At 63.6% G+C, this 111,233-nt stretch carries 111 protein-coding genes, 2 tRNA genes, 1 pseudogene and 1 riboswitch (2 of these 115 running past the window's edge); of the genes and pseudogenes, 67 read left to right on the top strand and 47 right to left on the bottom strand.

Translation table 11 applies throughout. The features are described 5' to 3' along the window. The 3 genes in view from VRS74_RS04875 to VRS74_RS04865 are tightly spaced (at most 16 nt apart) and all read left to right on the top strand, a layout consistent with a single transcriptional unit that may run on beyond the window. Nucleotides 1-375: the 3' portion of an acyl-CoA dehydrogenase family protein gene (locus VRS74_RS04875; RefSeq protein WP_354144113.1), read on the top strand. 765 nt of this gene lie to the left of the window's left edge; 375 of the gene's 1,140 nt are visible here — the last part of the coding sequence; its start codon lies off the left edge, out of view; its stop codon occupies nucleotides 373-375. A 16-nt stretch (nucleotides 376-391) separates the two neighbouring features. Then, entirely contained in the window at nucleotides 392-1,198 is an 807-nt protein-coding gene (locus VRS74_RS04870) for an SDR family NAD(P)-dependent oxidoreductase (protein WP_354144152.1), read from the top strand. A gap of 2 nt (nucleotides 1,199-1,200) precedes the next feature. Next, nucleotides 1,201-2,094 carry an SMP-30/gluconolactonase/LRE family protein gene (locus tag VRS74_RS04865; RefSeq protein ID WP_354144112.1) on the top strand — a complete coding sequence of 298 codons (894 nt, stop codon included), beginning with the start codon at nucleotides 1,201-1,203 and terminating at the stop codon, nucleotides 2,092-2,094. On the opposite strand, the gene VRS74_RS04860 is transcribed toward VRS74_RS04865, so the two are convergent. The 3 genes from VRS74_RS04860 to VRS74_RS04850 all read right to left on the bottom strand — a co-directional run bounded on the left by VRS74_RS04860 (nucleotide 2,091) and on the right by VRS74_RS04850 (nucleotide 4,663). Next, nucleotides 2,091-3,398 carry a SulP family inorganic anion transporter gene (locus tag VRS74_RS04860; protein WP_354144111.1) on the bottom strand — a complete coding sequence of 436 codons (1,308 nt, stop codon included), beginning with the start codon at nucleotides 3,396-3,398 and terminating at the stop codon, nucleotides 2,091-2,093. The genes VRS74_RS04865 and VRS74_RS04860 overlap by 4 nt on opposite strands. Before the next feature lie 61 nt (nucleotides 3,399-3,459). Beyond that, the gene (gmk, locus tag VRS74_RS04855; RefSeq protein ID WP_354144110.1) at nucleotides 3,460-4,107 is read right to left on the bottom strand and encodes a guanylate kinase; all 648 of its coding nucleotides are present in this window, start codon (nucleotides 4,105-4,107) and stop codon (nucleotides 3,460-3,462) included. Between the two features lie 58 nt (nucleotides 4,108-4,165). Further along, the gene (locus VRS74_RS04850; RefSeq protein ID WP_354144109.1) at nucleotides 4,166-4,663 is read right to left on the bottom strand and encodes an SspB family protein; all 498 of its coding nucleotides are present in this window, start codon (nucleotides 4,661-4,663) and stop codon (nucleotides 4,166-4,168) included. 116 nt (nucleotides 4,664-4,779) lie between these two features. On the opposite strand from VRS74_RS04850, the gene hisB reads away from it, so the two are divergent. From hisB to pal, 13 genes are all read left to right on the top strand, one after another. Continuing rightward, nucleotides 4,780-5,373 (top strand): imidazoleglycerol-phosphate dehydratase HisB, encoded by a 594-nt coding sequence (gene hisB / locus VRS74_RS04845; protein ID WP_354144108.1) that lies wholly within the window; start codon nucleotides 4,780-4,782, stop codon nucleotides 5,371-5,373. 1 nt (nucleotide 5,374) lies between these two features. Continuing rightward, the gene (locus VRS74_RS04840) at nucleotides 5,375-5,662 is read left to right on the top strand and encodes a YciI family protein (protein WP_354144107.1); all 288 of its coding nucleotides are present in this window, start codon (nucleotides 5,375-5,377) and stop codon (nucleotides 5,660-5,662) included. After that, entirely contained in the window at nucleotides 5,659-6,285 is a 627-nt protein-coding gene (hisH, locus tag VRS74_RS04835; protein ID WP_354144106.1) for an imidazole glycerol phosphate synthase subunit HisH, read from the top strand. The genes VRS74_RS04840 and hisH overlap by 4 nt, the downstream gene beginning before the upstream one ends. Next, nucleotides 6,282-7,010: a 1-(5-phosphoribosyl)-5-[(5-phosphoribosylamino)methylideneamino]imidazole-4-carboxamide isomerase gene (gene hisA / locus VRS74_RS04830; protein WP_354144105.1), complete on the top strand. Its 729-nt coding sequence runs from the start codon at nucleotides 6,282-6,284 to the stop codon at nucleotides 7,008-7,010. Before hisH ends, hisA begins: the two co-directional genes overlap by 4 nt. A 196-nt stretch (nucleotides 7,011-7,206) precedes the next feature. Continuing rightward, nucleotides 7,207-7,971, top strand: a complete 765-nt coding sequence (gene hisF / locus VRS74_RS04825; protein ID WP_354144104.1) for an imidazole glycerol phosphate synthase subunit HisF — start codon at nucleotides 7,207-7,209, stop codon at nucleotides 7,969-7,971. A gap of 14 nt (nucleotides 7,972-7,985) precedes the next feature. After that, nucleotides 7,986-8,300 (top strand): phosphoribosyl-ATP diphosphatase, encoded by a 315-nt coding sequence (locus tag VRS74_RS04820; RefSeq protein ID WP_354144103.1) that lies wholly within the window; start codon nucleotides 7,986-7,988, stop codon nucleotides 8,298-8,300. Then, entirely contained in the window at nucleotides 8,300-8,680 is a 381-nt protein-coding gene (locus tag VRS74_RS04815; RefSeq protein ID WP_354144102.1) for a histidine triad nucleotide-binding protein, read from the top strand. Before VRS74_RS04820 ends, VRS74_RS04815 begins: the two co-directional genes overlap by 1 nt. A 77-nt stretch (nucleotides 8,681-8,757) precedes the next feature. After that, nucleotides 8,758-9,225 (top strand): YbgC/FadM family acyl-CoA thioesterase, encoded by a 468-nt coding sequence (locus VRS74_RS04810; RefSeq protein WP_354144101.1) that lies wholly within the window; start codon nucleotides 8,758-8,760, stop codon nucleotides 9,223-9,225. Beyond that, on the top strand, nucleotides 9,222-9,923 hold the full coding sequence (tolQ, locus tag VRS74_RS04805) for a protein TolQ (protein WP_354144100.1): 702 nt from the start codon (nucleotides 9,222-9,224) through the stop codon (nucleotides 9,921-9,923). The genes VRS74_RS04810 and tolQ overlap by 4 nt, the downstream gene beginning before the upstream one ends. 5 nt (nucleotides 9,924-9,928) lie before the next feature. Continuing rightward, the gene (locus tag VRS74_RS04800) at nucleotides 9,929-10,369 is read left to right on the top strand and encodes an ExbD/TolR family protein (protein ID WP_354144099.1); all 441 of its coding nucleotides are present in this window, start codon (nucleotides 9,929-9,931) and stop codon (nucleotides 10,367-10,369) included. 14 nt (nucleotides 10,370-10,383) lie between these two features. Next, complete coding sequence (locus tag VRS74_RS04795; RefSeq protein WP_354144098.1) at nucleotides 10,384-11,163, top strand: energy transducer TonB; 780 nt, start codon at nucleotides 10,384-10,386, stop codon at nucleotides 11,161-11,163. Next, nucleotides 11,160-12,563: a Tol-Pal system beta propeller repeat protein TolB gene (tolB, locus tag VRS74_RS04790; RefSeq protein WP_354144097.1), complete on the top strand. Its 1,404-nt coding sequence runs from the start codon at nucleotides 11,160-11,162 to the stop codon at nucleotides 12,561-12,563. The genes VRS74_RS04795 and tolB overlap by 4 nt, the downstream gene beginning before the upstream one ends. Nucleotides 12,564-12,630: 67 nt before the next feature. Next, the gene (pal, locus tag VRS74_RS04785) at nucleotides 12,631-13,149 is read left to right on the top strand and encodes a peptidoglycan-associated lipoprotein Pal (protein ID WP_354144096.1); all 519 of its coding nucleotides are present in this window, start codon (nucleotides 12,631-12,633) and stop codon (nucleotides 13,147-13,149) included. On the opposite strand, the gene VRS74_RS04780 is transcribed toward pal, so the two are convergent. After that, nucleotides 13,146-13,316 carry a hypothetical protein gene (locus VRS74_RS04780; protein WP_354144095.1) on the bottom strand — a complete coding sequence of 57 codons (171 nt, stop codon included), beginning with the start codon at nucleotides 13,314-13,316 and terminating at the stop codon, nucleotides 13,146-13,148. The genes pal and VRS74_RS04780 overlap by 4 nt on opposite strands. Before the next feature lie 171 nt (nucleotides 13,317-13,487). Here VRS74_RS04780 and VRS74_RS04775 point away from each other — a divergent pair, with 171 nt between their 5' ends. Further along, entirely contained in the window at nucleotides 13,488-14,021 is a 534-nt protein-coding gene (locus tag VRS74_RS04775; RefSeq protein ID WP_354144094.1) for a J domain-containing protein, read from the top strand. 151 nt (nucleotides 14,022-14,172) lie between these two features. Beyond that, on the top strand, nucleotides 14,173-15,528 hold the full coding sequence (locus VRS74_RS04770) for a DUF418 domain-containing protein (protein ID WP_354144093.1): 1,356 nt from the start codon (nucleotides 14,173-14,175) through the stop codon (nucleotides 15,526-15,528). A 3-nt stretch (nucleotides 15,529-15,531) separates the two neighbouring features. On the opposite strand, the gene VRS74_RS04765 is transcribed toward VRS74_RS04770, so the two are convergent. The 6 genes from VRS74_RS04765 to pdeM form a co-directional block, all read right to left on the bottom strand. After that, nucleotides 15,532-16,326 carry an SDR family NAD(P)-dependent oxidoreductase gene (locus tag VRS74_RS04765; RefSeq protein ID WP_354144092.1) on the bottom strand — a complete coding sequence of 265 codons (795 nt, stop codon included), beginning with the start codon at nucleotides 16,324-16,326 and terminating at the stop codon, nucleotides 15,532-15,534. 45 nt (nucleotides 16,327-16,371) lie between these two features. After that, complete coding sequence (locus VRS74_RS04760) at nucleotides 16,372-17,691, bottom strand: cystathionine gamma-synthase family protein (RefSeq protein WP_354144091.1); 1,320 nt, start codon at nucleotides 17,689-17,691, stop codon at nucleotides 16,372-16,374. Nucleotides 17,692-17,899: 208 nt separating this feature from the next. After that, nucleotides 17,900-19,312, bottom strand: coding sequence for an SLC13 family permease (locus tag VRS74_RS04755; protein WP_354144090.1), 1,413 nt, complete (start codon nucleotides 19,310-19,312; stop codon nucleotides 17,900-17,902). A 105-nt stretch (nucleotides 19,313-19,417) separates the two neighbouring features. Further along, the gene (locus VRS74_RS04750; RefSeq protein ID WP_354144089.1) at nucleotides 19,418-20,566 is read right to left on the bottom strand and encodes a DUF547 domain-containing protein; all 1,149 of its coding nucleotides are present in this window, start codon (nucleotides 20,564-20,566) and stop codon (nucleotides 19,418-19,420) included. 223 nt (nucleotides 20,567-20,789) lie between these two features. Next, entirely contained in the window at nucleotides 20,790-21,308 is a 519-nt protein-coding gene (gene infC / locus VRS74_RS04745; protein WP_354144151.1) for a translation initiation factor IF-3, read from the bottom strand. Between the two features lie 95 nt (nucleotides 21,309-21,403). After that, entirely contained in the window at nucleotides 21,404-22,111 is a 708-nt protein-coding gene (gene pdeM, locus VRS74_RS04740) for a ligase-associated DNA damage response endonuclease PdeM (protein ID WP_435521370.1), read from the bottom strand. A gap of 44 nt (nucleotides 22,112-22,155) precedes the next feature. Here pdeM and hemF point away from each other — a divergent pair, with 44 nt between their 5' ends. The 3 genes from hemF to VRS74_RS04725 all read left to right on the top strand — a co-directional run bounded on the left by hemF (nucleotide 22,156) and on the right by VRS74_RS04725 (nucleotide 25,590). Then, the gene (gene hemF / locus VRS74_RS04735) at nucleotides 22,156-23,013 is read left to right on the top strand and encodes an oxygen-dependent coproporphyrinogen oxidase (protein ID WP_354144088.1); all 858 of its coding nucleotides are present in this window, start codon (nucleotides 22,156-22,158) and stop codon (nucleotides 23,011-23,013) included. A gap of 111 nt (nucleotides 23,014-23,124) precedes the next feature. Next, nucleotides 23,125-25,215, top strand: a complete 2,091-nt coding sequence (locus tag VRS74_RS04730) for a RelA/SpoT family protein (RefSeq protein WP_354144087.1) — start codon at nucleotides 23,125-23,127, stop codon at nucleotides 25,213-25,215. A 9-nt stretch (nucleotides 25,216-25,224) separates the two neighbouring features. Beyond that, nucleotides 25,225-25,590, top strand: coding sequence for a VOC family protein (locus VRS74_RS04725; RefSeq protein ID WP_354144086.1), 366 nt, complete (start codon nucleotides 25,225-25,227; stop codon nucleotides 25,588-25,590). Here the strand turns inward: VRS74_RS04725 and VRS74_RS04720 are convergent. Both VRS74_RS04720 and VRS74_RS04715 read right to left on the bottom strand, forming a co-directional pair. Continuing rightward, nucleotides 25,587-25,958, bottom strand: coding sequence for a DUF1905 domain-containing protein (locus VRS74_RS04720; protein WP_354144085.1), 372 nt, complete (start codon nucleotides 25,956-25,958; stop codon nucleotides 25,587-25,589). The two genes, VRS74_RS04725 and VRS74_RS04720, sit on opposite strands and share 4 nt — an antisense overlap. Further along, nucleotides 25,955-27,010 (bottom strand): peptidylprolyl isomerase, encoded by a 1,056-nt coding sequence (locus tag VRS74_RS04715; RefSeq protein WP_354144084.1) that lies wholly within the window; start codon nucleotides 27,008-27,010, stop codon nucleotides 25,955-25,957. The genes VRS74_RS04720 and VRS74_RS04715 overlap by 4 nt, the downstream gene beginning before the upstream one ends. Nucleotides 27,011-27,127: 117 nt before the next feature. Here VRS74_RS04715 and VRS74_RS04710 point away from each other — a divergent pair. Next, nucleotides 27,128-27,218 (top strand) — tRNA-Ser (locus VRS74_RS04710). A gap of 393 nt (nucleotides 27,219-27,611) precedes the next feature. On the opposite strand, the gene VRS74_RS04705 is transcribed toward VRS74_RS04710, so the two are convergent. The 3 genes from VRS74_RS04705 to VRS74_RS04695 are packed head-to-tail and all read right to left on the bottom strand — an operon-like array spanning nucleotide 27,612 to nucleotide 29,820. Then, nucleotides 27,612-29,198 carry a recombinase family protein gene (locus VRS74_RS04705; protein WP_354144083.1) on the bottom strand — a complete coding sequence of 529 codons (1,587 nt, stop codon included), beginning with the start codon at nucleotides 29,196-29,198 and terminating at the stop codon, nucleotides 27,612-27,614. Between the two features lie 2 nt (nucleotides 29,199-29,200). Further along, complete coding sequence (locus VRS74_RS04700; RefSeq protein ID WP_354144082.1) at nucleotides 29,201-29,602, bottom strand: DUF2924 domain-containing protein; 402 nt, start codon at nucleotides 29,600-29,602, stop codon at nucleotides 29,201-29,203. Continuing rightward, the gene (locus tag VRS74_RS04695; protein ID WP_354144081.1) at nucleotides 29,599-29,820 is read right to left on the bottom strand and encodes a DUF3489 domain-containing protein; all 222 of its coding nucleotides are present in this window, start codon (nucleotides 29,818-29,820) and stop codon (nucleotides 29,599-29,601) included. Before VRS74_RS04695 ends, VRS74_RS04700 begins: the two co-directional genes overlap by 4 nt. 274 nt (nucleotides 29,821-30,094) lie before the next feature. On the opposite strand from VRS74_RS04695, the gene VRS74_RS04690 reads away from it, so the two are divergent. Further along, nucleotides 30,095-31,864 carry a tetratricopeptide repeat protein gene (locus tag VRS74_RS04690; RefSeq protein WP_354144080.1) on the top strand — a complete coding sequence of 590 codons (1,770 nt, stop codon included), beginning with the start codon at nucleotides 30,095-30,097 and terminating at the stop codon, nucleotides 31,862-31,864. A gap of 295 nt (nucleotides 31,865-32,159) precedes the next feature. On the opposite strand, the gene VRS74_RS04685 is transcribed toward VRS74_RS04690, so the two are convergent. Both VRS74_RS04685 and VRS74_RS04680 read right to left on the bottom strand, forming a co-directional pair. Next, nucleotides 32,160-32,771, bottom strand: a complete 612-nt coding sequence (locus VRS74_RS04685; protein ID WP_354144079.1) for an LON peptidase substrate-binding domain-containing protein — start codon at nucleotides 32,769-32,771, stop codon at nucleotides 32,160-32,162. Between the two features lie 4 nt (nucleotides 32,772-32,775). Next, complete coding sequence (locus tag VRS74_RS04680) at nucleotides 32,776-33,684, bottom strand: tetratricopeptide repeat protein (protein WP_354144149.1); 909 nt, start codon at nucleotides 33,682-33,684, stop codon at nucleotides 32,776-32,778. Nucleotides 33,685-33,912: 228 nt separating this feature from the next. On the opposite strand from VRS74_RS04680, the gene VRS74_RS04675 reads away from it, so the two are divergent. After that, nucleotides 33,913-33,987: transfer RNA gene (locus VRS74_RS04675), tRNA-Gly, on the top strand. A 184-nt stretch (nucleotides 33,988-34,171) separates the two neighbouring features. Then, nucleotides 34,172-36,364, top strand: coding sequence for a TonB-dependent receptor (locus VRS74_RS04670; protein ID WP_354144078.1), 2,193 nt, complete (start codon nucleotides 34,172-34,174; stop codon nucleotides 36,362-36,364). Nucleotides 36,365-36,371: 7 nt separating this feature from the next. Here the strand turns inward: VRS74_RS04670 and VRS74_RS04665 are convergent, their stop codons facing one another. The 7 genes from VRS74_RS04665 to putA all read right to left on the bottom strand — a co-directional run bounded on the left by VRS74_RS04665 (nucleotide 36,372) and on the right by putA (nucleotide 44,260). After that, nucleotides 36,372-37,556, bottom strand: coding sequence for a saccharopine dehydrogenase family protein (locus tag VRS74_RS04665; RefSeq protein WP_354144077.1), 1,185 nt, complete (start codon nucleotides 37,554-37,556; stop codon nucleotides 36,372-36,374). Between the two features lie 95 nt (nucleotides 37,557-37,651). Next, complete coding sequence (locus tag VRS74_RS04660; RefSeq protein ID WP_354144076.1) at nucleotides 37,652-37,804, bottom strand: hypothetical protein; 153 nt, start codon at nucleotides 37,802-37,804, stop codon at nucleotides 37,652-37,654. After that, on the bottom strand, nucleotides 37,756-38,394 hold the full coding sequence (locus VRS74_RS04655; RefSeq protein WP_354144075.1) for a hypothetical protein: 639 nt from the start codon (nucleotides 38,392-38,394) through the stop codon (nucleotides 37,756-37,758). The genes VRS74_RS04660 and VRS74_RS04655 overlap by 49 nt, the downstream gene beginning before the upstream one ends. 122 nt (nucleotides 38,395-38,516) lie before the next feature. After that, nucleotides 38,517-39,701 carry an acyl-CoA dehydrogenase family protein gene (locus VRS74_RS04650; RefSeq protein WP_354144074.1) on the bottom strand — a complete coding sequence of 395 codons (1,185 nt, stop codon included), beginning with the start codon at nucleotides 39,699-39,701 and terminating at the stop codon, nucleotides 38,517-38,519. Continuing rightward, nucleotides 39,698-40,498, bottom strand: coding sequence for an acyl-CoA thioesterase domain-containing protein (locus VRS74_RS04645; RefSeq protein WP_354144073.1), 801 nt, complete (start codon nucleotides 40,496-40,498; stop codon nucleotides 39,698-39,700). The genes VRS74_RS04650 and VRS74_RS04645 overlap by 4 nt, the downstream gene beginning before the upstream one ends. Nucleotides 40,499-40,508: 10 nt before the next feature. Then, entirely contained in the window at nucleotides 40,509-41,063 is a 555-nt protein-coding gene (dcd, locus tag VRS74_RS04640) for a dCTP deaminase (protein WP_354144072.1), read from the bottom strand. An 80-nt stretch (nucleotides 41,064-41,143) separates the two neighbouring features. Beyond that, a complete protein-coding gene (gene putA, locus VRS74_RS04635) occupies nucleotides 41,144-44,260 on the bottom strand; it encodes a bifunctional proline dehydrogenase/L-glutamate gamma-semialdehyde dehydrogenase PutA (RefSeq protein ID WP_354144071.1) in 3,117 nt (1,038 codons plus the stop codon). 228 nt (nucleotides 44,261-44,488) lie between these two features. Between putA and VRS74_RS04630 the strand changes: the two genes are divergently transcribed. Further along, nucleotides 44,489-45,574: a YeiH family protein gene (locus VRS74_RS04630; protein ID WP_354144070.1), complete on the top strand. Its 1,086-nt coding sequence runs from the start codon at nucleotides 44,489-44,491 to the stop codon at nucleotides 45,572-45,574. Nucleotides 45,575-45,580: 6 nt separating this feature from the next. Here the strand turns inward: VRS74_RS04630 and VRS74_RS04625 are convergent, their stop codons facing one another. Then, nucleotides 45,581-46,057, bottom strand: coding sequence for an Lrp/AsnC family transcriptional regulator (locus VRS74_RS04625; protein ID WP_354144069.1), 477 nt, complete (start codon nucleotides 46,055-46,057; stop codon nucleotides 45,581-45,583). Between the two features lie 115 nt (nucleotides 46,058-46,172). Between VRS74_RS04625 and VRS74_RS04620 the strand changes: the two genes are divergently transcribed. The 5 genes from VRS74_RS04620 to VRS74_RS04600 all read left to right on the top strand — a co-directional run bounded on the left by VRS74_RS04620 (nucleotide 46,173) and on the right by VRS74_RS04600 (nucleotide 49,201). Continuing rightward, complete coding sequence (locus VRS74_RS04620) at nucleotides 46,173-46,421, top strand: DUF6356 family protein (protein ID WP_354144068.1); 249 nt, start codon at nucleotides 46,173-46,175, stop codon at nucleotides 46,419-46,421. Between the two features lie 132 nt (nucleotides 46,422-46,553). Then, nucleotides 46,554-47,666 carry a CaiB/BaiF CoA transferase family protein gene (locus VRS74_RS04615; protein WP_354144067.1) on the top strand — a complete coding sequence of 371 codons (1,113 nt, stop codon included), beginning with the start codon at nucleotides 46,554-46,556 and terminating at the stop codon, nucleotides 47,664-47,666. Continuing rightward, the gene (locus VRS74_RS04610; RefSeq protein WP_354144066.1) at nucleotides 47,663-48,418 is read left to right on the top strand and encodes an enoyl-CoA hydratase/isomerase family protein; all 756 of its coding nucleotides are present in this window, start codon (nucleotides 47,663-47,665) and stop codon (nucleotides 48,416-48,418) included. The genes VRS74_RS04615 and VRS74_RS04610 overlap by 4 nt, the downstream gene beginning before the upstream one ends. After that, complete coding sequence (locus tag VRS74_RS04605) at nucleotides 48,415-48,732, top strand: YciI family protein (RefSeq protein WP_354144065.1); 318 nt, start codon at nucleotides 48,415-48,417, stop codon at nucleotides 48,730-48,732. Before VRS74_RS04610 ends, VRS74_RS04605 begins: the two co-directional genes overlap by 4 nt. Further along, nucleotides 48,725-49,201 (top strand): hypothetical protein, encoded by a 477-nt coding sequence (locus tag VRS74_RS04600; protein ID WP_354144064.1) that lies wholly within the window; start codon nucleotides 48,725-48,727, stop codon nucleotides 49,199-49,201. The genes VRS74_RS04605 and VRS74_RS04600 overlap by 8 nt, the downstream gene beginning before the upstream one ends. A 25-nt stretch (nucleotides 49,202-49,226) precedes the next feature. Here VRS74_RS04600 and VRS74_RS04595 read toward each other — a convergent pair whose 3' ends face one another. From VRS74_RS04595 to VRS74_RS04565, 7 genes are all read right to left on the bottom strand, one after another. Continuing rightward, the gene (locus tag VRS74_RS04595) at nucleotides 49,227-50,204 is read right to left on the bottom strand and encodes a quinone oxidoreductase family protein (protein WP_354144063.1); all 978 of its coding nucleotides are present in this window, start codon (nucleotides 50,202-50,204) and stop codon (nucleotides 49,227-49,229) included. A gap of 30 nt (nucleotides 50,205-50,234) precedes the next feature. Beyond that, entirely contained in the window at nucleotides 50,235-51,083 is an 849-nt protein-coding gene (locus tag VRS74_RS04590; protein WP_354144062.1) for a formate/nitrite transporter family protein, read from the bottom strand. Between the two features lie 152 nt (nucleotides 51,084-51,235). After that, nucleotides 51,236-52,420, bottom strand: coding sequence for a CaiB/BaiF CoA transferase family protein (locus tag VRS74_RS04585; RefSeq protein ID WP_354144061.1), 1,185 nt, complete (start codon nucleotides 52,418-52,420; stop codon nucleotides 51,236-51,238). Then, nucleotides 52,417-54,315, bottom strand: coding sequence for a hydantoinase B/oxoprolinase family protein (locus tag VRS74_RS04580; RefSeq protein WP_354144060.1), 1,899 nt, complete (start codon nucleotides 54,313-54,315; stop codon nucleotides 52,417-52,419). Before VRS74_RS04580 ends, VRS74_RS04585 begins: the two co-directional genes overlap by 4 nt. A gap of 3 nt (nucleotides 54,316-54,318) precedes the next feature. After that, nucleotides 54,319-56,388, bottom strand: a complete 2,070-nt coding sequence (locus tag VRS74_RS04575) for a hydantoinase/oxoprolinase family protein (RefSeq protein ID WP_354144059.1) — start codon at nucleotides 56,386-56,388, stop codon at nucleotides 54,319-54,321. A gap of 24 nt (nucleotides 56,389-56,412) precedes the next feature. Beyond that, nucleotides 56,413-57,327: a hydroxymethylglutaryl-CoA lyase gene (locus tag VRS74_RS04570; RefSeq protein WP_354144148.1), complete on the bottom strand. Its 915-nt coding sequence runs from the start codon at nucleotides 57,325-57,327 to the stop codon at nucleotides 56,413-56,415. Nucleotides 57,328-57,331: 4 nt separating this feature from the next. Beyond that, nucleotides 57,332-58,000, bottom strand: coding sequence for a GntR family transcriptional regulator (locus tag VRS74_RS04565; protein WP_354144058.1), 669 nt, complete (start codon nucleotides 57,998-58,000; stop codon nucleotides 57,332-57,334). A gap of 48 nt (nucleotides 58,001-58,048) precedes the next feature. On the opposite strand from VRS74_RS04565, the gene VRS74_RS04560 reads away from it, so the two are divergent. Genes VRS74_RS04560 through VRS74_RS04540 form a run of 5 tightly spaced genes read left to right on the top strand, consistent with a single transcriptional unit; the run spans nucleotide 58,049 to nucleotide 62,936 of the window. Next, nucleotides 58,049-58,852, top strand: a complete 804-nt coding sequence (locus VRS74_RS04560; protein WP_354144057.1) for an aspartate/glutamate racemase family protein — start codon at nucleotides 58,049-58,051, stop codon at nucleotides 58,850-58,852. Next, the gene (locus VRS74_RS04555; RefSeq protein ID WP_354144056.1) at nucleotides 58,852-59,283 is read left to right on the top strand and encodes a nuclear transport factor 2 family protein; all 432 of its coding nucleotides are present in this window, start codon (nucleotides 58,852-58,854) and stop codon (nucleotides 59,281-59,283) included. Before VRS74_RS04560 ends, VRS74_RS04555 begins: the two co-directional genes overlap by 1 nt. Then, nucleotides 59,283-59,693 carry a nuclear transport factor 2 family protein gene (locus tag VRS74_RS04550; protein WP_354144055.1) on the top strand — a complete coding sequence of 137 codons (411 nt, stop codon included), beginning with the start codon at nucleotides 59,283-59,285 and terminating at the stop codon, nucleotides 59,691-59,693. Before VRS74_RS04555 ends, VRS74_RS04550 begins: the two co-directional genes overlap by 1 nt. Before the next feature lie 44 nt (nucleotides 59,694-59,737). After that, nucleotides 59,738-62,272, top strand: coding sequence for a TonB-dependent receptor (locus tag VRS74_RS04545; protein WP_354144054.1), 2,535 nt, complete (start codon nucleotides 59,738-59,740; stop codon nucleotides 62,270-62,272). Nucleotides 62,273-62,300: 28 nt separating this feature from the next. Beyond that, nucleotides 62,301-62,936 carry an isochorismatase family protein gene (locus VRS74_RS04540; RefSeq protein WP_354144053.1) on the top strand — a complete coding sequence of 212 codons (636 nt, stop codon included), beginning with the start codon at nucleotides 62,301-62,303 and terminating at the stop codon, nucleotides 62,934-62,936. On the opposite strand, the gene mtnP is transcribed toward VRS74_RS04540, so the two are convergent. After that, on the bottom strand, nucleotides 62,933-63,805 hold the full coding sequence (gene mtnP / locus VRS74_RS04535) for an S-methyl-5'-thioadenosine phosphorylase (protein ID WP_354144052.1): 873 nt from the start codon (nucleotides 63,803-63,805) through the stop codon (nucleotides 62,933-62,935). The two genes, VRS74_RS04540 and mtnP, sit on opposite strands and share 4 nt — an antisense overlap. A 254-nt stretch (nucleotides 63,806-64,059) precedes the next feature. Here mtnP and VRS74_RS04530 point away from each other — a divergent pair, with 254 nt between their 5' ends. From VRS74_RS04530 to VRS74_RS04515, 4 genes are all read left to right on the top strand, one after another. Next, nucleotides 64,060-65,487: an aldehyde dehydrogenase family protein gene (locus tag VRS74_RS04530; RefSeq protein WP_354144051.1), complete on the top strand. Its 1,428-nt coding sequence runs from the start codon at nucleotides 64,060-64,062 to the stop codon at nucleotides 65,485-65,487. 13 nt (nucleotides 65,488-65,500) lie between these two features. Further along, on the top strand, nucleotides 65,501-66,859 hold the full coding sequence (locus VRS74_RS04525) for a phosphotransferase (RefSeq protein WP_354144050.1): 1,359 nt from the start codon (nucleotides 65,501-65,503) through the stop codon (nucleotides 66,857-66,859). Next, the gene (locus VRS74_RS04520) at nucleotides 66,859-68,145 is read left to right on the top strand and encodes an acyl-CoA dehydrogenase family protein (RefSeq protein WP_354144049.1); all 1,287 of its coding nucleotides are present in this window, start codon (nucleotides 66,859-66,861) and stop codon (nucleotides 68,143-68,145) included. Before VRS74_RS04525 ends, VRS74_RS04520 begins: the two co-directional genes overlap by 1 nt. Before the next feature lie 115 nt (nucleotides 68,146-68,260). Then, a complete protein-coding gene (locus VRS74_RS04515) occupies nucleotides 68,261-71,518 on the top strand; it encodes an amidohydrolase family protein (RefSeq protein ID WP_354144048.1) in 3,258 nt (1,085 codons plus the stop codon). Nucleotides 71,519-71,545: 27 nt separating this feature from the next. Here the strand turns inward: VRS74_RS04515 and VRS74_RS04510 are convergent, their stop codons facing one another. Beyond that, the gene (locus VRS74_RS04510) at nucleotides 71,546-72,025 is read right to left on the bottom strand and encodes an Lrp/AsnC family transcriptional regulator (protein ID WP_354144047.1); all 480 of its coding nucleotides are present in this window, start codon (nucleotides 72,023-72,025) and stop codon (nucleotides 71,546-71,548) included. A 135-nt stretch (nucleotides 72,026-72,160) separates the two neighbouring features. Between VRS74_RS04510 and ald the strand changes: the two genes are divergently transcribed. From ald to gcvPB, 11 genes are all read left to right on the top strand, one after another. Then, nucleotides 72,161-73,246: an alanine dehydrogenase gene (ald, locus tag VRS74_RS04505; RefSeq protein WP_354144046.1), complete on the top strand. Its 1,086-nt coding sequence runs from the start codon at nucleotides 72,161-72,163 to the stop codon at nucleotides 73,244-73,246. Between the two features lie 122 nt (nucleotides 73,247-73,368). Then, entirely contained in the window at nucleotides 73,369-74,352 is a 984-nt protein-coding gene (locus VRS74_RS04500) for an ArsR/SmtB family transcription factor (protein ID WP_354144045.1), read from the top strand. Next, nucleotides 74,349-75,278, top strand: a complete 930-nt coding sequence (metF, locus tag VRS74_RS04495; protein ID WP_354144044.1) for a methylenetetrahydrofolate reductase — start codon at nucleotides 74,349-74,351, stop codon at nucleotides 75,276-75,278. Before VRS74_RS04500 ends, metF begins: the two co-directional genes overlap by 4 nt. Then, on the top strand, nucleotides 75,275-76,321 hold the full coding sequence (locus VRS74_RS04490; protein ID WP_354144043.1) for a homocysteine S-methyltransferase family protein: 1,047 nt from the start codon (nucleotides 75,275-75,277) through the stop codon (nucleotides 76,319-76,321). The genes metF and VRS74_RS04490 overlap by 4 nt, the downstream gene beginning before the upstream one ends. Next, nucleotides 76,321-78,948, top strand: a complete 2,628-nt coding sequence (metH, locus tag VRS74_RS04485; protein WP_354144042.1) for a methionine synthase — start codon at nucleotides 76,321-76,323, stop codon at nucleotides 78,946-78,948. The genes VRS74_RS04490 and metH overlap by 1 nt, the downstream gene beginning before the upstream one ends. After that, nucleotides 78,945-79,862 carry a sulfite exporter TauE/SafE family protein gene (locus tag VRS74_RS04480; RefSeq protein ID WP_354144041.1) on the top strand — a complete coding sequence of 306 codons (918 nt, stop codon included), beginning with the start codon at nucleotides 78,945-78,947 and terminating at the stop codon, nucleotides 79,860-79,862. Before metH ends, VRS74_RS04480 begins: the two co-directional genes overlap by 4 nt. Before the next feature lie 44 nt (nucleotides 79,863-79,906). Next, nucleotides 79,907-81,091, top strand: coding sequence for a serine hydrolase domain-containing protein (locus tag VRS74_RS04475; protein ID WP_354144040.1), 1,185 nt, complete (start codon nucleotides 79,907-79,909; stop codon nucleotides 81,089-81,091). An 88-nt stretch (nucleotides 81,092-81,179) separates the two neighbouring features. Next, nucleotides 81,180-81,280, top strand: a riboswitch (glycine riboswitch). Between the two features lie 169 nt (nucleotides 81,281-81,449). Further along, nucleotides 81,450-82,586, top strand: coding sequence for a glycine cleavage system aminomethyltransferase GcvT (gcvT, locus tag VRS74_RS04470; protein WP_435521372.1), 1,137 nt, complete (start codon nucleotides 81,450-81,452; stop codon nucleotides 82,584-82,586). Between the two features lie 4 nt (nucleotides 82,587-82,590). Beyond that, the gene (gene gcvH, locus VRS74_RS04465) at nucleotides 82,591-82,962 is read left to right on the top strand and encodes a glycine cleavage system protein GcvH (RefSeq protein WP_354144038.1); all 372 of its coding nucleotides are present in this window, start codon (nucleotides 82,591-82,593) and stop codon (nucleotides 82,960-82,962) included. A gap of 22 nt (nucleotides 82,963-82,984) precedes the next feature. After that, entirely contained in the window at nucleotides 82,985-84,346 is a 1,362-nt protein-coding gene (gcvPA, locus tag VRS74_RS04460) for an aminomethyl-transferring glycine dehydrogenase subunit GcvPA (protein WP_354144037.1), read from the top strand. Beyond that, nucleotides 84,343-85,920 (top strand): aminomethyl-transferring glycine dehydrogenase subunit GcvPB, encoded by a 1,578-nt coding sequence (gene gcvPB / locus VRS74_RS04455; protein WP_354144036.1) that lies wholly within the window; start codon nucleotides 84,343-84,345, stop codon nucleotides 85,918-85,920. Before gcvPA ends, gcvPB begins: the two co-directional genes overlap by 4 nt. Nucleotides 85,921-85,935: 15 nt before the next feature. Here gcvPB and VRS74_RS04450 read toward each other — a convergent pair whose 3' ends face one another. Further along, on the bottom strand, nucleotides 85,936-87,237 hold the full coding sequence (locus VRS74_RS04450; RefSeq protein WP_354144035.1) for a lipopolysaccharide biosynthesis protein: 1,302 nt from the start codon (nucleotides 87,235-87,237) through the stop codon (nucleotides 85,936-85,938). A gap of 16 nt (nucleotides 87,238-87,253) precedes the next feature. Continuing rightward, on the bottom strand, nucleotides 87,254-88,048 hold the full coding sequence (locus VRS74_RS04445; protein WP_354144034.1) for an NTP transferase domain-containing protein: 795 nt from the start codon (nucleotides 88,046-88,048) through the stop codon (nucleotides 87,254-87,256). 76 nt (nucleotides 88,049-88,124) lie between these two features. Here VRS74_RS04445 and VRS74_RS04440 point away from each other — a divergent pair, with 76 nt between their 5' ends. Continuing rightward, the gene (locus VRS74_RS04440) at nucleotides 88,125-88,850 is read left to right on the top strand and encodes an Nmad3 family putative nucleotide modification protein (protein WP_354144033.1); all 726 of its coding nucleotides are present in this window, start codon (nucleotides 88,125-88,127) and stop codon (nucleotides 88,848-88,850) included. Here the strand turns inward: VRS74_RS04440 and mmsB are convergent. From mmsB to VRS74_RS04400, 8 genes and pseudogenes are all read right to left on the bottom strand, one after another. Then, nucleotides 88,837-89,703, bottom strand: a complete 867-nt coding sequence (gene mmsB, locus VRS74_RS04435) for a 3-hydroxyisobutyrate dehydrogenase (protein ID WP_354144032.1) — start codon at nucleotides 89,701-89,703, stop codon at nucleotides 88,837-88,839. The genes VRS74_RS04440 and mmsB overlap by 14 nt on opposite strands. After that, complete coding sequence (locus VRS74_RS04430) at nucleotides 89,703-90,050, bottom strand: hypothetical protein (protein ID WP_354144031.1); 348 nt, start codon at nucleotides 90,048-90,050, stop codon at nucleotides 89,703-89,705. Before VRS74_RS04430 ends, mmsB begins: the two co-directional genes overlap by 1 nt. A gap of 1 nt (nucleotide 90,051) precedes the next feature. Then, nucleotides 90,052-90,846: an enoyl-CoA hydratase-related protein gene (locus VRS74_RS04425; protein ID WP_354144030.1), complete on the bottom strand. Its 795-nt coding sequence runs from the start codon at nucleotides 90,844-90,846 to the stop codon at nucleotides 90,052-90,054. Further along, nucleotides 90,843-91,901 carry an enoyl-CoA hydratase/isomerase family protein gene (locus tag VRS74_RS04420; protein WP_354144029.1) on the bottom strand — a complete coding sequence of 353 codons (1,059 nt, stop codon included), beginning with the start codon at nucleotides 91,899-91,901 and terminating at the stop codon, nucleotides 90,843-90,845. Before VRS74_RS04420 ends, VRS74_RS04425 begins: the two co-directional genes overlap by 4 nt. Further along, the gene (locus tag VRS74_RS04415) at nucleotides 91,898-93,043 is read right to left on the bottom strand and encodes an acyl-CoA dehydrogenase family protein (RefSeq protein WP_354144028.1); all 1,146 of its coding nucleotides are present in this window, start codon (nucleotides 93,041-93,043) and stop codon (nucleotides 91,898-91,900) included. The genes VRS74_RS04420 and VRS74_RS04415 overlap by 4 nt, the downstream gene beginning before the upstream one ends. Continuing rightward, nucleotides 93,040-93,222 (bottom strand): annotated as a pseudogene (locus VRS74_RS04410) (Rid family hydrolase); the annotation flags it as partial. The gene VRS74_RS04415 and the pseudogene VRS74_RS04410, both read right to left, overlap by 4 nt. 15 nt (nucleotides 93,223-93,237) lie before the next feature. Continuing rightward, on the bottom strand, nucleotides 93,238-93,447 hold the full coding sequence (locus VRS74_RS04405) for a RidA family protein (RefSeq protein WP_354144027.1): 210 nt from the start codon (nucleotides 93,445-93,447) through the stop codon (nucleotides 93,238-93,240). A gap of 142 nt (nucleotides 93,448-93,589) precedes the next feature. Then, nucleotides 93,590-93,760, bottom strand: coding sequence for a hypothetical protein (locus VRS74_RS04400; RefSeq protein ID WP_354144026.1), 171 nt, complete (start codon nucleotides 93,758-93,760; stop codon nucleotides 93,590-93,592). A gap of 105 nt (nucleotides 93,761-93,865) precedes the next feature. On the opposite strand from VRS74_RS04400, the gene VRS74_RS04395 reads away from it, so the two are divergent. The 3 genes from VRS74_RS04395 to VRS74_RS04385 all read left to right on the top strand — a co-directional run bounded on the left by VRS74_RS04395 (nucleotide 93,866) and on the right by VRS74_RS04385 (nucleotide 95,599). Further along, on the top strand, nucleotides 93,866-94,120 hold the full coding sequence (locus tag VRS74_RS04395; protein ID WP_354144025.1) for a hypothetical protein: 255 nt from the start codon (nucleotides 93,866-93,868) through the stop codon (nucleotides 94,118-94,120). 184 nt (nucleotides 94,121-94,304) lie between these two features. Then, complete coding sequence (locus VRS74_RS04390) at nucleotides 94,305-94,478, top strand: hypothetical protein (RefSeq protein ID WP_354144024.1); 174 nt, start codon at nucleotides 94,305-94,307, stop codon at nucleotides 94,476-94,478. Nucleotides 94,479-94,795: 317 nt separating this feature from the next. After that, nucleotides 94,796-95,599, top strand: coding sequence for a FadR/GntR family transcriptional regulator (locus VRS74_RS04385; RefSeq protein ID WP_354144023.1), 804 nt, complete (start codon nucleotides 94,796-94,798; stop codon nucleotides 95,597-95,599). Nucleotides 95,600-95,624: 25 nt separating this feature from the next. On the opposite strand, the gene VRS74_RS04380 is transcribed toward VRS74_RS04385, so the two are convergent. Further along, nucleotides 95,625-95,834: a hypothetical protein gene (locus VRS74_RS04380; RefSeq protein ID WP_354144022.1), complete on the bottom strand. Its 210-nt coding sequence runs from the start codon at nucleotides 95,832-95,834 to the stop codon at nucleotides 95,625-95,627. 219 nt (nucleotides 95,835-96,053) lie between these two features. Between VRS74_RS04380 and VRS74_RS04375 the strand changes: the two genes are divergently transcribed. From VRS74_RS04375 to VRS74_RS04360, 4 genes are all read left to right on the top strand, one after another. Next, nucleotides 96,054-97,196: an acyl-CoA dehydrogenase family protein gene (locus VRS74_RS04375; RefSeq protein ID WP_354144021.1), complete on the top strand. Its 1,143-nt coding sequence runs from the start codon at nucleotides 96,054-96,056 to the stop codon at nucleotides 97,194-97,196. 15 nt (nucleotides 97,197-97,211) lie between these two features. Further along, the gene (locus VRS74_RS04370) at nucleotides 97,212-97,958 is read left to right on the top strand and encodes an SDR family NAD(P)-dependent oxidoreductase (RefSeq protein WP_354144020.1); all 747 of its coding nucleotides are present in this window, start codon (nucleotides 97,212-97,214) and stop codon (nucleotides 97,956-97,958) included. A gap of 16 nt (nucleotides 97,959-97,974) precedes the next feature. Then, a complete protein-coding gene (locus VRS74_RS04365) occupies nucleotides 97,975-98,994 on the top strand; it encodes an aldo/keto reductase (protein ID WP_354144019.1) in 1,020 nt (339 codons plus the stop codon). A 107-nt stretch (nucleotides 98,995-99,101) separates the two neighbouring features. Next, nucleotides 99,102-99,797, top strand: coding sequence for a response regulator transcription factor (locus tag VRS74_RS04360; protein ID WP_354144018.1), 696 nt, complete (start codon nucleotides 99,102-99,104; stop codon nucleotides 99,795-99,797). A 98-nt stretch (nucleotides 99,798-99,895) separates the two neighbouring features. On the opposite strand, the gene VRS74_RS04355 is transcribed toward VRS74_RS04360, so the two are convergent. Continuing rightward, entirely contained in the window at nucleotides 99,896-102,580 is a 2,685-nt protein-coding gene (locus VRS74_RS04355) for a TonB-dependent receptor domain-containing protein (RefSeq protein ID WP_354144017.1), read from the bottom strand. Nucleotides 102,581-102,694: 114 nt separating this feature from the next. Continuing rightward, nucleotides 102,695-104,296 (bottom strand): beta-helix domain-containing protein, encoded by a 1,602-nt coding sequence (locus tag VRS74_RS04350; RefSeq protein ID WP_354144016.1) that lies wholly within the window; start codon nucleotides 104,294-104,296, stop codon nucleotides 102,695-102,697. Nucleotides 104,297-104,619: 323 nt separating this feature from the next. Between VRS74_RS04350 and VRS74_RS04345 the strand changes: the two genes are divergently transcribed. The 8 genes from VRS74_RS04345 to VRS74_RS04310 form a co-directional block, all read left to right on the top strand. Beyond that, nucleotides 104,620-104,838 carry a hypothetical protein gene (locus VRS74_RS04345; RefSeq protein ID WP_354144015.1) on the top strand — a complete coding sequence of 73 codons (219 nt, stop codon included), beginning with the start codon at nucleotides 104,620-104,622 and terminating at the stop codon, nucleotides 104,836-104,838. Between the two features lie 378 nt (nucleotides 104,839-105,216). Further along, the gene (locus VRS74_RS04340) at nucleotides 105,217-105,864 is read left to right on the top strand and encodes a lytic transglycosylase domain-containing protein (protein ID WP_354144014.1); all 648 of its coding nucleotides are present in this window, start codon (nucleotides 105,217-105,219) and stop codon (nucleotides 105,862-105,864) included. Next, nucleotides 105,865-106,167: a TrbC/VirB2 family type IV secretion system protein gene (locus VRS74_RS04335; protein ID WP_354144013.1), complete on the top strand. Its 303-nt coding sequence runs from the start codon at nucleotides 105,865-105,867 to the stop codon at nucleotides 106,165-106,167. It begins immediately after the preceding gene. 7 nt (nucleotides 106,168-106,174) lie between these two features. Continuing rightward, nucleotides 106,175-106,459 carry a VirB3 family type IV secretion system protein gene (locus tag VRS74_RS04330; protein ID WP_354144012.1) on the top strand — a complete coding sequence of 95 codons (285 nt, stop codon included), beginning with the start codon at nucleotides 106,175-106,177 and terminating at the stop codon, nucleotides 106,457-106,459. 18 nt (nucleotides 106,460-106,477) lie between these two features. Further along, on the top strand, nucleotides 106,478-108,904 hold the full coding sequence (locus VRS74_RS04325; protein ID WP_354144011.1) for a VirB4 family type IV secretion/conjugal transfer ATPase: 2,427 nt from the start codon (nucleotides 106,478-106,480) through the stop codon (nucleotides 108,902-108,904). Further along, nucleotides 108,901-110,073 (top strand): TrbL/VirB6 family protein, encoded by a 1,173-nt coding sequence (locus tag VRS74_RS04320; protein ID WP_354144010.1) that lies wholly within the window; start codon nucleotides 108,901-108,903, stop codon nucleotides 110,071-110,073. Before VRS74_RS04325 ends, VRS74_RS04320 begins: the two co-directional genes overlap by 4 nt. Continuing rightward, nucleotides 110,070-110,879: a TrbG/VirB9 family P-type conjugative transfer protein gene (locus tag VRS74_RS04315; protein WP_354144009.1), complete on the top strand. Its 810-nt coding sequence runs from the start codon at nucleotides 110,070-110,072 to the stop codon at nucleotides 110,877-110,879. Before VRS74_RS04320 ends, VRS74_RS04315 begins: the two co-directional genes overlap by 4 nt. Then, nucleotides 110,879-111,233, top strand: the 5' end (the start) of a protein-coding gene (locus tag VRS74_RS04310; RefSeq protein ID WP_354144008.1) for a TrbI/VirB10 family protein. 764 nt of this gene lie beyond the right edge of the window; 355 of the gene's 1,119 nt are visible here — the first part of the coding sequence; the start codon lies at nucleotides 110,879-110,881; its stop codon lies off the right edge, out of view. The genes VRS74_RS04315 and VRS74_RS04310 overlap by 1 nt, the downstream gene beginning before the upstream one ends.

The following is a 111,233-nucleotide window of genomic DNA, read 5'->3' as shown; positions in this document are numbered from 1 at the left end:
GCGATGGGCATGACTGTCGAATACCTCAGGCAGCGCAAGCAGTTCGGCCGGTTGATCGGCGAATTCCAGGCGCTGCAGCATCGCGCTGCGCATCTTTATTCCGAAGTCGAAATCGCTCGCGCTGCGGTGATCAAGGCGCAGCAATTGCTCGACGCAGGCAGTGAAAAAGCCGAGCTGATGGTTTCGGTCGCCAAGGCCAAGGTTGCCAAGACCGCCGGCCTGTCGGTGCGGGAAGGTGTCCAGATGCATGGCGGCATCGGCATGACCGACGAATACGACATCGGGCTCTACATGAAGCGTGACCGTGCGCTGCAGGAGTTCCTGGGCGATGCCTATTACCACGCCAACCGCGTCGCCGAACTGAGCGGATACTGAGGAGTACAGGCAGATGATGAATCTCAAGGACTTGTTCGGTCTCGAAGGACGGATTGCCCTGGTAACCGGCGGCAGCCGCGGCATCGGCAAGATGATCGTTGAAGGCCTGCTCGAAGCCGGATGCGAACGCGTCTATATCGTCGCCCGCAAGAAGGAGCAGGTCGACGAGACGTCGGCCGAGCTGGGCGACAAGGTGATCGGCCTTGTCGGCGATTTGAGCCAGATGGACGGCATCAAGCAGCTTGCCGATGAGCTGGCCAGCCGCGAAGACAAGCTCGATCTGCTGGTGAACAATGCAGGCGCTGCCTGGGGCGAGCCGTTCGAGGAATTCACCGAAGCGGGCTGGGACCGCACGATGGACCTCAACGTCAAGACGCCGTTCTTCCTCACGCAGAAACTGTTCCCGCTGCTCAAGGCTGCAGGGACGCCCGAGCGTCCGGCAAAGGTGCTGATGATCTCGTCGATCGACGGGATGAAGTCGAACCCCTGGCCGACCTATCCCTATCAGGCTTCGAAGGCCGGGCTGATCCATTTGACCCGCCGCCTCGCTGCCGAACTGATCAAGGACAATATCGTCGTCAACGGCATCGGCCCGGGCGCATTCCCGAGCGCGATGAACCGTGTGGCGCGCGACAATCCCGAAGCTTCGGCGCGCGGGATCCCGTCGCGCCGCGTCGGTGTGACCGAGGATATGGCGGCAGGTGCGATCTACCTACTCAGCCGGGCAGGCGATTATGTCGTCGGCACGACGATCCCGATCGATGGCGGCGTGGTCAACGCCAATATCGGCGCGGGCAACTTCGTCGATCCTTCGGGCCGCTGATCATGGCCGGTCCGGTGCGAACCCTCGCTGAAGGCGTGTACTTCGGGGAGGGGCCGCGCTGGCATGACGGCCGGTTGTGGTACTCCGACTTTTACGCGCACCGGGTCTGGTCGGTATCGCTCGACGGCGACGCTCGGACCGAGCTTGAGCTCGAAGGCCGCCCCTCGGGGCTGGGCTGGATGCCCGACGGCTCGCTGCTGGTGGTGCGGATGGAGTTGCGCCAAGTGTGGCGGCGCTGGCCGGACGGCCGGTTCGAGCTGCATGCCGATCTGGCGAACCATTCGGTATTTCTCTGCAACGACATGGTCGTGGACGTGCAAGGCCGCGCCTATGTCGGCAATTTCGGTTTCGACCTCGATGCCGAGATGCATGCGCGGGGGCCCGAAAGCGTGCTTGCCGACCATCCGCAGACGTGCCTTGCACTGGTCCAGCCCGACGGCACGGTTTCCGACGCGGCTCCGGGCGAGAAGTTCGGCTTTCCCAATGGCATGGTGATCACGCCCGATGGCAAGACCCTGATCGTGGCGGAAACGCTGGGAGGGCGGCTGACCGCGCTCGACATCGGGCCAGATGGTGCATTGTCGAACCGGCGCGAATGGGCGCCGACAGCCCCGCGCGTACCCGATGGCATCTGCCTGGATGCCGAGGGAGCAGTATGGATCAGCAACCCGCTCGGGCCCGAATGCGTACGCATCGGAGAAGGCGGCAAAGTGCTCGAAGTGGTCGAGACGGGCGGCCTGCCCAGCTATCCCTGCATGCTCGGCGGGCCGCAGGGGCGGCACCTGTTTATCCTGGTTGCGCCTTCGTCCGATGCTGAAGCGGCAGCCAGGGAGCCGCTTGGCAAGATCTTGGTGACCGAAGTCGAAACGGCAAGCGCGTACACCCACGCCTACTAGTCGTCCCGGCGGCCTCCGCCCCACCGGAAGGGTGTGTGCCAGCGCGGCGCGGAAACTTCGCCGCGCGACAGACGCAGCGCGAGGCCAATCATCGTTCCCACGCAGATCGCGGTCGTCAGGTCTGCCAGCACAGTTAGCAGCGCGGTCATCAGCAGCAGCGCCAAATCCGCCCTGGGCAGGCGCAGGCGCTCGGGCCAGCGATGCGGCTCGCTCATGGTCCATGCGGTCACAACCAGCAACCCGGCCAGCGCGGGCAAGGCCAGTGCTCCGGCCAGCGGCGCAGCGAGCACGATCGCCAGCAGGATCGCGAGTGCATGGACGATCCCAGCTACCGGAGTGCGGCCTCCGGCGTTGACGTTGGTCGCGGTGCGCGCGATCGCGCCTGTGGCTGGCAAGCCTCCGAATAGCGGCGATGCGACATTGGCCGCTCCCTGCGCGATCAGTTCTGCATTCGATCGATGCGCGCTGCCGATCTTTCGGTCAGCCACCATCGCCGATAGCAGCGATTCGATCCCGGCGAGGAAGGCAATCACCAGCGCCGAAGGCAGCAGCTCGACCAGAAGCGCGGAACTGATCTCGGGAAGTTCGGGTGTGGGCAAGCCGTGCGGCAAGGCGCCATAGCGGCCCGCGACCGTCTCGATCGAAGGAACCGCCAACGCGGCAATCGCGCTCGCGCCAGCCACGACGAGTACCAGCCAGGGTATTCGCGGTGCCAGCTTTCGCAAGCCGATGATGGCGAGGATGCAGGCGATGCCGAGCGCGAGCGAGCCTGTGTCCACTGTGCCGCGCATCTCCCACAGCCCTTGCAGCTTGGGCAGGAAATCGGCGGGAAGGCTGGCGCCGGTCATTCCCGCCAGGTCTTTGAGCTGGCTCACCGCGATCACCACCGCGATACCGATGGTGAAGCCTTCGATCACCGGCTCGGGCACGTGGCGGATCAGCTCGCCTGCCTTGAGGAAGCCTGCGCACAGCAGGATCACGCCCGCCATCAGCGTGGCGAGGAGCAGGCCGTGGTAGCCATGGTCGTGGATCACGCCATAGACCACCACAATGAAGGCGCCGGTCGGCCCGCCGATCTGGACGCGGCTGCCGCCGAGCGCCGAGATCACGAATCCCGCCACGACGGCCGTCGCCAGCCCCGCTGCGGGTGGCGCGCCCGATGCGATGGCGATGGCGATGCTCAGCGGCAGCGCAACCAGCGCCACGGTGATCCCCGCGAGCGTGTCCGCGCCGAGCTGGCGCCAGGAATAATCGCGCATGGTGGTGAGGATCTTGGGCTTCACGCCTTCAGCGTAACGCCGCAAGGGCAGAGATACAGCAGAAATCGGTGCCGAAGCCGTTCGGACCGGTTCCTCGCCGCGTTGTTCAGCCCATCAGTTCGCGCACGAAGGGGATCAGCCCGGTCTGGCGCTGGCGCTTCATCCGTTCGGCCTGCAGGATCTCGCGCACCTTGCCGAAACACACGTCCACATCGTCATTGATCACGACATAGTCGTAACCGTCCCAGTGGCTGATCTCGGCGCGGGCGCGTTCCATCCGGCTTTCGATCACATCGGCGCTGTCGGTCGCGCGCGCCTCCAGCCGCCGGTGCAGCTCCTCGAGGCTGGGCGGCAGGATGAAGACCCGCACCACGTCTTGCTGGTCCTTCTGGAAGAGCTGCTGCGTGCCTTGCCAGTCAATGTCGAACAGGAAGTCCTGCCCTTCCTTCAGCGCCGCGCGGATGCGCCTCTTGGGCGTTCCGTAGCGATGGCCGAAGACATGCGCCCATTCGTAGAAATCGTCTTCCCCGATCATCCGGTCGAATTCGGCATCGTCGACGAAATGGTAATGCACCCCTTCGACTTCGCCCGGGCGCGGCGTGCGGGTGGTGACCGAGACCGAGAGCTTCAGCTCGCTGTCGGCGTCCAGCAGCATGCGCGAGATGGTTGTCTTGCCCGCGCCCGAGGGCGACGACAGGATGAACATCAAGCCGCGGCGTTGCAGCGCATCGATCTTTTCGGGTTGGTCGGCCATGTGCGCTGTTGGCGCAAAGCGGGGTCAGGAATCAAGTGCGCTGCAATGCGCAATCGACCTATTTCTTGCGGCCGAAATCCACTGTGACCACGTTCGAGCCATCGTCCCCGCCTTTGGTCGGGCCGTCGCCATCGGGCTCGTCGTTCTCCGCATCTTCGTGCGCTTCGGGCTCCATGTCGGGCACAGTGGCCTGGAATTGCAGCCCGAAATCGACCGCGGGGTCGACGAAGGCGGTGATCGCGCCGAAGGGAATCGAAAGTTTTGCGGGGATCTGGTTGAAGCTCAGCCCCACTGAGAAACCGTCTTCGCCCACCTGCAGGTCCCAGAACTTGTTCTGGAGCACGATCGTCATCTCGTCGGGAAAGCGCTCGCGAAGGTGCGGCGGGATCGAGACGCCTGCCGCGCCGGTCTTGAAAGTGATGTAGAAATGGTGGTTGCCCGGCAAATCGCCGCCCGATTGGGCAACTTCGCCCAGCACGCGACCGACCACGGCGCGCAGGGCTTCCTGCACGATCTCGTCGTAAGGGATCAGGCTGTCGGGCGTATCGTCGCTCATGGCTGGTAGGTGGCGCTGCACGTAGCGCTGGTCAAGCAACAATCGCTTGACCCTTGGGGAGATTATTGCGGCGCAGCAATGCTTGCGCGCTCGCAGCAAGCGCTTATAGCGCCACTATGCGCACAGGCAGCATAGAGCGAAGCACAGCCGAAACCGCGATCCGTATCGAGGTGAACCTCGACGGGACGGGCCGTTATGACGTTTCCACCGGGATCGGCTTCCTCGATCACATGGTCGAACAGTTTGCCAAGCATTCGTTGATCGACGTGACCATGAAGGTGACCGGCGATCTCCATGTCGACCAGCACCACACCACGGAAGACAGTGCGTTGGCGCTGGGCCAGGCGATCCTGCAGGCGCTCGGCGACAAGGCCGGGATCGGCCGCTACGGCAGCGCCTATTCGCCGATGGACGAAACGCTGGCGCGCGTGTCGCTCGACATTTCGGGGCGGCCCTATCTGGTCTGGAAGGCCGGGTTCACGCAGGAACGGCTCGGCGAATGGGACACCGAGCTGATCGAGCACTGGTTCCATTCGATCGCGCAGACGGCAGGCATCACGCTGCATGTCGAGCTGCTCTACGGCACCAATAATCACCACATCTGCGAAAGCATCTACAAGGGGTTTGCCCGGGCGATGCGCGTCGCGGTGGAGCGGGACCCGCGCAAGGGCGAGGCGATCCCCAGCACCAAGGGGCAGTTGGGCGGCTGAGATGTTCATTCTCTCACTCAGCTACGTCGCGCCGCTCGAAGAAGTGGACGCGTTGCTGGAAGCGCATATTGCCTGGCTCAAGCAGAACCATGCCGAAGGGCGCTTCCAGGCCTGGGGCCGGAAGATTCCTCGTACCGGCGGGATGATTTTCGCCACTGTCGGAGGCCGCGAAGAGGCAGAGGCTCTGGCAGCGTCAGATCCCTTCATAATTGGCGGCGTCGCTACGGTCGAAGTGACCGAGTTTCGTGCCACTTTTGCAGGCGCGGGGCTGGAGGCGCTGGGGCAATGAGCTTGGCCCTGATCGACTACGGCGCGGGCAATCTCCATTCGGTCTACAATGCGCTGATGGCGGCGGGCGCGGAGCATGTCACGGTGACCGCCGACCCCTTTCTTGTGCGCGGCGCGAGCCGAATCGTCCTGCCGGGCGTGGGCAGCTTCAAGGCGTGTGCCAAGGGGCTGCGCGCGATCCCCGGCATGGTCGAAGCGCTCGAGCAGCGCGTGATCGGCGATGCCGTGCCCTTCCTTGGCATTTGCGTGGGCATGCAATTACTGGCGACCCGCGGGCTGGAGCATGGCACAACTCGCGGGCTCGGCTGGATCGAGGGCGAGGTGCATCTGATCGAACCCGCCGATCCGTCGATCAAGGTGCCGCATATGGGCTGGAACGACGTCGCGCTGCTTCCGCATGCCCGCAATCACCCGGTGCTTGAAGAAGGCGAGGCCTATTTCCTCCATTCCTACCACTTCGAGGCAAGCGACGGGCATGAAGTGGCTGCCATGACCGATCATGGCGAAGGGCTGGTCGCGGCGGTCGCGCGCGACAATATCGTTGGCGTGCAGTTCCATCCGGAGAAGAGCCAGGCCTATGGGCTGGCGACGCTCGAGCGTTTCCTCAATTGGGATCCGAAATGATCATCTTTCCTGCCATCGATCTCAAGGGCGGCGAAGTGGTGCGGCTGGCCGAAGGCGATATGGCGCGCGCCACAGTCTATGGCGACAATCCCGCATCGCAGGCGCTGTTGTTCGCCGAGGCGGGCGCGCAGCACCTGCATGTGGTCGATCTCGACGGATCCTTCGCCGGCGAGAGCCGCAACCGCGAAGCAGTGGAAGCGATCGTCGAAGCCTTCCCCGGCTACGTCCAGCTTGGCGGCGGCATTCGCACGCCCGAGGCAGTCGAATTCTGGTTCGATCTCGGCGTGGCGCGCGTGGTGATGGGATCGGCCGCGCTCAAGGACCCGGAATTCGTCAAGGACATGGCGCGCGAGTTTGAAGGCGGCATCGTGGTCGCGGTCGACGCGAAGGACGGCATGGTCGCGACCGAAGGCTGGGCCGAAGTGTCCGACGTGCCGGTGGTCGATCTGGCGCGCCGCTTCGAGGATGCGGGCGTCGCCAGCCTGCTGTTCACCGACATCGGGCGCGACGGACTGCTCAAGGGCGCGAATATCGAAGCGACGGTTGACCTCGCGCGGCGGGTCGACATCCCGGTGATCGCCAGCGGCGGGGTGAAGGGCCTCGACGATATCCATGTCCTCTCGCTCCATGCGCATGAGGGGATCGAAGGCGTGATCACCGGCCGCGCGCTCTATGAAGGGCGGCTCGACCTCGCTGCGGCGATTGCGATGGCAGGGCGGGAATGAATTGGGTTTCGCTTATCTACGCAGACTTTGGGGCCCTCGCGGCCATCGAGATATTCCATGCTTTCCGGACTCGTGAGGTTGCGCTGCCGTTCTTTGGGTTTCGTCGCAAACGAGCTTCAAATCCGAGTCTTTACTGGGCGATGATCGGTTTCTGGTCGCTCGTCTTTGTAGCATCGATTTATTCGTTGGTGCGCGCATGACCGTCCGCATCCGCGTCATTCCCTGTCTCGATGTCGCCGATGGCCGCGTGGTCAAGGGCGTCAATTTCGTCGACCTCAAGGACGCGGGCGATCCGGTCGAACAGGCCAAGGCCTATGACGAAGCGGGTGCGGACGAGCTCTGCTTCCTCGACATCTCCGCCAGCCACGAAGGGCGCGGGACCCTGCTCGATATCGTGCGGCGAACGGCGGAAGTTTGCTTCATGCCGCTCACTGTCGGCGGCGGGGTGCGCAGCGCCGAGGATGCGCGCGCGCTGCTGCTCGCGGGCGCAGACAAGGTCGCGGTCAATTCCGCGGCGGTCGCCCTGCCCGAACTGGTCGCGGACATCGCCGCGAAATTCGGCAGCCAGTGCATGGTCGCCAGTGTCGATGCGCGGCGGGTTGCGTCGGGCAAATGGGAGATCTTCACTCACGGCGGGCGAAAGCCGACCGGCATCGACGCGGTCGGGCACGCTGTCAGGCTGGCGGAACTCGGTGCGGGCGAACTGCTCGTCACTTCGATGGATGGCGACGGCACGCAGGCAGGCTATGACCTCGAACTCACCCGCACCATCGCCGATGCGGTGAGTGTGCCGGTGGTTGCCAGCGGCGGAGTTGGCAACTTGCAGCACCTCGTCGAAGGGGTGACCCTGGGTCATGCCAGCGCAGTGCTCGCGGCTTCGATCTTTCACTTCGGCACCTATTCGATCTCGCAAGCGCATGCCTCGCTGCGGGCGGCGGGCTTGCCCGCGCGCGGCGTATGAGCGAAAGCAGGCGCATGGATACTCTGGCCCGACTGGAACAAATTATTGCCGCGCGGCGCGGCGCTTCGCCCGACAGCAGCTATGTCGCGAAGCTCAATGCCGCGGGCCTTCCCAAGATTGCGCAGAAGCTGGGCGAGGAAGCGACCGAAGCCGTGATCGCCGCACTCTCCGGCAGTCGGCAGGAACTGGTCGGCGAGAGCGCGGATGTGCTGTTCCACCTGCTGGTGCTGCTCGGCGCGAAGGATATTCCGCTGGCCGATGTGCTGGCGGAGCTTGACCGGCGCGAGGGCGTTTCGGGTTTGGATGAAAAGGCCTCACGGAGCGAATAATGCCGATCGACGCGACCCAGCCCTATGATGACAACAATATCTTCGCGAAGATCCTGCGCGGGGAGATTCCCTCTGCGAAAGTCTATGAGGATGAATGGGCATACGCCTTCGAGGATATCAATCCGCAGGCGGCGATCCACACGCTGGTGATCCCCAAGGGTCGCTATGTCAGCTGGGACGATTTCTCGCAGCATGCCTCGGCCGAAGAAATCGCCGGTTTCATACGCGCGGTGGGCGAAGTTGCCCGCGCCAAGGGACTGGTTGAACCCGGCTATCGCCTGCTCGCCAATATCGGCGGGCACGGCCATCAGGAAGTGCCGCACCTGCACGTCCATGTCTTCGGTGGGCATCCGTTGGGCCCGATGTTGCTGCGCAGGTAGCGTTTCATCGACAGATTGATTCAGTCCGTCTTTGGTCGCTTCCCTGCGATTCACGCATGCGCTAAGGCGCAGCGCGAATGAACCTACCTGTTTCCCCTGGGCCCAATCCCCCCGGAGGCTGCTTCGACAGCGCGCGGCATCTGTATGCCGTGCGGGTCTATTACGAAGACACCGATCTTTCGGGCATCACCTATCACGCGAACTACCTTCGCTGGTTCGAGCGCGCGCGCAGCGACCTTCTAAGGATGCTGGAGATCGACCAGCGCGCCGCGATCGAAGCGGGCGAAGGCGCTTATGCGGTGTCGGAGATCAATCTCAAATATTTGCGGCCTGCCAAGCTCGATGACGATGTGGTGATCGAAACCGCCTGCACCGAACTTGGAGCCGCCAGCTGCCGCATGCACCAGCGGGCATGGCGCGGCGACGAATTACTGGCCGAAGCGAACCTGCGCGTCGGCTTCATTGCTCCCGATGGCCGCCCGCGTCGCCAGCCCGAAGCATGGCGCGCCGCGTTCCGGAATTTCATGGAAGATGTCCCCGCATGACCACAACCCTGCTTTCCCTAATTGCCGCAGCGCCGACCAGGCTCAATCCGCTCGACCTGTTCCTGCAAGCCGACATCGTCGTGAAGACAGTGATGATCGGCCTGATCCTCGCCAGCCTGTGGGTGTGGACGATCATCGTCTCCTTCAGCATGCGCATGGGCAAGATCGAGCGGCGCAGCCGCGAGTTCGAAGCCGATTTCTGGGATGCGGAGGAGTTGGACAGCCTCACCACTGGCCGCGCGCGCAAGGATTTGCCTTCGGCCCGCGTGGCTGCCGCGGGTGTCGCGGAATGGAAACGCTCGACCCAACACCCGCCGGTCGACCGCGAAGGCACGCGCCATCGGCTGGCCGGTGCGATGGAAAGCCAGGTCGCCAAGGAAGCGGACGATTTGTCCGAACGGCTCAATTTCCTTGCCACAGTCGGCTCGGTCGCGCCCTTCGTCGGCCTGTTCGGCACGGTCTGGGGCATCATGAACAGCTTCTTCCAGATCGGCATGCAGGAAAGCTCATCGCTCGCGGTGGTCGCGCCCGGCATTGCAGAGGCGCTGTTCGCGACCGCAATCGGCCTGTTCGCCGCGATCCCCGCGGTGATCGCCTACAACCGCTTTAGCCACCGCGTGAACCGCTATGAAGCGCGGCTGCAGCGCTTTGCCGACCGCTTCCACGCGGGGCTGAGCTACGAGCTGGACAAGGCGTAGTGGGTATGGGTTTGGCCTCCTCTGGCAGGGCGGGGCGGCGCAGCCGCCGCGCACCGATGGCCGAGATCAACGTGACGCCCTTCGTCGACGTGATGCTGGTGCTGCTGATCATCTTCATGGTCACTGCACCGCTGCTTGCTTCGGGCGTGCCGGTGGAGCTGCCGGAAAGCCGAGCGAACCCGATCGACCAGACGCCCGACCAGGTGACGATCTCGATCGATTCCACGGGCACGATCTATATCGATGACCAGCGCGTGCCTGCGGGTGCACTGCCCGAGGCGCTGGCCGGGATCGATCGCGGGGCCGACGGGCAAGGCCCGGTGATCGTGCTGCGCGGCGACCGCGGCCTGGCCTATGGCAGGGTGATGGCGGTGATGGGCGAACTCAATCGCGCGGGGTTCAACTCGATCTCGCTGGTCACCAACAGTTCAGTTTCGCCGCCATAATCCGGCTGGACATCATGGAAGCGACAGCACTGCGGAGGGAGGAAAAGCTCGGCCTGGCGATTGCGCTGGGGCTGCACCTTATGCTCGCGGGCGTGCTGCTGTTCCAGCCGGGCCCGGGCGAAGGGCTCGAAGTGCCCGAGCGTATGACGGTGAGCCTCGCGACCGACGTCTCGCTGCGCTCGACCTCTCCCGATCCGGTCGCTGAAAGCCGTGCCGCGATGGCGCCGGTCGTTGCCGAAGAGGCGCAGGCTCCGGTCGAGCAGCCCAAACAGCCGGAACGTTCGCGCGAGCGCACGCCGGTCGATCAGGCGCCGCCTTCGCGCAATGCCCGCAATGCGGTGCGCGAAACCCCGCGCCAGCAGGCCGCTCAGCAGCCGCGCCAGGCCACTGGTACGCAGATTGGCGAGAACTTCCTTGAAGGTTCGGGTTCAAGCCGGGCCAGCGATGACACGCGCATCCCGGCCAACGAAATCGGCGCGAGCGCCAAGGCGAGCCTGATCCAGTCGATCTCGCGCCAGATCAAGCCGCATTGGAATGCACCCTCAGGTGTCGATGCCGAATTGCTGGTGACTGAGCTGGCGTTCGAGCTCAATGAAGACGGCAGCCTGAAAGGGCGGCCGCGGGTGCTGCGCCAATCAGGCATCAACGCCTCCAATCGCCCGCAGGCGAGCCTGCACGCCGAACGCGCGATCCGCGCTGTGCAACTTGCCGCGCCGTTTGACTTGCCTGCAGAGTATTACAACGCATGGAAGTCGATCCGCGGAGCCCGTTTCGATAGGAATTTGTCACGATGAAATATCTGCTCTTCGCCATTGCATTCGCCGCTGCGCCGATCGCAGCGCAGAACCAGGATCTGGGCAGGCCGGTGGCCGAAGGCGGGCAGGTCGAGACGACCGGCACCGATGCCTCTGGTGAAGAGGCCAATGGCGGCCTGACCTTCACCGTCACGGATGAAAGCGATTGGGCCGACCTTGGCGTCGCGATTCCCGGCTTCGCCGCCGATCGCGACGTGCCGACTCCGGCCAATGCCGATGGTACCGCGGCGCTCGGACGCGAGATCGCCCGTGTGATCACCGCCAACCTCCAGAACAATGGGCTGTTCAAGCCGGTCGGGCCGAACAGCCTGCCGCAACCGACATTTGCCGAGATCACTTCGCCCAGCTGGGGAACCTGGCGCGGGCGCGGCGCAGAAATGCTGGTGCACGGCTATGTGCGGGCGCGGAGCGACGGGCGGCTGGTGGTCGGCTGCTACCTCTATGACGTTGCGCTGCAGGATGAGCTGGTGCGCGAGGGCTGGGTCGTGCCGCCGGCCGACTGGCGGCGCGCGGCGCACAAGTGTTCGGACCTGATCTATGCGCGGCTGACTGGCGAAAGCCCGTTCTTTGACAGCCGCATCGCCTATATCGCTGAAACCGGGCCGAAGGACAGGCGCGTCAAGCGGCTTGCGATCATGGACAGCGATGGCGCCAACCACCGTTTCCTGACGTTGGGCAGCGCCACTGCACTCACCCCCCGCTATTCGCCCGATTACAAGCGGCTGCTCTATCTGTCCTATGTCGATGGCAATCCGCGGCTCTATGTCTATGACATCGGCACCGGCCAGCAGACGCTGGTGACGCAAAGCAGCAACCCTACCTTTGCGCCGCGCTGGAGCCCCGACGGGCGCTACATCCTCTATTCGATGGCGGTGGCGGGCAATACCGACATCTATCGCGTGCCGACGAGCGGCGGGCAGAGCGTTCGCTTGACCGATACGCCGGGGATCGACATCGGCGGTTCCTATTCGCCCGATGGCAGGCAGATCGTGTTCGAAAGCGACCGTTCGGGCAGCCAGCAATGCTATGTGATGAATGCCGATGGCACCAACCAGCGGCGCATCAGCTTTGGCGGCGGGCGTTGCGCCACGCCCGAATGGAGCCCGCGCGGCGACCAGATCGCTTTCACCCGCATCGCAGGCGACTTCAACATCGCGGTGATGAGCCCCAATGGACGCAATGTCCGTGCGCTCACCAACGGATGGCAGGATGAAGCCCCGACATGGGCGCCCAACGGGCGCATCGTGCAATTCTTCCGGACCGAGCGTAATACGGGCCGGTCATCGCTGTGGCAGGTCGACCTGACCGGCCGCAATGAAAGGAGACTGCCGACGCCGGTCGACGCGTCGGATCCGGCCTGGGGACCGATTCTCCCCTGATCTGATTCAAACAAGCAGCGGCCGCCCCCTTCACACAACGCGCGCCGCCCATCGAAAGGGAAGTATCATGAATATCGGAATGAAGACTGCGATGCTTCTGGCGGGCACGGCTGCCATGGCCGCCTGCGCCAAGAAGGCTCCGGAAGAACTGCCTCCGCCGCCGCCCTCCACCACCAGCACTCCTGCTCCCGCGCCGGCGCCCACTCCCACCGGCCCGCGCGTCGGCAGCCAGGCGCACTTCGAAAATGCGGTGAACGGGCAGAACGTGATCTATTTCGATACTGATCGCTTCAATATCGACAGCGAGGACTCGGCGCGTCTGCAGACGCAGGCGCAATACCTTGCGCGCTATCCGCAGGTCTCGATCACGATCGAAGGCCATGCGGACGAACGCGGCACGCGTGAATACAACCTCGCGCTGGGTGAACGTCGCGCCAATGCGGCGAAGAATTTCCTCGTCAGCCTTGGCGTAAATGCGGGCCGCATCGCCACAGTAAGCTATGGCAAGGAACGCCCGGTGGCGCTGGGCTCGAACGAAGAAGCCTGGGCGCGCAACCGCCGCGCTGTCAGCGTGGTGGTGAATTAATCAAGGAAGATCGACGGACGCGGCAGGTCGAGAGCGGGGCTCTCGGCCTGCAAGCCCGCAAAGCCTTCTCCGCTGCGCAGGCCCGAATGGTCCGGCGTGACGAACAGCGCCATCGCCGCCATGGCGAAGGTGGCGAAGCTGCTGGAAATGGCGAGTTGCTTGCTCATCGGGGGTCTCTCGGGGCGCGTCTAGCGCGCATATATTTACGATTTATTGCATTGCAACATTTCGCATCGAAACTGGTTCCCACACCTTTCAAACAATCGCAAACGCCCCTAGACTGAATGCTATGTGCGTCAGACGAACGACATGGCAGGCGATTTGCAGCAGGGGTACCCATGCCTAAACCGCGCCGTTCGCTCGACTGGGGTTTTCCGCGCTGGCGGGGCTATGGCAGCTCGCGCGAGGCGGCCAGCGTGCGCCTATGCGATCGGCACGGCTGCGATGAACCCGGCAATTGCCCTGCACCCAAGGCGCCCAACAGCCCCGACCGGTGGTATTTCTGCCAGCAGCATGCGGCGGAATACAATTCGAAGTGGGACTATTTCGAAGGGCTCGACAAGGCTGAACGCGAAGAGCGCGCGCGCACCGAACGGCGCGACAATTCGGGCTATGCCGAAGCTTCGCATTATGGCTGGGCCGGCGCGGGCGACGGCAGCCGCAGCCAGGACGAAATGCGCGCGCTGGGCGTGCTCGAGCTAGAAGCCGATGCCGATTTCGTCGCGATCAAGAAGGCGTGGCGCGAAAAGGCCAAGACGGTCCATCCGGACGTGAAGCCGGGCGACAAGGACGCTGCCGCAGAGTTCCAGAAGCTGCAGCTGGCCTATGAAGTGCTGAAAGCGGCAGAGGAACGCCGCGAATGGAAGGGTTAGAAGCCCACCAACATTCCGCGCGGCCGGATTGCCTTAGCAAACGATAAGCGATAGCCTCCCCTCCAGCAGCATCGTTTCACCGAGGGCGATGCCGCCAGGCATGTGGGTCGCGGCCTCATGTGCTGCCTCGGGGACTGGGGGGGGTTCCCTGATGACCAATGTCGAACAATCGGCTGGCGCTGCTGCGCCCGTCGCCAAATCCAATCGCATCGATTCACTCGATATCCTGCGCGGGATCGCCGTTTTCGGCATCCTGCTGATGAACATTTCCGCCTTCGGGATGATCTGGCAAGCCTATGGCAATCCCTATGCTGCTGGGGGCAGCACCGGGCTGAACCTCCAGCTGTTCGAAATCATGAACGGTGGCTTCGAAGGTACCATGCGCGGCATTTTTTCGATGCTGTTCGGAGCTGGGGTCGTGCTGATGACCGAGCGGATGGAGAATTCCGGCGCGGGCCTCACCACCGCCGAGATCCATTTTCGCCGGATGAGCTGGCTCATGCTGTTCGGCGTGATCCACTGGGCGCTCCTGCTTTGGACCGGCGAAATCCTCTTTCTCTACTCGCTGTGCGGTTTCTTGCTGTTCGCCGTCCGCAAGCTGCCTGCGCGTGTGCAATTTGCGGTCGGGATCGTCGGACTGCTTTATGCCGCCTATTCGGGCAACCAGGATTATCATGAAGTAGCGGCCCAATCCCAGGTTGCCGCTGCCGCACAGGCCGTTGCCGATAGCGGAGCGGCGCTAAGCCCGGAACAGCAGGCGTCGATCGACAGCTGGGCGGAGCGGGAAAGTGAATTCATCCCGACCGAAGAATCGACAGCAATGTTCGAAGGGTGGCATCAGGGCACCTATGTCGAGGCCGTGAAGGGCCAGTTCGATTTCAGCTATTCTTTCCAGTGGACGCACGCGCCGTACTGGATGTTCACGGACGTGCTGCCCTTCATGCTCATCGGGATGGCGCTGCTCAAATGGGGAGTCCTCTCGGCTGAGCGTAACGTGCGCTTCTACCGCCTGATGGTGCTGGTGGGTTATGGCATCGGCATACCGCTGGGGCTTTACGAACTTGGGCTGCTGGCCGCGGGAGATTATGGCCCGGTTGCCGCGGCGGAAGCTGGAAGGACATACCAGTTCAGTCGCCTTGCCATGGTGGCCGGGCATATCGGGCTGGTGCTAACGGTAGTGAAGCTGGGTCTCTTCAAGTGGCTCCAGCAGGGGTTCGCCGCTGCCGGCCAGATGGCGCTGACCAACTATATCGGCCAGACGCTGATCTGCACCTTCCTGTTCTACGGTTTCGGGTTCGGCCTCTATGGCCAGCTTGACCGTGCGCAGCTGTACATGCTGGTGGCGGCGATCGCCGTGGTCGAAATTGTGTTCAGCCTGATCTGGCTGCGCAACTACCGCTTCGGCCCGCTCGAATGGGTGTGGCGCTCGCTGACCTATTGGAAGCCGCAGCCGATGCGGCTCGGTGGCGGCGGGCCGCAGCCGGGCCAGATGCTGGGCGCGACCTGACCGCTACTTGCGCGTATCGATCGCCGGGCTGGGGTTGTCGTTCCACCACGGAACATCCAGCCACGGCCTGGCGTCGATCTCGTGGGTCCAGCAATTGCGCGGTTGCTGCGCGAGGTGCCAGTAGGTTTCGGCAAGCGCGCCAGGATCGACCACGCCGTCTTCGCCCTTGGCATCCTTGAATGCTTCGAACCTGTCGCCCAGCATCTTGCCCAGCGTATCGGGTGAATCGACCGCACCATCGACAATCACATGCGCAACATGCACGCCCTTGGGCGCGAATTCGGCATTGAGCGTCTGGCACAGCATGCGCCGCCCGCCCATCGCCGCGGCGTGGCTATGCTGGCCCGCATTGCCGCGCACCGCCGCCGTAGCAGACGTAACAAGCAGGGTGCCCTTGCCGCGTTCGACCATCGCCGGGAGCATCGCATGCGCGAGGCGAAACAGTCCGAAGCAGCCCAGCCTCCAGCCGAGTTCGAAGGTGCGGTGCGGCGTCTCTTCAAGGCTGCGGTTTCCGATCTGCGCGCCCAGATTGTAGAGCGCGCAATCGATGGGGCCGATGTCGCGTTCGACCCGTTCGACCAGTTCCTCGATCGTGCCGTCCTCGCTCGCATTGAGCAGCGTTCCGGTGGCCGAGCCGCCTGCTTGCTCGATCTGCGTTACCAGCCGGGCGAGGCCTTCCTCGTCGCTGCGGCGCGCCAGCACCGCATGATAGCCCCCGGCGACAAAGCGCGCGGCGGCGTGCCCGCCGATCCCCGCGCCCGCGCCGAGTACCAGGAATACCGGTTTGTCGCCTGCCATGCTGCGCTCTCCTTCGAAATTGTCGCGCGCAGGTTAGGCGAGCCCTCAGACCTTCGCCAGTGCCTGCTCGAAATCGGCGATCAAATCGTCCGGGTCTTCGATCCCGATCGAAATGCGCACGAGATTGTCAGTGATGCCGAGCGCGGCCTTGCGTTCGTCCGGCACCGAGAGGTGCGTCATCGAGGCCGGATGGCTGGCGAGGGTTTCGGTCCCGCCAAGGCTGACCGCGAGCTTGGCTACCTTGAGCGCGTCGAGGAAGGCGAAGGACTCAGCCTCGCCGCCCTTGATGAAGAGCGAGAAGGTCGAGCCGGCGCCGCTGCAATGCCGGTCGAAGATATCCTGCTGGCGCGCATCGCGGATGAAGCCGAGATAGCCCAGGCCTTCGACCTTGGGGTGGCTACGCAAATATTCGCACACTTTGGCGGCGTTCTCGCCCGCTCGCTGCATACGCAATTCGACCGTCTCGAGGCTGCGCAGCAGCATCCATGCGGTGTTGGGATCGGCGATGCCGCCCATGGTGTTGCGGAGTGCGCGGACCGGGTCCATCCACCTTTTGGCGCCGGAAACGCTGCCTGCGACAAGGTCAGAATGGCCGCCGACATATTTGGTGAGCGAGTAGCACACGATATCGGCACCATTGTCGATCGGGCGCTGCCATAGCGGGCCTAGGAAAGTGTTGTCGATCGCGATCGGTGTCACCGAAGGATCGAGCGCGGCGTCGCGCGCCGCCTTCACCGCTTCGACATCGACCAGCGCATTGGTGGGGTTGGCGGGGCTCTCGAGATAGATCATCGCGACCTTGCCGCCATTGGCTTCGGCCTGCGCCTTGGCCTTGGCCAGCACTGCGTCGATCTCTTCGCGGGTCGCGCCGGCGGGGAAGTCGACATAGGTCACGCCGAACTTGCTCAGCACGCGCGCAACGAAGCCTTCACTGGCTGCATAGAGCGGCCCCGAATGCACGATCACATCGCCCTGGCTGACAAAGGCCATCATCAGGATGCAGATCGCGGTCATGCCGCTGGAGAAGCTCAGCGCGTCTTCAGCCCCGTCCCAGATCGCCAGCCGGTCTTCGAGGATTTCCTGGTTCGGCCCGTTGAAGCGCGAATAGACCAGCCCTTCGGCCCCGCCCGCACGCTTGCCGGTAATGCCTTCGAAATGGCGTTTGCCCGCGGCAGCGTTTTCGAAGGCGAAAGTGCTGGTGAGGAAGATCGGCGGCTTGAGCGAACCTTCGGACAGCACCGGGTCATAGCCATAGCCCATCATCAGCGTGCTGGGTTTCATCTGGCGGCCGCCGATCGTGGTGATCGGCTCTTTCGGCTTGCGGCGTGGCGTGGGCTGGTCGACGGCGTCGATAGCGTCGGTCATGGATATTCCTCCCTGTGCGCGGGCGCTGCCGGATTGCCTCTTGGTCAAGGCCGCGTCCGCAACGCTCCTAGGAAGGCAGGAGCCGGTTAAGAGCCGTCCGGGCCGCCCGTTCCTAACCTCCGCAGGAACGCTTCTGCACCGGATGCCTGAAACGATGCCCGCGCGAATACCGCCATGCGAGGCACGCTTCAACCGGTTTCAAATGATATCAACCGGCGATCGACGCGACGCCCCAGACCAAACCGACGATCATGGCGATGCCGAGGATGTCGAGCCCCAGGCCAGCGCCGACCATGCGCTCGATCCGGATTCGACCCGTCGCCCAGGCGATGGCGTTCGGCCCGGTCCCGGCGGGAAGCATGAAGCCCCAGCTGGCGGCGATTGCCGCAGGCATGGCGAGCAGGATCGGGTCTGCCCCCAGCGCAACGATCAGGCTCGCGACTACCGGAATGATCCCGCTGGCTGTCGCGACATTGCTCGCGAACTCGGTCACCAGCACTACCATTGCCACGATCGCCAGCGCAACCAGCGGCAAGGGCACATTGCTGAGCGGGAGCAGTGCCTGCCCCAGCCACTCGGCGAGGCCCGACGCCTGCATCCCGGCAGCTAGCGCCAATCCGCCGCCGAACATCATGATCACGCCCCATGGTGCGCGGTCGGCTTCCTTCCACTCAAGCAGCGGCCGCCCGGTGCCGTCGGGGATCAGGAACAGTGCAAGCCCGGCGAGGATGGCGATCGTCCCGTCTTCCCAACTCCCGCCTGGCAGGTAGGGCTCGACCAGCGGCACGCTCATCCACGCGACGAAGGTCAGCGCGACGAGCGGCACCAGTCGCTTCTCAGGCATTGTCCAGGCCGCATGCGTGTCGATTGCTACCCGCGCCTTGGCGACGTCGAAGGGGTGCGCGGCGACCTTCTGCGTCCGGGCGACGATCCACGCGGCGAGCGGGACGCCGACGATCACGATCGGCATGCCATAGAGCGACCACTCGGCGAAGCTGATCCGCACCCCGGCGATGGTGTCGAGCAGGCCGACTGCAATGGCGTTGGTGGGCGATCCGACCACGGTGCCGAGCCCGCCGATACTCGCGGCAAAGGCGATCCCCATCGGCAGAGCACCTGCGAGCCCCTCCTTGTCCTCATCGGGAACCCCGCCGCCCGCCAGCACCGCCAGCGCCATGGGCATCATGATGAGCGCGGTCGAAGTGTTGGAGATGAGCATGGAAAGCAGTGCCGCGCTGATCATGAAAGCAAGCAGCAATTGCGTTTGCCCGCCGCTTGCGCCGACCATGCGCAGGATGGCGAGGCTCAGCCGTTTGTGGAGGCCGGTGCGCTCGATCGCCAGCGCGATGAAGGCGCCGCCCAGGATCAAGAACAGGATCGGCGAATAATAGCTTGAGGCGACTTCGCGCGCGCTGCCTACTCCGCCGAACGGCAGGACAATGAACGGAAGCAGCGCCGTTGCCGTGAGCGGGATCGCCTCGGTCATCCACCACGCCGCCATCCACACGACCAGCCCCGCGACCAGCCATGCCGCGGCTGGCATGCCGGCGGGCGGCGCGGTCAAGGCAGTCACCGCAAAGGCCAGCGGTCCAAGTATCAACCCGATGCGTTTGGCAGTCATTCTGCTCCCCCGTTGCGACGCTGATGCGTGCTGGCGAGGGGGTAACAAGTCCACACGCCTCGGCACAAGGCCAAAGCATTGTCGGAAAGCAGAATTATCCGGTGGCTATTCGACTTCGACCGGGTTCCCGTCGGCATCGGTCTGCCCGATGATAACGCGGCCAAGGCGGCCTCGCTTAATCAGTGCATTGACCTTGACGGACCGCTCCTGAACGAAACGTAAAACGTTTTGCGGAATTCGCGAACTGATCGGCGAACAATCGCCCATGCCGGTCTGGCCGCCGCCCGCGCCACCGCAGCTTTCGACATTGCTGTAAATCGGGGTGCGCTCGCCGCCGGCAAGGTCGGCGATGTCGTGCTCGTAGATCGAGGCGTTGACGGGACCGGTCTTGGCCAGGATCGACTGCACATCATCGTCGGCGTGATGCCGGATATGCTCGCGCAAGGATTCGGGCCAGTCGGCGAAGAAAAAGGGTCGGGCCTCTTCGTATATCTCGGAAACCAGCAGCGTGTCGCCGCTCGATTGGACGCCGCGCAGGGAGTTCACGAATTCATTGGCCGAGAGTTCAAGCAAGGCGCCGACATTTTCGCCGTTAAAGGCGTTGGACTGCAGCGAAGGACCGCCGATTTCCCCGCGGAAAAAGCCGTAGATCACGTTCGGCTCCTTCCAGTTGGGATAGACAATCCGAGTACGGATGTCGCGCGGGCTCAGGGCCACGCCCCTGATCGTAAGGATGGGCGCTTCGTCGAGCGACCGGCCATCGATCTTGATGCTGCGCGGCTGCCTGACAGGATAGGCGCGGGCGATCTGTTCGACCATCGCCACGTTGTGCAAATTGATCCAGAAGGCCAGCTGTTCGTTACGCGGCATGCTGCCGATATCGACTGTGTTGCCGATGTGCTCGAGGTCTTTGCGGTATTCGGTCAGCGTCTCGATCACTTCGGGTTCCAGCATCGAGAATACGACCCGGTTGCCTTCGAGCCGGTACCTAGACGTATGGCCGTAGACCAATCTCGATCCGACATCCGCGTCCGGCCGGAAGGCATTCTCGCGCAGCGACGGCCCCAGTTCGAGCACGAAGAAATCGAGCGCCTGGTCCCAATGGCTGAAATCGAACCTTGTCGCCCTGCCTGAGGGGTGAGGGACGAACTGCGCGATCGCTTGGCTGGTCGGCGCATCAGAAGTCTCGGCATAGGCCGTCGCTGTGAAAGCAAGGGCGACGATGCCGACACCGGCAAGCAGCGACTTAAGCATAACGGCTCCAATCGGGGTACTGAATGGGCAAACGCGCAATCTGGCGTTCCGTGCCCAGGGGGGTGCAAATCTTTACGCCGCTAAAATAAACGATCCCAATGAACCATCAATGACTTCGGTCGACTAACACAAGTCGCTCGTCGAGCCGTTTGGCACCAGGAAAGAGAAAAGGGCGCGCCTTTCGGACACGCCCCTTGCTCGGTTCCAGAATGGCGGCATCGGTTTACTTCGGAGCTAGCACCATTAGCATCTGGCGGCCTTCGAGCCGCGGGAAAGCTTCGACCTTGGCGATCTCTGCCACATCGTCCTGCACCCGCTTGAGCAGGTTCATGCCGAGTTCCTGGTGCGCCATTTCGCGGCCGCGGAAACGCAGGGTGACCTTCACCTTGTCGCCATGCTCGATGAACTTGTTCACATTGCGCATCTTCACGTCATAGTCGTGCGTGTCGATGTTGGGACGCATCTTGATCTCTTTGATCTCCTGCGTCTTTTGGGTCTTGCGTGCAGCGTTGGCTTTCTTCTGCGCCTCGTAGCGGTACTTGCCCACATCGAGGAACTTGGCCACCGGCGGATCGGCGTTGGGAGAAACTTCGACGAGGTTGAGGCCGAGTTCGTTGGCCTGCTCGATCGCTTCGCGGGTGTACATCACGCCAAGGTTTTCACCTTCGTGATCGATCACGCGTACCTTGTCGGACTGGATAAATTCATCGTAGCGCGGGCCGCTCTTGATAGGCGGGGCCAGCGAACGCCGGGGTGGACGGGCTATGGGGTTTTCTCCTGTTTCAGCCTTGATTCTGTGGCCGCTATGTAGGGACAAACGGGGCCGAACGCTAGGGGTTACGCGGCTTCGCGCCAAAGCGGCAATTGCACCAGCTTTCCCCTCGCCGGAAGCACCGCATCGATCCGGCTGGCGGGCATCAGCGCAGCACGGATTTCGGGTGCGCCCGCGTCCATCCCGCCGGTGAGCGCACCGAAGGCCGGCAGGATCATCCGGTCAGATTTCCCGGCACCACGGCTCACCACCGCGCAGGGGCGGCTGATATGCCGGTCGCGCACTTTCACCCGCACCTTGGGATGGAAATGGCCCGAAAGCTCAGGGCGTGCCTCTCCCGATTGCGCTTCATGCCGCAGGATCACGCCGCCCAACTCGAGCTCTTCCACCAGCGTACCGCCGAAACCGCGTTGCATCTGCCCGTCATGGTTGCCGGTGATCCATACCCAGTCCAGCGCACGGGTCAGCGCCTCAAGCATGCCTGCAGCATAGGGATCGAGCCGCGAAGTGCCACCCTCATCGTGGAAATTGTCACCCAGGGTAATCACGCGCCGCGCGCCGGTCTGCCTGACTGCATCGGCCACGCGCTCCAGCGTCTCGCGGCTGTCATAGGGCGGAAGCATCTGGCCATGGCGCGCATAAAAGCTCGCCTTTTCGAGGTGCAGATCGGCCACCAGCAAGGCCTGCTCGCGCGGCCAGTACAGCGCGCGCCCCTCGGCCAGCAGCAATTCGTGGCCGGCAAATTCCATCGGGGCGAACGAAAGGGGAACCATCGCTCTCACTTGCCGCGCCCCGCGCGCTTTGGCAAGGGGATGCCATGACCGATTGGACACCCTACACCGCCCGCGCGCAGCAATGGTTCGAAAGCCTGCGCGACCAGATCTGCACCGAATTCGAAACGATCGAGCGCGAGGCCGGATCGGACGCAGCCTTCGAATATACGAGATGGAACCGCGAGGAAGCGGGCAATCCCGATCCCGGCGGCGGCACGCGGGGCCTGATGAAAGGCAAGGTGTTCGAGAAGGTCGGGGTCAATGTCTCGACCGTGAAGGGCAATTTCAGCAAGGAATTCGCCGCGACCATCAATGGCGCGAGCGCCGAGGAACCGGGCTTCACCGCCACCGGCATCAGCCTGGTTGCGCATATGGCCAACCCGCATGTGCCCGCGGTGCATATGAACACGCGCTTCCTGACGACCCAGGCGGCGTGGTTCGGCGGCGGGGCGGACCTCAATCCGCCGCTCCCTTATGAAGAGGACACGGCGGATTTCCACGCGCGCTTTCGCGCGGCCTGTGCGGCGCACAATCCGACCTATTACGAACGCTTCAAGAAATGGGCTGACGACTATTTCTTCATCCCGCATCGCGGGGTGCATCGCGGCGTAGGCGGGATCTTCTACGATCACCTCGAATGCACCGACGAGGCGGCGTTCGAGCGCAATTTCGCCTTCACCCAGGATGTCGGGAAGGCATTTCTCGACATCTTCCCGCAACTCGTGCGGCGGCGGATGGGCAGCGAGTTCACGCCCGAAGAAAAGCAGACCCAGCTGCAATGGCGCGGGCGCTATGCTGAATTCAACCTCGTTTACGACCGGGGCACGCTGTTCGGGCTCAAGACCGGCGGCAATGTCGATGCCATTCTCATGAGCCTGCCGCCTGAAGCGGTGTGGAGCTGAATCCTCCGCCGCGATGAGGGCCGCCCCTGCGGGCTGCGCGCACATTGCTTCCGCGCATCCGAGAATTTCCGCATTGCAATAAGCCCCGCTGCACCGCACATTCAGGGCACGATGCTTCGCCAATACGAACTTGTTGAACGGGTCCTCGGTTACGACCCGGACGCCGATGAGGCGGCGCTCAACCGCGCCTATGTCTACACGGTGCAGAAGCATGGTACGCAGCGGCGCGCCAGCGGCGATCCCTATTTCAGCCATCCGGTCGAAGTTGCCGGGCTGATGACCGATCTGAAGCTCGACCAGCAGACCATCATCACCGCTCTGCTGCACGATACGGTCGAAGACACGCTGGCCACGATCGAGGATATCGAAGCCAATTTCGGCACCGATGTCGCGCGGCTGGTCGACGGCGTGACCAAGCTCTCGAAGATCGAGCATATGGCCGAGAACGAGCGCGCGGCGGAGAATTTGCGCAAGTTCCTGCTGGCGATGAGCGAGGACATTCGCGTCCTGCTGGTCAAGCTGGCTGACCGCTTGCACAACATGCGCACGCTGCATTTCATCAAGTCGCCGGAGAAGCGCCAGCGCATCGCGCGCGAGACGATGGATATTTACGCCCCGCTCGCCGAGCGGGTGGGCATGTATGAATACATGCGCGAGATGCAGTTACTCGCCTTCGAGCAGCTTGAGCCCGAGGCCTATGCCACGATCACGAAGAAGCTCGAGGAACTGCGCAGCCAGGACGGCGGGCAGGTCGATGCGATTGCGCTCAAGGTCAAACAGCGGCTCGCCGAAGCGGGGCTCAAGGTCGAGGTCTCGGGCCGCGAGAAACATCCCTATTCGATCTGGAAGAAGATGGCCGAACGCCATGTCAGCTTCGAACAGGTGACCGATATCATGGCCTTCCGCGTGATCTGCGACACCGAGGCGGATTGCTATGCCGCCATGGGCGTGCTGCATACCACGTGGCAGTTCCTGCCGGGCAAATTCAAGGATTACATCTCGACGCCCAAGAGCAACGGCTACAAGTCGCTCCACACTTCGTTGATGTATGAGAATTCGATGCGGGTGGAGGTGCAGATCCGCACCCGCGCGATGCATATGACCAACGAGTTCGGGCTGGCTGCGCATTGGGCCTACAAGCAAGGTGACCGGCCTGACGGGCAGGTCGGCTGGCTGCGCGACCTGATCGAAATCGTCGATGCCAGCCATGATGCTGAGGAACTGCTCGAGCACACGAGGCTGGCGATCTACCAGGACCGCATTTTTGCCTTCACACCCAAGGGCGGGTTGTTCCAGCTCCCCAAAGGGGCAACTCCGGTCGATTTCGCTTTCGCGGTGCATACCGATCTGGGCGCGCAAGCGGTGGGCGCGAAGATCAACGGGCGGCACATGCCGCTGCGCACGCCGCTGGCGAATGGCGATGTGGTCGAAATCATCAAGAGCAAAACTGCGGAGCCGCAGCTTTCGTGGCTCGGCTTCGTCGTGACCGGCAAGGCGCGCGCGGCGATCCGTCGTGCGGTGCGGCTCAAGGAGCGCGCCGAAATCGCCGAAATCGGCCGCAAGCTGTTCGACGAGATCGCCACCAAGGTGCCTGCGCGGATCGGCAAGAAGGCCGTGCGCGAAGCCGTAAAACGGCTTGAGCTGATCGACGAGGAAGACCTGATGTTCGCGATTGGCGCGGCGCGCCTGACCGACCGCGAAGTGATGGAGGCGCTGGTGCCAGGCTGCACCAACGATCTCGGCGACGATGACGACTGGACCCGGCGCGAGCACCAGATCTCGATCCGCGGGCTAACTCCCGGCGTCGGCTTCCACCTCGCCGAATGCTGCCACCCCGTGCCGGGCGACCGGATCGTGGGGCTCCGCAAGAAGGGCGAGCCGGTGGAAGTGCACTCGATCGGCTGCTTCAAGCTTGCCAATGGCGTCGATGCCGACTGGCTCGACCTCAGCTGGGGCCGTCGCTCGCAGGGTGCGGTCGGCCGCTTGCGCGTGACGCTGTATGACCGGCCCGGCACGCTGGCCGAGATGGCGGGGATTTTCGCGCAAAACCATGTGAACGTGAAGGCGCTCGACCAGGTCGAGACCGACCATCCATTCACCACCTATGAGATCGACAGCGAAGTGCAGGATTTGGCGCACCTTACGCGCATCCTCAGCGCCTTGCGAGCGAGTGACGCAGTCGCACAGGCAGAACGGATCTAGGAGGCGCGCTTGGCCCGGGTCATCGGCATCGACCATGTCCAGCTGGCGATGCCGCATGGCGGCGAATACGAAGCGCGGCAGTTCTTCGTCGATGTGCTGGGCATGGTTGAAGTGCCCAAGCCCGCGCATCTCGCGATCAGCGGCGGCTGCTGGTTCTCCAGCGGCACGGCGCATATCCATTGCGGGGTCGAGCAGGATTTCCTCCCGGCGCAGCGCGCGCATCCCGCATTGCTGGTCGACGATCTGGCCTCGCTGGTTACTCGGCTCGAAGAAAGCGGCATTCCCTTTACGCCGGGCAAGCCGCTGAAGGGCTATCGGCGGGGGGATGTCGCGGACCCCTTCGGCAACCGTATCGAATTGATGCAGAAGCTCTAGAGCAGTTCCAGCTCCACGCAGACCTGATCGCCGGCGACAATGTCTTCGGCTCGCATCACCTTGCGGCTAACGAGAAGTATCCACTCGCGTCTTTGTCGCCCTATCGCTTCGCTACTTGAGGGCAGGGACTCCTTTTGCGGGAAGACGGAACTCTTCCATTCGGTGTCGCCGATGCGCGCCATGACCTTGACCGAGCCGAAGCCGCGCTGTCTGCCATATTCGAGCCGATAGAGCCGCGCATGCATCGCGATTGTTTCGGCAGCTTCACCGGTGATGACAAGCAGGTGCCAGGTGCCGCGATCGCCCTGCCAGCGGGTGAGCGGGGCGGTGTGGCTAACCCGTTCACCCTGAGCTTGTCGAAGGGTCACTCGCTCGGCACGCGCCGCACCGGCACCGGGATATTGCAGATGTCCGCGCCGCCTGCCGGATGGATGAAAAAGGCGTCGCGGCGGTTGGCGCGCGCCTCGGCATAGCGGGCGAAACTTTCGCTTTCGGTGCTCAGGTACTCGAAGGCGGGTTGTGGGAGTCCTTGCTGGCCTACCGCTTCGCTACTTGAGGCCGGGAGATCACTCACCATCCGAACGGTAAGGATCGGTGTGCGCTTGTCCTTTTCGAAATCGGCGTAGAAGCCCAGCTCGCCCTTGCCGCGCGGCAACGAGGAAAGGTGTTCCATCCCCTCGACCACACGACCGACCAGCGCGATATTGCGATCAAGGTGCCGCGGCGCATGGCCGATCACCGTGTAGAGTTCCGCGCCAGATCCCGTGTCGGGCGAGAGATTCCGACCGACCCCGACCATACCGTAGCAATGGACTGGTGCCGCCTCGTCAGCGATCGAGTTTGAAAACCCAAGTGTGATTGGCCAACCTTCAAAATGAAAGGGAGTCACTTGGTATGCGTCGCCTAGGTATACGGAGATCTCCTTTGGGCCATCGTTAGCGTTGGCCGCTTTGTTGCGAGCAAATGCCGCGCTGATGGCGTTAGAGAGAGGGATAAGGTTTCTGACAACGTACTCGTCCTCCCCCATCACCTTCATACCCTCGGGCAGCTTCTTCGTTTCGCCTTCGGCCTCGGGGTTGTCGTAATTGGGGTCGCCCCACTGCACGACGTAATTGTCCTGCACGCGGTTGATGCTGATGTTGTCGAACCAGCCGCTGCGCGCGAGCAGCTTGATATTGTGCACCCAGCCCTTGCTGAAGGGCGGTGGCATCAACTGGATCACCACCCGGCGCGGGTTGCCTTCGGCATCGGGGGCGAGGTCCATCACCAGCAGCTCATCCGCCGGGATCCGCACCCAGTCCGATTGCGGCGCAGCGGCGACGATCTCGTTGGGCGAGGGGACTGTTGGCGCACTTTCCCGGGCCAGAGCGGTTGCGGAGAAGGCGAGGGCCGATGCGGCGCAAACGATGAGCGTGATCATGGTGGCTTGTTTGCCACCGGTTTGGCGCTTGCGAAAGGGGGAGCACCCAGCTATCCGCGCCGGTCTGTCTCAGGCCTCAAGTAGCGCACCGCGCGGTAGGCCAACAACGGGGCACGCGGAGCAGTGGCCGAGTGGTCGAAGGCGCACGCCTGGAAAGTGTGTATACGGTAACCCCGTATCGAGGGTTCGAATCCCTCCTGCTCCGCCACCCACCCCCGACATTGGTCTCTGTTAACAGGGTAGCGGTGTAAGCGTCGGAAGTGTGGGCGTCATTCGGGCCCAATCCCTCGACCTGCCCGAGTTTGAGCTAAGTCTCCGGCGATATCGGGGATGGATTTGGCGGCCTGTCTCTGCGCCGTTCACAATCGGTTGGGTTTCCCTGCTTTCAGGGAATTTGCAGGGAATATTGGAAACATCTGGCCCAAATCAGGCTGTTTGAACCGGTCCGCGCCAAGATACTGGAGATTTACCCCTGTAAAATCAGTTGCCTGGATGAGACGAAACGCGGTTTCCCTGCTGTTCGAATATCAGGGAATTTAATTGCATGAGCAGGGAATTGATTGGGTGCGATCAGGCAACGGGTTCTCGATAGCAGGGAGCCTCAATCGGCCTTGAAACCCAGCATCCTGCGCTGCTCTTTCCAGCTGATTGGCAGGTTGGCTTTGACCAGGCGCTCGAGGTTGAGGCCTGGCGGCTGGGCGCCTTCGACGATCGCTCGCTGGATATCGGGGGCGAGGAAGGCGAGGCGCTGGATGCGGCTATCATAAGGTGAGGATGGTGCTGTCTCGACCAGCGGCATGCCGCGCTCCCTTGAGGTCATGCCATGCGCGCGCCGTAAAGCTGCGATCAGCGTTCGGTCGCGTTGACGAGGATTGCGCTTTCCGACGATGATATGGCGCTTGCCGCCGCGTAGCGGCAGGGCAAGCTCGACCTCGATGACGGTGCGCTGCCTGCTTGCCGAGACAATGCGCTCACCTTCTTCCAACACATGGGCAAACGCGATCGCGTGGTCGCCGCTGAGCGAGACAAGTAATCCGTGCGCGGTGAGGCGAACCTCTTGAAGGAATGTCAGCGGATCATCGACCCTCGGCAGCCAGCGCGTGAGCAACTCGCTGATGATCGCATCGAGCCTTGCGCCCGGAAGCCGGCGGACTTGATCATCATCAGGTGCCTTCTGGCCCTGCTGGAGCGAGGCCGAGACATAATAGCGGTAGAGTTTGCCATGACGGTTGCGGGCAAAGGCCGGGGTCATGGGTTCGCCAACTGTATCGAAGAGCTTTCCCGTGAGTGGAGCCTTGGCAACCGTGCGCTCGATGCTTGCGGCCCGCCGCCTCGAGTTCGCATCGAGCTGCTCCTGCACCTTGTCGAACAGGTCCTGGTCGATGATTGCGGTATGCTCGCCCTGGTGGGTCTCCCCCTTGTGGGTGATGAGGCCGAGATAGGTCTTGTTCCTCAGGAGATGGAACAGCGCGCCGCGGCTGAAGTGCGATCCGCCCAGCACCTTGCCCTTTTGGGTTACGTGCCGCTTGGAGGTGATACAGCCTGCTTCAAGTTCGCGCTGCAAGGTGTAGACCGAGCCCAGCGCGAGGTAGCGGTTGAAGATGTGCCCCACGCGTTCGGCCTCTTCCTCGATCAGCCTCAGCGTGCGTGATCCCGGTGCGGGGATATCATAGCCCAGCGGCGGCAGGCCGCCCATCCACATGCCGCGGGCCTTGGAGGCGGCGATCTTGTCGCGGATCCGTTCGCCGGTGACCTCGCGTTCGAACTGCGCGAAGGAGAGGAGCACGTTGAGCATCAGCCTTCCCATTGAGCTCGTGGTATTGAACGACTGTGTGACCGAGACAAAGCTGACGCCTGCCTTCTCGAAGATCTCGACGATGCGCGCAAAGTCGGTGAGCGAACGGGTCAGCCGGTCGATCTTGTAGACCACCACCACATCGATCTCACCCGCTTCGATATCGGCAAGCAGGCGCATGAGGCCGGGGCGCTCCATGTTGCCCCCTGAGAAGCCGCCATCGTCGTAATGCTCAGGGATGAGTGACCAGCCTTCGCCGGCCTGGCTCGCGACATAGGCGTCGGCAGCAACGCGCTGGGCATCCAATGAGTTGAAGTCCTGATCGAGGCCCTCTTCGCTCGACTTGCGTGTATAGACCGCGCAGCGGATCTCGTCCGGTCTGGTCGTGCCCATAGCTATTGCCTGAGGCCAAAGAAGCGCGGCCCGTTCCAGCGGATACCGGTGATCGCTCGGGCAGCAGCTGAAAGCGAAGGATAGAGCTGGCCCTCCCAGCGGAAGCCATGCTCATCGACCACCACTTCAATCTTCCTACCATTCCAGTTGCGAGAGAGCTGGGCGCCGATACCGAGCTCCTTGCCTTCAGGCTCGACCGAGCCACTTCGGGCAAGCGCCTTCCTGGTTTCCGCGTCGAGACCGCCGAAGGCCTCAGCCTGCACCCGCCACGCCAGCTGTAACCGCATAAGCGGCAGCGAGCGCAGTTGTGGAGGGGCGTCAAAGCGCCGCCTCCATAGTGCGCGCAGCTGATCGAGCTCCATCTCGCTTATGGCTGCAACCAGTTCCTCGACATCGGCAGTCATGCCGATTTGCCTGCGCGGTAGCGGCGCACGCCATCGATCTTCTCCGAGATAATGGTGAGCCCGCGCTTCTTCAGTGCTCCGGCCATGACGCCGCGCACCGAGTGCGCTTGCCATCCGGTGGCTGTCACCATCTCGGCGATGTTCGCGCCGTCCTTGCGCATCAGTAGCACCTCGAGCTGGTCGAGCTTGCTCGCCGATCTGGTAGTCGTGTTGGTCATGGTTAGTCTCCGGTGATGCAGCGACCAAAATGGCCGTCGTCACCGGGACAAGCCCGGCTTGCCGGGCGCACCGACAGCAATGCTCAGCTTCGGGGCGAAGTCCAGTCAAACCCTGGAGGCAGGGCTGGATTACCGTTCGTGGCTAGATCGTCCGCTTTCGAGAACCTGTCCAATAGCAGGCAATGTCCGCGATTGGGTGGAAAGCGGACGTTGTCAGGCGGTGCTAGCCGTGCAAGAGTGCACAAGTGTCAGGACCATTTTCTCTCGATAGCAAGTGACCAAAAGCACATCGCTTCGCCACGTCGTCCTTCCAACTGCACTAGCTTTGGGGGTTCCCTCAACCGTGCTCGCTCAAGACTCTGCCCTCTGGACCAACGATGCCTTTGTGCATGATGCGCAAAGAGAACTAGTCAACGATGGTGCTGCTTATTTCGCGATGCGCGAAGAGGCGATTTCCCTTGTTCGTGCTGAGAACTGGGCGGAAGCAAAACCCTTGTTGGAGAGCCTGACATCGCAATATGCAGACGACGGAAACACTTGGTATCTCCTCGGACTGACTTGCCTTCAAACAGGAGATTGGACGGACGCGATATCGGCCATGGAGAAGGCTCTGTCGCTCGGTGCAAGCATTCATGCAATCCCCACAGGCTCACCCCCGTCCAATGACATCATGGTCAGGATTGCTGAAGCCTATGCCGCCATGGGGGACAGTGAGAACGCGTTGGTCTGGGCCGACAAGGCCCTTGCCGCACGCTATGATGATCGGCCGTTTCTGGGTGGCAGGCCGCATCTAGCCAATGCGCTTACCGAAGAGCAGTACCAGCGCCTCCTCGGCACCTACCTCCCTGCTAACATCTCTAGGGATGAAGGCTGGCGGTCGGACCTGAGAACACTCGTATCGGAAATTGCGCGTCTCCACGTGGCTCCTTCAAAATTGCCGATGAGCAGCGAAGAAATCGCGCAGCGCGTCGCAGAGATTGACGCAGAAATTCCTTCGCTGAGCGATCAGCAGGTTGTCTTCCGCTTCATGGAACTAGTGGGTGCTCTGGGCAGCGGTCACAACCTAATCTTACCGACAGGAGCCGCACATGGCTCCTTCACTCGCCTTCCGCTCGAGTTCTACTGGTTTGTCGATGGCTTGTATGTCGTCGGTGCCAATGAAGAGCACAAGAGGTGGGTAGGATATCGAGTCGAGCAGATTGGCAACGTTTCAGCAACCGAAGCGCTGGAACGGACGCAAGCCGTGAATGCGCGCGACAACAATATGCAGAAGCTCTGGCTGGCACCTTACTACGTGAGCCTGCCCGAATTGCTTGTATCTCTGGGGATCGCGAACAGTGGTCCCGGCGTTGATTTGTCTTTGAGCCACGAGGGTGAAAAGTACCAGCTATCGCTTTCCGGCACCGACTGGAATTTTACCGGCTTTCCGCGCTTGCCTTCCTTGGATCGGGAAGCTCAACCGCTCTATCTTTCACATCGTGACCGCCTCTACTGGTCCGAAACCCTACCAGAGCATGATGCAATCTTCGTGCAGTTCAACTGGGTTCAGGAGTATGAACAGCAGAACCTTGCGAGCTTTAGTCGGTCGCTCATTGAGAGCATCGAGAGCACAGGAGCCAACAACCTGATCCTTGACCTGCGGCACAACCAAGGCGGGAACGGTGCAATCCTGCCACCTTTGTTTCGGGTGTTGAGCTATTTCGAAGGCGCACGGCCTAAGGGCAGGATCTTTGTGATAGCAGGTCGCGGTACATTTTCAGCGGCCCATAACCTTCTGACCGATATCGACCTGCATACAAACGCGATCATCGTCGGCGAGCCAAGCGGGTCACGCCCAAATGCGATCAGCGAGGCAGGTTGGTTCCAGCTGCCCTATAGTGGCCTGCGTGGTCTGATCTCGTCGCAGTTTCACCAGCGTTCCGAAGCTGAAGACCACCGTATCTGGATTGCACCAGATGTTCCGGTCGTAATGACGTCGGCAGAGTACTTCGCAGGCACTGACCCGGCCATGGAGGCCATTGAGCGCATTATCGCTGCAGACTAGTCCGCGATGTCTGCAACTGGGTCGTTAGCGGAACGTCTGCTTTACTCACTCAGGTGCTGATGAGCGGACAGTCCGCAATCGGCCCAATTCCGCTCATCCAGAATGATAATGCGATCTATGCGAAATGTTCGGATAAGCTGAGTTCGAGTTCGGCTGACAACGCCGGCGGCGGAGCAGGAAGGCCGGTCTGCAGATCCATCGGACCGAGTTTGGGCCTTATGAGGCCTGCGTCAAACTTCCCTTCGCAGATGCAACAATTTTCGTCGGGTGCGGCGGATGTTCGCAATCCTTCGCCCTATTGCAGCGTGACCCGGTCGTCGTCGCCGTCGCGGCGACCATAGAAATACATCAGCTGGATCAGCAGTTCGCAGCGCGCGGGCAGGTCGGGCGCTTCGAGCAGTGCCTGCTTGCTGGCCGGATCGAACGGCGCGATCTGCGCCACGCCGTTGATCAGCGTTTCATCGTCGAGCCGCTCGACCGAGGCCCAGTCGACGCTGTAGCCCTGGTTGTCGGCAAAGCGCCGCGCTTCGCGCTCGAAACCGGCGCGTTCGACCGCCGAGAGGACGGCGTCCTCGTCTTCCTCAATCAGTTCGGCTTCGACCTGGCGGAACGCAGTCGTGACGTCGAGTTCGCGGATGATGCGGAAGCGCGCCTGGCCTTCGAGCACGAGGTTGTAGCGCCCGTCGTCCATCGCTTCGATCTCGCCGATCCGCCCGACGCAACCGATCGAATAGAGCGGCGCGCCTTCGACCGGGCGTTGCGGCTGGATCATCGCGATGCGGCGGTCGCGCACCAGCGCGTCACCCACCAGCGCGCGATAGCGCGGCTCGAAGATGTGCAGCGGCAGCTGCAGCCCGGGGAACAGGATCACGCCGGGAAGGGGGAAGATCGAGAGGCGCGTCGTCACAGCCTCAGCCGAACAGGATCTGCGAAAGCCGCCTGCGCGCGGCCTTCACCCATTCGTCCTCCAGCCCGACCGCTTCGAAGATCTTGAGCAGCTTGGCGCGCGCGGCGCCTTCGTTCCATTCGATGTCGCGGGCGATCATGGCCAGCAGCGTGTCGGCCGCGTCATCGCGTGCACCGGCGGCAAAGGCGGCCTCGGCGAAGGCGAACTGCTTGTCCATGTCATCGGGGGCGGCTGCCGCGGCTTCGCGCAGCGCGGCCAACTCGCTGTCATCGACCTGGCTCGCGGCGAGTTCGAGCGCGCTCTTCGCCGCCGCCATCGCCGGATCCTGCTGGATCGCCGGATCGAGCGCATCGAACACCTGCTGCGCATTCGGTGCTTCGCCTGCCGCCACCAGCGCGCGGATCAGCCCGGCATGCGCGGGCACATTGTCGGGCGCCATTTCGACCACTTGTGCAAAGATCGTTGCGGCGCGCGCGCCATCACCATCGGCCAGCACCTGTTCGCCCATTGCGACGAACTGGCTGACATCCTGCTGCGGTGCTCCGCCGTCCGCGCCGGCCTGTACCGGCAGTTGCGCCAGGATCTGGTCGAGCATCTGCTTCAACTGCGACTCGGTGCGCGCCTGCGTCAGATCGGCCACCGGCTGGCCCTGGAACATGGCGTAGACGGTCGGGATCGAGCGCACCTGGAACTGCGCGGCGATGAACTGTTCCTCGTCGACATTGACCTTGACCAGCACCACGCCCTTGTCGGCATATTCGGCCGCGACCTTTTCCAGCAGCGGCGCCAGCGCCTTGCACGGCCCGCACCATTCGGCCCAGAAATCGAGCACGACGAGCTTGCTCATCGAAGGTTCGACCACGTTCTTGCGGAACCGGTCGACCGCTTTCTGCTCGTCGAGATTGAGACCCATGCTTGCCACGCTGCGTGCTCCTGATTCGTGCGGGACGGCACGATTGTGCCGGGATTGCGCTGCCCTCATGTGGGGCGGATCGCGCGGATGTGAAGGGTGAATGTGGCCTTGCGCATGCGACTCTGCAAGCGCGACATTTTCCGCTTGCGGCTCTGCTCGCCCGCTGCTAATCGCGCCGCCTCCCCAGCGATGGAGTGCCATTCGGGCCACATTGCGGAGCGCCAGTGAGCGGGCGTAGCTCAGGGGTAGAGCACAACCTTGCCAAGGTTGGGGTCGAGAGTTCGAATCTCTTCGCCCGCTCCATTTTCTTCGACAGCGTCAAAGCGGAATCGCGTGCAGCAATGCACGCCGATGCCGTTTGCCGTTTAGGCTGCCCCCTTCGTCGATTGGGCAAAAAGGGAACTTGCGCTCCGCCGGGGAGTTGCTATCTGCAATGTTACATCATTACATTGCTTTCCCGGTCGCATTTCCCACAAAGAGGCTTTTCGTGGTTCTTTCGCGCACCCCCCATGTTTCCCGCTTTGCCACGGCCAGCGTGCTGGCGCTTTGCTTCGCTTCCCAACCGGCATTCGCTGAAGGGGAAAGCCTGACGCAGGATGCAACGCAGTCTGAACAACGGCAGGATGTCGAGGACGACTTGCACGATCGCCGGGTCGACTACCAAGGCAATATCGTCGTCAGCGCCACCGGCCTGCAGCAGCTTGACGTGCTGGCGGGCACTTCGGTGCTCGAAGGCGGAGAACTGCAGCGCAACCTTGCCGGCCAGATCGGTGAAGTGTTGGTCAAGCTGCCCGGCGTTTCCGCCACAGGCTTCACCCCCGGCGCCTCGCGTCCGGTCCTGCGCGGCTTCCAGGGCGAGCGCGTACGCGTGCTGGTTGACGGGCTTTCGACCAGCGACGTCTCCAACACTTCGGTCGATCACGCCACCACGATCGACCCGCTGACTTCGGAACGGATCGAAGTGCTGCGCGGCCCCGCCGTGCTGCTCTATGGCAGCCAAGCGATCGGCGGCGCGGTGAACGTGGTCGACAAGCGCATCCCGCGCCGCGTGCCCGACGAGCCGGTCCATGTCGACGGGATGGCGAGCTGGGATTCGGCCTTCGACCTCGCCGAATTCGGCGCATCGGTCGACGTGCCGCTCGGCCAGCGCTTCGTGGTGCATGCCAGCGGCAGCTGGCGCGACACCAACGACATGGAGATCCCGGGATATGCAGTCGCTCCGGAATTGCGCGCGGACCTGCTCGCCGATGCGGACGAAGAGGAAGAAGAGGGCCATCTGGAGCTGGCGGACGAGCTGCGCGAAGCGGCCAACCAGCGCGGCGTTCTGCCCAACACCGCCACCCGCACCTGGAGCGCCAATGCGGGCTTCGCCTTTATCGATGGCGACAATTCGCTCGGCTTCTCGCTGGGCTGGTACGACACGAATTACGGCGTCCCGATCCGCCCGGGCGCGGGCCATGCCCATGGCGACGAAGATGCGGAAGCCGAAGCCGAGGAGGGCCATCACGAGGAACTCGTCTCGATCGGCCTCGAACAGCTCCGCGCCGATATGCGCGCCGAATTGGGGCTGGGCGACGGCGCCTTCTCCAAGCTGATCGCAAGGCTTGGCTACAGCGACTACACCCACACCGAATTCGAAGGCGACGAAGTGGGCACCACTTTCGATTCCGAAAGCCTCGAAGCGCGGGTTGAGCTGGCGCAGAAGGACACCGGCAGTTGGCGCGGTTCGGTCGGCAGCCAGTATTTCCATCGCGACTTCTATGCCGAAGGCGCCGAGGCCTATGTCGCGCCCAACACCACCGACCAGTTCGCGCTGTTCACGCTGCAGGAATTCGGCAGCGGGCCGGTGCAGATCGAAGCGGCCGCCCGCTATGAAACGACCAAGGTCGAATCGCAGCCGCTCGGCATTGCGCGCAGCTTCGATGCGATCTCGGGTGCTTTGGGCGTGGTGTTCGAACCGCAATACGGGCTGCGAACCGGGATCAATCTGTCGCATGCCGAGCGCGCGCCGAGCGCCGAAGAGCTGTTCTCGGACGGGCCGCATATCGCCACCCAGGCCTATGAAGTGGGCGATCCGGGACTTGGCACGGAAAGCGCGATCGGGCTCGAGGGCTTCGTTCGCGGCGAAATCGGCGCGGCGACGCTGAGCTTCGCGGTCTTCAAGAACTGGTTCAGCGACTACATTTACCTGTCCGAAACCGGCCTTGAGGAAGACGACCTGCCGGTGTTCGAATACTTACAAAGCGACGCCGACTATTTCGGGGTCGAGGGCTCGCTCAGCTTCCCGCTGGTGGATGCCGACGGCTACCGCTTGCTGGCGGACCTGCGCGGCGAATATGTGCGCGCCAAGCTCGATGACGGTTCGGCGATTCCGCGCATCCCGCCGCTGAGCCTGCTGGGCGCGATCGAGGCGCAAACCGATGCTTTCGACGCGCGCGCCGAAGTTGAATGGTTCGCCAAGCAGGACAAGGTCGCGGAGTTCGAAACCCCGACCGATTCCTTCGCGCTGGTCAATTTGTCGCTGTCGTGGCGCCCGTTGCAGGGCCAGGAAAACGTCACCCTTATGGTTGGGGCCGACAATGTTTTCGACGCGACCGGGCGTCGCCACGCCAGCTTCACCAAGGATTTCGTCCCTCTGGTGGGACGGAATTTCAAGGCCAGCGTCAGGTTTTCATTCTAACGCGGCGTCAATCCTCCGCTGCGAAACTGATCTCCGCATTCTGCTGCAGCCGGTCGACCAGCGCTTCGCCGAGGAAATAGCCGGGCGTGCCCACGCCGCCGGGCTTGTCGCATGACAGCAGCGCGATCCCGGTTTCGGCGAGCATGCGGCTGGTCGAGCCATAGCCGGGATCGTACTTGCCCTTCACGCCATAGATCAGCGACTGGCCATCGGGCATCTCGGCCAGGAAGGCGATGTCGTAATAACCGTTCTCGCGCTCTTCCTTGGTCGGGCCTTCGCCCGGCTTGGGCGGCTTGGCGCCGAACGGGTTCTTCATCATCTCGACCGCGCCTTCGGCCAACTTCTTGCCCGCTTCGCCCGGGCTGGTCAGAACCATTTCGTCATATTTGAAATCCTCGCCCCACGGGTGGCCGAGCAGGAAATTGGTGCGGTGGACGTTCTTGGTGTTGATCGGCGCCATCACGAAAGGCGCGGCCCATTTGCCGAACTTCTCTTCATAGCCGGGGATCATGCCCGACGGCTGGTCCGGCCCCTCGAAGCCGGGGGTGAGGCCGAACGAACTGCGCAGGATTCCGAACAGCGAGGGATGCTTGGCCACCGTCTTCATCGTTTCGGTGAGGCTGGCGACCGTGCCGCCCGAAGCGCCGCCGGCCATGCCGCGCACACGGCCCTTCACCCGCGGCGCGGGCTTGCCGAAGCGCTTCACCGCTTCCTTTTGCGCCATCAGCACGCCGAGATCGAAGGGGATCGAATCGAAGCCGGACGAGAAGCAGATATGCGCGCCCGAAGCCTTGGCGGCTTCCATATGCTCGTCGATCTTCTGCCGCATCCACACCGGCTCGCCGCACAGATCGGCATAGTCGGTGCCGGTCTTGACGCAGGCCGCGACGAGCGCGTCGCCATAGAGCTGGTACGGGCCGACAGTGGTGAGGACCACGCGGGTGCGGTTGCACATCGCCTCGAGGCTAGCCGGGTCGTCGGCATCGGCCACCACAAGCGGCGTGGTTTCGGCTACGCCGATCGCATCGCGCACCGCCTCGAGCTTGTCGAGGCTGCGCCCGGCCATCGCCCATTTGGGGCCGTCTGCTCGATCGCCATAATGCTTGCCGAGATACTCGGCGACCAGGCGACCGGTGTAACCGGTTGCACCGTAAACGATGATGTCGAATTCGCGGTCGGCTTTGGCGGTCATTCATGCTCTCCATTGCTGCCGAATCTGTGAGTCCGGGCCGCAGCCAGAACAGCACAGGTCAGGTGGCAATGTCGAACTGAATTCGCCCGCCGGGCTTAGCGGTTGTGCACCGGCGGCCCGCCTTCGGCCTTTTTCGTCGTGGTTTTGGCACGCGGGGCCGGCCCGTCGACGATCGCAGGATCGCCATCGTAAAGCACCGTCACCGGCACTTCGCGCATGAACACACCGGCATAGGTCTTCCCAGCCATCCACGAATCCGCATTGCTGTCCATCCGGCAGGTGGCGACCAAGCTGAGGGTACCTTCATGTCGAAAGCCTGTGTCTCGCGCAGGTATTCCGCCGGGGTGTGGCCCTTTTCCACGAAGCGATCGAGCATGAACTCATAGGCCAGCACCGGGTTGAAGGTGAGATCCACCGCCGCCTTGGTATCGCGGCGGGTCACAGGCAGTGTGACCGGGATATCGACCCTTACCCCGCCCATCCCCACGACCTGGTTCTGCTTGGCCGATTGGGCCCAGGGTGCGAACGGCAAGGGCGTATTGTTGTGGATCAGCACTTTGCCGAGAAACACCTGCAGCGAAGTGAGCTTGGCGCCGGGCTTGCAATAGGCCTTGGCGGAGACGGTGAAGCGCGGATTGGCGCCAAGCACGACCAGCTCGCGCCTGCTCGCTACCTTGGAAGTCGAGACGTTCTTGAGGCTCAGATTGCCGGGCGGGATCGGCTTCTCGATCTCCAGGCTCAGGATGGTCGGACCCAGCTGGCTCTCATCGGCGGCAACCGCAGTCATCGGCACCGCCACGGCCATCAGGACGAGCGCATTGCGAACATTTTTCCTCATGGGTCGAATCTCCCCTGCTTCAATTTAATTAGAGTGCCACTCTAATAATGAACATGCAATGAAGATGTCGGCAGCTATCGGCTCCCTGCAGCCAAGGATCGCGTGCCCCGCCCTCGCGGGCCTCAGAATCCGAACTGGCGGCTGGCGAGGTCGTACATGATTTCTTCGGAACCGCCGCCGATCGCCATCACGCGCACTTCGCGATAAATTCGCTCGACCCGGCCGCCGCGCACGAAGCTGGCCCCGCCCAGGATCTGGCACGCCTCGCGCGCGCAATATTCCATGGTCTGCGTGGCCTGCACCTTGAGCAGCGCGAAGTCCCCTGGGAAGGGCTTGCCAGCACGCACGGTCCATGCGGCATGGTCGATCATCGCCTGCGTCGCCTGGATCATCTGCAGCATGCGCGCCAGCTTGTGGCGGATCGACTGGCGGGTCGCGAGCGGGCGCCCGAAGGTTTCGCGGCTGCGCGCCCAGTCGAGCGCGTCCTCGAAGCACAGCCGCGAAAAGGCAGCCGCCTGCTGCGCCATGCCCAGCCGCTCGCCATTGAAATTGCGCATGATCGCGCCGAAGCCGGCATTCTCCGGGCCGATCAGGTTCTCGGCGGGCACTTCGACATCGTCGAAATGGATCGTTGCGGTATCCGAAGCGTGCCAGCCCATTTTCTGCAGGGCCGTGCGGCTGACGCCGGGGCGGTCGGTTTCGACCAACAGCAGCGAGACTCCGCCCATGCCTTCGCCCCCGGTGCGCACGGCCAGCGTGATGTAGTCGGCGCGCATGCCCGATGTGATCAGCGTCTTGGCGCCATTGACGACATAATGGCTGCCGCGGTTCTCCGCCCGCGTCCTGAGGTTGGCGACGTCGGACCCGCCGGCCGGCTCGGTAATGCCCAGGCAGATGATCTTCTCGCCCGACAGCACTTGCGGCGCGATCCGCCGCTTCATCTCCTCGCTTCCCGCCGCGAGGATCGGCGGCAGGCCGATGCCATGCGTCATCAGCGAGGCAGGGATGCCGCCCGCGCCGGGGCGGCATAGCTCTTCGGACTGGACCAGCGAATGGAAGATGTCGAAGCCGCGCTGTTCCAGCGTGCCGCTGCCGCCATATTCCTCGGGATAGCCCAGCCCCAGCACGCCCGCTTCAGCCGCCTTGCGGTGCAGCTCGCGCGGCAATTGGCCCGCGGCTTCCCACTCGTCGACATGCGGCACGATCTCGCGGGTAACGAAGGTACGCACGCTGTCGCACACGGCTACGTGGGTCTCGTCGTAATTCGGCGAACGGCTGCGCCATTGATCGAACAAAGGTGTGGTCATCCCAAATCTCCCCGCGGGATGCGCGGCAGCACCCCGGTCTGGCTCGAAATCGCCAGCAGTCGCCCGTCTTCAGCGAAATGCCGTGCCGAGCCATGGACAGTGCCGCGTTCGAACGCGGCGAATTCGGTCACGGACAGTACCCAGCCCGGATCGGCGCCCTGCACGAAGCGGAACATGGCATCGAGGCTCGATCCGCCGCGCGAGGCCGGGTGCGCGCCCAGGAACAGGTCGGAAATGATCGCCAGCCAGCCCGCGTCGATGGCGAAATCGGCGCGCGAGCGGGTCCAGACGGCATGGATGCCGCGCCGCTCGTCATGCAGCGCGACGCGATATTCGAACTGGTCGGGCAACCCGCCGGGCGAGGAATGGCTGATCTCGACCGGCGTCGCGTCATCGGGGCCGACCACTTCGGGCATTTGCGCGAACAGCGCCTGCTCATAGGGCTCGCGATAACCCAGCGCCCCGCTGGCCCGGTGGGTGGGACGGCCGTTGACGTGGGCGCTCGCGGCATATTGCGCCACGGCCTGCCCGCCGCCGCATTGCTCGACTTGCAGCACCAGCTCTTCCGCATGCTGCGTCGGCCCGAGGAACTGCACATGCGCCCACAGCAGCGGCAATTCGCTGTCGAGCTGCATCGCGTCGACGATCGCCGCCAGCGCGACCCCGCCCATGATGTGCGGCGCACCGTCCGGCCCGGCGGTGGCCGGGGGCATGACAGGAAGGATGAATTCGCCGCTCCGCTGGCTGCTACCGTCCTTGGGAACCACGCGCCAGAAGGGGAAGCGGGCGATGCTCATCCCCTGGCGCTCATAGCCGGGGGAGCGTTACGCCGCGCTGGCCCATATATTTGCCGGCGCGGTCCTTGTAGCTCGTCTCGCAGCGCTCATTGCCCTGCAGGAACAGGAACTGGCAGGCGCCTTCATTGGCATAGATCTTCGCGGGCAGCGGCGTGGTGTTGGAAAACTCCAGCGTCACATGGCCTTCCCAGCCCGGCTCAAGCGGCGTGACGTTCACGATGATACCGCAGCGGGCATAGGTGCTCTTGCCCAGGCAGATCACCAGCACGTCTTCAGGCACGCGGAAATATTCCACCGTGCGCGCCAGCGCGAAGCTGTTGGGCGGGATCACGCAAACGTCGGTCTGCCGGTCAACAAAGCTGTTGGCGGCGAAATCCTTTGGATCGACCACCGCGCTGTCGACATTGGTGAAGATCTTGAACTCGTCCGCCACGCGCGCGTCGTAGCCATATGAGCTCAAGCCATAGGAAATGCAGCCTTCGCGGCGCTGCGCTTCGACGAAAGGCTCGATCATGCCTTCGCTGAGCGCCTTGTCGCGGATCCACTTGTCGGAAAGAATCGCCATGCGCAGAGTGATTCCGCATGGGCGCGGCGGGGGCAAGCGAAAGCGCGCGGTATCCCCCGTTCTTTGCCGTTCAGCCAGCCTCAGCCGGCGAGAAGGCTGGCATTGCCGCCTGCAGCGGTCGTGTCGACGCAAGTCACCCGTTCAGTGGCAAACCGCGCGAGATAGTGCGGGCCGCCAGCCTTGGGTCCGGTGCCGGAAAGGCCCTGTCCGCCGAAGGGCTGGCTTTCCACCACGGCGCCGATCTGGTTGCGGTTGACGTAGAAATTGCCCACCCGCGCCCGCGCCTCAACCATGCGCCGGGTCGCTGCGATGCGGCTGTGCAGCCCCAGCGTCAGGCCGAAGCCGGTGGCATTGATGTCGTCGACCATGCGTTCCATCTCGCCTGCGGCAAAGCGCGCGACATGCAGGATCGGCCCGAAGTTCTCCTTGCTGAGCTGCGCAATACCGTCGATCTGGATGATGGCCGGGGCAACGAAGGTTCCCTTTGCGCAAGCCTCGGGCAGAGTGTGCTGCCACACAGGATGGCCCGCGCCGCGCATCGCCGAAACATGCGCATCGAGCGAGGCCTTGGCTTCGGCGTCGATCACCGGGCCGACGTCTGTTTCGAGCAGGGTGGGATCGCCCACATGCAGCGCTTCGAACCCGCCGCGGATCATCTCGAGCATGCTGTCGGCGACGTCTTCCTGCAGGTAAAGCACGCGCAGCGCGGAGCAGCGCTGCCCCGCGCTCTGGAAGGCGCTTCCCAGCACGTCGCGCACGACCTGTTCGGGCAGGGCGGAGCTGTCGACGATCATGGCGTTCTGCCCGCCAGTCTCGGCGATCAGCGTGGCGATCGGGCCGTCGCGCCCGGCCAGGCTGCGATTGATCGCCTGTGCGGTCGCGGTCGAGCCGGTGAAGGCCACCCCGCATACGCCCGGATGCGCGGTGAGCGCGGCGCCCACGGCGCCGTCTCCGGGAACCAATTGCAGCACGTCGTCGGGGATGCCTGCTTTATGGCACAGCTTCACTGCCAGCGCGGCGATCAGCGGAGTCTGTTCGGCCGGCTTGGCCAGCACGCAATTGCCCGCCGCCAGCCCTGCCGCGGCCATGCCGATGAAGATCGCAAGCGGGAAGTTCCACGGCGCAATGGTCGCGAACACGCCGCGGCCGTGCAGCCGCAGCAGGTTCTCTTCGCCGGTCGGCCCCGGCAGCACCAGCGGCACTGAGAACTGGCGGCGCGCCTCGGCGGCATAATAGCGCAGGAAATCGACCGCTTCGCGCAGCTCAAGCACGGCATCGACCAGCGTCTTTCCGGCTTCGCGCTGGCACAGCGACAGGAATTCCGCCGTATGCGCTTCGAACAGGTCGGCTGCCGCTTCGAGCAGCAGCGCGCGCTTTTCGCCGCCCAGCGCATCCCAGCCCGGCTGGATCGCCTGTGCAGCCTCGACGCCTTCGGCGATCCCCTTGGCGGTGGCATAGGTGACGGTGCCAACCCGCTGCCCGAAATCGTGCGGCGAGTTCACGCCGATCTGCGCACCGCCCGCGCCGAAAGCGGGTTCCGCGGTCCATTGCTTCGAGGCCAGCGCGGCAAGCTGCTCAAGCAGCGGCTCGCGCACCAGCGGATCGGAGAGGTCGACCCCGGCGCTGTTGCGGCGCGCGCCGAAGATTTCGGCGGGCAGCGGGATGGCAGGATTGCGCTTGGGTTCGAGCGCGGCGAGTTCGGCCACCGGGTCGCCGGTCATTTCCTCGATCGGCACTTCGCTGTTGGCCATGCGGTTGACGAAGCTGGTGTTGGCGCCGTTTTCGAGCAGCCGCCGGACGAGATAGGCGAGCAATTCCTTGTGCCCCCCGACCGGGGCGTAGACCCGCACGCGCGTGCGATCATTGCCTTCGGACTTCGCCAGCGCATCATAGACCTCTTCGCCCATGCCGTGGAGCCGCTGGAACTCGAACGGCTTGCCGCCGCTCAATGCCTTCACCGCGCCGATGGTATAGGCGTTGTGCGTGGCAAAGGCGGGCAGGATCACGTCGCTGTGTTCGAACAGGCGCGCGGCGCAAGCGAGATAGGACACGTCGGTCGCCACCTTGCGCGTGAACACGGGGTAATCGGTGTGGCCGCCCACCTGGCCTGCCTTGATCTCGCTATCCCAATAGGCGCCCTTGACCAGCCGCACGAAGAAGCGGCGCCCGTGGCGGCGCGCCAGCTTTGCTACCCAGTCGCACAGCGGCACGCCGCGCTTCTGGTAGGCCTGGATCGCGAGGCCGAAGCCTTCCCAGGCCGAACCATCAGGCCGGGTGAACAGCGCGTCATCCGCGGCGAGATCCTCGATGATGTCGAGCGACAGTTCGAGCCGTTCGGCCTCTTCGGCATCGACGGTAAAGTGGATGTCGGCGTCGCGCGCCTTGATCGCCAGCTCGCGCAGCATCGGCACCAGAGCGGCGCGCGCCTCTTCGGCGTGGAGGAAACCGTATTTGGGGTGCAGCGCCGAAAGCTTCACCGAAATGCCGGGCGAAGCAGCGACCCCGCCCTTCGCCACTCGCGCGACCGCATCAAGCGCGGTGTCGTAAGCCTGGCGATAGCGCTCGGCATCGGCAAAGGTCATCGCCGCTTCGCCAAGCATGTCGAAGCTGTGGGACAACCCGCGCTTGCTTTCGGGCGCGGCGCGATCGAGCGCTTCGTCGATCGTGCGGCCGAACACGAATTGCCCGCCGAGGATCTTCATCGCTTGCAGCGTGGCGGTGCGCACCACCGGCTCGCCCAGCCGGTTCATTGTGCGCTTGAGCGTGGCGCCCATCCCGCGCTGGTGCGCTTCGGGCGGGTCGAGCACTTCGCCGGTGAGCATCAGCGAGAAGGTGGCGGCATTGACGAAAGTGGAAGAGCTTTCGCCAAGGTGTTCGCTCCAGTCGATCTCGCCGATCTTGTCGCGGATCAGCGCGTCGGCGGTCCCGGCATCGGGCACGCGCAGCAGTGCCTCGGCGAGGCACATCAGCGCGATCCCTTCCTCGGTGTTGAGCCCGTATTGATGGAGGAAAGCGTCGATCCCGCTTGCCTTGGTCTTGCGGGCCCCGGCGATCAGCTTGGCGGCGAGCGCAGCTGCCTCGCCATGGCGCTGCGCGACCGGCGCGGCTTCGGCGATACGCTGTTCGACGATGGAGGCTTCTTCGGCGCGATAGGCCCTGCGCAGTGGCGAACGGTCGAGCGGTTGATGCTGGGACAAGGTAAGGCGACTCCGCAAGGGCTGGCTTTGGTGCGCGATCTGGACCCGGTTTCATTTGTAATCAAGTGGGCAGAACTTTGCTTGATCGAGCAGCCGCCTTGAGGCGGCCTACACCAGCCGCTAACAGGCGGATTGTGCGGAGATTGTTCCGCCGAGCTGCATGGGCAGCAGGTGTGGAGAGACCATGCTCGATTGCAAGCCGACCCGCGTCAGGCCCGGATTGATCGCATGACAAGGCGCGATCCCGAACCCGCGCTCTATGCTGGCGACCTGTTCGGAGAGATCTACCAGTCGCAGCAGGTCGAACCTCCGGTCGCTGCGACGCCGCGCACGCTGGCGCCGGGGCTGGTCACATGCCTGATCGCTGCGCTCGCCGCCATGTGGCTGGCCGAGCATTATGGCTTTCCCGCGATCCTGCTGGGCCTGCTGATCGGGCTGGCGCTCAACTTCCTGTCCGAACATCCGGCATTGGGGCAGGGGCTGGACTTTGCCGCGCGCCATTTCCTGAGGTTCGGCATCGTGCTGCTGGGCATGCAGGTGACGCTGGCCCAGATCGGCGGGATCGGCTGGCTGCCCTTTGCCGGGCTGCTGGCGATCATGGCTTCGGCCTTCGGTGCTGCGCTGCTCGGCGCGCGGATCGTCGGGCAGGGGCGTTACGCTGGCGTGCTGGCAGGCGGCGCGACCGCGATCTGCGGCGCGTCCGCAGCGCTGGCGCTCTATGGCGTGATCGGGCGCGACCGGCTCGACCAGTCGCGCTTCACCATCACATTGGTCGGCATCGCATTGGCGAGCGCGCTGGCGCTGTCGCTCTACCCGCTCATCGCCGAGACGCTGGGCCTGAACGATGCGCAGGCGGGCTATCTCGTCGGCGCTTCGATCCATGATGTCGCACAGGCGATCGGCGGCGGCTTTGCGATTTCCGATGCGGCAGGCGCGCAGGCGACGATCATCAAGCTGGCACGCGTGGCATTGCTCGCTCCCGTCGTAGCGCTGGTGGCGCTCTGGCTGGGTGAGGCAGGGCGCGGGGAAGCTGGCCCGCGGCCCGCATGGCGGAGGATTTCGCTGCCGTGGTTCATCGTCGCCTTCCTGCTGCTGGTGGTGCTGAACAGTTTCGCGCCGATGCCCGACGGCTTTGCAGAGGGCGGGCTGGCCGCATCGAAATTCCTGCTGCTGCTGGCGGTCACCGCCACCGCGATGCGCTCGCAGCTCTTGCTGCTGATCGAAGCCGGGTGGCGGCCGCTGGTGCCGGTGATGGCGGCGACGCTGGCCTCATTCGCCACTGCGCTGCTCGTATCGGTGACGCTGATCGGCTGACCCTGCTCAGGCCGGGCGCGGCAGCGCGGTAGTGTATTTCATCTCTTCCATCGAAAAGCTAGCGGTGACGTCGGCGAGGCCGGGCACGCGCCGGATCAGCCGCTGATAGATGCGGTCGTAATCCGCAATATCGCGCACCCTCAGCTTGAGCATGTAGTCGATGTCGCCCGCCATCCGGTGGCATTCGATGATTTCTTCGATCCCGGTGATCGCTTCGTGGAAGGCGGCGAGCCATTCGCCGTCGTGCCTGCTGGTGCGGATCGCGACGAACACGGTGGTGGCGAAGCCGACCCGCGCCGGATCGACCAGCGCCACGCGGCGCGCGATCACGCCTGTCTCCTCCATCCGCTTGATCCGCCGCCAGCAGGGATTGGTCGACAGGCCGACGCGGTCGGCAATGGCCTGCACCGGGAGCGAGGCATCAGCTTGCAGCAATGCAAGAATCGCCCAATCCTTGGTATCAAGTTCATGATGAATAGTCATAGACAGTGTGTTTATCCCAAAATTGTGAGATTTTCCATCAATCTTTGGGATTTCATTGCGCTCGCGGCGTGCTATCCAGCTGCGCAGGACCGAACAGGGGGCTCGAAGACAGGCAATGGATCGCAGCACGATCACGAAAGCATTCACCGAACATCCCGCATCGGTGGGCGAAACCTATGGCGAGCATCTGGTGCATGCCACCGGCTTCGGCGTGCGGATGGTGCTGGGCGGGCTCGCCTGCATGCTGCACGGCCTCTTGCCATTCCTGTTCGTCAAGACCGGCAGCAAGCAGATCGAAACGCTGCACGGCAAGATGATCGTCAATCGCAGCAAGCTGCCCCAGCCGCTCGACTTCGTGATCTGATCGCGATCGGGGGTCACCGCGCCCCTCCCAACAAAGAGCATCCCGTCGCCCGAAAAATCGGCTAACGTGCTGTCCGGATTGCCGGACTGCACTGCAGCGGCATGCCGGTAGCGAAGGGGAAAAGCAGCCATCATGGGCAAACTGTCGGGCATTACGGTAGTCGATCTGACGCAATTCCTGCCCGGTCCGATGATGACGGTGATGATGGCGGACCAGGGCGCCGAAGTGATCAAGGTCGAACCCGCCGCGGGCGATCCGGCGCGCGAACAGGCCCCGTTCGATAGCTATGGCGGTGCCGAACATTCGGTGTGGTTCGCCAATCTCAACCGCGGCAAGCAGAGCGTGACGCTCGACCTCAAGAGCGAGGAAGGCAAGGCGCACTTGCGCGAGCTGTGCCGCCGCGCGGACGTATTCGTAGAGGGCTTCCGCCCCGGCGTGATGGCGCGGCTCGGCTTCGATTACGAAGCGGTCAAGGCGCTCAAGCCCGATATCGTCTATTGCTCGATCTCCGCCTTCGGGCAGGAAGGCGCGCTGGCGCATCACCCCGCGCATGACATGGCGGTGCAGGCCATGGCGGGCTTCCTGAGCGTCAATGACGGGCCCGACGGCGCGCCGGTGGTGCCCGGCGTCGCCAGCAGCGACATGGCCGCGGGCCTTACCGCGCTGTCGGCGGTGCTGATGGCGCTGGTGGGCCGCGACCGCACGGGCGAAGGTGCCTATATCGATTGCGCCATGTTCGACAGCCTGCTGCCGTGGTGCGTCCACACTGCAGGCAGCGCGATCGCTGGCGGGCCAAGCCCCAAATCGGCGGAGCAGCGTTCGCTTGGCGGGGCGGGCTTCTACCAGGTCTATGAAACGAAGGACGGCAAGCATGTCGTGCTGGGCGGGCGCGAGATCAAATTCGCGCGCAACCTGCTGCATGCGCTTGGCCGTGGAGACCTGCTCCCCTTCGCCGAAGCTCCGGCGGGGCAACAGGGTGAGCTGATCGACTTCCTGCGCACGACCTTCGCTACCCGCACGTGCGACGAATGGGTCAGCTGGTTTGCCGACAAGGATGTCGCCTTCTCGCCCGTGCTCGATTTCCGCGAAGCGCTCGACGAACTACATATTGCCGAACGGCAGCTATGGGTCGAAAGTGAAGGCGGCGGGCATCACATCGCCCCGTCGATCCGGTTCGCGGGAGACAGTTGGACGCCGGGCCCGGTGCCCGGGCTGGGTGAAGCCAATAGGGAGTGCTTGTCATGAACCTACGCCTCGAAAAGCAAGGCGCGGTAGCGCGGCTGGTGATCGACCGGCCCGACGCGCGCAATGCGATCAACATGGCGATGTGGGAAGCCTTCCCCAGCCTGATCGCCGAAGCGGAGGACGATCCGGCGATCCGCGTGCTCGAACTGCGCGCCGCCGATGGCGCGGGCGCCTTTTCGGCGGGCGCCGACATCAAGGAAATGCTCGCCAACAAGGACAATATGGGCTGGCGCGAAGCCAACCAGGCCGAGATCAACCGGGTGCAGTACGAGCTGGCGCGGGTCGATCTGCCGACCGTTGCCTTCATCGATGGCGATTGCATCGGCGGCGGCTGCGGACTGGCGCTGGCTTGCGACATTCGCGTCGCGACCAAGCGTTCGCGTTTCGGCATCACTCCGGGCAAGTTGGGGCTGGTCTATCCGCTGCACGACGTGAAGCTGCTGACCGACCTCGTCGGCCCGGGGCAGGCCAAGCGGATCCTGTTCACCGGCGAACTGCTCGATGCGGAAGAGGCGCTGCGGATCGGGCTGGTCGAAATCCTGTCTGACAGCGCCGATGCGCTGATCGAACAGATTCTCGCGGCCTCGACCTTCTCCGCGCGCGAGAACAAGTCCTTCGTCCGCCGCGTGCTTGACGGGCAGGTGGCCGACGATTCGATGACGCTGGGCATGTTCGACGCCGCCTTCGGGCGTGAGGATTTCGAAGAAGGCTCGCAGGCCTTCCTCGAGAAGCGCAAGCCGAACTTCAAATGAAGAAGCTGTTCGCCTTCTACTGCCGCGATGGCGAGCACAGCGCGATCTTCCGCGAGCACAGCCATGACGCGCTGATCGAGCACTTCGCCGAACATGGCAAGGATTTCGCGGTGGCGGGGCCGATGGTGAAGGGCGACAAGATCGTCGGGTCGCTGCTGGTCATCAAAGCGGTGGACGAAAGCGACGCGCGCGCCAAGCTCGAAGCGATCCCCTATTTCTCGGTCGGCGTGTGGCAATCAATCCGCGTCGACGAGTTCCGGCCGCTGTTCGGCGACTGGGCCGCCAGCCTGGAAGAGGAGGCGAAGCATGGCTGAGGATCTGGCCGAAGAGCTCGAAGCCTATGCCGCGGCATGGAGCCGTGTGGCGACCGACGGCATCGCCGATTTCTGGCGGCACGACCATTTCCGCTTCTACAAGGCGGAGGACATGCGCGAGCTGTTCACCGAATTCCCCGGCGTGCTGGCTTACTGGCGCAGCAATGAGAAGCTGCACGACAGCGTATCGCTCGAATTCCACGGCGTGCTCGACCTCGGGATACCCGGCCCGGCGCGGCTCGTCAGCGCTCGGATGGAATGGCGCATCGACTACCGCGAGGATGCGCTCGATGCGGGCGGCATGCCTCATCGCCATGCCAGCAAGGCCACGTCCGGCTGGAACCATGTGCTCAGCCTGTGGGAACAGGTCGACGGGCGCTGGTATCTCACCGGCTGGTGCGAAGCGCCCGATGGAGCGCCGACCTATCTCACCGACCTGATCTACCGCGTGGCGGGCGATTCCGACTGACGCATAGCCCGGCCGGATTGGCCGGTCAGGGGATCAGGACGGTCGAGCCGGTGGTCTTGCGCGCTTCGAGGTCGCGATGCGCCTGCGCCGCTTCCAACAGCGGATAGGTCTGGCCGATCGTCATTTCGACCTTGCCGCTGCCCAGCATGCTCCAGACCCGGGCGATGCCGAGCGCGCGATCTTCGGGTGATGCGTAATAGTGGAATAGCGTGGGGCGCGTGACGAAGAGCGAGCCCTTTTGCGCCAATGTGCCCAGATTCACGCCTTCGACCGGGCCCGAGGCATTGCCGAAGCTGACCAGCAGCCCGCGCGGGCTGAGGCTGTCCAGCGAGGCGACGAAAGTGTCCTTGCCCACCCCGTCGAACACCACCGGCACGCCTGCACCATCGGTCAATTCGCGTACGCCAGGGGCAATCTCGTCGCGGTCATAGCGGATCACATGGTCGCAGCCCGCCGCAAAGGCGATGTCGGCCTTGGCCTGCGACGAGACGGTGCCGATCACTTGCGCCCCGATCGCCTTCAGCCATTGCACCATCAGCAGCCCCACGCCGCCCGCCGCGGCATGGACCAGCACAATGTCGCCCGGTTTCACATGGGCGCAGCGTTCGATCAGCGCTTCGACCGTCGCGGCCTTGAGGATCGCGGCAGCCGCGGTATCGTCAGGAATGTCGCCGGGTAGTTTGTAGAGCGCATCGGCGGGCATCACGCGATGCGTGGCATAGGCGCCAAGCCCCGGCCCCATATAGGCGACGCGGTCGCCCGCTTCGAAGCCGGTCACGCCGTCGCCCAGCGCAATGATACGCCCGGCCGCCTCGAGTCCCAGCCCGCTCGGCAGTTCGATCGGGTAGAGCCCGGTGCGGTGATAAGTGTCGATGAAGTTCAGCCCGATCGCGCTGTGTTCGATCAGCACTTCGCCCGGCCCGGGTGCGGGAATCTCGCCTTCCACCCATTCGATCACTTCGGGGCCGCCGAACTGGCGGAATTGCGCGCTAAGGCAAGTCATCTCTCTGGTCCTCCCAAGGATATCGCTTCGTTACATGCGGCGGCTGCCCGCGTCCGCTTCGTCATGCAAGCGGCTGACGGTTGCCTTCAGCTCGCGCCGGATCTGCGCCCAGGCGATCAGCGCGAACAGCACGGTTCCGCCGATCACATTGCCGATCAGCGTGGGCAGCACATTGGTCAGCATCATTTCGCCGAGCGAACCCTGGCCGGTCCAGGCCAGCAGGAAGATCTCGCAAGATCCCACCACGACATGGGTGAAGCCGCCCACGGCGATGACATAGGTCACTAGCAGGATCAGCCCCAGGAAGCTTTCGCCCGAGCTGGGCCGCATCCACACCAGCGCGGCGATCAGCAGGCCTGACGGCAGCCCTTTCACCAGCGATTCGGTGAAGCTGAGGTCGGCCACTTCCTGGCTGATCGAGAGCATCGATTGCAGCGTTTCAGGCGTTACCATCGGCGTTTTGGCAAACATCAGGGCCATGATCGCGGTACCGATGAAATTGGCCAGCAGGCTGATGCCCCACACCCGCCCGAGATTGCCGACATTGCGCGCGGACGGGTTGGCGATGGTCGGCAGCACCGGGGTGATCGTGTTCTCTGTGAACAGTTGCAGGCGGCAATAGATCACCAGGATAAAGCCGATGGCGTAACCCAGGCTTTCGATCGCATGGCCCGCCGGAAGATCGGCGGTCTCGTGATGCAGCACTGCTTTCAGCAGCAGCGAGAAGGAGATCAGAAAGCCTGCCGCAATGGCCGACCAGAACAGCGAGGCCGAGGGCCGACCCATCTCCTCGATCCCTTCGCGCGCGACCTCGACGTAAATCTCGGGCGAGGTCAGCGACTCGCTTTCGCCCCCCATGATGATGTCAGGATCGTTCATGCGCGCTCCCGCAAGTGCGGCGACATGGGCCGCCTGCCTGCCTTATCAAGCGACAGGGCAGGCGATCGTTCCTCATGCAACCATGTGCGCGTGTGAACCGGCGGCGTGAACAGCTTCGGCGGAACTGCCATTCCGGCTTGATTTGCCCGTCATCAAACTATGCCCTTTTCAGACAATTCCCTGAGCTTCTGCTCGTCGATGCCCAGAAGCTCGCCATAGATCTCACGATTATGCTGCCCAGGCTCTGCAGGTGCCGGACGACGCACGCCCGAAGGAGTCCGCGAGAGCTTGGGAAATGCATTCTGCATCTTGAGCTTGCCGTAACGTGTCGTTTCGACTTCGATGATCGCTTCGCGGGCCTGGAAATGCGGATCATCGATCATCTCCGGGGCTCGGTAAACCTTGCCGGCGGGGATGGAGTAATCGATCATCGCTTGCTCGACTTCGGCGACCGTATGGGCACTGGTCCAGTCGTTCACCAGCTGGTCGAGTTCGACCTGGTTCTCGCCACGGGCAATATGGGTGGCATATTTCGGGTCCGTCGCGAGTCCGGGCTGGCCCATCGCCTGCGCCAGACGGGCAAAAATCTCGTCTTTGTTGGCGCCAATCATGAAATGCCCGTCCTTGCATTGGTAGACGTTTGAGGGAGCGACGCCGGGAAGTATCGAGCCGGCCCGCTCGCGGATGTAACCATTGCGATCATATTCCGGCACAAGTCCCTCCATGACCTGGAGAACGGCTTCGTAGAGCGCTGTGTCGACCACTTGGCCGAGGCCCGTCTTCTCGCGGTTGTGCAAGGCGGCGAGCACGCCCATGCAGCCATAGGTCGCGCACAAGGTGTCGCCAATTGAAATCCCCATGCGGGCGGGGGGACGATCAGGTTCGCCCACGATATAGCGCCACCCGCCCATCGCCTCACCGATCCCGCCAAAGCCGGCACGATCCGAGTAGGGACCATCCTGGCCATAGCCCGACATGCGTGCAATAATCAGGCCCGGGTTGTCCTTGTGCAGTTGTTCGGGTGCCAGGCCCCAACGCTCAAGCGTGCCGGGCTTGAAGTTCTCAACCAGGACATCGGCGGTCGCGATAAGCTTGCGCGCAAGCTCTTGGCCTTCAGCAACGCGCAGGTTGCAGGTGGCCGAACGCTTGTTGCGCCCGATGACTTCCCATTGCACCTTTTCTTGGCCTTGGCCCCACAAGCGCATCGGATCTCCGGCACCGGGCGGTTCAAGTTTGATGACATCAGCCCCCATATCACCCAGCAATTGGCCACAAAACGGGCCAGCCAGCAGCTGGCCCATTTCCACCACCCTGAGCCCTTCGAGGGCGCCACTCATTCTGCCGCCTCCCGCAGCTCTCCGGAATGTCTCCAGACGGGCTGCTTCGGCGCGGGCAGGCCCGTTTCGGCCTGGCAATTGGCGCGCAGCGCCTCGATGCCGGGACCGTAATCGAACAGCGGCAACTCGCCGCGCGCGGCCTTCATTTCGCTGCGCAGCTTTTCTGTGGCTGCAGCATCGATCGTGCCATCCGCATCGGCCACAACACCATAGGCGCGCGCGCCTTCAGCGGTGACCAGCCCCTGCCGGATTTCGAGGCCGACGACCTGCGGATCGCGTTCGAGCGGGTCGCCCCAACCGCCGCCGCCCCAGGTGATGAAGTGGAGCAGGTCCCCTTCCTTCACCGGCACGTCTTCCACCTTGTTGCCGACGATTTCAGTGCTGCCGTCGGCGCGCTCCAGCACCTTCTTCGCGCGTTTCCCGGGATGTCCGCCGTTAACGCCCCAAGGCGGCACGAACCAGCGGTCGTCATGGATCGCGATGTGACCGTCAGCCAGGAAACGATAGGTCATGCGGATGCCGTTGCCGCCGCGATGCAGGCCTGCGCCGCCGCTGTCGGGCTCGGTTGAATAACGCTCGATACGCATCGGGAAATAGCGCTCGAGGAATTCGTTGGGGACATTGGTGAAGCCCGGCCATAGCGAATGCCCGTCCGGTCCATCACCCAGCGGCCGCCCGGGAATTCCGCCAAAGCCGATCTGGAACAACTGGAACCATTCGCCCTTGTGTGCCTCGCGGTTGTCCCAGCCTGAGTAGAACAGGTGGGGGCTAGAGCTGAAGCCTGCCGCATTGAGGAATTCGGGGGTTTTCTGGCCCAGCAACCCGCCCAGAATGTCGAAAATCCGCCCCAGTGCGTGGGTGCGGCCCGATAGCGCGGCGGGGAATTTGGGCTTCAGCAGCGATCCTTCGGGGATGCGCACGTCGATCAGATCGTAGAACCCGTCATTGAACAGGATCTGCGGGTCGAACACCATGATCATGTAGATCCCGAAGAACATCTTGAACATGTTCTCGTTGAGATAGAAATTGATCGAAGCGGCGCTTTGCGGATCGGTGCCATCGAAATCGAGGATGACCTTGTCGCCCTCGCGCCACATGGTGCACTTGATCTTATAGGGCCCGAAGCCCTTGCCATCATCGCAGACGTAATCCTCGAAGCTTACCGGCTCCTCGGCCACCGCCATGCCGATCAGCGCCTTCATTGCGCGATAGTTGCGGTCAAGCAGTTCCTGCGTTGCCGAAACGTAGACGTCGTCGCCGAAACGCTCGGCCATCTCCACCACGCGCCGCGCGGCAACGCGGCACGAGGCGATCAGCGCGTTCAAGTCTGCCTGGCACCAGTCTGGCTTGCGGGTCTGGTGCATGACGAGCTTCATCAGGTCGTCATTATATTCGCCCTTCTTCCAGATCTTGACCGGCGGGATGCGCACCCCTTCCTCGAAGATCGAGCTGGCGCCGATCGGCATCGATCCGGGCACCATGCCGCCGATGTCGCTCTGGTGGCCGAACATGGCGGTATAGGCAATCAGGCGGCGGTCCTTGAACACCGGCAGCAGCACTAGCCAGTCGTTCGAGTGGCTGATTGCGCCCTCGCAGGAATAGGGATCGCTCAGGAAGATCATGTCGCCATCTTCCAGCGTGCCGTCAAAACCCTTGAGGAAGCCGTCGATGAAGCTGCCGAACTGGCCCACGATCATCTTGCCCTTGGGGTCTGCGATCAGCGGGAAGGCGTCCCCCTGCTCGCGGATGCCGGGGCTCATCGCGGTCCGCACCAGCGTCGCGTCCATCTCGATCCGGGCATTGCGCAGCGCATTCTCGATGATGTCGAGCGTGACCGGATCGATCGCGACCTTCTTGAAGGGCGTAGGATTGGTTTCGATGATTTGTGCCGGCATCGCTTAGCCCTCCGCGCTCTTGGTTTCCTGGGGGTTGATGAGAATATTGCCGACCTTGTCGACCGTGGCCACGCAGCCGCTTTCGACCAGCGTGGTCGAATCCATTTCGGTGATGATCGCCGGGCCGGGGATCACATCGCCCTGGCGCAGGCGGCTGCGGTCATAGATCACTGCGGCCTGTTCCTTGCCGTCCATCCACAGCGTGTGATCGCGGATCTTGGCCGCGGAAGGATCGCCGTCACCCTTGGGCAATTCGGCGGCGGGCAAGTCGGGCGCCTGGCCCAGCGCCACCGCGCGCAGGTTCACGATTTCGTGCGGGGTATCCATGTTGAAGGTGAACAGCCGCAGGTGCTCTTCGTCAAAGCGCGCCAGGATGCCTGCGATCCCGTCCGCCTCCAACACTTGCTTGTCGATCGTCAGCGGCACTTCGAAGGCCTGCCCGGCATAGCGGATGTCGACTTCGAACTGGGCGGTGATCTGGTCTTCCGGCACGCCATCGGCCAGCAGCTCGCCGCGGGTCTGCGCCGCCATTTCGTCCAGCACCGCCTCAAGGTCAGCGATGGTGGCGTCTTTCGCCAGGCGCGAGAAGCTGCGCGCGGTTTCCGCGCGCATCCGTGTGGTCGCATCGCCCAATGCGCAGAGCACGCCGGGGCTGACCGGGCTGATCGCGGGCCAGCTGCCCATGAGCCGCGCGACGGCGTTGACATGGAGCGGGCCGGCCCCGCCGAAGCCCATCAGCGCGAAGTCGCGCGGGTCATAGCCCTGCTGCACGCTGATCATGCGCAGCGCACCGAACATGTTCTCGTTGACGATATCGATGATCCCGCGCGCGGCTTCCATCAGCCCCACGCCCAGCGCATCGGCCACGGTTTGCACCGCCTTCTTGGCGCCTTCGCGGTCGAGCTTGAAGCTGCCGCCCAGGAGGTTTTCGGGGAGGTAGCCCAGCACGACATTGGCGTCGGTCACGGTCGGCAGCGTGCCGCCCTTGCCATAGGCGACCGGGCCGGGCACCGCGCCCGCGCTTTCCGGCCCGACCCGTAGCGCCTTGGTCAGTTCGGGCACATGGGCGATCGAGCCGCCGCCCGCGCCCACGGTCTTCACGTCCAGCGCCGACGCGCGGACCGAAAGGTGCCCGACATCGGTGGTGCGCACGCGGCGTGCCTCAAGCCCTTCGATCAGCGCCACGTCGGTCGAGGTGCCGCCGACGTCGAGCGTCAGGATATTCTCGAAGCCGGCGTTCTTCGCCACCCACAGCGCGCCCGTCACCCCGCCGGCGGGGCCGGACATCAGGATGTTGACCGGATGCTCCTCGGCCTTCTGGCTGCTCATCAAACCGCCGTCCGAACGCAGCAGCGACAGCTTGCCCTGCAGCCCTTCGTCTTCCAGCTTGGTGCGCAGGTTGGAGACATATTTGCTCACCACCGGGCGCACCGCCGCATTGGCGACGGTCGAGAGCGTGCGCTCGTACTCCTGCATTTCGGGCAGGACTTCATGGCTGAGCGAGACGGGGATACCGGGCAGTTCCTCGCCTGCGATTTCGCCGATGCGCTTCTCATGCGCGCCGTTAACGTAAGCGTTGATCAGGCTGACCGTCAGCGCTTCGATGCCGTTAGCCTTGAGCTTGCGCAGCGCGGCGCGCACCGCAGCCTCGTCCAGCGGGCGTATTTCCTTGCCATCGGCTCCCATACGGCCGGGTACCTCGACCGTGTCCTCCAGATGTGCCAGCGGGGTCGGCTTGGGCCACACGATCCACGCCGCAAGGCCGCCCGGCACGAAGCTGCGCGCGATCTGCATGATGTCGCGATAGCCCTCGGTGGTGACGAGGCCGACCTTGGCGCCCTTGCCTTCGAGCACCGCATTGGTCGCGACGGTCGTGCCGTGGAGGAAATAGGAGATATCGCTGGGGGACACTCCGGCTTCCGCCGTGATCGCCTTCACCCCGTTGAGGATGCCCTCGGAACTGTCATGCGGGGTCGATGGCGTCTTGTGGCGCCAGAATTTCCCGCTCGTCTCGTCGAACAGCAGCAGATCGGTGAAGGTTCCCCCGACATCGACGCCCAGCCTGTAAGTCATAATCTCTCCGTGGCTTCGGTTTCGTCAGGCCGCGCGTGCGACCATCGATGGCAATTCGCGGCCCAGCCTTTCGGCGAACCAGCGGTTGGTGGTGATGGCGGCATCCAGATCGACGCCGCTGTCGATGCCTGAACGCTCCATCATGTAGATAAGGTCCTCGGTCGCGATATTTCCGGTCGCCTTGGGGGCGAAGGGGCAGCCGCCCAATCCGCCGAGCGAGGCATCGAAGATCCGCACACCAGCCTGACACGCCGCCCAGGCATTGGCGATGCCGGTGCCGCGCGTATTATGGAAATGCGCCCGCATCGGTATCCGCCCTTCGAGCAGTTCGCCGAGCTCTGCGAACAGCTCGCTCACCTGTGCCGGAATGCCGACGCCGATCGTGTCCGCCAGCGCGATCTCTTCGGGCTCTTCCGCCGCTATTTCCTCGGCGATGGCGAGCACTGTCGCAGGTTTCACCTCACCTTCGAATGGGCATCCGAAGGCTGCGCTGATTGTAACCTGCGCACGCATCCCCTCGGCCTTGGCAAAGCGGATCATGTCGCGATTTTCGGCGATACCTTCGGCGATGGTCTGCCCCTGGTTCTTCTGGCCGAAGGTGTCGCTGGCGACCAGTACACAGCCGACCTGGTCGATCCCACGTTTGCCGCCGTCGCGGGTGGCGAGGCCGCGCAGCACGCCGCGCTTGTTGAGCGTCAGCCCGATATAGGTCGCGTCGGCACGATCGGGCAGGCCGGCGATGACGGCTTCGGCATCGGCCATTTGCGGGACCCGCTGCGGGTGGACGAAACTCGCCACTTCCAGCCGCCGCGCGCCGTAGTCGAGCATGCGGTTGATCAGCGCCAGCTTCACCTCGGTCGAGATGATGTCGGGCTCGTTCTGCAACCCGTCGCGCGGGCCGACTTCTACCAGTTCGATGGAGGAAACATTTGTATACATTTCGTTATGCAACCCCCCGATCCAGTCGAGCAAGGCCCCGATGTGCATCGGCGTAGACATGGTACGCGCGGCGAATATGACCGGCCATTATGGCTTCGGCCCATGGCCCATCCCTACGCGCAAATGCCGCCAGCAGGTCTTCATGTTCGGTGTAGGAGCGGCTAAATGCATCGATCCCGTAGTGTTGTGCGGTTCGCCAGACAACCGGCTGTTCGATCAGAGCACCGAGCAAGCTTTTGAGGCGCCGCGAATCAGCCGCCTCAAGAATAATCTCATGAAACTTCTTATTGTGATCCAGGAAAGCTTGGACATCGGGCCTGCCATGTGCAGTTGCCCTGTAAATAGCTGAATTACAATCACGAAGTGCTTTAAGCGTCTTGTTGTCCATACGCTCCGCGGCGCGCCTGGCCGCGTAGCTTTCCACCATCGCCCGCAGCTCGAACGCATCTGCCACATCACCCAAAGACCAGTCGGCCACGAAGCTGCGCTGCGAATTGTTCTTGCGCACTAAGAGCTCGGATTCCAGCCTCCTGAGAGCATCGCGAACCGGAGTGCGCGAGACGCCGCAGCGCTCGGCGAGCATCTCTTCGCTCAGTTGTTCTCCCGAGGCGAGTTCGCCTGAGAGAATCATCGCTCGAATAGTTTCATAAGCTCGATCGGAAGCTTTTGTCATTCTTAGCTCTTGGGGCTTGACTTGTCTCAACTGTATACAATATCAAACATGGGAAGCAAGGGTGTTGCGGCCATTGTTGCTGAGCGCGAGGAAGCGGATTTGGGTGACATGAACCGTATCAAGGTCATCGTGCCGATCCCGATGGATGAGGCTGGCGTTGCCAACCGGGCCGAGCAATTGCCGGAGCACTTCGTGCGCCCCGATTTCAAGCCCGAATTCGAAGCGGTGCGCTGGGGTGCGGCGCTGGGCGACAGCTATCACGACACCATGCTGATGGACTGGACCGTATTCCAGGCCGGGATCACTGCCGAGGAAGAAGGATATGCCGGTGTGCTGATCGACACGGTCAGCGACAGCGGCATGCGCGCCTTGCGCAGCGCGCTGAGCATCCCGGTGGTCGGCCCGGGCGAGGCGAGCTTCGCGATGGCGATGATGCTGGGCAAGAAGTTCACTGTGCTGACCATGTGGCCCGAGTGGTTCCCGCTCTACGAGAAGACGCTGACCGAATATGGCTGGTGGGATCGGGTCGCCTCGCTGCGGTCGATCGACACGCGGCCCGATGTCACCGAATTGCTGGAAGGCAAGGAAGAGGTGGTGTTCGGCAAGCTCAAGGCCGAAGCGGAAAAGGCGATGGAGGAAGACGGGGCCGATGTGATCGTGCTCGGCTCCACCACCATGCACCAGAGCGCCGCCTATCTCGACAGCCAGTTGCCGATCCCGGTGCTGAACCCGGGGCAGGTTGCCTACAAGCTGCTCGAAACGCAGATCGAGCTGGGCCTGACCCATTCGAAGAAGGCCTTTCCCGCACCCGAAGTGCCCAAGCAAGCAGACATCCGAAAGGGGTGGTATTGATGAGCGATTGGAGCGAAGGCGGATCCGGACAGGCGCCGCTGCCCTATCCCTTTTACATCGACATTGTGACCAAGCGCTATTTCGACGGGGTCGACAACAAGAACCTCGACAAGGTGCTCAACTGCTTCACGCCCGATGCGGTGCTGACCGAGGTCACCAGCAACACAGTGCATGAAGGGCGCGAGGCGATCCGGGCGATGTTCGTCAAGCTGTTCGCCGATTTCGAGCAGATCTGGCACGGCAATTTCGTCCACACCGCCGATCCGGAAACGAACGCGATCTGCAGCCAGTTCACCGTGCTGATTACCCCCGATGGCGCCGATCAGCTACGCTATGAAAACTGCAACCGCTTCTATCTGAAGGACCGGTTGTTCCACCGCGTCTATGTCTACATGAGCGGCGACAGCTTGCTGAAGGAAGGGGACGCCTGATGCAGTACGAACCCACGCTTGACCGGGCCGCCCTGATCGACTTCGCGACCCAGAAATACTTCGCCAATGTCGATGCGAAGAACATGGAAGCGACGCTCGACTGTTTCCATGACGAAGCGCTGTTCTGCGTCCAGACCGCGTTCACCCGCCATGCCGGCAAAGGTGAAATCCGCCGCATGTTCGAAGATTTCTTCGGCGCTTACGAAACCATCATCCATCGCGATTTCACCTGCACGGTGGACGAAGCGAACGGGCGCATCGCGGCCTGCTTTACCGCCGAGCTGCACGATGTTGATGGCAATGTGACCTTGCTTTACAACACCAATTTCTGGCGGCTGCGTCCGGGGGCGGACGGGCCGAAATTCCAGGAAGTCTATGTCTATATGAGCGGCGCCAACGTCCTGACCTGACAGCGTCGATTGAGCGAAAACACACAGTTCAGGGAGAACTGAAAATGAGGAACTTCAAGACCGTTCTTGCATCGGGCGCCGCCATTGGTGCCCTTTTTACTGCAACGCCGGTGCTGGCACAGGATGCCGCTGGCGCCGAAGAGGCGGAGGAAAGCAACGCGATCATCGTCACTGCCCGCCGCCAGAACGAAACGCTGGCCGAGGTGCCGACCGCGATCACCGTGTTCACCGCCGACGCGCTGGAGAAGACCGGCATCCAGACGGCTGACGAATTCGTCCAGCTGACCCCGGGCGTTACCATCGTCACCGGCACTGCCGAGGCCGGCGACACGCAGATCAACATCCGCGGGATCAACGGCGCGCGCGACGCGGAAAGCTCGGTTGCGCTGGTGGTTGACGGAATCCTCAAGACCAACACGGCGCAGCTGAACCAGGACCAGGGCACGCTGCGCCAGATCGAAATCCTCAAAGGCCCGCAGGGCGCGCTATATGGCCGCAACGCGGCGGCCGGGGCGATCGTGATCCAGACGCTCAAGCCGGGCGAAGTACTGGAAGGCGGGGTCAAGGTAAGTGCAGCTGAGGATTCGACTTACAAGGCATCGGCCTTTGTCTCCGCGCCGGTAGGCGATGGTGCGGGTTTCGTTATCTCGGGCAGCTATTCCACCACCGACGGCTTCTACCGTAACCGCTTCCTGGACTCCAAGACGATCGACGACCAGGAAGTGTGGTCGATCGACGGGCGGTTTGTCGCCAATCTGGGGCCGGCGACCGAGCTGGATGTGAAGGCGCGCTATGCCGATCTCAAGGGCGCCTCGATCAACTTCAACGCGGCCTTCCACCTGCCCAATTTCGCTGCCGTCGATCCGGCCTTCTTCGAGGATGTGAACGAGCATCCGTTCGATTTCTATTCGAACATCCGGCCCACAAACGCGCAGCAAACCTTCGAAGCTTCGGCCAAGATCGAGCATGAATTCGAAGGCGCCACGCTGACGGCGTGGGCACTTTACAGCGATGTCGACCAGTCGCTGACGGCTGACGGCACCTCGGCGGACTTTGCACGCTTCCTCGACTTCACCGGAACTGCGACCGGCGACCTGGCGGCCGCCAATGCCGCCTGTTTCGCCTCGACCGCGCAGCTGACCGGCTATCCGCTCAATGCGCCGACCTTTATCGGGCAGATCCCGGTGCCGTTTATCTTCGCACCGGCCAATGGCTCGACCTTCGGGCCGTACAGCCCGACGACTTGCGATGGTACGCAATACCAGATCCGCCAGCAGAGCGATTTCAGCGCGGAAGTGCGGCTGGCATCGAATGGCGACGGCTATGTCGACTGGCAGATCGGCGCCTATTACCTGCACATCGATCGCGATGTGGGCGTCAGCCTGGGCGCGGACCTGGGCAACGGGATCACCCGCCAGCTATACAACGCGCCGGGCTCAGCCAACCCGACCACGCAGCTCTTCAATGACGACTTCTCGACCGATGTTTATGCGGTGTTTGCGTCGGCCGATTTCGAAGTGAGCGATCGCCTCGAACTCGGACTCGCAGCGCGCTACGATATCGAGGATCGCAAGGTCTCGAGCCTTGTCCCCGCCGTGTTCGATCCGTTCACCGGCGGGCCGATCAACCCCGGCCAGGCAGTGGTGGGCGGCGTAGTCCAGCCGATTGCCGACCAGTCCGAAAAGTTCAAGCAGCTGCAGCCCAAGATTTCGCTACGCTATGAGCTGAGCGACGACGTCAATTTCTACGCCAACTGGGGGATCGGCTTCAAATCGGGCGGGTTCAACAACCAGGGTTCGGCGGCGATCGTCGATTCCGCTTTCAACCAGTTCATCGGCACCAGCGTGCTGATCGAAGACCAGTACCGCAAGGAAAAGTCGAGCGCGTTCGAAGCGGGGATCAAGGGTGAAATCGGCGGTGCGGTCACCTTCGACCTCGCCGGTTACTACACCACGATCGACGACATGCAGTTCTTCGAATTCTTCGTTGGTCCCTTCGGCCTGCTGCGCGTGGTCTCCAACATCGACGAGGTGGAGGTCTATGGCGCCGAGCTCAACCTCAGCGCCGAGATCATGCCGGGCTGGAGCGTGTTCGGCTCAGCCAATGTGACCGAAAGCGAGATCAAGGAAAATGCCTCGCGTCCGGTCACGGTGGGCAACAAGTCGCCCTATACCGCCGATTACACGATTAACCTGGGCACCCAGCTTGACCTGCCGGTGACCAACACGATCGATTTCGTGGCACGTGCGGATTACCGCATCACCGGCCCGACCTGGTTCCACACGCTGCAGGACGATCCCAACCCCACGCTGTTCAGCGGCCTGCTGCCCGGCTCCGCGCTGGAGCTGCCGGCCTTTGTCGGCGACGCCGATTATTCGATTTCGCGGCGCGACGAATTCTCGGTCATGGACCTGCGCGTCGGGTTCGAGACCGACAGCTGGTCGATCACCGCTTTCGCGGACAATCTCCTCAACGAGAAATATCTCAACGAAGTGATCACCGCGGTCGAGTTTGGCGGGTCGTTCATCTCGCCTGGAGGGTTGCGTCGTTTCGGGGTTGAACTAGGCTACAAGTTCTAAGCCGAACAACGCGAAAGGGTCCCTTCGGGTGAGCACGGAAGGCGCAAAGGGCAATTATGCCGGTGTCTTCGAAGGACGGATCGGGTTCGGGCGAAAGCCCGCGCTGATCCTGGTCGACTTCGTCGAAGCCTATTTCGCGAAGGACAGCCCGCTTTATGCGGATGTCGAGCCTGCGCTCGCGGCGGCATTGCAATTGCGCGATGCCGCCCGCGCGGCGGGTCTGCTGGTGATCTACACCAATGTCGAATTCCATCCCTCGATGATCGACGGGGGGCGCTTCGCGCAGAAGATCGGCGCGCTTTCCAGTTTCGTACGTGGCAGCCAGTTCGGCGCCTGGCCAAGCGGGCTGGAGCCGCGCGCAGACGAGCTGGTGATTTCGAAGCAATATGCCAGCGCATTCTTCGGCACTTCGCTCGCTTCGACGCTTACCGCCAGCGGGCATGACAGCCTGGTCATCACCGGGCTTTCAACCAGCGGTTGCGTCCGCGCGACCTGCGTCGATGCCTGCCAGCACGGTTTCATCCCGATCGTGGTGGAAGAGGCAGTGGGCGACCGGCACGACGATGTCCATCGCGCCAATCTGTTCGACATGAACGCCAAATATGGCGATGTGGTTGGCATGGCCGAAGTGCTGGAGCACTTCGCGCAAGTCGCGCAGGCCTAGGCGCCGCTCAGCAACCTTCCGGCCACCGCGTCGAGCTTTGCCAGCAGTGCCGGGTCGTGCTTGTCGGGCGCGGTGATCACTGCGTCTTCCAGCGCGAAATCGATCGGCGAAGGCTCGCGCGCTTCAGGCAGGACATTGATGAAGCGTACCAGCATGTCGCGCGCCAGCTTGCCGTTCAGCTGCATTTGCGCGATCACTTGCGCCACGTCGACCGCTTCGCCTTCACGCCAGCAGTCGTAATCGGTCACCATGCCTACCAGCGCATAGGGCAGCTCGGCTTCGCGGGCGAGCTTGGCTTCGGGCATGGCGGTCATCCCGATCACGTCTGCACCCCATTCCCGATACATGCGGCTTTCGGCGCGGGTCGAGAACTGCGGGCCTTCCATTGCGAGGTAGGTCGCGCCGGTCGCAACCTTGCCCTTGGCCCCGGCGATCGCGGCTGCGGCCATTTCGGACAGGCGCGGGCAGACCGGGTCGGCCATGGAGACATGCGCGACCAGCCCGGTTCCGAAGAAGCTGTTTTCGCGCGAAGTGGTGCGATCGATGAACTGGTCGACCACGGCGAAGCGGCCCGGCTCAATCTCCTCGCGCAAGGATCCGACCGCCGAGATCGCCAGAATGTCGGTGCAGCCGGCACGCTTGAGCACGTCGATATTGGCGCGGGCGTTGAGATCGCGCGGCGAGACCGGATGGCCGCGGCCATGGCGCGGCAGGAAGCGCACGCGCACATCGCCGATGCGCCCGCACAGCACTTCGTCGCTGGGCTTGCCCCACGGGCTCTCGATCGCGATCCATTGCGCGTCTTCGAGCCCTTCGATCGCGTAGAGCCCCGATCCGCCGATGATCCCGATGGTCCACGGGCTGGTCATGCAATTCCCCTGTCTGCGCGCATTCGCACCATGCTTTATCGCTCAATGCCGCGACATGGCAAAGAAATGGTTAGCCGATGCGCGCTAACCCTGCCCGGCGGTTGGGCGATTTGGGTTGCATAGCGCAATGGATAGGCGCGGCAAGGCGACGCAATGCCTATAAAATGCGGCGAAAACATTTGCCCTGCGGGCGTGCCAGTCCCATCTTGGCGACTCGCAGATCCCCTTACGAGAATGTGAAGAGAGAGGCTCCCATGGTCACCCAGTATAAGAACCTGATCGACGGCAAGATGGTCACGACCGGCGAATGGTGCGACGTAGTCAATCCCGCCAATGAGCAAGTGATCGGCCAGGTGCCGAAATGCGGCAAGGACGAGCTGGACCAGGCCGTGGCTGCGGCTCGCCGCGCATTCAAGACCTGGAAGAACACGTCGTTCGAAGAGCGCCAGGCGGCCTGCATGGCGATTTCGAACGCGATCAAGGACAATGCCGATGAACTCTTTCGCCTGCTGACGAGCGAGCAGGGCAAGCCGCACGAGCAGGCCAAGGGCGAAATTTTCGGCGCGGTCGGCATGTCCGCCGGGCAGTCGACGCTCAAGCTGGAAGACGTGGTCAATGAAGACAGCGACCAGCGCCTCAGCCGCACCCGCCGCGTACCGGTGGGCGTGGTCGGCGGGATCGTGCCGTGGAACTTCCCGGTCATGATGGCGATCCAAAAGATCGTGCCCGCGCTGATGAGCGGCTGCACCATCGTGCTCAAGCCCTCGCCCTTCACTCCGCTCACCACGCTGCGCATTGCAGAGCTGATTGCGGACAAGGTGCCGGCAGGCACGGTCAATATCATCACCGGCGAAGACAGCCTTGGCCCGCTGATCACTTCGCACCCCGATATCGATAAGATCACCTTCACCGGCTCGACCGCGACCGGCAAGAAGATCATGGAAGGCGCCAGCGCCGACCTGAAGCGCATCACGCTCGAACTGGGCGGCAATGACGCTTCGATCGTGCTGCCCGATGCCGATCCGAAGAAGGTGGCGGAACAGCTGTTCTGGTCCAGCTTCTCCAATGCCGGGCAGATCTGCGTGGCGGCGAAGCGCATCTATATCCACGAGGATATCTATGACGAGCTGAGCCAGGCGATCGTCGACTATGCCAAGACGGTGAAGGTGGGCGACGGGTCCGAACAGGGCACCGGCGTCGGCCCGATCCAGAACAAGAAGCAATTCGATCGCGTGTGCGAGCTGATCGAGGACGCCAAGGAGCATGGCTACAAGTTCCTGGTCGGCGGCGAGGTCGATCCGTCGGGCACCGGCTATTACGTGCCGATCACCATCCTCGACAATCCGCCCGAAGACGCGCGGATCGTGGCCGAGGAACAGTTCGGCCCGGTCATGCCGCTGATGAAGTTCTCGAGCGAGGACGAAGTGATCCAGCGCGCCAACAATTCGGACTATGGCCTCGCCGGTGCGGTGTGGACCGGCAATCCGGAGAAAGGCGTCGAGATCGCCGAGCAGCTCGAAACCGGCACGGTGTGGATCAACGAATATCTCCACCTGTCGCCCTTCGCGCCTTTCGGCGGCCACAAGCAGTCGGGTTTCGGCGCCGAATACGGCCTCGATGGGCTCAAGGAGTTCACCTATCCGCAGGTGATCACCGTGCGGAAAGACAACGTCCCCGCCTGATCGCGCTATTGCGGTGAGCGGGGCGGAAGCAGGCACACTCGAAACGGGCCTGGCCCGCGCACTGGCGCGGGTCGGGCTCGGTCCGCCTGCGGGGATGACGCGCCTTACCGGCGGTGCAACCATGGAAAGCTGGCGCTTCGAAGCGAGCGGCGAGCATTTCGTGCTGCGCCGCGCGCCTTCCGCCGCAATGATGGAAGGCCGTGCGATCGGCCACGACATCGAAGCCGCGGCGATCCGCGCGGTCCATGCAGTGGGCGTGCTGGCGCCCGAGATCGTGGTCGAGCTGGAGCCGGATGACGGGCTCGGGACCGGCTTCGTCATGCGCGCGCTGCCCGGCACGCCCGACCCGCGCACGATCCTTGCAGACAATGCGGGTGACGCGGAGGGGCAAAAGCTCGCGGGCCAGCTTGCGCGCGAGCTGGCCGGGATCCACGGCGTTGACTTCAACGCCTTGCCCGAAGGCTTGCCTACGCTCGATCCGGCTGAAGGCGTGGCGGGCCTGCGCACGCAGTTCGAGGAAGCAGGCGGCGACCGCCCGGTCGTGGCGCTGGCGCTGCGCTGGCTGGAAGACAATTTGCCCGCACCGACCGATCCGGCCCTGATCCATGGCGATTATCGGCTCGGCAATGTGCTGGTCGCGGGACGCGAGCTCACCGGGGTGCTCGATTGGGAGCTCGCCCATCTCGGCGATCCGCATGAGGATCTCGCCTACGCCTGCATGACCGTGTGGCGTTTCGCGCGGATCGATCGCCCGGCTGCGGGCCTGGCAAGCCTCGACGACTTGTTCGCCGCCTATGAGGCAGCCGGTGGCCGACCGGTCGATCCTGCATGCTTCCACTGGTGGCTGGTCTATCGCACGTGCTGGTGGGCGCTCGGCTGCTGGCGCATGGGGCGCACCTGGCGCGAAGGCGCCGACCGCACGGTCGAGCGCGCGATCATCTCGCGCCGGACCAGCGAGCAGGAGCTCGACCTGCTCCTTCTCCTCGAAAGCGAGGCGCCGCAGGCCGAGCGCGAGCGGGTACTGCCACCTTCATCGCCGCTGCCGCCTCCCACGGGAGAGGCAACGGCGGGCGAACTCGCCACGGCGATTTCCGAATGGCTCGCCACGGTCAAGGATCGGATGGAGGGCCATGACCGCTTCCAGCATGCGGTGGCGCGCAACGCACTCGGCATCATCGCGCGCGACTATGCCGCGAAGGTCGACCCGGTCGATGCGCCGCTCGCCCGCGCGCTGCTCGACGGTTCGCGGAGGCTGGCCGAACCCGGGCTGCTCGCGCAGCTGCGCCGCACCGCACTCGACAAGCTGGCGGTCGACATGCCCAAATACCCCGCGCTCGCGGTTGCCCGGCGCCAATGGACAGGAGAGGATTGATGGATTTCACCGTCCCGCAGGAACTCGAGGACTATTACGCCGAACTGGTAAAGTTCATCGAGACCGAGATCGTCCCGCTCGAGCAAGCGGACGACAACATCCGCTTTTTCGACCATCGCCGCGAACATGCGCGCACCGATTGGGAGAAGGGCGGGCTGCCGCGCCACGAATGGGAGGACCTGCTGCGCCAGTCGCGCAAGCTGGCCGACGAAGCGGGCCACTGGCGCTTCTCCGCGCCGAAGAAATATGGCGGCAAGGACGGTTCAAACCTCTGGATGGCGGTGATCCGCGACCGCTTCGCTGCGCGCGGGCTGGGCCTGCACAACGATCTGCAGAACGAACATTCGATCGTCGGCAATTTCCCCTTCGTCGCCATGTTCGAGACATTCGGCACCGAAGAGCAGAAACAGGAATTCATCCTTGGCGGCTTTGAGGGCACGCGGCGGGTCGCCTTTGGCCTGACCGAGGCCAACCACGGCTCGGACGCGACGCATATGGGCACGCGCGCGGTTCGCGAGACGCGCGACGGGGTCGACGGCTGGCGCATCGATGGCGAGAAGATGTGGATCACCGGCATGCATGTCGCCACCCATTGCGCAATGTTCGCCCGCACCAGCGGCAAGGCTGGCGATGCGAGCGGCATCACTTGCTTCCTCGTGCCCAACCCCACGCCCGGCCTCGAGATCGAGGAATGGATGTGGACCTTCAACATGCCGACCGACCACCCGCGCCTGTCGGTCAACAATGTCTGGGTGCCCGACAGCGCGATCCTTGGCGTCGAAGGGCGCGGGCTCGCGCTGGCGCAAAGCTTCGTCCACCAGAACCGCATTCGCCAGGCAGCTTCTTCGCTCGGCGCGGCGAGCTATTGCGTCGAGGAAAGCGTGCGATACGCCCGCGAACGCAAGCCCTTCGGCGAGGAACTGGCGAAGAACCAGGCGATCCAGTTCCCGTTGGTCGAACTTGCCACCCAATGCGAGATGCTGCGCCTGTTGATCTACAAGACCGCCTGGGAAATGGACAACATGCCGCACGAGATGATCGAGAAGACCATCTCGGACAAGGTGAGCATGTGCAATTACTGGGCGAACCGGCTGGTGTGCCAGGCCGCCGACCGCGCGATGCAGGTGCATGGCGGGATCGGCTATTCGCGGCACAAGCCGTTCGAGCATATCTACCGCCACCACCGCCGCTATCGCATCACCGAAGGCGCGGAGGAAATCCAGATGCGCAAGGTGGGTGCCTACCTGTTCGGCTATCTGGGCCCCAAGCGGGGGGTGTACGGATAAGACGGCGCTAGCCGCTCGCCATTCATCGATCCCTGTTGCGCAATGATCGTTCGCGCGCTGGCATAATTCGCGCGGCCCATTATGACTCCCCGCCTGTTCAAGGGGAGAACCATCTATGGGTCGCACTGCCACCAGCCGCTTTGTCGGCACCCGTTCCATTGCCGCCGTGCTGCTTGCCGGTGCCGCACTCGTCGCAACGCCGCTTGCCGCGCAGGACGAAGGCGGGGAGAAGAAGGACGAGAAGTGGGACGTCGAAGCGCCCAAGGGTGCGACGATCAAGCAAGTGCCGATCGAGACGAGCGAAGGCACTTGGATGGATGTTGACGTTTCGCCCGATGGCAAGACGATCGCTTTCGCCCTGCTGGGCGACATCTACACCATGCCGATCACCGGCGGAACGCCGACCCGCATTGCCGAAGGTCTGGCCTGGGAAGTGCAACCGCGCTTCTCGCCCGATGGCAGCCGCATCGCCTTCACTTCGGATCGCGCCGGCGCGGACAATATCTGGGTGATGAATGCCGACGGTTCGGACAAGCGGCAGGTCACCAAGGAAGATTTCCGCCTGCTCAACCAGCCAAGCTGGAGCCCCGACGGGCGCTTCATCGTCGCCAAGAAGCACTTCACCACCCAGCGTTCGGCGGGCACGGGCGAAATCTGGATGTATCACGTCTCGGGCGGCGGCGGCGTCCAGCTGACCGAACGGCCCAATCCGCAATTCCAGAAGGAAATCGGCGAGCCGATATTCGCGCCCGATGGCAGCGCGGTCTATTTCACTCGTAACACCACGCCGGGCAATGCCTTCATCTACGCGCAGGATTCGAACGCCGGGATCTTCGCGATCGAACGCTATGACATTGCCAGCGGCGAAGTGACCACCGCGGTTTCAGGCTTCGGCGGGGCAGTGCGCCCGACGCCCTCGCCCGATGGCAAGTCGATCGCCTTCGTCCGCCGCGACAAGGACCAGAGCCAGCTGTGGGTGAAAGACATCGCCAGCGGCGCCGAACGCATGGTTTATGGCGATCTCGACCTCGACATGCAGGAAACCTGGGCGGTCTATGGCGTCTATCCCAATATGGACTGGACGCCTGACAGCCAGTCGATCGTGTTCTGGGCAGGCGGCAAGCTCAAGCGCATCGGTGCCGACGGCACCGGCCTCGCGGAAATTCCTTTCACCGTCAGCGACACCCGCGGGGTCGCCGATGCGCCGCACCCGGTGATCGAGGTTTCGCCGGACAGCTTCACCACCGCCATGCCGCGTTTCGCCACGCTTTCGCCCGACGGCAGCCGCGTGGTGTTCGAAAGCATGGGCAGGCTCTACACCAAGAGCGCGCGCGGCAGTGACGCTCCTGCGCGGCTGACCCGCGACAGCTCCGACACGCTCGAGCTGTGGCCCGCTTTCAGCCGCGACGGCAAGAAGCTTGCCTATATCCGCTGGAATGACGAGCGGCTGGGCGAGATCGTCGTCGCTGACGCCAATGGCCGCAACCCGCGCGTGGTGACGGGCCAGCCGGGGCATTACGCGATGCCGCAATTCAGCCCCGATGGCGCCACTATCGTGTTCGAGAAGCGCGAGGGCGGCTATCTGACCGCGCCCGAATATTCGGAGAACCCCGGCATCTACACCGTGCCTGCGGCAGGCGGGGCGATGCAGCTCGTTTCGCGCGACGGATCGGACCCGCATTTCGGCGCAGACAACGATCGCATCTTCATGAGCGTGAACGCGGGCGGCAAGCTGGCGCTCGTTTCGACCCATCTCGACGGCGAGGATCGCCGCACCCATGCGCAGGGCGAACTCGCCAACGACTTCCGCGTATCGCCCGATGGGCAGACCGTTGCGTTCCGGCAGAATTACGAAGTCTTTGCCATGCCGCTGATGCCGGGCGGCAAGCCGGTCGACGTGGGAGAAAAGGGCGGCGCGCTGCCGGTGACCCGCGTCAGCAAGGGCGGCGCGGATTATGTCGGCTGGTCGCGCGACGGTGCGCTGCTCAACTGGTCGATCGGCCCCGAAGTGAGGACCGCCGAGACCGCGCAATTCTTCCGCAACTCACCCAAGGGCAAGGATGACAAGGGCGATGGGTTCACTCCGCCAGAGGCAGGCATCCCGATCGGCCTGACGATCGAAGCGGCCAAGCCCACGGGCACGCTGGTGCTGATCGGCGCGCGCGTGCTCACCATGGCGGGCGATGGCGCCGGTGCGATCGACAATGCCACCATCGTGATCGAAGGGGACCGGATCACCGCGGTCGGGCCGACCGGCGCGCTGACGGTGCCCGAAGGCGCGACCACGATCGACGTTACCGGCAAGGTGATCATGCCGGGCCTGGTCGATGCGCATGCGCACGGGCCATACGGCACCGGGGACCTGATCCCGCAGCAGAACTGGGCGCTGATCCAGGACCTCGCCATGGGCGTCACCACGATCCACAATCCGTCCTCCGATGCGAGCATGGTGTTCGCCGCAGCCGAGCGGCAGCGCGCCGGGCTCACGCTCGGCCCGCGCATCTTCTCGACCGGCGAGATCATCTACGGCGCGAAATCTCCGAGCGTTTATGCGCGGATCGACTCCTATGAGGATGCGCTCGAGCATGTCCGCCGGATCAAGGCGCAAGGCGGCATCTCGGTGAAGAACTATAACCAGCCGCGGCGCGAGCAGCGCCAGATGGTGGCGCGCGCCGCCGCCGATGAAGGCATGCTGGTGGTGGCCGAGGGCGGCTCGCTGTTCGGCATGGACATGAACCTGATCGTGGACGGCAATTCCACGCTTGAGCACAACGTCCCGGGCGAAGTGATGTATGAGGATGTGCTGCAGCTGTTCGGCCAGTCGCAGACCAATTACACGCCGACGCTGGCGGTCACCTACGGCGGCCTGGCAGGTGATCCCTATTGGCGCCAGGCGACCGATGTGTTCGACAACCCGCTGATGGTGCACACCAGCCCCAAGCATCTGCTCGCCGCAACGGCGCGGCGCACCAAGGCACCCGACTGGGCGTTCGTCGATGACGATGCGGCACGCGAAGCGAAGAAGATCGCGGAGCGCGGCGTCAAGGTCAGCATTGGTGCGCATGGCCAGCAGGCCGGCATCGGCGCGCATTGGGAGCTGTGGAGCTTCGCGCGCGGCGGGATGAGCCCGACCGAGGCGCTGCGCGCCGGCACGATCGAATCCGCGCGTTCGCTTGGGATGGACAAGGACATCGGCAGTATCGAGCCGGGCAAGCTGGCCGATCTTGTGGTGCTCAATGCCGACCCCTCGGCTGACATCCACAATTCGGACAAGATCGACCAGGTGATGCTGGGCGGGCGGCTCTATGATGCCAAAACCATGAACGAGGTTAGCACCGGCACTGCCCAGCGGCGCAAATATTGGTGGGAATGAGGGCGGCGGCAGGCGCCGCCCTGCGTTCTAGCTAGTGGCGGCGTCGGCCCAACCCGGCGGCAGGCGCGGTTCGACCACCTGCCGCAGCACGAAGCTCGATTCCATCCGCACGACACCCGGAAGGCGCGACAATTCCTCGCGGTGGATCTGTGCGAAGTGATCGAGTGAACGGACCAGCAGGCTGACGAAATAGTCGTCGCTGCCGCTCATGAGTTCGCATTGGACCACCGAAGGGCTGGCGGCAATCGCCTGCTCGAAAGCGTCGAGCTGTTCGCGGCTCTGGCTCGCCAGTGTCATGCGGATATGGACACGCGCGCCGTAGCCCAGCTTCTCGACGTCGAGATCCGCCTGGTATCCGCGGATCAGCCCGCTTTCCTCCATCGCGCGCTGGCGCCGCGCGATCGAAGTGGGGGAGCGCCCGATCGACTCGCCCATCTGCTGATGCGTGGCGCGCGCATCGGCGCTCAATTGTTGGAGCAGCTTGCGATCGACCGCATCGAGTTCCATGCTACTAACCTGCGTTATCGGGCCAAATGATGCAGAAATACTGCAGTATTGAGCCCATATCCCTCAATCTTCGCTGAGATTCAAGCCGGGTATGCGTGTATACTGCACCGAGAGAGTTTTATCCGGAGAGAACCCATGCTTGTCGGCGTCCCCAAGGAAATCAAGAACCACGAATATCGTGTCGGCCTCACGCCCGAAGCGGCGCGCGAATATGTCGCTGCCGGTCATCAGGTCATCGTCGAAACCGGCGCCGGAATGGGCATCAGCAAGACTGATGCCGACTATGCAGCTGTCGGTGCGGAAATCGTCGACAGCGCCGCTGAAGTCTTCGCCCGCGCCGAAATGGTGGTGAAGGTGAAGGAGCCGCAGCCGTCCGAATGGGTCCAGCTGCGCGAAGGCCAGATCCTTTTCACCTATTTGCACCTCGCTCCCGATCCCGAGCAGGCGAAGGGCCTGATGGCGTCGGGCGTTTCAGCGGTGGCCTATGAAACCGTGACCGCGCCTGACGGCTCGCTGCCGCTGCTTGCTCCGATGAGCGAAGTGGCCGGGCGCCTGTCGATCGAAGCGAGCGCGCATGCCAGCCACGCCAACAATGGCGGGCGCGGCATTTTGATGGGCGGCGTGCCCGGCGTGCTGCCGGCCAAGGTCGTGGTCATCGGTGGCGGCGTCGTCGGTACGCAGGCGGCGCGCATGGCTGTGGGCCTCGGCGCCAATGTCGAGATCCTCGACCGTTCGCTGCCGCGCATCCGCGAGCTCGACGACATGTTCCAGGGCCGGGCAACCACCCGCTATTCCAACGCGGGAACGATCGAGGACGCGATCACTCAGGCCGATGTTGTCATCGGCGCCGTGCTGGTCCCCGGTGCCAGCGCACCGCGGCTGGTCACGCGCGACATGCTCGGGCTGATGAAGCGCCGGGCCGTGTTGGTCGACGTCGCCATCGACCAGGGTGGGTGTTTCGAAACGTCGAAGCCGACCACGCATGAAGACCCGACCTACCTCGTCGACGACATCATTCACTATTGCGTCGCCAACATGCCGGGCGCGGTTCCGCATACCTCCAGCTATGCGCTCAACAATGCGACGTTGCCGTTCGGGCTGGCGCTGGCCAACAAGGGCATTGCCGCGTGCGAGGATGATCCGCACCTCCGGCTGGGCCTCAACGTGCATCAGGGCCGGATCGTGAATGAAGCGGTGGCTGAAAGCCTCGGCTTTTCGTGATGCGCCATCGCGCGTTCCTCTGGCGGGGTTGCGCAGGATGATGTAAATGCGGGACGCGATCGGTGCTCAGTCGCTGATCGCGCATTTACACATATAAAAATATCTTTATATGTCGTTTCGAAATGACGCTCGAGACGATCCTGAAGGCATTGGCCGATCCGACGCGGCTGCGCATCATGCGCCTGCTCGCAGCGATGGAGCTTGCCGTGGGTGAGTTGGCGCAAGTGTTAGGACAAAGCCAGCCGCGGGTCTCGCGCCATGTCGGCATTTTGTGCGATGCCGGGCTTGCTGAGCGTAGGCGCGAAGGCAGCTGGGTATTCCTGCACGCACCCGGCACTGCCGAAACGCTGACCCCGCTTGCGGCTGCAGTCGCAGGGTTGCTCGCCACCGCCGAGCGCGAGGACGAGGGCTTCGCCCGCCAGTGCCTTGAAGACCGGCGCAAGCTTTCGGCGATCCGCGCCGCGCGCGAAGCCTCCGCGCAGGCATGGTTCGAACGCAATGCGGGCGATTGGGACGAACTCCGCCGGATGCACAGCCCGGATCGCATGGTCGAGCAGGCTTTGGTCGAGGCGCTGGGTGATGCCCCGCTCGGCCAGTTGCTCGATATCGGCACCGGAACGGGCCGCATGGCGGAGCTGTTCGCCGACCGCGCCGAACGCGTGGTGGCGCTCGACAAGAGCCTCGAGATGCTCAAGCTGGCGCGCGCCAAGCTCCAGAACCTCTCGGCCGACAAGATCGAGCTGGTGCAGGGCGATTTCGCGGACCTGCCCTTCGCCGAAGCGCAATTCGACACTGTGCTGCTGCACCAGGTGCTGCATTTCGCGCAGCATCCCGAAGTCGCGTTGCAGGAGGCCGCGCGCGTCACACGCGCAGGCGGACGCATCGCGATCGTCGATTTCGCTGCGCATGGGCGCGAGGAATTGCGCGAGCGCCACGCCCATGCAAGGCTCGGTTTCGAAGATAGCCAGATCCGGCAGATGCTGCGCCAGGCCGGCTATTCCGCCAGCGCCCCGGTCGCACTCGAAGGCGGCGAACTGGTGGTCAAGATCTGGCTCGGCCAGCGCCGCGGCACGCCAGCTGCCGCCAACAAGGAGGCCACAGCATGAGCGCGCCGCTCGATCCCCGGCACGAGGAACTGACTGCGCATGACAGCCCGCTGTTCGCGTCGCTCCCGGGCGATCTGTCGATCAGCTTCGAATTCTTTCCGCCCAAGACGGAGAAGATGGAAGAGAAGCTGTGGGACACGGTCGAGCAGCTCAAGCCGCTCGATCCCAGCTTTGTTTCGGTCACATATGGCGCGGGCGGATCGACCCGCGAACGCACCCACGCCACGGTGGCGCGGATCATTTCCGAAGCCGGGCTTCCGGCGGCTGCGCATCTGACCTGCGTCGACGCCAGCAAGGCCGAGATTCGCGAAGTGGCGGAGCAATATTGGGAAGCGGGCGTGCGGCACATCGTTGCACTGCGCGGCGATGCGGGCGAGCCGGGCGCGCCCTTCGTCCCGCACCCGGAAGGCTATCGCAACGCCGCCGAACTGGTGGCGGGTCTGAAGCAGATCGCCGATTTCGAGATTTCGGTCGCGGCTTATCCCGAGGTCCATCCAGATGCTGCGAGCGCAGAGGCGGATATCGACAACCTCAAGCGCAAGCTCGATGCCGGCGCCAGCCGCGCGATCACGCAGTTTTTCTTCTCGGCCGAGACTTTCTTCCGCTTCCGCGACGCATTGGCGCAACGCGGGATCGAAGCGCCGGTCGTCCCCGGAATCCTCCCCGTCACCAATGTCGCGCAAGCAAGGAAATTCGCCGGAGCCTGCGGTGCCGCGATCCCTGACTGGATGGACGGGCTCTTCGAAGGCCTCGATGAGCGGCCTGCCGCGCGCCAGCTGGTTGCTGCAACCATTGCTGCCGAACTGTCACGCCGCCTCTATGCCGGCGGTGTGCGCGACTTCCACTTCTACACGCTCAACCGGCCCGAGCTGTCCTATGCGATCTGCCATTTGCTCGGTCGCAGGCCGAAAGGGGGCGCCGCATGACCCCGCGCGAGCAACTGCTGGCTGCCGCTGCGGAGCGCATCCTGATCAAGGACGGTCCCTATGGCACTGCGATCCAGAAGGCGAAGCTCGCGGCACAGGATTATGCGGGCGACACTGGCCTGGTGCAGGACCAGAAGGGCAATAACGACCTCGTCAATCTGACCCAGCCGCAGATCATCCGCGCGATCTGCGACAGCTATATCGATGCGGGCGCGACGGTGTTGGCAACCAACACATTCAACGCCAACCGTATCAGCCAGGCCGATTACGGGGCGGAGCATCTGGTACGCGAGATCAATGTCGCGGCATCGCGGATCATCCGCGAAGCTTGCGAGGAAGCGACCGCGAAGGACGGGATGCCACGCTTCGTCTGCGGGGCGATGGGGCCGACCAACAAGACGCTGTCGCTCTCTCCCGATGTCGACGACCCGGGCTATCGCGAAGTCACGTTCGACGATATGAAAGACGTCTACCGCGAACAGGCGGCTGCGCTGGTCGAGGGCGGCGCGGACTTCATCCTGATCGAGACCGTGTTCGACACGCTGAACTGCAAGGCGGCGATCATGGCGGTGAAGGAACTCGAGGCGGAGCAGGGGCGGGAGATTCCGTTGATGATCTCGCTCACGCTCACAGACCTGTCGGGCCGCAATCTGTCGGGCCACACGGTTGAGGCCTTCTGGTACACCGTCCGCCATGCCCGGCCAGTTACGATCGGGCTCAATTGCAGCTTTGGCGCGGACCAGCTCCGCCCGCATGTCCAGCTGCTGAGCGGCATCGCCGATGCGTTGTTGATGGCCTATCCCAACGCCGGCCTGCCCAACGAGCTGGGCGAGTATGACGAACTGCCCGAAACCACCGCCGCGCTGGTGCGGCAGTGGGCCGACGGCGGCAAGGTCAACATCCTGGGCGGATGCTGCGGCTCGACGCCCGAACATATCGCTGCGGTCGCCAGGGCTGTCGAAGGCATCGCGCCGCGCCGCGTGCCTGCGCTGGCTCATGAAATGCGGCTTGCCGGGCTTGAACCTTTCACGATTGCCGCCTGATGACCGAACAGACAACCGCCCGCCCAACCACGGCAAGATTCGTCAATATTGGCGAACGCACCAATGTGACCGGATCGGCTGCGTTCAAGAAGCTGATCATGGCGGGCGATTATGCCCGCGCGGTCGAAGTCGCGCGCCAACAGGTCGAGAACGGCGCGCAGGTGATCGACGTCAATATGGACGAAGGCCTGCTCGACGCCGAACTGGCGATGACCACCTTCCTCAAGCTGATCGCCGCCGAACCCGACATCGCCCGCGTGCCGGTGATGATCGACAGCTCGAAATGGAGCGTGATCGAAGCGGGGCTGAAATGCGTTTCGGGCAAGCCGATCGTGAACTCGATCAGCATGAAGGAAGGCGAGGAAGCCTTCCTCGCGCAGGCGCGCAAATGCATGCTCTATGGTGCAGCGGTCGTCGTCATGGCCTTCGACGAGACCGGCCAGGCCGATACAAAGGCGCGCAAGGTCGAAATCTGCAAACGCGCCTATGATTTGTTGACCGGCATCGGCTTCCCGCCGGAAGACATCATCTTCGATCCCAATATCTTCGCGGTCGCGACCGGCATCGATGAGCACAACCGCTATGGCCTCGACTTCATCGAGGCGGTGCGCGAGATCAAGGCCGCTTGCCCCTACGCCAAGACCAGTGGCGGCCTGTCCAACCTCAGCTTCAGCTTCCGCGGCAACGAGACTGTGCGCCGCGCGATGCATTCCGTGTTCCTCTATCACGCGATCCCCGCCGGGCTCGACATGGCGATCGTCAATGCCGGCCAGCTCGATATCTATGACGATATCGACCCGGCGCTGCGCGAGGCCTGCGAAGACGTGATCCTGATGCGCCATGCAGACGCCACCGAGCGGCTGATTGCGCTCGCTGAAAGCTACAAGGGCGTCGACGCAAAGGCCGAGAAAGAGGCCGAGGAGTGGCGCGGCTGGCCCGTCGCCAAGCGGCTCGAACATGCGCTGGTGAAGGGCATCGACGCGCATGTGGTAGAGGACACCGAGGAAGCCCGCCAGCAATTCTCGCGCCCGATCGAAGTGATCGAAGGCCCGCTGATGGACGGCATGAACGTCGTCGGCGACCTGTTCGGCAGCGGCAAGATGTTCCTGCCGCAAGTGGTCAAGAGCGCGCGGGTGATGAAGAAGGCGGTGGCGCACCTCATTCCCTTCATCGAAGCCGAGAAGGAAGCCAGCGGCCTGGCCGATCAGTCCAAGGGCAAGATCGTGATGGCGACCGTCAAGGGCGACGTGCACGATATCGGCAAGAACATCGTGGGCGTGGTGCTACAGTGCAACGGCTATGACGTGATCGATCTGGGCGTGATGGTGCCGTGGCAGGACATCCTGAAGTCCGCCAATGACAACAAGGCTGACATGATCGGGCTTTCGGGCCTTATCACCCCGTCGCTCGACGAGATGGTGACCGTGGCCGAGGAAATGCAGCGCGCCGGGATGACCATGCCCTTGCTGATCGGCGGGGCGACCACCAGCAAGGTCCACACTGCGCTCAAGATCGACCCGGCCTATACCGGCCCGGTGATCCATGTGCTAGACGCCAGTCGCGCGGTGGGCGTGGCCAGCCGGCTGCTGTCCGACACGCAAAGGGACGAGTTCGTTTCGGGCACCGCTGCCGAATACGAGAAGGTTCGCGAAGCGCGCGAAGGCAAGGCGCAAAGCGTGTTGTTGAGCATCGAGGAAGCGCGCGCGAACTATTACGACGCCTATCTCAGCGACAAGCCCGCACCACCGCTCAAGCCAGGCCTGCATGTCTTCGAGGACTGGGACCTGGCGGATTTGCGCGAATATATCGATTGGACACCATTCTTCCGTGCGTGGGAACTGCACGGCAATTATCCCGCGATCCTCGATGACGAAGTGGTGGGCGAGACCGCACGCCAATTGAAGGCCGATGCCGACGCCATGCTCGACCGGATCATCAAGGGTAAATGGCTCACTGCGCGCGGCGTGGCGGGACTCTGGCCCTGCGCAAGGGATGGTGACGATGTGACGATCCACCTCGTCGAGGAAGAGCGCCACGTCGTGATCCCCTTCCTGCGCCAGCAAGTGAAGAAGAGCCGCGACCGCGCCAATATGTGCCTTGCGGACTTCATCGACCCGGCGGGCGACTGGATTGGCGGATTTGCCGTGGGCATCCACGGGATCGAGCCGCATTCGAAAGCCTTCCTCGATGCGAAGGACGATTATTCGGACATTCTGCTCAAGGCGCTCGCCGATCGCTTTGCCGAAGCCTTTGCCGAGCGGTTGCACCTGGCTGTGCGCACCGATCTGTGGGGCTATGCGCCTGACGAGCAGCTGACCAATGAAGCGCTGATCAAGGAACAGTATCGCGGGATCCGCCCCGCGCCGGGCTATCCCGCCTGCCCCGATCATTCGCTCAAGCCAATCCTGTTCGACCTGCTCGATGCGCCAGCCAATGCGGGCCTGACCCTGACCGAGAATTTCGCGATGTGGCCGACTGCGGCGGTCAGCGGCTTCTATTTCGGGCATCCCGAAAGCCAGTATTTCGGCGTGGCCCGGATCGGGCGCGATCAGCTTGAAGATTATGCCGCGCGCCGCGGAGTCGATCTTGCTACGGCGGAACGATGGCTGAGGCCGAATCTCGATTGAGCAAATTGCCGCCGGGGCGGCTGGTATGGTGCGGCGGGGCTTTGCTGCTCGCGGCCTATGCCGCGCTGTGGGGGCTGGTCCATTTCGATGTCGCGCTGTTGCGGCAATTGTGGTTCCTGCCCGGCGTCGGCGTGATCGGCGCGATCATCGCCAACACATCGGGCACGGGTGGCGGCGTGGTGTTCGTGCCGGTGTTCAACGCCTTGCGCGAACATGGGGTGATGACGCTGTCGCCGCTCGAAGTGGTCGGCGTATCCATGGCGATCCAGAGCTTCGGCATGACCATGGGCGCGCTCCGCTGGACCGACCGGCTCTACCACCAGCCGCAGCCGGGCCCGCTCGAGGCGCGCGTGCAAGTGCGCGATTTCTTCCTCGTCGCGCTGGCGGTGCTGGCGCTGTCGGTGCCGAGCATGCTGTTCGTGCAGCGCGCCACCGCATTCGACCAGCAGGACGTGTTGCTCGCCTATAAGGGGTTCTCGATCCTGCTCGGTCTCGCGCTGATCGTCTCGACCTGGACGGTCAACCTTGCCAGGCCGGAAAAGGGAAAGCTTGAGCGGGTCGATCTCGTCGTGCTGCTGTTGCTTGCGATCCCCGGCGGCGCAATCACCGCATTGTTCTCGGTCGGGATCGGCGAACTCGTCGCCCTCTATCTCTTCATCCGTCACTATCCGGTGCTGCTTTGCACGGGCGCGGCCTGCCTGATCTCTTCGGTCAGCGTGATTGCGGGGTCGGTCTGGCATATCGAGGCGGGCACGATCCAATGGGAAGTCGTGTTGCTGGCGGCACCCGCAGCCGTGCTCGGCGGCTTCTTCGCACGCCCGATCGCTCTGTGGCTCGGCGCGCGGCGGCTCAAGACGCTCGATGGCGCATGGATCGTCCTCTCGGCTTTCTACCTCCTGTGGCTCAACCGTTAGGTCAGGGGATTGACCTTGCGCCCGCTCCGGCGAACAAGCGGAACATGATCCGCATCGCTCTCGCCGCTTTATTGGTATGCATGCCGGCAATGGCCCGTGCAGACGATCCACCCGTTCCCGCGACTGTCTTGGTCGCTTTCGACAGCGAGAAAATCCGCCCGCTGATCGTGGAAGGCGTGGCTGACCGCGCGACCGGCCGAAAGGTCGAAGCCAACGACCCGGTGCGCATTGCCAGTATTTCCAAGCTGATCATGGCGCTTGCGACCTTGCGACTGGTCGAAGAGGGCAAGGTCAGCCTCGATGCGGATGTTTCAGACTATCTCGGCTGGGAACTGCGTTCGCCCAATTTCCCCGATGCCAAGGTGACGCTTGCGCAATTGCTGAGCCACCGCTCGGGCCTGCGCGACCGGGTCGATTACATCATCCCGCTGGGCGAGAGCTTGCGGGCGAGGGTTTCCAATCCTGAGGCATGGTTTGCCGATGCGCCGCCGGGCGAAGCGCCATTCGAATATGCCAATCTGGGCTCGCCGGTGGTCGCAACCGTTCTCGAAGCTGCGACGGGCGAGCGCTACGACCGTCTGGTCGAACGCACCGTTTTCGCGCCGCTGGGGATCGAGGCCTGCCTCAACTGGGTGGGATGCAGCGAAGAGCGGGTGCAGCGCGCAGTGGTGCTCTACCGGGATACTGGCGAAGTGGCGCGCGATGACGCCGCCGACCTTCCGCCCAATTGCGCGATCCCGGTGGCTGAAGGCGTCGAATGCACACTCGATAACTACGTTCCCGGCACCAATGCCTCGATCTTCTCGCCGCAGGGCGGGGTGCGGATCGGGATGATCGACCTCGCCAGGATCGGGCAGGAACTGATGCGCGAGCAATCGCAAGTGTTCCCGAACGAAATGATGCTTCCCGCCGGTGAAGCCCTGTTCGCGGAGCAAAGCCCGGGGCAGGATTTCTTCTGCCGCTATGGCTTCCACATGCAAATCATCGACGATGCCGACAGCCCCTGCAAAGACACTCTCTTCGGTGACGGGCAGGCGCGGCTCGGCCATGCGGGCGAAGCCTATGGCCTGCGCGCCGGCCTGTGGTTCACCATGGAGGGCAGGCAAGGAGTGGCCTATTTCACCACTGCGGTCCCGCCGCGCCCCAGCGCCGAGGATGAAGGCGGCTTCGATCCGCGCGAAATCGAGCTGATGGCGCGCGCGCAGGCCCTGCCGGCAGCCAATCGTTGAGAAAGCGCTGCATCGCACCATTGCCTGATTGACGCAGGAGTCTGAATCGCGCAGGGCGAATGGGTCGGCCGGGGAAGCGATTCTGCGGCAGGCGCGCGCGGGAGAGTCCGCGGGGCATGGCAACATGCTCCCGGCGCCGAAGGAGCAACCGCCCCGGAAACTCTCAGGCCACCGGACCGCGCGGGCCATCGACACTCTGGAAAGCGTTCGCGCCGGATCCCTTGCGGGCCTGTGGGAACCACCGAAGGGGAAGGCTGCGCAGCCCGCCAGGGCGTTCGGCTAAGCTCTCAGGTCACCCGACAGAGGGGGTACGGAACGAAGCTTCACAGCGAAGCTTTGCGCCTTCTGTGCGGGGACCATTGATTTGAGCGACGAAGAAACCATCGAAGAACTGCCGCTGGAGCTTTTGCCGCTCGATGCCTGGCACCGCGCGCGTGGCGCGCGCATGGTGCCATTCGCCGGCTATGAAATGCTGATCCAGTATGAGGGCATCGTCGCCGAGCACGAATGGACGCGCAATTCAGCTGGCCTGTTCGACGTCACGCATATGGGCCAGCTGCTGTTGTCCGGCCCCGATCTCGACGCCGCGGTCGAAGCAGTGCTGCCGATCGACCTTTCGACCCTCAAGGCAGGCATGCAGCGCTATTCGCTGCTGCTCGACGAGAATGGCGGTGTGCTCGACGATCTGATGGTCTCGCGCTGGCCGGACCAGCTCCACCTCGTGGTCAATGGCGCGACCAAATGGGACGATATCGGCCATTTGCGCGAGCACCTGCCTGACGAGATCACGCTTAACCACCTCGACGAACAGGCGCTGTTGGCTCTGCAAGGCCCCAAGGCAGTGGATGCATTGGCGCGGCATGCCAAGGGCGAGCAGCCAGTTTCGGCGCTCACCTTCATGAAGTTCGGCCGTTTCACGATGGCCGGGCACGATGTAACCATCGCTCGGGCGGGCTACACCGGCGAAGACGGTTTCGAGATTTCGCTTCCGGCCAAAGCCGCGGTCGAAATCGCCGACCTGCTGTGCGGCGAGCCCGAAGTGAAGCCGATCGGCCTTGGCGCGCGCGACAGCCTGCGGCTGGAGGCGGGCCTGCCGCTTTACGGGCATGACCTTTCGCCCGAGACCAGCCCGATCGAAGCGGGCCTGCTGTTCGGCATCAACAAGCGTCGGCGGCAGGAAGGCGGATTTCCGGGCGCCGAGCGCATCTTGCGCGAGATAGCCGAAGGCACGGCGCGCCGCTGGGTCGGCCTTGCGCTCGACGGCCGGCTTCCCGCGCGCGAAGGCGCCGAAGTGTTCGCGGGCCCCGGCAAGGTCGGAACTGTGACCAGCGGAGGCTTCTCGCCCACGCTCGGCCATCCGATCGCCATGGCCTATGTCGACAGCGCGCATGCCGCCCAAGGCACTGCGCTAGAAATCGAAGTGCGGGGCAAGCGCCTTGCTGCCACCGTCACGCCGATGCCCTTTGTCCCGCACCGCTATTTCCGAGGGAGTTGAAGCAATGCCGCGTTACTTCACCGATGAACACGAATGGATCGACGTCGATGGCGTGACCGCCACGGTCGGCATCACCGACTATGCGCAAGGCCAGCTGGGCGACATCGTTTTCGTCGAACTGCCTGCAATCGGGACGAACCTCGACAAGGGCGGCGATGCCGCGGTGGTCGAGAGCGTCAAGGCGGCGAGCGACGTCTACGCGCCGATCAGCGGCAAGGTGACCGAAGCCAATTCGGACCTCGAGGAAGACCCGGCGCTGGTCAACACCGACCCGGAAGAGGGCGGCTGGTTCTTCAAGATGACCGTAGGCGACGCCAGCGAGCTGGAAGGCCTGATGGACGAGGCGGGCTACAAGGCCTTCGTCGACGGCCTCTAAGTCCAACAGGGAATTCGAACCGATGCGCTACCTGCCCCTGACCGATACCGACCGCGGCGAAATGCTTGGCCGGATCGGCGTTTCATCGATCGACGAGCTGTTCGTTGATGTGCCTGCCGAGGCTCGCCTCGACGGCCCGATTGCCGGCTTGCCCATGCATATGAGCGAGATGGCGGTCGAACGGCACATGCGGGCGCTGTCGAACAAGAATTTGTCGGCGGGGGATGCGCCCTTCTTCATCGGGGCAGGGGCTTATCGCCATCATATCCCGGCGAGCGTCGACCACATCATCCAGCGCGGCGAATTCCTCACTTCCTACACGCCCTACCAGCCCGAAATCGCGCAGGGCACGCTGCAGATGCTGTTCGAATTCCAGACGCAGGTCGCGCGGCTCTATGGCTGCGCGGTCGCCAATGCCTCGCTTTACGATGGCTCGACCGCGTGTTGGGAAGCGGTGGCGATGGCGGCGCGCATCACCCGGCGCAAGAAGGCGGTGCTCTCAGGCGCGCTGCACCCGCATTACGCCGAAGTTGTCCGGACCATGGCGAAGTTCACCGGCGACGAGATTGCCGATGCCGAACCTGCGATCCAGCCCACTCCCGACAATGACGGCCTGATCGCGCGGATCGACGAGAACACCAGCTGCGTGGTGGTACAATATCCCGACATTCTCGGTCGCATCGCCGATCTTTCCGAGATCGCCGAAGCTGCGCACGCCAATGGCGCGCTGCTGGTGGTGGTCAATACCGAGCCGGTGGCACTGGGCGCGATCAAGTCGCCCGGCGAGCTCGGCGCGGATATCGTGGTGGGCGAAGGCCAATCGATCGGTGTGGGGCTGCAGTTCGGCGGGCCCTACCTCGGCCTGTTCGCGGTGCGCGATCCCAAGCATGTGCGCCAGATGCCGGGGCGGCTCTGCGGCGAGACGGTGGATGCCGAGGGCAAGCGCGGCTTCGTGCTGACGCTTTCGACCCGCGAACAGCATATTCGGCGCGAGAAGGCGACGAGCAACATCTGCACCAATTCCGGGCTGTGCGCGCTGGCGTTCAACGTCCACATGACCCTGCTTGGCGAGAAGGGCTTGCGGCAGCTCGCGGCGGAAAACCACCGGCTGGCCTGCCTCGCGGCCGACCGGTTGGCGCAAGTGCCGGGTGTGCGCGTGCTCAACCAGAGCTTCTTCAACGAATTCACTCTGATGGTCGGGCAGGATGCGCGCGCCGCAGTCCACCGGCTGGCGGAGAAGGGCGTGCTCGGCGGCGTGTCGCTGGGGCGGCTCTATCCGGGCGTCGACCGCCTCGCTGAAGGCCTGCTGGTGGCGGTGACCGAAACCACCACTGAAGGGGATATCGAGGCGCTTGCCTCCGCACTCGAGGAGGTGCTGGCATGAGCGCGCCTAACGCATCGGGCTGGAAGCCCGAAATGACCGTCGCTTCGCAAGACGGCCTTCACAGCGGCCCTGTCACGGCAACCGGCAACCGTGCGCTGATGCTCGAGGAGCCGCTGCTGTTCGAGATCGGCCGAGCCGACGTGACCGGGGTCGACCTGCCCGAGCCGGCGGCGGGCGCGCCCAACCGCCTCGGCGGGCTCGACCGCGCGGAACCGATCGGCCTTCTTGGCCTGACCGAACCGGAGACGGTGCGCCATTACACGCGCCTCAGCCGCCAGAACTATGCCATCGACCTGGGCCTGTTCCCGCTCGGCAGCTGTACGATGAAGCACAACCCGCGGCTTAATGAAAAGGTCGCGCGGATGCCCGGCTTCGCCGATGTCCACCCGCTGCAGCCGCAGGAAACGGTGCGCGGCGCCTATGAAGTGATCAACGAGTTGGCCGAATGGCTGATCAGGCTCACCGGCATGCACGGCGTCGCGATGAGCCCGAAGGCGGGCGCCCATGGCGAGCTGTGCGGGATCCTCTGCATCCGCGCTGCGCTCGAAGCACGCGGCGATGCGCGCGAAGTGATCCTCGTGCCCGAGAGCGCGCACGGCACCAACCCTGCAACTGCTGCCTTTGCCGGCTACCGCGTGGAAGATATTCCCGCGACTGCGGAGGGACGCGTCGATCTCGAAGCGCTAAAGGCGCGGCTCGGCCCGGATGTGGCTGCGGTGATGATTACCAATCCCAACACTTGCGGGCTGTTCGAAAGCGAGATGAAGGAAATCTCGGACGCGGTCCATGCAGCGGGCGGTTTCGTCTATTGCGACGGGGCAAACTTCAACGCCATCGTCGGCAAGGTTCGCCCCGGCGACCTCGGCGTCGACGCCATGCACATCAACCTCCACAAGACCTTTTCGACCCCGCATGGCGGGGGCGGGCCGGGCTCGGGCCCGGTCGTGTTGTCCGAAGCGCTCAGCCCGTTCGGCCCGCTGCCCTTCACCGCGCGCACCGCCGATGGCGTGGTGCACCTCGTGGAAGAGGAAGGTGCGGAGAAGTTCGGACACACGCAGGCTTTCGGCCGGATGGCGGCGTTCCACGGGCAGATGGGCATGTTCACCCGGGCGTTGACCTATATCCTCAGCCACGGGGCCGATGGGCTCAAGCAGGTTGCGGAAGATGCGGTCCTCAACGCCAACTATATCCTGCGCAGCCTTGAGGACCTGCTCGACGCGCCTTTTGGCGCCAGCGGCCCCTGCATGCACGAGGCGCTTTTCTCGGACGCCGGCTTCGGTGGTGACCTCTCGACGCTCGATCTCGCCAAGTCGCTGATCGACGAAGGCTTCCACCCGATGACGATGTATTTCCCGCTGGTGGTGCATGGCGCGATGCTGGTCGAACCGACCGAGACCGAGAGCAAGGCCTCGCTCGACCAGTTCATCGGGGCGTTCCGCAGCGTGGCTGAGCGCGCGAAGGCGGGAGACGAGCGCATGAAGCAGGCACCCTATTACGCGCCGCGCCGCCGCCTTGACGAAACGCTGGCTGCGCGCAAGCCCAAGCTGGCGTGGAGCGACGACGCAGAAGGCTGAGATTGATGGCCGGCGTCAGTCGCGCTGCTGCGTGGGCGCCGGCCGGTCTTCCTTGGGTGGCTGCGGATCGATCGGCTCGACCATGATGCGGATCTGCTGCAAATTGAGCATGGCCACATAGAAGCCGATCACCGCCAGCGAACTTGAGCCGAGCACTGCGAAGGCGGCGCCTTTTGCCCCGTTCCAGTCGATCGCCGCATCGAGCAGGACCAGCGCGAGGATGGTCGGTACTGCCCGCACGATGAAGGCGGTATGCGCCTTGCCAGCGGAAACGAGCAGCGATTCCAAGCTTGCGCCGACCAGTTCGACGGCACCTGCAATGGCTAGGATCACCATCGCCCAATAGAAACCCTCGAATTCGGGCCCGGCCACGAAATTCAGCCCCCAACGGCCCGCGAACAGCGCCACCAGCACAGCCATGACGCCGCCGATCAGCGCGATATTGGCCATGCGGCGTGCCATCGCCAGCGCTTCGTCGCGCGCATGGACGAGTTCGGGATAGATCGCCTTGGACACGGTCTGCGCCAGCTGCACCAGCGCCTGGCCCAGCTGGCTCGCGACGCGGAAGCCGCCGGCCAGCGCTTCGCCCCCCAGCGAGCCGACCATCAGGATCATCACCTGCTTGCCCGCGACATTGAGGCTGCCCGACAGATTGGTCGACCACACGAAACGCCAGGCATCCGGATGCGCGCGCGGGATTCGGCGCAGGCTGATCCGCGACAGGTCGATCCGGTCGGTCCTACCTGCGACGAACCACAGCGCCAGCGCCACCGCGACTTCGGCTGCGGCCCAGGCGATGATGAAGCCGGCGACGGTCGGCATGAACAGCCAGGCGAGCACGGCACCTGCGGCCCTGATTGCAGGCTGCACCGCTTCGGCGGCGGTCGAAGTGCCATATTTGAAATGCAGGCGCAGCAGGCCGGTGGGGGTGCTGCGGATCGCCAGTACCGACACCAGGCAATAGCCAAAGGCCAGCCACAGCAGGTCCTGTGGCAATGGAAGCCACAGTGGTGCTGTCGATACAAGTATGGCCGCCACGATCGTGCCCATGATCACCGAGAGCATGTCGAGCGCGATGGCGAAGCCGGTGGCATCGGCCAGGCCATTGCCATTCGCGCCCCAACGCACCACGAATTGCCAGGTCTGGAAATTGGCGAGGCCGGTAACCGCCTGGCCCAGCGCCACGATCAGCGCGAAATAGCCAAAACCTTCGAGGCCCAGTGTCCGCGTGGCGAGCGCCAGGTACAGCAGGCTCATCACGGCATTGAAGCCGCGCCCCCCGAGCAGCCAGCCGATGTTCTGGAGCAGGCGTTTCATGGCGCGACGGCGGAGCTCAACCCGCTGCGGCCTCGCGCTTGGCCAGCAGGCGCTCGGTCACTGCAAAGGTACGCTCGTTGTCGACGTCGATTGCGAATTCGCCGTTCGACATCTCGATCGGCACCAGCTTGAAGCCGAACCGGCGCGAAACCTGTTCGAACAGCTTCTCCTTGCTGCCCCAGCCGAAATAGAAGCGGATCAGATTGATCACGCCAAAGGCTTGCGCGATGCGCTTCGGGAATTTCACGAATTGCCCACCGCTGCGCATGATTTCAGCCGCTTTCAGCGCTTCCTCGCTACCCATCCAGAACATGTTGCAGTTGGAAAATGCGCCATCCTTGAACTCGTAAAAGCGCTTCTGGCCTTCGGGATCGACCGCGTGGATCTGCTCCTTGCGGGCCAGCGCGGCTGCCGCCCCGGCTTCCGCCGCCAGCGCTTTTTCGATGAATTCGGCATAGCCTTCGGGCGTCACCAGGCAATTGTCGGCGGTGGTGATCAGCAGCGGAAAAATCGCGCCTTCGGCACCCGAGAATACGCTGTCGACTATGTTGAACTTGCCGTCGCGAAACTGCAGTCGCCCGCTCGCGAGCAGCGGCGCAACGCTCGGCAGCCGGGCGATTTCGTCGTGGTCATGCGCGACGATGTGGATCGCACCCACCCGGTCGCAGGCCGCTACGGCTTTCACCACATGTTCGATCATGGGAATGCCGCCCACCGGCACGACGCATTTCTGGGATACTCCGGCGCGCTGGGCGAGCGGGTCGTGGATACCGGAACGCTTGCCGGCCATGATCAGGGCAGTGACTTTCATTACGGCGCGATCCCTAGCCCTTGGTGCATTTTGCGCAAGCCTTGTCATGCGATCCCACAGCGGGCAGTGCAAGCCCATGCGCATTATCTTCAGCCGCAAGGGTTTCGACAGCGCGGCCGGCGGCGGGCCTTCGCCGATCGTCGGTGAACGCCCGCTGAGCTTGCCGATCCCTGCAGGCGCTGCCTCGCGCACCAGTTATGGCGAGCTGGGGTTGGGCGAGCATGCCGCCCGGGCGAGCCGGGGCAGGCTGGGTGCAGACGATTTGTGCCATCACGATCCGATGTTCCTTGGCGACGAGACCTGCCTGTTCGGGCAATGCGGCGCGGCGCAGACCCATCTCGAGCGGCAGGGGGTGCGCGAAGGCGATGTGTTCCTGTTTTTCGGCCTGTTCCGCGAGGGGGAGCGCGGCGATCCGCACCACCGGATATTCGGCTATCTCCAAGTGGAGGAAATGATTCCCCTGGCCGGAGGTGCGCCGCGCGAGCTGGTCGAGCTGGGCCACCCGCATGCGCTTGGGATGCATCACAAGAATGACGTGATCTATCGCGGGCCGGGTCGGGTTGCGGCGCGAGCTTCGGACAATTTGCGGCTGACCGTGCCCGGAGGGCCGGTGACCTTGTGGCAGCGCCCGGATTGGCTAAAGCGCGGCGGGTTGAGCTATCACGACCGCGCCGATCGCTGGCTGCGGGGCGGCAAGCTCAGGAGCGTGGCGCGCGGGCAGGAATTCGTCGCCGACATCGGGCAGCGGCAGGCCCCGCGCGACTGGCTTGCGCGGGTTCTCGATGAGATCAGAGCGTCTTGATGATCGCCGAGAAGTCGAGACCGCCGTTCTCTGCGGAGAAAGCCTCGTAAAGCTCTTGCGCGTGCTTGCCGAGCGGGGTGGACGCACCCGAACTCGCAGCAGCTTCCATCGCCAGCTTGAGGTCCTTCAGCATCAATGCTGTCGCAAAACCTCCCTGGTAGTTGTTGTCGGCTGGCGTGGTCGGCCCGACGCCGGGGACGGGGCAATATGAGGTCATCGACCAGTTCTGGCCCGAGCTGACGGACGAGATGTCATAGAAGGTCTGCGGGTCGAGCCCCAGCTTCTGCGCCATGGCAAATGCCTCGCACGTGCCGATCATGTGGATGCCAAGCAGCATGTTGTTGCAGATCTTGGCGGCCTGGCCATTGCCCGCGGCACCGGCATGGATCACCGCCTTGCCCATCGCCTGGAGTATCGATTCGGAACGCTTGAAGGCGCTGTCGGTCCCGCCGACCATGAAGGTCAGCGTACCGGCATTGGCGGCGGCGATCCCGCCTGAAACCGGCGCATCGACCATGTCGTATCCTGCGGCTTTCGCCAGCGAAATGACTTCGCGCGCGGTGGCGACATCGATCGTCGAACAGTCGAGCAGCACCGCGCCTGCGGGCGCCTTGCCGATCACGTCATTGGTATAGACCGCCTTCACGATCGCCCCGTTGGGCAGCATGGTGACGACCGCGTCCACGCCGTCGCAGGCTTCCGCCGCGCTGGCGAAAATTGCGCAGCCATGCTCCCGCGCCGCAGCCACCGCCGCTTCGCTCAAGTCGAACGCCCGCACTTCATGACCCGCTTTCACGAGGTTCGCGGCCATCCCGCCGCCCATATTGCCGAGGCCGATAAATGCGATTTTCATTACTGGCGATCCATGCGATTGTCGCCGAGCAGTATGGCGGCTGTGTCGCCCTCATGCTTCCAGGCGAGATAGGTTAGATAGGGCAGCAGGAAGCCCGCTCCGCCCAAGAAGGCGATCAGCGCCAGGATCAGGCCCGGCGTGGAAAAACCGTTGCGCCATTCGGTCCAGCTGGCTGACAGGAACAGCATCATCATGAAGTCGAGATTGAACTGTCCGGGCCAGGTCCATTCGGCCATGTCGCCGAATAAATAGGGGAACAGGTTGAACCCGTGATCCGCGATGACATGGCCGGTGTAGAAGGCAAGTATGCCCCATAGGACCATCAGCAAAAGGTAGAACGGCTTCATTTCAGCGTCCTTTCCAGTTTCCTTCGCGCTTCTCGATGAAGGCGGCCATGCCTTCCTGTTTGTCTTCGCTAGCGGTGAGGATCTGGAAGATGCGGCGCTCGACGATCAGCCCCTGGTCAAGGCTGGTTTCGAAAGCTTCGTTGACCATTTCCTTGTTCGCGATCGCGGCCATCGGCGGCATCGAAGCAATCGTCGCGGCGGTCTTGAGAGCCTCCGCGACCAGTTCCTCATGCGGCACGACGCGCGCGACGAGATTGGCGCGCTCGGCCTCTTCGGCGCCCATCATCCGGCCTGTCAGGCACATTTCCATCGACTTGGACTTGCCGATCGCGCGGGTCAGCCGCTGCGAACCGCCCATGCCCGGCGCGACGCCCAACTTGATCTCGGGCTGGCCGAACTTCGCTTTCTCCGACGCGATGATGAAGTCCGCCATCATGGCGAGCTCGCATCCACCGCCCAGCGCGAAGCCGTTGACCGCAGCGATCCACGGCTTGCGGGTCTTCTTCACGATCTCGCTGGTCCAGGGCGCAAAGAAATCATCCAGGTAGAAATCCGCAGCGGGCTTGTCGGACATTTCCTTGATGTCGGCGCCTGCTGCGAAGGCCTTGTCGCCCGATCCGGTCAGCACGGCGCACAGCTGGCTGCCGTCAGCCTGGTAGGCCGCGAAGGCTTCGATCAGTTCGGCGAGCACCTGCGAGTTCAATGCGTTTAGCGCCTGCGGCCGGTTGAGCGTGATCAGCGTCACGCCCTTGGTGCCCTGCGCATCGGTTTCGACGGTGATGGTTTCAAAGCTCATAGCGGTTTCCATTCCTCATCGGCGGGCAGCGGAGCGAAAATGCTGTCGATCAGCTCGTCACTCACCTCCTCCGGGGTCACCGGGTCCCACTTGGGGTCATTGGTCTTGTCGATGATCACTGCGCGCACGCCCTCGGCAAAGTCGGGCCGGGTCAGCACGCGGCTGGCGATCCGGTATTCCATCCGCATGTTGTCGGCGAAATCGGTGAGCCTGGCGCTTTCAGCCAGCTGGCGCAGCGCAACCTTGCAGGTCTGCGGGCTCTTGGTCGACAGCGTAGCGAGTTCCTTCGCGGCCCATTCGCTGCTGTCGGTCTCGAGGCTGTCAAGGATGTCCTCATAGCTGTCGGAAGCGAAATGCTTGCGGATCGCCGCAGCATTGCCTTCGATCCGCGCTTCGGGCGAATGCACCGAAAGCGCCGAAAGCACGCCACCCGGCTCATGCCCATGTACAATGCGTTCCTTCGCCTCGGCCAGCGCCTCATGCGGCAGATAGTGGGTGGCCAGTCCCGCCCAGAGGCATTCGGCGCCATCGAGCCGGGCCCCTGTGAGCGCGAGGAACTGCCCAAGCCGCCCCTGCAGGCGCGATAGATGCCAGCCGCCGCCGACATCGGGGAAAAGGCCGATCCCCGTCTCGGGCATGGCGAAACGGGTGTTCTCGGTCGCAACACGGAACTTGGCGGGCTGGCTGATGCCCACCCCGCCGCCCATCGTGATCCCGTCCATGAAGGCGATCACCGGCTTGGGATAGGTCATCAGCAGATGGTTGAGCTGGTATTCCTCGTAGAAGAACCGCCGGCCGGACACACCGCCATCGTTGAGCGCCGAATTGCGCAGGAAAGCAATGTCACCCCCGGCGCAGAAACCGCGGCCTTCCGAATGGTCGATGATCACAGCCTCGACTGCCGGATCGTCCTTCCACGCCAGCAGCGCCTCGGTCATGGCGTGATCCATCGGCTGGGTCAGGGCATGGAGCGCCTTGGGCCGGTTAAGCGTGAGAAAACCCGCCGCACCGTCGCGGCGGATAATCATCTGCTCGGTTGCCGAATCGATCGTCATTGCCGCAGCAAGTCCCTTCCCACAATCATGCGCATAACCTGGTTGGTGCCTTCGAGGATCGAATGCACGCGCAAATCGCGCCAGAAGCGCTCAATCGGGTAATCCCTGAGATAGCCGTAGCCGCCGAACAGCTGCAGCGCATTGTTGGCGACATTCGATCCGCTGTCGCTCGCCAGCCGCTTGGCCATGGCGGAGAAGCGAGACTTGTCGGGCGCGTTTGCAGTGACCTTGCACGCGGCCATATAGAGCAGCGCGCGCGCCGCCTCGAGCTCGGTCGCCATGTCTGCCAGCATGAACTGGGTGTTCTGGAACTCGGCGATCGGCGTTCCGAACTGCTGGCGTTCCTTGGTGTATTTGATCGCTTCATCGAGGCAGCGTTGCGCCCCGCCGAGCGAACAGGCGCCGATGTTGATCCGCCCGCCGTCGAGCCCCGCCATGGCGAAGCGGAAACCTTCGCCTTCGGCGCCGACGCGGTTGGCCACGGGCACACGCGCATCCTCGAAGATAACCTGAGCGGTGGGGCTGGCGTTCCAGCCCAGCTTCTTCTCGGGCGCGCCGAAGGACACGCCGGGAGTATCCTTGTCGATCACGAGGCAGGTGATGCCCTTCGACTTGTGATCTCCGGTGCGCACCATGGTGACATAGACGTCGTTCACCCCGCCGCCCGAGATGAACTGCTTCGTCCCGTTGAGCACATAGTGGTCGCCGTCGAGGCGCGCCGTGGTTTTGAGCGCCGCCGCGTCAGAGCCCGAGCCGGGTTCGGTCAGGCAATAGCTCGCGATCTTTTCCATGGTGACGAGGTCGGGCAGGTACTTCGCCTTCACCTCCGCGCCGCCAAATGTGTCGATCATCCAGGCGGCCATGTTGTGGATCGAGACGAAAGCGCTCGTCGCCGGGCAGCCATAGGCCATCGCTTCCATGATCAGCGCAGCTTCGAGACGGCCAAGCCCAATCCCGCCCGATTCCTCGGACACGTAGATCGCGCCAAAGCCGAGCTCGGCGCTCTGTTTGATGACGTCGCGCGGGAAGTGGTGCTTCTCGTCCCACTCGGCAGCGAAGGGGGTGATGTTGTCCGCAGTAAACCGCTGGGCCATCTCCTGGATGGCGAGCTGGTCTTCGGATAGCTCGAATTGGTTGGTCATGTGGTCCTAATAACGGCTTCGGCTTCGATTTCCACAATCCATTCCGGCCTGCAAAGCGCCGCGACGCCGACCATGGTGGCGGCTGGCCGAGCCACTCCGAAATAGCGCGCATGGACTGCGCCGATCGCGTCCTGCTGGTCGATGTCGGTGAGGAACATGCGGGCGCGAACGACGTCTTTGGCGCTGCCGCCGAGCTACTCGATCGCGCGGACGATCAATTCGCAGCAGCGCGCAGCCTGCTCGCTCGCGCCGCCGGGCGTGGTCGTGCCGTCCGCTTCGATCGGCCCGGTGCCGGCAACGAGGATGCGATTGCCTTCGCGCACTGCCCGCGAAAAGCCGAACAGATCCTCAAAGGGCGATCCCGACGAAGCTCGCTGCCGTGCATCCGCTGGTGCCTGGCTCATCCAGTTTCCTCCCTTCGCGCATCCGGCGGCGTTTGCGGCTGGTGTAGAACGGGGACCGCGATAAGGCGTTACGGCGCAGTACGCCAGCCGTGCAGAGCGGTTTCTTTGAGGTGCCATATTCGGGTGTATCGGATTCGCCTTATCAGTGTGCTTCATTTGGCTGGTCTGCGCCTTTCAAGGGTGAGATTGGCCGTGCGTCGCGATCCTCGAGCCGCAACTCGACCGCCTCCTCTCTCGCAGCGGCGCGAATGGTGCCATCGCACAGACTGCAGTTGCCCACATCCATGACCTCTTTCGATCCGATGTAATCCAAGCGCTGCGCGATCCTTGGAAGTACCCCTAATGGCAAATTGCATTGGTTGCCCGGTCGTAGCTATCCCGAAAATCCTTGCTCTGCGGCCGTTTTGGAGAGCCTTAGATGAATGTTTCTGTGCAGGCGGTTGATGCCGCTTCTTCTCCGGCGAAGTACATAAAGACACAGGGCCTCTCCGATGTCTTCAAGATGCCACAGCCGTCGGGCCAATCGGCGATTAGGGGCCGGATCAAGGTGTTGATTGTCAATGCCTTTGCCAAGCGAAATCCGAAAGCCAAGAACGAGTTGCTTCGATCAGACATCCGGCGCTTGGTATGGCCGGGCTATGCGACCAGGAGCATTGCCAAAATCCGAGAATAGGGCGCCGGCAAAGGAAGGCGTCGGTTACATGATGCACAATACCGCAATATTGGCTGCAGCAGCGATCGGCTTCATGGTCGCTTCGCCCGCACAACTACAATCCGAGCAAGGTGATTAATTCGACCTGTGCGACTACAGGCTTTTCTGGTCCGACGAGTTCGATGACCTCAGCGTTGGGAACTGGTTGCTCAACGGCAAGCGCTGGATCGCACACACACCCTGGGCGGGGGACTTTGGTGATGCGCAATTCATCGATCCCGGTCCGGATGGGCCTTTCAGCATCGAAGACGGCAAGCTTGTCATCACCGCCCGACGCAACCAGCAGGGGTTTGATGACCTATCTGCTTTGTTCGATTGAATTCGGGCTTTGTCGGAAAGGGTGGTTCAAACTTGAAGAGGCCACTCGATTGTAGCCTAGGTAAAGGCAGGCGTTTCCAATGTTTCCCGATGAAAGCTCCCGTTCCTATGCGCTCTATCAGGAGGCGAAGAGCGTCTTACCGGGAGGAAACACCCGCACGACAGTCTTCCTGAAACCCTACCCGATCTATGCGGCGCGCGGTGAAGGTTCACGTGTGGGAACATTTTGGCTCCCACCTCGCCCAGATGACAAGCCCTGCTTAGATCGCTAACTAGGTAAGACAAGGACAGTCGCGGCGCGGGGACGACATAGGCATCATGGCACGGGCGGATGATACGGGGCGGGGTGCAGGCACGCGAGCGGCCATGCCCGATCTCGGCCAGTCGGAAGCCTTGCGTGTGCCCAAGACCGCCGAACTGGTTGCCGACCGCATTCGCAAACGCATCATCTCGGGAGAACTGGCGGAGGGAGCTTCGCTGCCGCCCGAAGGCCAGCTGATGGAGCAGTTCGGAATCTCGCGCCCCACATTGCGCGAGGCCTTCCGGATTCTCGAAGCCGAAAGGCTGATCTCGGTCTCGCGCGGGTCGCGCAGCGGCGCGCGGGTGAGCCAGCCGCAAGTTAGCGGCGTTTCGCGCTATGCCAGCTTCGTCCTTCAAGCCAATGAGGTGACCGTCCCGGACATTTTCGAAGCGCGCCTGGCGATCGAGCTCTTCGCAGTCCGAGGTCTTTCTCGCCGCGGAGGCAAGGTAGCGGTCAAGCCGCTGCGCATCGAAGTCGATCGGCTCGAAACGCTCGACCGGGCGGGTGACACTCGCGGTTTCATTGCGGCGCTGACCGAATTTCACGAGCATCTGGTCGAGCAGGGCGGCAACCGCACGCTGCATTTCATGATCCAGATGCTGCACGAACTCATGGATGAAGTGAAATTGCGGCTGATCCGGCGCGATGCCGAGGGAAGGGTGGCCGAAAGCACCACTGCACTCAAGAGCCTGCGCAAGCTGCTCGACCTGATCGAAGCGGGCGATGGAGAGGCGGCGGCGAAGCATTGGCGCCTTCACCTGATCAACGCCAACAAGAGCTGGGCCTATGACGGAAGCCTGCGCGATATATTGGCGGATTGAAACGCCAGCCTATGCGGTGCCGGGCTCAGTTTCCGAACAGCATTTGGAGCAGCCTGCGCCGCTTTGGACGCGACTGGCCGGTTATTTCATAGAGATAGTTGGCCAGCAGCACAGCCTGGTTGCGATCGAGCAGAACGGCACGCTCGCGCAGTTCCTTGTCGCTCTCTTCTGTCCGGTGCATCGTCTGCAGGCGGAGCACCATGCGCGGGCCAAGATCATTGACCTTCCAACCCACCAGCGCGCCGGTATCGAGTGTCTATCATACGTCCCCCAGTGCTTGCGACCCTGGCGTGGATGAACAGGATACCTCCGATGGCCGCGCGCGCCAAGCTGGCGCACGGCTGTCACATTCGCCAAGTCCATTGTTCCGGCTGTGCTGGCATGGCACTGATTCGAAACCGTGCGCCAGACATGGAATCGCGACCCCCAACTGAGCCAAGGAAAGCTGCAAACCATGCTCGATACCAGCTATCGCACCGCCTATAACGAAGACCACGAAGCGTTCCGCGACACGGTTCGCAAAGTATTCGCCCAGCACCTTACTCCCTATCTCGACGAGCATGAGGCGAATGGCATCGTCCCGCGCGAGACATGGAAAGCGATGGGCGAGGCGGGGCTGCTGTGCCCGACGGTAAAGCCTGAGAATGGCGGGCTGGGGCTCGATTTCGGCTTCAACTGCGTGCTGTGCGAAGAGCTGTCCTATCTCGGCTCCTCAGCCGGCTTCACGCTGCAGAACGACATTACCGCCAATTATTTCGAACGGCTCGGCACCGAGGAACAGCGCCAGAAGTACCTGCCGGGGATGGTTTCGGGCGACATCATCACTGCGATCGCCATGACCGAGCCGGGCGCGGGCAGCGACTTGCAGGGCATCCGCACGACTGCGGTCGAAGACGGCAACCACCTGGTCGTCAACGGTTCCAAAACCTACATCACCAATGGCCAGAACGCCGACTGCGTGATCGTGGTCGCCAAGACCGATCCGAGCCAGGGTGCCAAGGGCACCACGCTGGTGCTGGTCGACGCGGACACGCCGGGCTTCGAGCGCGGCCGCAACCTCGACAAGATCGGCCAGCATTCGGCCGACACGTCCGAACTGTTCTTCAACGACTGCCGCGTGCCCAAGACCAATATCCTTGGCGGCGAAGGCCGCGGCTTCATCCATCTGATGGAAGAGCTGCCGCAGGAACGGCTCGGCATCGCCGTGGGCGCGCAGGCGGCGGCGCAGCGCGCCTTTGACGAAGCGGTTAAGTTCACCAAGGACCGCAAGGCCTTCGGCAAGACCGTGTTCGAATTCCAGAACACAAAATTCACGCTGGCCGATCTCAAGGCCAAGATCCAGGTCGGCTGGGCGCATCTCGATTGGGCGATCCGCAAGCACCTCGCTGGCGAGCTCACCACCGATGAAGCGAGCGCAGCCAAGCTGTGGCACACCGACTTGCAGTGGGAAGCCTGCGATACGGCGCTGCAGCTGCATGGCGGCGCAGGCTATATGAACGAATATGCCATCGCCCGGCTATGGCGCGATGCGCGCGTCACGCGCATCTTCGGCGGCACCAATGAGATCATGAAGGAAGTGATCAGCCGCTCGATCTAACGGAGAGTTTGCCCTATGTCCCTACAGCCCGATCCGCTCGATTTCACCGGCAAGCGCGCGCTCATCGTGGGCGGGTCGAGCGGGATCGGCAATGGCATAGCGCATGGCTTCCGCGAGCGCGGCGCCGAAGTGCATGTGACTGGCACAAGGCATGACGAAGGCGACTATCTCGAGTCCGAGGATAGCGACTTCACCGGCCTCGCCTATCATCAGCTCGACGTGACCGATCGCAATGCTGCCGACGGACTGGCGGCAGAGCTGGGCGCCATCGACGTGCTGGTGCTGTGCCAGGGCGCGGTTCGATATGGCCGCAAGGAGTTCGAGCGCGAAGGCTGGGACGCGGTGATCGAGGTCAATCTCCATTCGGTGATGGACTGCGCGCGGGCCTTCCATCCGGGCCTCACCGAACGGCATGGCTCGATCATCATCGTCAGCTCGACCGGGGCCTTCCATGCGATGATTGGCAATCCTGCCTATGGCGCGAGCAAGGCCGCTGCGGTCAGCCTGGTCGGCTCGCTGGCGCAGGCCTGGGCCGCCGAGGGAATCAGGGTCAACGGGATTGCCCCCGGCTTTGTCCCGACCAAGATGACCAAGGTCACGACCGAGAGCGAAAAGCGCCGCGAGGGGGTGATCGCGCGGGTCCCCTTGGGCCGGATGGGGTCGCCTGACGACATGGCGGGCGCAGCGCTTTACCTCGCTTCGCCGCTCGCGAGCTACGTGACGGGGCAGACGCTGATCGTGGACGGCGGGCTGTCCTTGTGACGAAGGGAGCGATGCGATGAAATTCACCCGTCTCGGCAAATCGGGCCTGATGGTCTCGCGGCTGTGCCTTGGCTGCATGAGCTATGGCGATACCACCAAGGGCTGGCATGGCGACTGGCTGCTCGACGAAGAGCAGAGCCGTCCATTCTTCCGCAAGGCGCTCGAATCCGGCATCAATTTCTTCGATACTGCCAATATCTATGCTGGTGGAACGTCGGAGGAAATCACCGGAAAGCTGCTGAACGAGATGGCCCGGCGCGACGAGATCGTGGTCGCCACCAAGGCTTATTTCCCTTGGCGCAGCGCGCCCAATGCCGGCGGGCTGTCGCGCAAAAGCCTGATGCATGCCATCGACGACAGCCTGCGGCGGCTCGGCATGGATTATGTCGACCTGTTCCAGATCCACCGGTGGGACCACGAGGTGCCGGTCGAAGAAGTGATGGAAGCGCTGCACGACATCGTGAAGGCGGGCAAGGCGCGCTATATCGGCGCGTCGTCCATGTATGCCTGGCAATTCGCCAAGGCGCAGGCGACCGCCCGCGCCAATGGCTGGACGCGCTTCGTGTCGATGCAGAACCAGCTCAACCTTATCTACCGCGAGGAAGAGCGCGAAATGCTGCCCTTGTGCGAGGACGAAGGCGTGGGAGTGATCCCATGGAGCCCGCTCGCACGTGGGCGGCTGGCGCGCGCTGCCGAGGAAGAGACGGTCCGCAGCAAGACCGACGGAGTCGGCAAGGCGCTCTACAAGGAAGGCGAGGCCGCCGATCGCGCGGTGATCGATGCCGTCGGCAAGATCGCCGAGGCGCGCGGAGCCACGCGAGCCAGCGTCGCTCTCGCCTGGCACTTCACCAAGCCTGCCGTGACGGCACCGATCATCGGCGCGACGAAGCAGCACCATATCGACGCAGCTGTGTCCGCGCTCGAGATCGAGCTGACGGCTGACGAGATTGCCGCGCTCGAAGCGCCCTACCGGCCCAAATGGCCCACTGACATGGGCCTGGCATTGCCTACGATGGACCAGGTCAGCCTGCTCTGAAGCAGGGAAAAAACTGAGACTGCAAAAAACCGCGCGATCGGGTGTGCCCAAGTCACGAACCCGTCACACGGCTGAGTCATTCCACCTGCAGCAACAGGTGGATGATTGTGGGCGTCATCAATATCTTCCTTACAGATGAGCTGGGCGAAACGCTTGACGATTTCGTCCATGACGAACTGTGCTTCACATTTGACCGGATCGGGCCTGAGGGGCCGCGCCGCCTGATCGAAGGGCAAGTCTGGGCCTTCATCGACTGGGTAACCGACGATATGGCCGGGCTCGAGATGTGCCGCCGCCTGCGTGCCGATCCGCGGACTGCCGAAGCGCATATCACCATCGTGCTGGAAGCGGATGACGTCGAGGACCGGCGCCGGGCGCTGCGGGCAGGGGCAGACGACTACATGGTCGGCCCGCTCGATCGGATCGGCGTGCTCGACCGTGTTCTTGCGCTCCAGTCGCAGCGCCTCGCTTCGGCCGCTCCGGTGACCGAGCTGCGGCGCTTGCCGACGATCGAAGTCGGTCCGCTGGTGATCGATACGATTGCCTATCAGGCGCGTTGGGCGGGGCATCCGATTGAGCTTAGCCCCAACGAGTTTCGCCTGCTGCGTTTCCTTGCCGAGAACCCCGACCGGGTCATGAGCCGACGCGACCTGATCGAAGGCCTGGGCAAGCGCGAGCCCGAGATTGACGAACGCACGGTCGATGTCTGGATCGGGCGTTTGCGCCGCGCGATCAAAGCGGCAGGCGGCGGCGACCCGATCCGCACTGTACGGGCGCTCGGATACGTCTTCGACAGCTATTGAGAGCACCGGCCCGGCTCTGACTGCCTTTCGAGTGTACATAGGAAAAGGCCGCCCCGCATCGCGGAGCGGCCTTCGCTATCCGACCCGGGGAGGACAGGTCAGAATTCAGCCGAAATCCCGAACGAAAAGCTGGTACCCAAATCGTAGCTGTTGATCTCGATGCGGTTGGCGTCGTTCTTGAGGTACTCGAAATTGCCTCTGCCAAAGATGTTGCGCGCTTCGAACTTCAGCTCGAGCGGTTGCTTGAACAGTTTGACTTCCTGACGTGCGACGAAGTCCAGAGTCAGGCCGGGATCTTCTACGATGTCGGGCAGGCCCGCGGTGCCGCGCCTTGTGACCCGCTTGCTCGCATAGTTCAGCAGGAAGGTGAACTGCTGCAGCTTGTCCTGGTCTTCGATCCCCAACTGCAGGTTGACCAGGTGATCCGACTGGCCCGTCAGCGGGTCGCCGTCGTTGAAGAACAATGCGGCATCGGTTTCGATGGGGCCAACGCCCGCAGTAAAGATCCGCGTGGTGTCGCCAGCGGTCACCTTGAGCTCGGACTGAGTGTAGGTGTAGTTGGCGACGAAGATAAGCTGCTTGGTTTCGAGCCAGCCGGTGGCACCCCAGTCAAACAGCGGCTTGGTCCACTGAAAGTCTGCTTCGGCACCAAACAGTTGGGCCTTTGGCGCATTCGCAAAGCGGGTGGTGAAGCTGGTATCAGCGCCGATCGAAACATAGGGTTCGATCGGGTTGTCGATTTCCTTGTAGAAGCCGGTCAGCGAAACGCGATTGCCGCGTCCGAAGTAATATTCGGCGCGCGCTTCCGCATTGAACAGTTCCGAGTCCTGCAAGGCTGGATTGCCGATGTACTGACGCTGGTTTTCGGGGTCGGTATAGGGCTGGAAAATCAGCTCGCGGAACTGGGGTCGCGCGATAGTTTTCGAAGCGCTTGCCCGGATCTGCAGCGAGTCCGTGACTTCCCAGGTGAGCGTGGCGCCCGGCAGGAAGTAATCATTGTCGATCTGCGTCGTGGCCAGCGAAACGAAGGGATTGTCGAACCGCTGGACTGTCGCGACGGACTGGCTCGCATCTTCATAGCGGACGCCGATATCGAGGCTGACGCCGACGATCGGCGAAAGATTGACCTTGGCATAGGCCGCCTGAATCTCGAGATCGGCCTGGAACGCCGGGTCCGTCTGGGTCGGTTCGCTCAGCCCGATGCCATAGAAGTCGATGATTGCGTCACCCAGCAAGAGATCGGGGCGGAGTGCACCAACGGCCGGCTCAAGCGAGCCCCCGTCGATGAGGAACTGGCGCCGTTCCGACAGGCGGCTGGTGTCCGTATAGGCATAGCCGACGGTCGCGCTCAGCCATTCAGCCAGCGGATAGCTGAGATCGATGCCGCCGTAATACAGATCCTCGGTCAGGTCGGAGAAGGCAACCGATGCGCTCCCGCGTTGGCGGTCGAGCACGTTGATGTAGATGTCGCCCGTATCCTCATTCTCCTGGTTGGTCCGGACATAGACGAACTCATATTCGAACGGGGCCTGGCGCTGCGTCTGTGCGTAGCCGCCCCGCAGGTCTACCGAAAGGTCAGCAAACTTGAGCTCGGCAACCATCTGGGTGTCGAACAATTGCCTTTCATACCACCCCGTATTCTGAGCGATCGTGCTGTCGCCATCGAGCAGCAATTCGCTGAAGCCCAGCCCCGATTGCTTGATCGTGTCGCGGATGAAGAGGTTGGTCCAGCGCAGCTTGTGCTCGCCCAGTTCAAGCCCGAAGCCGAGCATGGCGTTTGCAAGCATTCGATTGTCGGTCACGAAATTGCGGGAATCGCGGTCAAGTTCGAGATCGGCATTCAGGGGGTTCTGTGAAGTGACGACCTTGGTCCGCAGCTTGTTGCTGAGCGATGCGGTCCCGATGATGCCGAGCCGTCCGTCTGAACCGATGTCAAACGCGGTCCCTGCAGTTATCCCGCCCGAGAAATTCGGACGCGTGCTGCCGACTTCCTGAAGCAGGATGAGGTTGGGATTGCCCAACTGCTTGACGATGGCCTGCTGGTCGACTTCGGGATCGTTGATCCGCAACCCGCTGTCGAAGAACGCCTGAAGGGTGGGCGGGACGTCGCGCGTACCATCGTCGAAGCCCGACCAGTCATAGTCCGACCCGTAATAGTCGAGGCCGTTGCTGAAGGTGGTTTCGGTATCGCCGCTCATCCCCAGGCTGATCTTCACGAAGCCTTCGTCAGGAACGGCACGCGTGGTCAGGTTGATGACGCCGCCGCCGAATTCGCCGGGGAAGTTGGCGGAGTATGTCTTCTGCACCAGCGAGGAGGCGATGACATTGGTGGGGAAGATATCGAGTGGAACCACTCTGCTCAGCGGCTCCGGCGAAGGCAGGGGCAAGCCGTTGAGCAGCGCAAGGGAATAGCGATCGCCAAGGCCGCGCACGAAAACGAAGCCGTTGCCGACGACCGAAAGGCCGGTAACGCGGCCAAGCGCGCCGGCAATGTCGCCTTCACCGGTCCGCGCGATTTCCTCGCTGGAAAGTACCGAGACAACCTGGGTCGAACTGCGCGTCACATCGCGGAAGCGCCGCCCGGTCACGATGATCCCGCCTCCGGGCACAGAGATGTCCGGCTCTGCGACCTCGTCCTCGACGGGTGGCTGGGCCGATTGGTCACCTGCAGGTTCCTGCTCGCTCGGCACGGGCGGTGATTGGTCCTGGGCATAGGCCTGCACCGGAAATGTCAGTGCGGTTGTGAGCAGGAGCAGCCCCGCCAACTGCTTGCCAGTTTTCATTCTTTGAGACCCTTTCAGTTAGGTCTGTTGAATTCCGAATTCAGGGCGCCGGCCCTGCATGCGTTAAAGGGGAGGCGGCCACGCGGATGCATGGCCACCTCCCCCTTTCTCCAATCAGGAAGTGTAGACAGGCAGCGAGGTGCAGGCCCCGCTGTTGCTGCCGAATGTGATCGTCGACGAGTCGCAGGTCCATCCCTGGAAGCGCGTGTCGCCCGATCGGGCGGCGCCCACAAAGCCTGCGTTCTCGAAGAAGTTCGCAACGCCGGCGGGATTGGTAAGGCCGCTCACATCGAAGAACGGAATGCCATTCTCGTTCGCACCGTTGATGTAGGTCATCGTCAGCGTGCTCACGAGGTTCGAATTGTTGTTCGAACCAGCATTGAACTGCGTCTGGACTTGCGCTGCGGTGGTGCCGCTGCCGTCACGGAACGGGGTCGCACAGGAAAGGCCGACAGATTCGAAACGGACCGGACCTGCCTCGTCGAGGCCTGCATTGGCTGCCCGGGTCAAGGCGTCGATGCCGTCGACGCGCACACAAGCCGTGCCATTGGACGAGCCATCGACGACGATCGTGTTGAACAGCGAATAGTCCGTCTTGCCGCGGAAGCGGAGGACTTGGTCGCCATTTCGACGCTGGATGAAGGTCGCGTTGGAAATCAGCGTGTTCTGACGCGGCGTACTCTCTTCGAGCGTGTTCGACGAGTCAGCTTCGATGATCGTATCACCAGCGCCTGCGCGCTGGACTGCCACGACATATTGCAGCGATGCTTTCACACCGGTGTCGGTATCGATCGAGTCATCCTCGGCGCCAACGACCACAAGACCCTTGATGTTGATTCGGCCACCGAAGAACTCGACGCCGTCGTCCGAGCTGTTGAACGACATGATGTTGTTGAAGGTGGTGCCCGAACCAACACCGCCGGTCGTCAGCGACTGCAATTCGTCGCCATTGGCGAGAACCGAACCCGAATAGCGCAGCTGAACGAATTTGATGCTGCCCGAGCTGTCCGTGGGGTCATTGCCGCCGTAGCGCGGAGGTGTGGTCGTGCCTTCGACCTCGCGTTCGCAATTGACTGAGCCGGGGGCCGCCGTGTTCGAAAGGCAGTCCGTCACCGGGGCTCGGCCGTTGAGGATCAGGCCGCCCCACTGGCCGGACGAAGTGTCCGAGTTTTCGCCACGGACGTTCTGGGTGCTGGTGAAGATGATCGGGCGAGCGGCCGTGCCGTTGGCCTGGATCTCGTTGCCGCGGTTTACGTTGAGATAGGATGCGTCGAGGCCGGCCAGGATCACTCCCGGTTCGATCGTCAGAACGACGTTGGTGTCGCTTAGGCCATCCGAAGAATCGGCGGCGGGGCCGCCGTCAGTGCCCACGTCAACCTGCCCGTCTATCAGATAAATCACGGCGGCGTTCGACGGGGTGAACTGGAGCTGCGAGGATCGATTGAACCGCGCGGGCAGCTGGCACAGGCGATAGGTGCCGGTCGGCCCCGAAATGGTCCCGCGGTTGGTGAGGCCCTGCGGGTCCGAGATGAAGGGGCAATCGGTTGCCGCGACTGCACCCGTCTGCCCGGGAGTCGGAGTGGGAGTGGGCGTCGGCGACGGGTTGTTGATGATGACGTTGCCGCCCGTACCGGGCGAGACGATTTCGTCTGCGCCACAGCCCGCCAGGGCAACCAGGCTGCAGCCGAGAATGAGCGTGCGGTGGAAATTTTTCACAGCGAGCGGTCCCCTCAAGAGATTCCGAGAATCAGGAATTGGTAAGCGCGGTGTTGCGCAGGGGTTCGCTAGGCAGCTTGCGTGACAGTTTCTTGGCCAACTTTGCGGGTTTGCGACAATCCACAAACTATGACTGAAATGCGACGAATGTGACTTTGGAGGGGCGCGACCCCAGATCGAAGGATGGGCGAGAGGTGCGCAATATTACATAAATAAATCAATAAGATGATGCCATTTGATTGCGCATTTATGACAATGTTACATTTTTATTGCGCGTAGTGGGGTGCTGGCGCATTCTTCCAACATAAACGGGAGAAATAGGCATGCTTGCAGCATCACTTGTTACTGCAATGATATGGGCCCAGGCGGTCGCAATTGCCCCGGCCGAATCGGCGGAGATCGAAGTTACGGCCACTGAGTCGCGGGTCGGCTACGAAGCCCTGATGGCAGGAGACAATCTGCGTGCCATCGCTGAAATCGAAGCCAATCGCTCGCTCGCCGCGAATGATCCGGTGCGGCTTATCAACCTCGGCATAGCCTAAGCGCGGCAGGGCGACGAGGCGCGCGCCCGGTCACTGTTTGAAGGGGCGGTTGCAAGCTCCGACCAGATGGAGCTCGAAACCGCAACCGGCTACTGGGTCTATTCGCGTGCGTTGGCACGGCAGGCCTTGCGCATGCTCGACGGCGGCGACCTGCACATGGCACGGATGGCCGCTCGCTGATTCTGAACAGCTGGCTTTCATCGCAAGGCCCTTCCCGCCACTGATCTGATACCGGGTGGCAGCGCCGCTCGCGTGTACGCGCCCTGCTGACAAAAGGGGGGTGTGGACAGCCTGTGCACGACTCTCATCAATCGGCCTTCGCGTTTTTGTCACTGCATTGTCATGTGCGCTAAGCATGGGGGCGTGATGAAGGTTCGCATGCCGATTCTCTCGCAGTCGCCATACTGGCCCGGCGCGGTAGCGCTGGCGCTTGCTTCGGTGCCTGCGCAGGCCGATGTGCTTGAGCTTGGCGCCGACGGCGCGCGCTGGGTGGCTGGCGGCCCAGCAGAGGCGAGCGCCGCCCCCGATAAGCCGGCCGCAGCCATCGTGATCGCGGACGCGCCGAGACCTGAACCCGCGCAGCGCGATCCGCAGCTGGTCACTCACAGCGAGGCCACTGCACGCGGAGTCCCCGCTGCTTATGCAGCAAAGGTCGCAGAGCTGGCCGCGCGCTATGATCTCAGCCCCGCACTGATCGAGGCGCTGGTGTGGCAGGAGAGCCGCTGGCAACATTCCGCTGTCTCGCCCAAGGGCGCTCGCGGGCTGGCCCAGCTGATGCCGGGGACCGCACGCGACCTTGGCGTTGACCCTGCCGATCCCTTCTCAAATCTCGAAGGCGGGGCGCGCTACCTGCGCGAACAACTTAACCGGTTCGATGGCGATCTCGAAAAGGCTTTGGCCGCCTACAACGCGGGTCCAGGCCGGGTCGAGCGCGCCGGAGGCGTTCCCCGTATCGCGGAGACGCGCCAGTATGTCGCGGCGATCATGGGCCGCCTCAATAACCACAGCAACAAGGAAGCCCGATAGATGCCTTCGTTCACCCGCCTGCTTGCCATGGCGATGCTCATGCTGAGCCCGACCGCCGCGCTGGCCCAACAGGCTGCGGATCCGCAAGGGTCAGGTCCGGTCGTCGCTGCTCTGGCATGGCTGCAAGGCACGATGATGGGCACGGTGGCCACCACGGTCGCTGTCATGGCGGTCGCCGCAATAGGCTTCATGATGCTCACCGGCCGGATGAACTGGCGCTTTGGCGTGACGGTAATCGTCGGCGTGTTCATCCTGTTCGGAGCCACGACCATCGTGGCCGGCATCCAGGCAGCGGCGGGATAGGGCGCCCATGCCTGATCTAGTCCGCCATCCTGTGCACCGCGCACTCACTCGGCCGCAGATGTTCGCGGGCGTGACGATGAATTTCTTCATCATCAACCTGATGGTGACGACGATCGCTTTCCTGATCCTGAAAAGCTTCTGGATCATACCTGTTCCCATCATCACCCATGTGATCGGCTATGTGGTCAGCTTGCGCGAACCGCGCATCTTCGACCTGTGGATCACCAAGGTTTCGCAGTGCCCGCGCGTAAGGAATTACAAGCGCTGGGGCTGCAACAGCTACACGCCCTGACGCAGGAAGCCCGGAACGATGAGCGAATGGATCGGAATGGCGGCCTGGGGTGAAAAGGAAGCCCGCGCGGGCGACAGGCTGCCCTATGCCCGGCTGCTCGACGAAAGCACGCTGCTGCTGCGCGACGGTTCGGTGATGACATCGATCCAGGTGCCCGGGCTGCTGTTCGAGACGGAGGCAACGGATAGCCTCAACGCCCATGCCGCGACGCGCGAAGTGGTGCTGCGCTCAACCCTCGATTCGCGTTTCGTGCTCTATCACCATGTCATCCGGCGGCGGGTCGAAGTCGAGCTGGACGCCGATTTCGACGACCCGCTGTGCCAACATATCGACGCGCGCTGGAAAGAGCGGCTGGCCGGCGGATCGCTGTTCATCAACGACCAGTTCGTCACGCTGATCCGGCGTCCCGCGCGCGGGCGCGCAGGGCTTGCCGAGCGCGCATCGCGTTTCTTCAGCCGCACCGGCCGCAGCGAGGTCGAGGCCGATCCGCGCGATGTGCGCACGCTCAAGGCGGCGGTTACGGGCTTTGTTGCCTCGCTCCAGGCCTATGGGGCGCAAGTGCTGGGCGACTACAAAGCTCCCGGCGGCGGCACCAATTCGGAAATGCTCGAATTGCTGTCGGCGCTCTACAATGGCGAGATGCGCCCGGTGCGCCGCCCGTCCGAAGAGACGGATATCGGCCAGATGCTGCCCTATCGCCGGGCCTCTTTCGGGCTCGACGCGATGGAACTGCGCGGTTCGGGCCGCCCTGAATTCGCGGCCTTGCTGGGGCTCAAGGACTACCCCGAGGCGACATCGCCCGGACTGCTCGACGGATTGCTGCGCCAGCCCTTTGAGATGATCGTGACCGAGAGCTACGCTCCAGCCGAACGGACCACGGCGCGCGAGCGGATCGACCTCGCCTTGCGGCGCTTGCGTTCGGTAGATGAGGAAGCAGCTGCCGAGCGCGCCGATATGCTCGCTGCGCGCGATGCGCTGGGCAATGGCGCAGTCGGCTTCGGCGACCACCATTTGACCGTGCTGGTGCGTGAAGGCGACCTTGCGCGGCTCGACGAAGCGACTGCAGCCTGTGCCGCCGCACTGGCGGATACAGGCGCGATCGCGGTGCGCGAAGACATCAATCTCGAACCCGGCTTCTGGGCGCAATTCCCCGGCAACGAACAATATGTCGTGCGCCGTGCGCTAATCTCCAGCGCCAACATGGCCAGCTTCGGCTCGATGCACGGCTTCGCACTGGGGCGGGCGAGCGGCAACCATTGGGGCGATGCGGTCACGCTGCTCCAGACCACCAGTTCAACGCCGTTCTTCTTCAATTTCCACCACGGCGACCTGGGCAATTTCTCGGTCATCGGCCCCTCGGGCTCGGGCAAGACCGTTGTGATGAATTTCCTCGCCGCGCAGGCGCAGAAGTTCAATCCGCGTACGATCCTGTTCGACAAGGATCGCGGCGCCGAACTGTTCATTCGCGGGATCGGCGGGCGGTACGACCGGATCACCGCGGGCGAGCCAACCGGTTTCAATCCGCTAGCCTTGCCGGACAGCGCGGCCAACCGCGCCTTCCTGCGCGACTGGCTGGGTGTGCTGCTCAACGCAGAGGGCCCGGAGGAACTGGCGACGGTAGCCGCGGCGGTCGACGCGGCTTACGAGAATGACGCGAGCCTGCGCCGGCTGCGCCATTTCAGGGAATTGCTGGCCGGGGCCCGGCGGCCCGAACGCGGCGATCTGGCAGACCGGCTTTCGGCCTGGATTAACTCCGGCGAGCATGCCTGGCTGTTCGACAATGAGCGCGACGAGCTCGACCTTGAGAACCGCGTACTCGGCTTTGACATGACCGCGCTGCTCGAGAACCCGCGGCTGCGCACGCCGGTGATGATGTACCTGTTCCACCGGATCGACGAGCGGCTCGACGGCAAGCCGACCATGATCCTGATCGACGAGGGCTGGAAAGCGCTTGACGACGCAGTCTTCGCGGCGCGCATTCGCGATTGGCTCAAGACGTTGCGCAAGCGTAACGCGCTGGTCGGTTTCGCCACGCAAAGCGCGCGCGATGCACTCGAAAGCCGCATTTCGGCAGCGCTGGTCGAACAGACCGCGACGATGATCTTCATGCCCAATTCGCGCGCGAGGCCAGAGGATTATTGCGATGGCTTCGGGCTGACCGAGCATGAATTCGCACTGATCCGCTCGCTGCCCGCACACAGCCGCTGTTTCCTTGTCCGCCAGCCGGATGCCAGCGTCGTGGTACGGCTCGACCTGTCGGGCGCGCCCGAAGTGCTCACCATCCTGTCGGGCCGCGAGGCTTCGGTTCGCCGATTGGACCTGCTACGGGCTGCAGTGGGTGACGATCCGGCCGACTGGTTCCCGCCGCTTACCGGCCGCGTCTGGCCCGGCCATTCGGATAGCGATGCACTGGGCGACTTGCCTGTCTGGCAGGCGGCCGAATGAACCCCGCTTGCGACAGCGCGCTTGAGCAGATGGGCGGCGGGATCGCCGCCGCATTGCAGGCGGTCGATTGCGTAGCTGCAGGCGGCACCGCGAGTGCCTTCGGCCAGCTGTTCGCGCCCGGTGGCACGCTTGAGACCGCGCTCGTCATCCTGCTCACGCTCTATGTCGGGTTCTTCGCGATCAGCCTCATGCTGGGCCGGTCGAACCTGTCGATCCGTGCACTGCTGCCGCGCATGATCCTGGTCGGCATGGTGCTGGCATTTTCGACCAGTTGGGTCGCTTTCCGCAGCTTCATCTGGCCTCTTTTTGTCGAGACGCCCGATTATCTCGCCACGATCCTGACCGGCAGCGACGGTTCGGCCACGCGCGTCTTTGCCGAGAAGCTCGACGTGGTGTTCGCCGCTGTTGAGCAGGCGAGCCAGGGGCAACAGAATTTCGAGGCATTCTCGCCTGCCGGGCTGATGTGGCTTGGTGCGGTGATGCTCTTGCTGGGCACGGTTGGCGTTTTGGTCACTTCGCGCATCGCGCTGGCTTTGCTGGTCGCGCTTGGCCCGATTTTCGTCGTCATGGCGCTCTTCAACGGGACGCGCGGGCTGTTCACGGGCTGGCTTAAAGGGCTGGTGATGCTGGCGCTGACGCCCCTTTTCGCTGTGCTGGGCGGCATGATCATGCTCGAGCTGGCGGTGCCGGTGCTTTCGGCACTGGTGCAGGCGCCGGGCCAGATCGATCCGCGCGCGGCGATGGCGTTCTTCCTTGTCGGCGCGGTGCATGTTGCGCTGATGCTGATGGTGCTCAAGGTGGCGGGAACGATGGTCGCCGGCTGGCAAGTGTTCGGCAAGGCACCCGATGCCGGTGAAGCGGCGGGCGGTGCGGGCGTTTATGGCGCGAACTCGAACACCCTGCGCCAAGCCGATCCGCGCTATGCGGCCACCGGTGGCGCTTCGGCCCGCCGGGTCGACGTCGTTTCCGGCGGCTCGACAGCTCCGGCCAATGACCCGGGGGATGCCGGTGCCAGCTCACGCGTGCGAGAGACGCGTGTCTATGCAACCAGCGCCGCCACGCCCGCTGGAGGAGCCGCCAACACTCCGTCTCGCACGCGCGGGATCGGCAACCGCTTCCGGCCGGTGCAATCGCGCGCATTGTCGCGCTCAATGGAGACATCGTCATGATCCGCGCCGCCTTGCCCGCGCTTGCGCTTGCGCTCTCTATCGTCGCTGCCGGTCCCGCCTTGGCCGACGATCCGCGCCTTGTCGAACGCCTCTACGATCCCGGCGAAGTTGTCCGGATCGATGGCAAGGCGCGTGTGCAGGCCACGATCATGTTCGGCGAGGACGAAGTGATCGAGAACGTCGCGATCGGCGATTCGCAGGCGTGGCAGGTCACTCCGAACAAGAGGGCCAATTTGCTGTTCGTGAAGCCGCTCGAGCCAACCGCTGTGACGAACATGACCGTTGTGACGAGCAAGCGCACCTATCTGTTCGACCTCGTCGCAAACCCGCGCAGCCGCCCGGTCTATGTGCTCAGCTTCACCTATCCGGCGCCGCCTGCGCCAAGCGAAGCGGAAGCTGCGCTGGCCGCCCGCGAAGCCGCCAATGCCGAAGAGATGGCGGCAGCGACCGATCCTTATGCGGTGGTCGATCCGGCGGCTTTGAATTTCGCCTGGAGCAAGAGCGGCGATGCCGGTCTGCACCCCGAGCGCGCCTATGACGATGGCCGCGCGACCTTCCTTGCATGGCCAGCCGATCGCGCTGTGCCGGCTATCCTGATCAAGGATTCGGAAGGGACGGAAGGCCCGGTCAATTTCACCGTCCGCGGCGACACGATCGTGGTGCAGGGCGTGCCGCGCGAAATCGTGCTGCGTTCCGGCGAAGAATCGGCGGTGCTGGTCAACAACGGGCCAGAGCGCCCCGCCAGGTCGCTCCGCGACGATCCTGCCCTGGCGCAGGGCCGCACACAAAAGGTGGAGGCAAACTGATGCGCCTTGCAATGCGACTTCCCGGAAAGCGCGACGGCAACACCCCCGACGGGGGCGATCCGCGCGAACAGGAATCGGCGGAGATCATCGATCTCGCTAGCCGCACCGCCTATCCCGCCGTTGCGCAACGGGCGGGCAAGTCTGACGCATTGGGCCTCGCAGCAGGCGTCGCGATCGTCGCGGGGCTTGGCGCCGTCGCCTTCTGGGCGATGAATTCGGCGCGGCTTGAGGATCGTTCGCCGCCGCTTGCAGCCGACCCAACTCCGGTCGAGGTAGTGGCACCGGCGGATTCGGCGGTCGTGCTCGAACCTGTGCCGGAGGGCCTTGAGGAAGTGCCTTTCACGGTGCCGGAGC

The sequence above is a fragment of the Altererythrobacter litoralis genome (genome assembly GCF_036324225.1).
GTDB classification, from domain to species: domain Bacteria; phylum Pseudomonadota; class Alphaproteobacteria; order Sphingomonadales; family Sphingomonadaceae; genus Erythrobacter; species Erythrobacter litoralis_A.
This window is presented reverse-complemented; position numbering and strand designations above follow the sequence as displayed.

Bases quoted from the DNA above. Each gene is read 5' to 3' on its own strand.
- VRS74_RS04500 (WP_354144045.1), top strand. From the start codon at position 73,369: ATGACGCTCGAGACGATCCTGAAGGCATTGGCCGATCCGACGCGGCTG.
- VRS74_RS04870 (WP_354144152.1), top strand. From the start codon at position 392: ATGAATCTCAAGGACTTGTTCGGTCTCGAAGGACGGATTGCCCTGGTA.
- VRS74_RS04615 (WP_354144067.1), top strand. From the start codon at position 46,554: ATGGGCAAACTGTCGGGCATTACGGTAGTCGATCTGACGCAATTCCTG.
- VRS74_RS04395 (WP_354144025.1), top strand. From the start codon at position 93,866: ATGAATGTTTCTGTGCAGGCGGTTGATGCCGCTTCTTCTCCGGCGAAG.
- VRS74_RS04820 (WP_354144103.1), top strand. From the start codon at position 7,986: ATGGATACTCTGGCCCGACTGGAACAAATTATTGCCGCGCGGCGCGGC.
- VRS74_RS04630 (WP_354144070.1), top strand. From the start codon at position 44,489: ATGACAAGGCGCGATCCCGAACCCGCGCTCTATGCTGGCGACCTGTTC.
- VRS74_RS04345 (WP_354144015.1), top strand. From the start codon at position 104,620: ATGCTTGCAGCATCACTTGTTACTGCAATGATATGGGCCCAGGCGGTC.
- pal (WP_354144096.1), top strand. From the start codon at position 12,631: ATGAATATCGGAATGAAGACTGCGATGCTTCTGGCGGGCACGGCTGCC.
- VRS74_RS04385 (WP_354144023.1), top strand. From the start codon at position 94,796: ATGGCACGGGCGGATGATACGGGGCGGGGTGCAGGCACGCGAGCGGCC.
- VRS74_RS04520 (WP_354144049.1), top strand. From the start codon at position 66,859: ATGGATTTCACCGTCCCGCAGGAACTCGAGGACTATTACGCCGAACTG.
- hisA (WP_354144105.1), top strand. From the start codon at position 6,282: ATGATCATCTTTCCTGCCATCGATCTCAAGGGCGGCGAAGTGGTGCGG.
- hisH (WP_354144106.1), top strand. From the start codon at position 5,659: ATGAGCTTGGCCCTGATCGACTACGGCGCGGGCAATCTCCATTCGGTC.
- VRS74_RS04490 (WP_354144043.1), top strand. From the start codon at position 75,275: ATGACCCCGCGCGAGCAACTGCTGGCTGCCGCTGCGGAGCGCATCCTG.
- tolQ (WP_354144100.1), top strand. From the start codon at position 9,222: ATGACCACAACCCTGCTTTCCCTAATTGCCGCAGCGCCGACCAGGCTC.
- VRS74_RS04415 (WP_354144028.1), bottom strand. From the start codon at position 93,043: ATGACCAACCAATTCGAGCTATCCGAAGACCAGCTCGCCATCCAGGAG.
- VRS74_RS04750 (WP_354144089.1), bottom strand. From the start codon at position 20,566: ATGCTTAAGTCGCTGCTTGCCGGTGTCGGCATCGTCGCCCTTGCTTTC.
- VRS74_RS04715 (WP_354144084.1), bottom strand. From the start codon at position 27,010: ATGATCACGCTCATCGTTTGCGCCGCATCGGCCCTCGCCTTCTCCGCA.
- VRS74_RS04375 (WP_354144021.1), top strand. From the start codon at position 96,054: ATGCTCGATACCAGCTATCGCACCGCCTATAACGAAGACCACGAAGCG.
- hemF (WP_354144088.1), top strand. From the start codon at position 22,156: ATGACCGATTGGACACCCTACACCGCCCGCGCGCAGCAATGGTTCGAA.
- VRS74_RS04570 (WP_354144148.1), bottom strand. From the start codon at position 57,327: ATGTATACAAATGTTTCCTCCATCGAACTGGTAGAAGTCGGCCCGCGC.
- VRS74_RS04510 (WP_354144047.1), bottom strand. From the start codon at position 72,025: ATGGAACTCGATGCGGTCGATCGCAAGCTGCTCCAACAATTGAGCGCC.
- VRS74_RS04325 (WP_354144011.1), top strand. From the start codon at position 106,478: ATGAGCGAATGGATCGGAATGGCGGCCTGGGGTGAAAAGGAAGCCCGC.
- VRS74_RS04440 (WP_354144033.1), top strand. From the start codon at position 88,125: ATGCGCATTATCTTCAGCCGCAAGGGTTTCGACAGCGCGGCCGGCGGC.
- mmsB (WP_354144032.1), bottom strand. From the start codon at position 89,703: ATGAAAATCGCATTTATCGGCCTCGGCAATATGGGCGGCGGGATGGCC.
- VRS74_RS04650 (WP_354144074.1), bottom strand. From the start codon at position 39,701: ATGACCACACCTTTGTTCGATCAATGGCGCAGCCGTTCGCCGAATTAC.
- VRS74_RS04595 (WP_354144063.1), bottom strand. From the start codon at position 50,204: ATGACTTGCCTTAGCGCGCAATTCCGCCAGTTCGGCGGCCCCGAAGTG.
- VRS74_RS04620 (WP_354144068.1), top strand. From the start codon at position 46,173: ATGGATCGCAGCACGATCACGAAAGCATTCACCGAACATCCCGCATCG.
- VRS74_RS04795 (WP_354144098.1), top strand. From the start codon at position 10,384: ATGGAAGCGACAGCACTGCGGAGGGAGGAAAAGCTCGGCCTGGCGATT.
- hisF (WP_354144104.1), top strand. From the start codon at position 7,207: ATGACCGTCCGCATCCGCGTCATTCCCTGTCTCGATGTCGCCGATGGC.
- VRS74_RS04780 (WP_354144095.1), bottom strand. From the start codon at position 13,316: ATGAGCAAGCAACTCGCCATTTCCAGCAGCTTCGCCACCTTCGCCATG.
- VRS74_RS04580 (WP_354144060.1), bottom strand. From the start codon at position 54,315: ATGCCGGCACAAATCATCGAAACCAATCCTACGCCCTTCAAGAAGGTC.
- VRS74_RS04655 (WP_354144075.1), bottom strand. From the start codon at position 38,394: ATGAGGAAAAATGTTCGCAATGCGCTCGTCCTGATGGCCGTGGCGGTG.
- VRS74_RS04365 (WP_354144019.1), top strand. From the start codon at position 97,975: ATGAAATTCACCCGTCTCGGCAAATCGGGCCTGATGGTCTCGCGGCTG.
- VRS74_RS04475 (WP_354144040.1), top strand. From the start codon at position 79,907: ATGATCCGCATCGCTCTCGCCGCTTTATTGGTATGCATGCCGGCAATG.
- VRS74_RS04865 (WP_354144112.1), top strand. From the start codon at position 1,201: ATGGCCGGTCCGGTGCGAACCCTCGCTGAAGGCGTGTACTTCGGGGAG.
- VRS74_RS04760 (WP_354144091.1), bottom strand. From the start codon at position 17,691: ATGACCGACGCTATCGACGCCGTCGACCAGCCCACGCCACGCCGCAAG.
- VRS74_RS04800 (WP_354144099.1), top strand. From the start codon at position 9,929: ATGGGTTTGGCCTCCTCTGGCAGGGCGGGGCGGCGCAGCCGCCGCGCA.
- ald (WP_354144046.1), top strand. From the start codon at position 72,161: ATGCTTGTCGGCGTCCCCAAGGAAATCAAGAACCACGAATATCGTGTC.
- VRS74_RS04695 (WP_354144081.1), bottom strand. From the start codon at position 29,820: ATGACCAACACGACTACCAGATCGGCGAGCAAGCTCGACCAGCTCGAG.
- VRS74_RS04775 (WP_354144094.1), top strand. From the start codon at position 13,488: ATGCCTAAACCGCGCCGTTCGCTCGACTGGGGTTTTCCGCGCTGGCGG.
- hisB (WP_354144108.1), top strand. From the start codon at position 4,780: ATGCGCACAGGCAGCATAGAGCGAAGCACAGCCGAAACCGCGATCCGT.
- VRS74_RS04840 (WP_354144107.1), top strand. From the start codon at position 5,375: ATGTTCATTCTCTCACTCAGCTACGTCGCGCCGCTCGAAGAAGTGGAC.
- VRS74_RS04850 (WP_354144109.1), bottom strand. From the start codon at position 4,663: ATGAGCGACGATACGCCCGACAGCCTGATCCCTTACGACGAGATCGTG.
- metH (WP_354144042.1), top strand. From the start codon at position 76,321: ATGACCGAACAGACAACCGCCCGCCCAACCACGGCAAGATTCGTCAAT.
- VRS74_RS04600 (WP_354144064.1), top strand. From the start codon at position 48,725: ATGGCTGAGGATCTGGCCGAAGAGCTCGAAGCCTATGCCGCGGCATGG.
- VRS74_RS04810 (WP_354144101.1), top strand. From the start codon at position 8,758: ATGAACCTACCTGTTTCCCCTGGGCCCAATCCCCCCGGAGGCTGCTTC.
- VRS74_RS04590 (WP_354144062.1), bottom strand. From the start codon at position 51,083: ATGAACGATCCTGACATCATCATGGGGGGCGAAAGCGAGTCGCTGACC.
- VRS74_RS04330 (WP_354144012.1), top strand. From the start codon at position 106,175: ATGCCTGATCTAGTCCGCCATCCTGTGCACCGCGCACTCACTCGGCCG.
- VRS74_RS04765 (WP_354144092.1), bottom strand. From the start codon at position 16,326: ATGGCAGGCGACAAACCGGTATTCCTGGTACTCGGCGCGGGCGCGGGG.
- VRS74_RS04430 (WP_354144031.1), bottom strand. From the start codon at position 90,050: ATGAAGCCGTTCTACCTTTTGCTGATGGTCCTATGGGGCATACTTGCC.
- VRS74_RS04585 (WP_354144061.1), bottom strand. From the start codon at position 52,420: ATGAGTGGCGCCCTCGAAGGGCTCAGGGTGGTGGAAATGGGCCAGCTG.
- VRS74_RS04545 (WP_354144054.1), top strand. From the start codon at position 59,738: ATGAGGAACTTCAAGACCGTTCTTGCATCGGGCGCCGCCATTGGTGCC.
- VRS74_RS04355 (WP_354144017.1), bottom strand. From the start codon at position 102,580: ATGAAAACTGGCAAGCAGTTGGCGGGGCTGCTCCTGCTCACAACCGCA.
- VRS74_RS04625 (WP_354144069.1), bottom strand. From the start codon at position 46,057: ATGACTATTCATCATGAACTTGATACCAAGGATTGGGCGATTCTTGCA.
- VRS74_RS04565 (WP_354144058.1), bottom strand. From the start codon at position 58,000: ATGACAAAAGCTTCCGATCGAGCTTATGAAACTATTCGAGCGATGATT.
- mtnP (WP_354144052.1), bottom strand. From the start codon at position 63,805: ATGACCAGCCCGTGGACCATCGGGATCATCGGCGGATCGGGGCTCTAC.
- VRS74_RS04370 (WP_354144020.1), top strand. From the start codon at position 97,212: ATGTCCCTACAGCCCGATCCGCTCGATTTCACCGGCAAGCGCGCGCTC.
- VRS74_RS04700 (WP_354144082.1), bottom strand. From the start codon at position 29,602: ATGACTGCCGATGTCGAGGAACTGGTTGCAGCCATAAGCGAGATGGAG.
- VRS74_RS04770 (WP_354144093.1), top strand. From the start codon at position 14,173: ATGACCAATGTCGAACAATCGGCTGGCGCTGCTGCGCCCGTCGCCAAA.
- VRS74_RS04425 (WP_354144030.1), bottom strand. From the start codon at position 90,846: ATGAGCTTTGAAACCATCACCGTCGAAACCGATGCGCAGGGCACCAAG.
- VRS74_RS04645 (WP_354144073.1), bottom strand. From the start codon at position 40,498: ATGAGCATCGCCCGCTTCCCCTTCTGGCGCGTGGTTCCCAAGGACGGT.
- VRS74_RS04315 (WP_354144009.1), top strand. From the start codon at position 110,070: ATGATCCGCGCCGCCTTGCCCGCGCTTGCGCTTGCGCTCTCTATCGTC.
- VRS74_RS04815 (WP_354144102.1), top strand. From the start codon at position 8,300: ATGCCGATCGACGCGACCCAGCCCTATGATGACAACAATATCTTCGCG.
- VRS74_RS04660 (WP_354144076.1), bottom strand. From the start codon at position 37,804: ATGGCTGGGAAGACCTATGCCGGTGTGTTCATGCGCGAAGTGCCGGTG.
- gcvH (WP_354144038.1), top strand. From the start codon at position 82,591: ATGCCGCGTTACTTCACCGATGAACACGAATGGATCGACGTCGATGGC.
- VRS74_RS04450 (WP_354144035.1), bottom strand. From the start codon at position 87,237: ATGAAACGCCTGCTCCAGAACATCGGCTGGCTGCTCGGGGGGCGCGGC.
- gmk (WP_354144110.1), bottom strand. From the start codon at position 4,107: ATGGCCGACCAACCCGAAAAGATCGATGCGCTGCAACGCCGCGGCTTG.
- VRS74_RS04665 (WP_354144077.1), bottom strand. From the start codon at position 37,556: ATGACCGCCAAAGCCGACCGCGAATTCGACATCATCGTTTACGGTGCA.
- VRS74_RS04755 (WP_354144090.1), bottom strand. From the start codon at position 19,312: ATGACTGCCAAACGCATCGGGTTGATACTTGGACCGCTGGCCTTTGCG.
- VRS74_RS04605 (WP_354144065.1), top strand. From the start codon at position 48,415: ATGAAGAAGCTGTTCGCCTTCTACTGCCGCGATGGCGAGCACAGCGCG.
- VRS74_RS04550 (WP_354144055.1), top strand. From the start codon at position 59,283: ATGCAGTACGAACCCACGCTTGACCGGGCCGCCCTGATCGACTTCGCG.
- VRS74_RS04680 (WP_354144149.1), bottom strand. From the start codon at position 33,684: ATGGGTCTCAATCTCGACGAGCAGAAAGCGGTCGACCGGTTCCGCAAG.
- VRS74_RS04405 (WP_354144027.1), bottom strand. From the start codon at position 93,447: ATGAGCCAGGCACCAGCGGATGCACGGCAGCGAGCTTCGTCGGGATCG.
- VRS74_RS04515 (WP_354144048.1), top strand. From the start codon at position 68,261: ATGGGTCGCACTGCCACCAGCCGCTTTGTCGGCACCCGTTCCATTGCC.
- VRS74_RS04445 (WP_354144034.1), bottom strand. From the start codon at position 88,048: ATGAAAGTCACTGCCCTGATCATGGCCGGCAAGCGTTCCGGTATCCAC.
- VRS74_RS04340 (WP_354144014.1), top strand. From the start codon at position 105,217: ATGCCGATTCTCTCGCAGTCGCCATACTGGCCCGGCGCGGTAGCGCTG.
- VRS74_RS04320 (WP_354144010.1), top strand. From the start codon at position 108,901: ATGAACCCCGCTTGCGACAGCGCGCTTGAGCAGATGGGCGGCGGGATC.
- VRS74_RS04560 (WP_354144057.1), top strand. From the start codon at position 58,049: ATGGGAAGCAAGGGTGTTGCGGCCATTGTTGCTGAGCGCGAGGAAGCG.
- pdeM (WP_435521370.1), bottom strand. From the start codon at position 22,111: ATGGTTCCCCTTTCGTTCGCCCCGATGGAATTTGCCGGCCACGAATTG.
- gcvPA (WP_354144037.1), top strand. From the start codon at position 82,985: ATGCGCTACCTGCCCCTGACCGATACCGACCGCGGCGAAATGCTTGGC.
- VRS74_RS04575 (WP_354144059.1), bottom strand. From the start codon at position 56,388: ATGACTTACAGGCTGGGCGTCGATGTCGGGGGAACCTTCACCGATCTG.
- dcd (WP_354144072.1), bottom strand. From the start codon at position 41,063: ATGGCGATTCTTTCCGACAAGTGGATCCGCGACAAGGCGCTCAGCGAA.
- VRS74_RS04610 (WP_354144066.1), top strand. From the start codon at position 47,663: ATGAACCTACGCCTCGAAAAGCAAGGCGCGGTAGCGCGGCTGGTGATC.
- VRS74_RS04555 (WP_354144056.1), top strand. From the start codon at position 58,852: ATGAGCGATTGGAGCGAAGGCGGATCCGGACAGGCGCCGCTGCCCTAT.
- metF (WP_354144044.1), top strand. From the start codon at position 74,349: ATGAGCGCGCCGCTCGATCCCCGGCACGAGGAACTGACTGCGCATGAC.
- VRS74_RS04705 (WP_354144083.1), bottom strand. From the start codon at position 29,198: ATGGGCACGACCAGACCGGACGAGATCCGCTGCGCGGTCTATACACGC.
- VRS74_RS04335 (WP_354144013.1), top strand. From the start codon at position 105,865: ATGCCTTCGTTCACCCGCCTGCTTGCCATGGCGATGCTCATGCTGAGC.
- VRS74_RS04420 (WP_354144029.1), bottom strand. From the start codon at position 91,901: ATGACGATCGATTCGGCAACCGAGCAGATGATTATCCGCCGCGACGGT.
- VRS74_RS04530 (WP_354144051.1), top strand. From the start codon at position 64,060: ATGGTCACCCAGTATAAGAACCTGATCGACGGCAAGATGGTCACGACC.
- gcvPB (WP_354144036.1), top strand. From the start codon at position 84,343: ATGAGCGCGCCTAACGCATCGGGCTGGAAGCCCGAAATGACCGTCGCT.
- tolB (WP_354144097.1), top strand. From the start codon at position 11,160: ATGAAATATCTGCTCTTCGCCATTGCATTCGCCGCTGCGCCGATCGCA.
- VRS74_RS04730 (WP_354144087.1), top strand. From the start codon at position 23,125: ATGCTTCGCCAATACGAACTTGTTGAACGGGTCCTCGGTTACGACCCG.